Origin of the sequence: Nitrobacter hamburgensis X14 (genome assembly GCF_000013885.1) — a bacterium.
In the GTDB taxonomy this organism is placed as follows: Bacteria; Pseudomonadota; Alphaproteobacteria; order Rhizobiales; family Xanthobacteraceae; genus Nitrobacter; species Nitrobacter hamburgensis.
The window spans coordinates 1,709,446-1,822,422 of record NC_007964.1 but is presented as its reverse complement, the minus strand read 5'-3'; the positions used below and the strand labels follow the sequence as shown (position 1 = coordinate 1,822,422).

The 112,977-nt window shown below is 61.3% G+C and carries 114 protein-coding genes, 4 tRNA genes, 3 pseudogenes and 2 riboswitches (2 of these 123 cut by a window edge); of the genes and pseudogenes, 39 read left to right on the top strand and 82 right to left on the bottom strand.

Annotated features, from left to right (window positions below; translation table 11 throughout):
• On the bottom strand, positions 1–1,226 hold the 5' portion of the coding sequence (gene alaS, locus NHAM_RS08285; RefSeq protein ID WP_041357852.1) for an alanine--tRNA ligase. Its footprint begins 1,450 nt before the window's first position; only the first 1,226 of its 2,676 coding nucleotides appear in the window; it begins with the start codon at positions 1,224–1,226; the stop codon falls past the left edge of the window.
• A gap of 255 nt (positions 1,227–1,481) precedes the next feature.
• A riboswitch (glycine riboswitch) is annotated at positions 1,482–1,585 on the top strand.
• Positions 1,586–1,670, top strand: a riboswitch (glycine riboswitch).
• Between the two features lie 50 nt (positions 1,671–1,720).
• On the opposite strand from alaS, the gene gcvT reads away from it, so the two are divergent.
• The 3 genes from gcvT to gcvP all read left to right on the top strand — a co-directional run bounded on the left by gcvT (position 1,721) and on the right by gcvP (position 6,209).
• Positions 1,721–2,884: a glycine cleavage system aminomethyltransferase GcvT gene (gene gcvT, locus NHAM_RS08280; protein ID WP_011510124.1), complete on the top strand. Its 1,164-nt coding sequence runs from the start codon at positions 1,721–1,723 to the stop codon at positions 2,882–2,884.
• A gap of 9 nt (positions 2,885–2,893) precedes the next feature.
• On the top strand, positions 2,894–3,259 hold the full coding sequence (gcvH, locus tag NHAM_RS08275) for a glycine cleavage system protein GcvH (RefSeq protein WP_011510123.1): 366 nt from the start codon (positions 2,894–2,896) through the stop codon (positions 3,257–3,259).
• A 73-nt stretch (positions 3,260–3,332) separates the two neighbouring features.
• On the top strand, positions 3,333–6,209 hold the full coding sequence (gene gcvP, locus NHAM_RS08270) for an aminomethyl-transferring glycine dehydrogenase (RefSeq protein ID WP_011510122.1): 2,877 nt from the start codon (positions 3,333–3,335) through the stop codon (positions 6,207–6,209).
• A gap of 538 nt (positions 6,210–6,747) precedes the next feature.
• Here the strand turns inward: gcvP and recA are convergent.
• A complete protein-coding gene (recA, locus tag NHAM_RS08265; RefSeq protein ID WP_011510120.1) occupies positions 6,748–7,836 on the bottom strand; it encodes a recombinase RecA in 1,089 nt (362 codons plus the stop codon).
• Between the two features lie 389 nt (positions 7,837–8,225).
• Positions 8,226–8,750, bottom strand: a complete 525-nt coding sequence (locus NHAM_RS23990) for a helix-turn-helix domain-containing protein (protein WP_011510119.1) — start codon at positions 8,748–8,750, stop codon at positions 8,226–8,228.
• A gap of 53 nt (positions 8,751–8,803) precedes the next feature.
• Between NHAM_RS23990 and NHAM_RS08255 the strand changes: the two genes are divergently transcribed.
• The 9 genes from NHAM_RS08255 to NHAM_RS08215 all read left to right on the top strand — a co-directional run bounded on the left by NHAM_RS08255 (position 8,804) and on the right by NHAM_RS08215 (position 17,069).
• A complete protein-coding gene (locus NHAM_RS08255; protein ID WP_011510118.1) occupies positions 8,804–9,025 on the top strand; it encodes a DNA-binding protein in 222 nt (73 codons plus the stop codon).
• On the top strand, positions 9,022–11,025 hold the full coding sequence (locus tag NHAM_RS08250) for a hypothetical protein (RefSeq protein ID WP_011510117.1): 2,004 nt from the start codon (positions 9,022–9,024) through the stop codon (positions 11,023–11,025). The genes NHAM_RS08255 and NHAM_RS08250 overlap by 4 nt, the downstream gene beginning before the upstream one ends.
• A gap of 2 nt (positions 11,026–11,027) precedes the next feature.
• Positions 11,028–11,747: an ATP-binding protein gene (locus NHAM_RS08245; protein ID WP_011510116.1), complete on the top strand. Its 720-nt coding sequence runs from the start codon at positions 11,028–11,030 to the stop codon at positions 11,745–11,747.
• Entirely contained in the window at positions 11,744–12,088 is a 345-nt protein-coding gene (locus NHAM_RS08240; RefSeq protein WP_011510115.1) for a hypothetical protein, read from the top strand. The genes NHAM_RS08245 and NHAM_RS08240 overlap by 4 nt, the downstream gene beginning before the upstream one ends.
• A gap of 10 nt (positions 12,089–12,098) precedes the next feature.
• Positions 12,099–12,494, top strand: a complete 396-nt coding sequence (locus NHAM_RS08235; RefSeq protein ID WP_157043564.1) for a hypothetical protein — start codon at positions 12,099–12,101, stop codon at positions 12,492–12,494.
• Between the two features lie 275 nt (positions 12,495–12,769).
• Positions 12,770–13,135, top strand: a complete 366-nt coding sequence (locus NHAM_RS08230; protein ID WP_011510113.1) for a hypothetical protein — start codon at positions 12,770–12,772, stop codon at positions 13,133–13,135.
• A complete protein-coding gene (locus NHAM_RS23985; RefSeq protein ID WP_011510112.1) occupies positions 13,135–14,121 on the top strand; it encodes a phage protease in 987 nt (328 codons plus the stop codon). The genes NHAM_RS08230 and NHAM_RS23985 overlap by 1 nt, the downstream gene beginning before the upstream one ends.
• Positions 14,118–15,014, top strand: coding sequence for a Mu-like prophage major head subunit gpT family protein (locus tag NHAM_RS08220; protein WP_011510111.1), 897 nt, complete (start codon positions 14,118–14,120; stop codon positions 15,012–15,014). The genes NHAM_RS23985 and NHAM_RS08220 overlap by 4 nt, the downstream gene beginning before the upstream one ends.
• A 6-nt stretch (positions 15,015–15,020) precedes the next feature.
• Positions 15,021–17,069: a hypothetical protein gene (locus tag NHAM_RS08215; RefSeq protein WP_011510110.1), complete on the top strand. Its 2,049-nt coding sequence runs from the start codon at positions 15,021–15,023 to the stop codon at positions 17,067–17,069.
• 904 nt (positions 17,070–17,973) lie between these two features.
• Here the strand turns inward: NHAM_RS08215 and NHAM_RS08210 are convergent.
• Positions 17,974–18,850, bottom strand: a pseudogene (locus NHAM_RS08210) (IS1595 family transposase).
• Positions 18,851–19,447: 597 nt separating this feature from the next.
• On the opposite strand from NHAM_RS08210, the gene NHAM_RS08205 reads away from it, so the two are divergent.
• Positions 19,448–19,735 (top strand): hypothetical protein, encoded by a 288-nt coding sequence (locus NHAM_RS08205; protein WP_041357848.1) that lies wholly within the window; start codon positions 19,448–19,450, stop codon positions 19,733–19,735.
• Between the two features lie 184 nt (positions 19,736–19,919).
• On the opposite strand, the gene NHAM_RS29260 is transcribed toward NHAM_RS08205, so the two are convergent.
• Both NHAM_RS29260 and NHAM_RS08190 read right to left on the bottom strand, forming a co-directional pair.
• Positions 19,920–20,276, bottom strand: a complete 357-nt coding sequence (locus tag NHAM_RS29260) for a PilZ domain-containing protein (protein ID WP_011510108.1) — start codon at positions 20,274–20,276, stop codon at positions 19,920–19,922.
• Between the two features lie 877 nt (positions 20,277–21,153).
• Positions 21,154–21,381, bottom strand: a pseudogene (locus NHAM_RS08190) (transposase); the annotation flags it as partial.
• 115 nt (positions 21,382–21,496) lie between these two features.
• Between NHAM_RS08190 and NHAM_RS24765 the strand changes: the two are divergent.
• The 7 genes from NHAM_RS24765 to NHAM_RS08155 all read left to right on the top strand — a co-directional run bounded on the left by NHAM_RS24765 (position 21,497) and on the right by NHAM_RS08155 (position 25,801).
• The gene (locus tag NHAM_RS24765; RefSeq protein WP_198137010.1) at positions 21,497–21,721 is read left to right on the top strand and encodes a hypothetical protein; all 225 of its coding nucleotides are present in this window, start codon (positions 21,497–21,499) and stop codon (positions 21,719–21,721) included.
• 154 nt (positions 21,722–21,875) lie between these two features.
• Positions 21,876–22,559 (top strand): hypothetical protein, encoded by a 684-nt coding sequence (locus NHAM_RS08185; protein ID WP_011510104.1) that lies wholly within the window; start codon positions 21,876–21,878, stop codon positions 22,557–22,559.
• Positions 22,534–22,845, top strand: coding sequence for a TPM domain-containing protein (locus tag NHAM_RS08180; protein ID WP_157043563.1), 312 nt, complete (start codon positions 22,534–22,536; stop codon positions 22,843–22,845). The genes NHAM_RS08185 and NHAM_RS08180 overlap by 26 nt, the downstream gene beginning before the upstream one ends.
• A 16-nt stretch (positions 22,846–22,861) precedes the next feature.
• The gene (locus NHAM_RS08175) at positions 22,862–23,755 is read left to right on the top strand and encodes a hypothetical protein (RefSeq protein ID WP_011510102.1); all 894 of its coding nucleotides are present in this window, start codon (positions 22,862–22,864) and stop codon (positions 23,753–23,755) included.
• A 76-nt stretch (positions 23,756–23,831) separates the two neighbouring features.
• Positions 23,832–24,586, top strand: a protein-coding gene (locus tag NHAM_RS24760; protein ID WP_086008345.1) for an IS5 family transposase whose coding sequence is annotated in 2 segments (ribosomal slippage) — positions 23,832–24,165 and positions 24,165–24,586 — 756 coding nt in all. Because the reading frame shifts where the segments join, the coding sequence is not laid out codon by codon here.
• Between the two features lie 352 nt (positions 24,587–24,938).
• Entirely contained in the window at positions 24,939–25,484 is a 546-nt protein-coding gene (locus NHAM_RS26560) for a hypothetical protein (RefSeq protein WP_157043562.1), read from the top strand.
• A 244-nt stretch (positions 25,485–25,728) separates the two neighbouring features.
• Positions 25,729–25,801 (top strand) — tRNA-Ala (locus tag NHAM_RS08155).
• Between the two features lie 262 nt (positions 25,802–26,063).
• On the opposite strand, the gene NHAM_RS08150 is transcribed toward NHAM_RS08155, so the two are convergent.
• Positions 26,064–26,591, bottom strand: a complete 528-nt coding sequence (locus NHAM_RS08150) for a hypothetical protein (RefSeq protein WP_041357846.1) — start codon at positions 26,589–26,591, stop codon at positions 26,064–26,066.
• A gap of 194 nt (positions 26,592–26,785) precedes the next feature.
• Between NHAM_RS08150 and NHAM_RS08145 the strand changes: the two genes are divergently transcribed.
• The 3 genes and pseudogenes from NHAM_RS08145 to NHAM_RS28080 all read left to right on the top strand — a co-directional run.
• Positions 26,786–27,262 (top strand): thermonuclease family protein, encoded by a 477-nt coding sequence (locus tag NHAM_RS08145; RefSeq protein WP_011510098.1) that lies wholly within the window; start codon positions 26,786–26,788, stop codon positions 27,260–27,262.
• Positions 27,263–27,662: 400 nt separating this feature from the next.
• Entirely contained in the window at positions 27,663–28,100 is a 438-nt protein-coding gene (locus NHAM_RS08140; RefSeq protein WP_011510097.1) for a hypothetical protein, read from the top strand.
• Between the two features lie 556 nt (positions 28,101–28,656).
• Positions 28,657–28,829: pseudogene (locus NHAM_RS28080) on the top strand (hypothetical protein); the annotation flags it as partial.
• Between the two features lie 243 nt (positions 28,830–29,072).
• On the opposite strand, the gene NHAM_RS08135 reads toward NHAM_RS28080, so the two are convergent.
• From NHAM_RS08135 to NHAM_RS08100, 8 genes are all read right to left on the bottom strand, one after another.
• On the bottom strand, positions 29,073–29,669 hold the full coding sequence (locus tag NHAM_RS08135; protein WP_011510096.1) for a DUF4337 domain-containing protein: 597 nt from the start codon (positions 29,667–29,669) through the stop codon (positions 29,073–29,075).
• A 593-nt stretch (positions 29,670–30,262) separates the two neighbouring features.
• Positions 30,263–30,340: transfer RNA gene (locus NHAM_RS08130), tRNA-Pro, on the bottom strand.
• Positions 30,341–30,513: 173 nt separating this feature from the next.
• A complete protein-coding gene (locus tag NHAM_RS08125) occupies positions 30,514–31,101 on the bottom strand; it encodes a MerR family transcriptional regulator (protein WP_011510095.1) in 588 nt (195 codons plus the stop codon).
• 145 nt (positions 31,102–31,246) lie between these two features.
• Positions 31,247–31,579 carry an integration host factor subunit alpha gene (locus NHAM_RS08120; protein WP_011510094.1) on the bottom strand — a complete coding sequence of 111 codons (333 nt, stop codon included), beginning with the start codon at positions 31,577–31,579 and terminating at the stop codon, positions 31,247–31,249.
• 131 nt (positions 31,580–31,710) lie between these two features.
• A complete protein-coding gene (locus tag NHAM_RS08115) occupies positions 31,711–32,688 on the bottom strand; it encodes a beta-ketoacyl-ACP synthase III (protein ID WP_011510093.1) in 978 nt (325 codons plus the stop codon).
• Positions 32,685–33,749, bottom strand: a complete 1,065-nt coding sequence (gene plsX / locus NHAM_RS08110) for a phosphate acyltransferase PlsX (protein WP_011510092.1) — start codon at positions 33,747–33,749, stop codon at positions 32,685–32,687. The genes NHAM_RS08115 and plsX overlap by 4 nt, the downstream gene beginning before the upstream one ends.
• Positions 33,750–34,021: 272 nt before the next feature.
• Positions 34,022–34,618: a YceD family protein gene (locus NHAM_RS08105; protein WP_041358876.1), complete on the bottom strand. Its 597-nt coding sequence runs from the start codon at positions 34,616–34,618 to the stop codon at positions 34,022–34,024.
• 11 nt (positions 34,619–34,629) lie between these two features.
• Entirely contained in the window at positions 34,630–35,169 is a 540-nt protein-coding gene (locus tag NHAM_RS08100; RefSeq protein ID WP_011510090.1) for a ubiquinol-cytochrome C chaperone family protein, read from the bottom strand.
• 107 nt (positions 35,170–35,276) lie between these two features.
• Between NHAM_RS08100 and NHAM_RS08095 the strand changes: the two genes are divergently transcribed.
• Positions 35,277–35,765 (top strand): outer membrane protein assembly factor BamE, encoded by a 489-nt coding sequence (locus NHAM_RS08095; RefSeq protein ID WP_011510089.1) that lies wholly within the window; start codon positions 35,277–35,279, stop codon positions 35,763–35,765.
• On the opposite strand, the gene NHAM_RS08090 is transcribed toward NHAM_RS08095, so the two are convergent.
• The 45 genes from NHAM_RS08090 to NHAM_RS07870 all read right to left on the bottom strand — a co-directional run bounded on the left by NHAM_RS08090 (position 35,762) and on the right by NHAM_RS07870 (position 71,781).
• A complete protein-coding gene (locus NHAM_RS08090) occupies positions 35,762–37,228 on the bottom strand; it encodes an NAD(P)/FAD-dependent oxidoreductase (protein ID WP_011510088.1) in 1,467 nt (488 codons plus the stop codon). The two genes, NHAM_RS08095 and NHAM_RS08090, sit on opposite strands and share 4 nt — an antisense overlap.
• Before the next feature lie 238 nt (positions 37,229–37,466).
• Positions 37,467–37,808 carry a carboxymuconolactone decarboxylase family protein gene (locus NHAM_RS08085; protein WP_041358874.1) on the bottom strand — a complete coding sequence of 114 codons (342 nt, stop codon included), beginning with the start codon at positions 37,806–37,808 and terminating at the stop codon, positions 37,467–37,469.
• Between the two features lie 110 nt (positions 37,809–37,918).
• Positions 37,919–39,451: an acyl-CoA carboxylase subunit beta gene (locus NHAM_RS08080; RefSeq protein ID WP_041357845.1), complete on the bottom strand. Its 1,533-nt coding sequence runs from the start codon at positions 39,449–39,451 to the stop codon at positions 37,919–37,921.
• Between the two features lie 123 nt (positions 39,452–39,574).
• Positions 39,575–39,844, bottom strand: coding sequence for an EscU/YscU/HrcU family type III secretion system export apparatus switch protein (locus tag NHAM_RS08075; protein WP_011510085.1), 270 nt, complete (start codon positions 39,842–39,844; stop codon positions 39,575–39,577).
• Complete coding sequence (locus NHAM_RS08070) at positions 39,841–41,538, bottom strand: flagellar hook-length control protein FliK (RefSeq protein WP_011510084.1); 1,698 nt, start codon at positions 41,536–41,538, stop codon at positions 39,841–39,843. Before NHAM_RS08070 ends, NHAM_RS08075 begins: the two co-directional genes overlap by 4 nt.
• 49 nt (positions 41,539–41,587) lie before the next feature.
• On the bottom strand, positions 41,588–42,370 hold the full coding sequence (locus NHAM_RS08065; protein ID WP_011510083.1) for an ATP12 family chaperone protein: 783 nt from the start codon (positions 42,368–42,370) through the stop codon (positions 41,588–41,590).
• 65 nt (positions 42,371–42,435) lie between these two features.
• Entirely contained in the window at positions 42,436–43,671 is a 1,236-nt protein-coding gene (locus NHAM_RS08060; RefSeq protein ID WP_011510082.1) for an RluA family pseudouridine synthase, read from the bottom strand.
• Positions 43,672–43,763: 92 nt separating this feature from the next.
• A complete protein-coding gene (locus tag NHAM_RS08055; protein ID WP_011510081.1) occupies positions 43,764–44,456 on the bottom strand; it encodes a tetratricopeptide repeat protein in 693 nt (230 codons plus the stop codon).
• Positions 44,457–44,458: 2 nt separating this feature from the next.
• Positions 44,459–45,799 (bottom strand): replication-associated recombination protein A, encoded by a 1,341-nt coding sequence (locus NHAM_RS08050; protein WP_011510080.1) that lies wholly within the window; start codon positions 45,797–45,799, stop codon positions 44,459–44,461.
• Positions 45,796–47,202: a DegQ family serine endoprotease gene (locus tag NHAM_RS08045; RefSeq protein WP_011510079.1), complete on the bottom strand. Its 1,407-nt coding sequence runs from the start codon at positions 47,200–47,202 to the stop codon at positions 45,796–45,798. Before NHAM_RS08045 ends, NHAM_RS08050 begins: the two co-directional genes overlap by 4 nt.
• A gap of 205 nt (positions 47,203–47,407) precedes the next feature.
• Positions 47,408–48,211 carry an SDR family NAD(P)-dependent oxidoreductase gene (locus NHAM_RS08040; RefSeq protein ID WP_430707704.1) on the bottom strand — a complete coding sequence of 268 codons (804 nt, stop codon included), beginning with the start codon at positions 48,209–48,211 and terminating at the stop codon, positions 47,408–47,410.
• A gap of 220 nt (positions 48,212–48,431) precedes the next feature.
• Entirely contained in the window at positions 48,432–48,848 is a 417-nt protein-coding gene (gene rplQ, locus NHAM_RS08035) for a 50S ribosomal protein L17 (RefSeq protein ID WP_011510078.1), read from the bottom strand.
• A 199-nt stretch (positions 48,849–49,047) separates the two neighbouring features.
• Positions 49,048–50,079, bottom strand: coding sequence for a DNA-directed RNA polymerase subunit alpha (locus NHAM_RS08030; protein WP_041357842.1), 1,032 nt, complete (start codon positions 50,077–50,079; stop codon positions 49,048–49,050).
• A 94-nt stretch (positions 50,080–50,173) separates the two neighbouring features.
• Positions 50,174–50,566, bottom strand: coding sequence for a 30S ribosomal protein S11 (rpsK, locus tag NHAM_RS08025; RefSeq protein ID WP_011510076.1), 393 nt, complete (start codon positions 50,564–50,566; stop codon positions 50,174–50,176).
• Positions 50,567–50,694: 128 nt separating this feature from the next.
• Complete coding sequence (gene rpsM, locus NHAM_RS08020) at positions 50,695–51,063, bottom strand: 30S ribosomal protein S13 (RefSeq protein WP_011510075.1); 369 nt, start codon at positions 51,061–51,063, stop codon at positions 50,695–50,697.
• A 320-nt stretch (positions 51,064–51,383) separates the two neighbouring features.
• Positions 51,384–52,010 (bottom strand): adenylate kinase, encoded by a 627-nt coding sequence (locus NHAM_RS08015; RefSeq protein ID WP_011510074.1) that lies wholly within the window; start codon positions 52,008–52,010, stop codon positions 51,384–51,386.
• A gap of 422 nt (positions 52,011–52,432) precedes the next feature.
• A complete protein-coding gene (gene secY / locus NHAM_RS08010; protein WP_011510073.1) occupies positions 52,433–53,764 on the bottom strand; it encodes a preprotein translocase subunit SecY in 1,332 nt (443 codons plus the stop codon).
• A 150-nt stretch (positions 53,765–53,914) separates the two neighbouring features.
• Positions 53,915–54,400, bottom strand: coding sequence for a 50S ribosomal protein L15 (gene rplO / locus NHAM_RS08005; protein ID WP_011510072.1), 486 nt, complete (start codon positions 54,398–54,400; stop codon positions 53,915–53,917).
• Positions 54,401–54,514: 114 nt separating this feature from the next.
• The gene (gene rpmD / locus NHAM_RS08000; RefSeq protein ID WP_011510071.1) at positions 54,515–54,709 is read right to left on the bottom strand and encodes a 50S ribosomal protein L30; all 195 of its coding nucleotides are present in this window, start codon (positions 54,707–54,709) and stop codon (positions 54,515–54,517) included.
• Between the two features lie 79 nt (positions 54,710–54,788).
• A complete protein-coding gene (rpsE, locus tag NHAM_RS07995; protein ID WP_011510070.1) occupies positions 54,789–55,361 on the bottom strand; it encodes a 30S ribosomal protein S5 in 573 nt (190 codons plus the stop codon).
• 71 nt (positions 55,362–55,432) lie between these two features.
• Positions 55,433–55,795, bottom strand: coding sequence for a 50S ribosomal protein L18 (gene rplR / locus NHAM_RS07990; RefSeq protein WP_011510069.1), 363 nt, complete (start codon positions 55,793–55,795; stop codon positions 55,433–55,435).
• 11 nt (positions 55,796–55,806) lie between these two features.
• Positions 55,807–56,340, bottom strand: a complete 534-nt coding sequence (rplF, locus tag NHAM_RS07985; protein WP_011510068.1) for a 50S ribosomal protein L6 — start codon at positions 56,338–56,340, stop codon at positions 55,807–55,809.
• Positions 56,341–56,465: 125 nt separating this feature from the next.
• Positions 56,466–56,864 (bottom strand): 30S ribosomal protein S8, encoded by a 399-nt coding sequence (rpsH, locus tag NHAM_RS07980; protein WP_011510067.1) that lies wholly within the window; start codon positions 56,862–56,864, stop codon positions 56,466–56,468.
• Between the two features lie 13 nt (positions 56,865–56,877).
• Entirely contained in the window at positions 56,878–57,183 is a 306-nt protein-coding gene (rpsN, locus tag NHAM_RS07975) for a 30S ribosomal protein S14 (protein ID WP_011510066.1), read from the bottom strand.
• A 43-nt stretch (positions 57,184–57,226) separates the two neighbouring features.
• The gene (gene rplE / locus NHAM_RS07970) at positions 57,227–57,784 is read right to left on the bottom strand and encodes a 50S ribosomal protein L5 (RefSeq protein ID WP_011510065.1); all 558 of its coding nucleotides are present in this window, start codon (positions 57,782–57,784) and stop codon (positions 57,227–57,229) included.
• Positions 57,777–58,091 (bottom strand): 50S ribosomal protein L24, encoded by a 315-nt coding sequence (gene rplX / locus NHAM_RS07965; protein WP_011510064.1) that lies wholly within the window; start codon positions 58,089–58,091, stop codon positions 57,777–57,779. Before rplX ends, rplE begins: the two co-directional genes overlap by 8 nt.
• Positions 58,091–58,459: a 50S ribosomal protein L14 gene (gene rplN / locus NHAM_RS07960; protein WP_002712291.1), complete on the bottom strand. Its 369-nt coding sequence runs from the start codon at positions 58,457–58,459 to the stop codon at positions 58,091–58,093. The genes rplX and rplN overlap by 1 nt, the downstream gene beginning before the upstream one ends.
• A gap of 39 nt (positions 58,460–58,498) precedes the next feature.
• Complete coding sequence (gene rpsQ, locus NHAM_RS07955; protein ID WP_011510063.1) at positions 58,499–58,747, bottom strand: 30S ribosomal protein S17; 249 nt, start codon at positions 58,745–58,747, stop codon at positions 58,499–58,501.
• 10 nt (positions 58,748–58,757) lie between these two features.
• Positions 58,758–58,964, bottom strand: a complete 207-nt coding sequence (gene rpmC, locus NHAM_RS07950; RefSeq protein WP_011510062.1) for a 50S ribosomal protein L29 — start codon at positions 58,962–58,964, stop codon at positions 58,758–58,760.
• A gap of 5 nt (positions 58,965–58,969) precedes the next feature.
• Complete coding sequence (gene rplP, locus NHAM_RS07945; RefSeq protein WP_011510061.1) at positions 58,970–59,383, bottom strand: 50S ribosomal protein L16; 414 nt, start codon at positions 59,381–59,383, stop codon at positions 58,970–58,972.
• Between the two features lie 27 nt (positions 59,384–59,410).
• Complete coding sequence (rpsC, locus tag NHAM_RS07940; RefSeq protein WP_011510060.1) at positions 59,411–60,106, bottom strand: 30S ribosomal protein S3; 696 nt, start codon at positions 60,104–60,106, stop codon at positions 59,411–59,413.
• A gap of 19 nt (positions 60,107–60,125) precedes the next feature.
• Entirely contained in the window at positions 60,126–60,512 is a 387-nt protein-coding gene (rplV, locus tag NHAM_RS07935; protein ID WP_011510059.1) for a 50S ribosomal protein L22, read from the bottom strand.
• A gap of 10 nt (positions 60,513–60,522) precedes the next feature.
• Complete coding sequence (rpsS, locus tag NHAM_RS07930) at positions 60,523–60,801, bottom strand: 30S ribosomal protein S19 (RefSeq protein ID WP_011510058.1); 279 nt, start codon at positions 60,799–60,801, stop codon at positions 60,523–60,525.
• A gap of 15 nt (positions 60,802–60,816) precedes the next feature.
• On the bottom strand, positions 60,817–61,650 hold the full coding sequence (gene rplB / locus NHAM_RS07925; protein WP_011510057.1) for a 50S ribosomal protein L2: 834 nt from the start codon (positions 61,648–61,650) through the stop codon (positions 60,817–60,819).
• A gap of 28 nt (positions 61,651–61,678) precedes the next feature.
• Entirely contained in the window at positions 61,679–61,975 is a 297-nt protein-coding gene (locus NHAM_RS07920; RefSeq protein ID WP_011510056.1) for a 50S ribosomal protein L23, read from the bottom strand.
• On the bottom strand, positions 61,972–62,592 hold the full coding sequence (rplD, locus tag NHAM_RS07915; protein ID WP_011510055.1) for a 50S ribosomal protein L4: 621 nt from the start codon (positions 62,590–62,592) through the stop codon (positions 61,972–61,974). The genes NHAM_RS07920 and rplD overlap by 4 nt, the downstream gene beginning before the upstream one ends.
• Position 62,593: 1 nt before the next feature.
• Positions 62,594–63,319, bottom strand: coding sequence for a 50S ribosomal protein L3 (gene rplC / locus NHAM_RS07910; protein WP_011510054.1), 726 nt, complete (start codon positions 63,317–63,319; stop codon positions 62,594–62,596).
• A 101-nt stretch (positions 63,320–63,420) separates the two neighbouring features.
• Positions 63,421–63,729, bottom strand: coding sequence for a 30S ribosomal protein S10 (gene rpsJ / locus NHAM_RS07905; RefSeq protein ID WP_002712302.1), 309 nt, complete (start codon positions 63,727–63,729; stop codon positions 63,421–63,423).
• 103 nt (positions 63,730–63,832) lie between these two features.
• Positions 63,833–65,023: an elongation factor Tu gene (gene tuf, locus NHAM_RS07900; RefSeq protein WP_011510053.1), complete on the bottom strand. Its 1,191-nt coding sequence runs from the start codon at positions 65,021–65,023 to the stop codon at positions 63,833–63,835.
• A gap of 39 nt (positions 65,024–65,062) precedes the next feature.
• Complete coding sequence (fusA, locus tag NHAM_RS07895) at positions 65,063–67,135, bottom strand: elongation factor G (protein WP_011510052.1); 2,073 nt, start codon at positions 67,133–67,135, stop codon at positions 65,063–65,065.
• Positions 67,136–67,167: 32 nt separating this feature from the next.
• Positions 67,168–67,638, bottom strand: a complete 471-nt coding sequence (gene rpsG / locus NHAM_RS07890) for a 30S ribosomal protein S7 (protein ID WP_011510051.1) — start codon at positions 67,636–67,638, stop codon at positions 67,168–67,170.
• Between the two features lie 15 nt (positions 67,639–67,653).
• The gene (rpsL, locus tag NHAM_RS07885; RefSeq protein ID WP_009797142.1) at positions 67,654–68,025 is read right to left on the bottom strand and encodes a 30S ribosomal protein S12; all 372 of its coding nucleotides are present in this window, start codon (positions 68,023–68,025) and stop codon (positions 67,654–67,656) included.
• Between the two features lie 1,458 nt (positions 68,026–69,483).
• Positions 69,484–69,720 carry a hypothetical protein gene (locus NHAM_RS07880; RefSeq protein ID WP_011510049.1) on the bottom strand — a complete coding sequence of 79 codons (237 nt, stop codon included), beginning with the start codon at positions 69,718–69,720 and terminating at the stop codon, positions 69,484–69,486.
• Between the two features lie 90 nt (positions 69,721–69,810).
• Positions 69,811–70,494 (bottom strand): Crp/Fnr family transcriptional regulator, encoded by a 684-nt coding sequence (locus tag NHAM_RS07875; RefSeq protein ID WP_245270031.1) that lies wholly within the window; start codon positions 70,492–70,494, stop codon positions 69,811–69,813.
• A gap of 150 nt (positions 70,495–70,644) precedes the next feature.
• A complete protein-coding gene (locus NHAM_RS07870; protein ID WP_011510047.1) occupies positions 70,645–71,781 on the bottom strand; it encodes a GNAT family N-acetyltransferase in 1,137 nt (378 codons plus the stop codon).
• Between the two features lie 174 nt (positions 71,782–71,955).
• Between NHAM_RS07870 and NHAM_RS07865 the strand changes: the two genes are divergently transcribed.
• On the top strand, positions 71,956–73,152 hold the full coding sequence (locus tag NHAM_RS07865; RefSeq protein WP_011510046.1) for an FAD-dependent monooxygenase: 1,197 nt from the start codon (positions 71,956–71,958) through the stop codon (positions 73,150–73,152).
• Between the two features lie 152 nt (positions 73,153–73,304).
• Here the strand turns inward: NHAM_RS07865 and NHAM_RS07860 are convergent, their stop codons facing one another.
• The 11 genes from NHAM_RS07860 to NHAM_RS07805 all read right to left on the bottom strand — a co-directional run bounded on the left by NHAM_RS07860 (position 73,305) and on the right by NHAM_RS07805 (position 90,912).
• Entirely contained in the window at positions 73,305–75,311 is a 2,007-nt protein-coding gene (locus NHAM_RS07860) for an ABC transporter ATP-binding protein (protein ID WP_011510045.1), read from the bottom strand.
• 136 nt (positions 75,312–75,447) lie between these two features.
• Positions 75,448–77,496, bottom strand: a complete 2,049-nt coding sequence (locus NHAM_RS07855) for an FAD-dependent oxidoreductase (RefSeq protein ID WP_011510044.1) — start codon at positions 77,494–77,496, stop codon at positions 75,448–75,450.
• A gap of 300 nt (positions 77,497–77,796) precedes the next feature.
• A complete protein-coding gene (gene rpoC / locus NHAM_RS07850) occupies positions 77,797–81,996 on the bottom strand; it encodes a DNA-directed RNA polymerase subunit beta' (protein ID WP_011510043.1) in 4,200 nt (1,399 codons plus the stop codon).
• A 125-nt stretch (positions 81,997–82,121) separates the two neighbouring features.
• Positions 82,122–86,264: a DNA-directed RNA polymerase subunit beta gene (rpoB, locus tag NHAM_RS07845; RefSeq protein ID WP_011510042.1), complete on the bottom strand. Its 4,143-nt coding sequence runs from the start codon at positions 86,262–86,264 to the stop codon at positions 82,122–82,124.
• Positions 86,265–86,815: 551 nt separating this feature from the next.
• On the bottom strand, positions 86,816–87,190 hold the full coding sequence (rplL, locus tag NHAM_RS07835; RefSeq protein ID WP_011510041.1) for a 50S ribosomal protein L7/L12: 375 nt from the start codon (positions 87,188–87,190) through the stop codon (positions 86,816–86,818).
• A gap of 54 nt (positions 87,191–87,244) precedes the next feature.
• Positions 87,245–87,763 carry a 50S ribosomal protein L10 gene (gene rplJ, locus NHAM_RS07830; protein ID WP_011510040.1) on the bottom strand — a complete coding sequence of 173 codons (519 nt, stop codon included), beginning with the start codon at positions 87,761–87,763 and terminating at the stop codon, positions 87,245–87,247.
• A gap of 720 nt (positions 87,764–88,483) precedes the next feature.
• Complete coding sequence (gene rplA, locus NHAM_RS07825) at positions 88,484–89,176, bottom strand: 50S ribosomal protein L1 (protein WP_011510039.1); 693 nt, start codon at positions 89,174–89,176, stop codon at positions 88,484–88,486.
• Positions 89,177–89,182: 6 nt separating this feature from the next.
• Positions 89,183–89,611, bottom strand: coding sequence for a 50S ribosomal protein L11 (gene rplK, locus NHAM_RS07820; protein ID WP_011510038.1), 429 nt, complete (start codon positions 89,609–89,611; stop codon positions 89,183–89,185).
• Between the two features lie 209 nt (positions 89,612–89,820).
• Positions 89,821–90,351, bottom strand: coding sequence for a transcription termination/antitermination protein NusG (gene nusG, locus NHAM_RS07815; RefSeq protein WP_011510037.1), 531 nt, complete (start codon positions 90,349–90,351; stop codon positions 89,821–89,823).
• A gap of 32 nt (positions 90,352–90,383) precedes the next feature.
• Complete coding sequence (gene secE, locus NHAM_RS07810; RefSeq protein ID WP_011510036.1) at positions 90,384–90,575, bottom strand: preprotein translocase subunit SecE; 192 nt, start codon at positions 90,573–90,575, stop codon at positions 90,384–90,386.
• A gap of 261 nt (positions 90,576–90,836) precedes the next feature.
• Positions 90,837–90,912 (bottom strand) — tRNA-Trp (locus NHAM_RS07805).
• Between the two features lie 247 nt (positions 90,913–91,159).
• On the opposite strand from NHAM_RS07805, the gene NHAM_RS28845 reads away from it, so the two are divergent.
• Positions 91,160–91,285 carry a hypothetical protein gene (locus NHAM_RS28845; protein WP_283805369.1) on the top strand — a complete coding sequence of 42 codons (126 nt, stop codon included), beginning with the start codon at positions 91,160–91,162 and terminating at the stop codon, positions 91,283–91,285.
• 277 nt (positions 91,286–91,562) lie between these two features.
• On the opposite strand, the gene NHAM_RS07800 is transcribed toward NHAM_RS28845, so the two are convergent.
• Positions 91,563–92,021, bottom strand: coding sequence for a hypothetical protein (locus NHAM_RS07800; protein ID WP_011510035.1), 459 nt, complete (start codon positions 92,019–92,021; stop codon positions 91,563–91,565).
• Between the two features lie 599 nt (positions 92,022–92,620).
• Between NHAM_RS07800 and NHAM_RS07795 the strand changes: the two genes are divergently transcribed.
• The gene (locus NHAM_RS07795) at positions 92,621–92,860 is read left to right on the top strand and encodes a PilZ domain-containing protein (protein ID WP_011510034.1); all 240 of its coding nucleotides are present in this window, start codon (positions 92,621–92,623) and stop codon (positions 92,858–92,860) included.
• Positions 92,861–93,058: 198 nt separating this feature from the next.
• Here the strand turns inward: NHAM_RS07795 and NHAM_RS07790 are convergent, their stop codons facing one another.
• Positions 93,059–93,346, bottom strand: coding sequence for a hypothetical protein (locus NHAM_RS07790; protein WP_011510033.1), 288 nt, complete (start codon positions 93,344–93,346; stop codon positions 93,059–93,061).
• Positions 93,347–94,017: 671 nt separating this feature from the next.
• Here NHAM_RS07790 and NHAM_RS07785 point away from each other — a divergent pair.
• The 4 genes from NHAM_RS07785 to NHAM_RS07770 all read left to right on the top strand — a co-directional run bounded on the left by NHAM_RS07785 (position 94,018) and on the right by NHAM_RS07770 (position 97,482).
• Positions 94,018–95,241, top strand: a complete 1,224-nt coding sequence (locus tag NHAM_RS07785) for a GNAT family N-acetyltransferase (RefSeq protein ID WP_011510032.1) — start codon at positions 94,018–94,020, stop codon at positions 95,239–95,241.
• Positions 95,238–96,179, top strand: a complete 942-nt coding sequence (locus NHAM_RS07780; protein WP_011510031.1) for a JmjC domain-containing protein — start codon at positions 95,238–95,240, stop codon at positions 96,177–96,179. Before NHAM_RS07785 ends, NHAM_RS07780 begins: the two co-directional genes overlap by 4 nt.
• Positions 96,180–96,323: 144 nt before the next feature.
• The gene (locus tag NHAM_RS07775; protein WP_041357837.1) at positions 96,324–97,007 is read left to right on the top strand and encodes a site-2 protease family protein; all 684 of its coding nucleotides are present in this window, start codon (positions 96,324–96,326) and stop codon (positions 97,005–97,007) included.
• Positions 97,008–97,068: 61 nt separating this feature from the next.
• Positions 97,069–97,482 (top strand): hypothetical protein, encoded by a 414-nt coding sequence (locus NHAM_RS07770; protein ID WP_011510029.1) that lies wholly within the window; start codon positions 97,069–97,071, stop codon positions 97,480–97,482.
• Positions 97,483–97,539: 57 nt separating this feature from the next.
• Here the strand turns inward: NHAM_RS07770 and NHAM_RS07765 are convergent, their stop codons facing one another.
• The 7 genes from NHAM_RS07765 to NHAM_RS07735 form a co-directional block, all read right to left on the bottom strand.
• Positions 97,540–98,334: a TonB family protein gene (locus NHAM_RS07765; protein ID WP_011510028.1), complete on the bottom strand. Its 795-nt coding sequence runs from the start codon at positions 98,332–98,334 to the stop codon at positions 97,540–97,542.
• Between the two features lie 3 nt (positions 98,335–98,337).
• Positions 98,338–98,808, bottom strand: a complete 471-nt coding sequence (gene exbD / locus NHAM_RS07760; protein WP_011510027.1) for a TonB system transport protein ExbD — start codon at positions 98,806–98,808, stop codon at positions 98,338–98,340.
• 3 nt (positions 98,809–98,811) lie between these two features.
• Positions 98,812–99,825, bottom strand: a complete 1,014-nt coding sequence (gene exbB / locus NHAM_RS07755; protein ID WP_011510026.1) for a tonB-system energizer ExbB — start codon at positions 99,823–99,825, stop codon at positions 98,812–98,814.
• 8 nt (positions 99,826–99,833) lie between these two features.
• Complete coding sequence (locus NHAM_RS07750) at positions 99,834–100,523, bottom strand: Fe2+-dependent dioxygenase (RefSeq protein ID WP_011510025.1); 690 nt, start codon at positions 100,521–100,523, stop codon at positions 99,834–99,836.
• Between the two features lie 29 nt (positions 100,524–100,552).
• On the bottom strand, positions 100,553–103,132 hold the full coding sequence (locus NHAM_RS07745; RefSeq protein WP_011510024.1) for a TonB-dependent receptor: 2,580 nt from the start codon (positions 103,130–103,132) through the stop codon (positions 100,553–100,555).
• Between the two features lie 262 nt (positions 103,133–103,394).
• Positions 103,395–103,634 (bottom strand): hypothetical protein, encoded by a 240-nt coding sequence (locus NHAM_RS07740; RefSeq protein ID WP_011510023.1) that lies wholly within the window; start codon positions 103,632–103,634, stop codon positions 103,395–103,397.
• Between the two features lie 128 nt (positions 103,635–103,762).
• Positions 103,763–104,242 (bottom strand): MarR family winged helix-turn-helix transcriptional regulator, encoded by a 480-nt coding sequence (locus NHAM_RS07735; protein ID WP_011510022.1) that lies wholly within the window; start codon positions 104,240–104,242, stop codon positions 103,763–103,765.
• Between the two features lie 127 nt (positions 104,243–104,369).
• On the opposite strand from NHAM_RS07735, the gene NHAM_RS07730 reads away from it, so the two are divergent.
• From NHAM_RS07730 to NHAM_RS07715, 3 genes are all read left to right on the top strand, one after another.
• Entirely contained in the window at positions 104,370–105,542 is a 1,173-nt protein-coding gene (locus NHAM_RS07730; RefSeq protein WP_041357834.1) for an efflux RND transporter periplasmic adaptor subunit, read from the top strand.
• 1 nt (position 105,543) lies between these two features.
• Positions 105,544–108,690 (top strand): multidrug efflux RND transporter permease subunit, encoded by a 3,147-nt coding sequence (locus tag NHAM_RS07725; RefSeq protein ID WP_011510020.1) that lies wholly within the window; start codon positions 105,544–105,546, stop codon positions 108,688–108,690.
• Between the two features lie 186 nt (positions 108,691–108,876).
• Positions 108,877–108,950, top strand: a tRNA-Gln gene (locus NHAM_RS07715).
• 70 nt (positions 108,951–109,020) lie between these two features.
• On the opposite strand, the gene NHAM_RS26550 is transcribed toward NHAM_RS07715, so the two are convergent.
• Together NHAM_RS26550 and NHAM_RS28075 are read right to left on the bottom strand one after the other, a co-directional pair.
• Positions 109,021–109,305 carry a hypothetical protein gene (locus NHAM_RS26550; RefSeq protein ID WP_157043558.1) on the bottom strand — a complete coding sequence of 95 codons (285 nt, stop codon included), beginning with the start codon at positions 109,303–109,305 and terminating at the stop codon, positions 109,021–109,023.
• A complete protein-coding gene (locus NHAM_RS28075) occupies positions 109,302–109,469 on the bottom strand; it encodes a hypothetical protein (RefSeq protein WP_245270030.1) in 168 nt (55 codons plus the stop codon). The genes NHAM_RS26550 and NHAM_RS28075 overlap by 4 nt, the downstream gene beginning before the upstream one ends.
• A 40-nt stretch (positions 109,470–109,509) precedes the next feature.
• Here NHAM_RS28075 and NHAM_RS07710 point away from each other — a divergent pair, with 40 nt between their 5' ends.
• From NHAM_RS07710 to NHAM_RS07690, 5 genes are all read left to right on the top strand, one after another.
• Entirely contained in the window at positions 109,510–111,051 is a 1,542-nt protein-coding gene (locus NHAM_RS07710) for an ATP-binding protein (RefSeq protein ID WP_245270029.1), read from the top strand.
• Between the two features lie 233 nt (positions 111,052–111,284).
• Positions 111,285–111,524, top strand: coding sequence for a hypothetical protein (locus NHAM_RS07705; protein WP_245270028.1), 240 nt, complete (start codon positions 111,285–111,287; stop codon positions 111,522–111,524).
• Between the two features lie 238 nt (positions 111,525–111,762).
• A complete protein-coding gene (locus NHAM_RS07700) occupies positions 111,763–112,044 on the top strand; it encodes an acyl carrier protein (protein WP_011510017.1) in 282 nt (93 codons plus the stop codon).
• Between the two features lie 10 nt (positions 112,045–112,054).
• Positions 112,055–112,528 carry a 3-hydroxyacyl-ACP dehydratase FabZ family protein gene (locus NHAM_RS07695; RefSeq protein ID WP_011510016.1) on the top strand — a complete coding sequence of 158 codons (474 nt, stop codon included), beginning with the start codon at positions 112,055–112,057 and terminating at the stop codon, positions 112,526–112,528.
• Positions 112,521–112,977: the start of a beta-ketoacyl-ACP synthase gene (locus NHAM_RS07690; RefSeq protein WP_011510015.1), read on the top strand. Its footprint extends 749 nt past the window's final position; the window shows 457 of its 1,206 coding nt (coding positions 1–457); it begins with the start codon at positions 112,521–112,523; its stop codon lies off the right edge, out of view. Before NHAM_RS07695 ends, NHAM_RS07690 begins: the two co-directional genes overlap by 8 nt.

Sequence of the window (112,977 nt, the reverse complement as noted above, 5' to 3'; positions counted from 1 at the left end):
CGCGCACGCAACGCGTCCTGCGTCAGATCGAGCGGGAAGCCGTAGGTGTCGTACAGCGTGAACGCGGTCTCGCCGTCGAACATGTCGCCTTTCTTCAGCGACGCGCTCTTCTCGTCGAGAATAGAGAGCCCGCGCTCCAGCGTCTTGCGGAAGCGCGTCTCCTCGAGCCGCAGCGTTTCCTCGATCAATGGCCGCGCGCGCTGCAACTCGGGAAAGGCCTCCCCCATCTCGCGCACCAGCACACCGACCAGCCGCCACATCAGCGGCTCCTTCGCGCCGAGCAATTGGGCGTGACGCATCGCGCGCCGCATGATCCGGCGCAGCACGTAGCCGCGGCCTTCGTTCGACGGCAGCACGCCGTCGGCGATCAGGAACGAGGTTGCGCGCAAGTGATCTGCGATCACGCGCAGCGACGCCTTCATCGGGCCATGCGGGTCCGCGCCGGTCAGATCGGCCGCGGCGCGGATCAGCGCGACGAACAGGTCGATGTCGTAGTTGTCGTGCTTGCCCTGAAGCACGGCGGCCACGCGCTCAAGACCGGCGCCGGTGTCGATCGACGGCTTCGGCAGGTTGAGGCGGCTGCCGTCCGGCAGCTTCTCGTATTGCATGAATACGAGATTCCATATCTCGACGAAACGGTCGCCATCCTCGTCCGGCGATCCCGGAGGCCCGCCGGGAATTTTGTCGCCGTGATCGTAGAAGATCTCCGAGCACGGACCGCACGGGCCGGTGTCTCCCATCTGCCAGAAATTGTCGGCGCCGGCGATGCGGATGATGCGCGAGTCCGGCAGGCCTGCGATCTTCTTCCAGAGTCCGAACGCCTCATCGTCGTCGATGTAGACGGTGGCGATGAGCTTGTCCTTCGGCAGGCCGAATTCCTCAGTCACCAGTTTCCACGCCAGTTCGATGGCGCGGTCCTTGAAGTAGTCGCCGAACGAGAAGTTGCCGAGCATCTCGAAGAAGGTGTGGTGCCGCGCGGTATAGCCGACATTGTCGAGGTCGTTGTGCTTGCCGCCGGCGCGCACGCATTTCTGCGAGGTGGTGGCGCGCTGATAGGGCCGCTTCTCGACGCCCGTAAAGACGTTCTTGAACTGCACCATGCCCGCGTTGGTGAACATCAGCGTCGGATCGTTGCGCGGAACCAGCGGCGATGAGGGCACGATCTCGTGGCCGTTGGCCGCGAAGTAGTTCAGAAACGCCGACCTGATGTCGTTAACGCCGCTCATTGTGTTCCATCGCGTCAAAAGGGCTCGCGGCCCTGAGCGCGTATTCCGCAAAAGTGGATACCGGTTTTGCGATCAGAATACGCGCAAGTTAGCAGTCGCATTTTGTCCAGCGACCGCTTTTAGACGGGGGCGGCCGGGCTGTCCAGAAAGTGTGCAGGAGGATCAGGGGGTTGGCCGATTCAAATAACATCCGTTGAAAGATGCTGCACTGCGTTGACAGCCTTGCTGAAACCGTATTTTCCTCATATCTGCTTGTTAAGTCGCGTCGGGAGAGATCGGCCGTTTCTGAATGGAAACAGGCCGGCGCCGAAGGAGCAACCGCCCCGGAAACTCTCAGGCAAACGGACCGCGCGACTTGTTACATCTGGAAAGAGACCCTGCGGGCCGACAGCCCGGGAGGGTCCGCCGACGGGATAATACTCTCAGGCACAGCGACAGATGGGGTCTCTAACGGGTTTTCAGGGAATCGTCCCTTTGTAACCGCGAGGCTCCTGATGTCGACGGACGTTTCCGAAGCTCCGGTTCTGCAACGAACCCCCCTCCACGCCCTGCACTTGGCGCGCGGCGGCCGGCTGGTGCCGTTCGCGGGCCACGACATGCCGGTTCAGTACGCATCCGGCGTCCTGAAGGAACATCTCCATACCCGTGCCGGCGCCGGCCTGTTCGATGTCTCGCACATGGGCCAGATCGCGCTGCGGCCCAAATCCGGCAAGGTCGGGGACGCCGCGCTCGCACTGGAACGGCTGGTGCCGCAGGACATCGTGGCGGTCGCGCCGGGACGGCAGCGCTACGCCCTGTTCACCAATGCGGCCGGCGGCCTGCTCGACGACCTGATGGTGGCCAATTTCGGCGACCACCTGTTTCTGGTGGTCAACGGGGCCTGCAAGGCCGCCGACGAGGCGCATCTGCGCGAGCACCTTTCCGATGTCTGCACGATCGAGGTCCTCGCGGATCGCGCGCTGGTCGCGCTGCAGGGCCCGAAGGCGGCGTCGGTGCTGGCGAAGGCCTGCCCTGAAGCGCCCGCGATGCGCTTCATGGATGCCGGGCCTCACCAGGTCCGAATCGCCGGGGGAGCCATCGCCTGCTTCGTCTCGCGCTCCGGCTACACCGGCGAAGACGGCTTCGAGATCTCTATTCCCGCTGCACAGGCCGAAGCGCTGGTGTCCGGGCTGCTCGACGATCCGGACGTGATGCCGGTCGGCCTCGGCGCCCGCGACAGCCTGCGGCTCGAGGCGGGCCTCTGCCTTTACGGTCATGACATCGACGCAACGACAACGCCGGTCGAGGCCGCGCTGGAATGGTCGGTGCAGAAAAGCCGGCGCAGCGGCGGCGCGCGTGCCGGCGGTTTCCCCGGCGCGAACGTAATTCTCCCCCAATTCGAGCAAGGCGCGTCCCGCCGCCGCGTCGGGCTGAGGCCGGAAGGCCGTGCGCCGGTGCGCGAAGGCGCGCCGCTGTTCGCCGATGCAAGCTCCTCCGATCCGATCGGCACCGTGACATCGGGCGGCTTCGGCCCGAGCCTCAATGCCCCGATCGCGATGGGCTATCTGCCGCCATTGCACGCCGCCATCGGCGGCACGGTTTTTGCTGACGTGCGCGGACAGCGGCTGCCGCTGCGCGTGTCCGAGATGCCTTTCGTTCCCCATAATTACAAGCGCTGAGGATTTGTCATGACCGTTTTATACACCACCGATCACGAATGGCTCCGTATCGAGGGCGACACCGCCACCATCGGCATCACCGACCACGCACAGTCGCAGCTCGGCGACATCGTGTTCGTCGAACTGCCAAAAGTCGGACGCCAGTTGAAGAAAGCCGAAACTGCTGCGGTGGTCGAGTCGGTCAAGGCGGCCTCCGACGTTTATGCGCCGATTACGGGTGAAGTCCTTGAAGTCAACGATGCGCTCAGCGCGGAGCCGGCGCTGGTCAATTCCGACGCCGACGGCAAGGCGTGGCTGTTCAAGCTCAGAATCGCCGACAAAAGCGAGCTCGGCGGTCTGATGAATGAGGCCGCCTACAAGGCGCACACGGCGTGAGCATTCCTGTCGTGCCCGGCACAAAACGGGACATGACGCATTAAACTTAACTTATGCATCGAGGAGCAATTCGATGACCGCCCGTGAAGAGCCCGCCACCACCTTCGCGCGCCGCCATATCGGCCCGTCGTCACGCGATATCGCCGCGATGCTGGAAACCGTCGGCGCGAAGAGCCTCGCGGCATTGATGAACGAGGCGCTGCCGCCGTCGATCCGGCAGGCGGCGCCGCTCGATCTCGGCCAAGGCTTAAGCGAAGGCTTAAGCGAAACCGAAGCGCTGGCGCACATGCAGAGTCTCGCCGCGCAGAACCAGGCGTTCACCTCGCTGATCGGGCAAGGCTATTCCGGCACGATCCTGCCGGCGGTGATCCAGCGCAACATCCTGGAAAACCCGGCGTGGTACACAGCCTACACGCCCTATCAGCCGGAAATCAGCCAGGGGCGGCTGGAAGCGCTGTTCAATTTCCAGACCATGATCTGCGACCTCACCGGTCTCGATGTCGCCAACGCCTCGCTGCTCGACGAAGCGACCGCGGTGGCCGAAGCGATGGCGCTCGCCGAGCGCGCATCATCGGTGAAAACAAAAGCCTTCTTCGTCGATCACGAGGTGCATCCGCAGACGCTGGCGGTGCTGCGCACCCGCGCCGAACCGCTGGGCTGGACGCTCGTCACCGGCGATCCGCTGCGCGATCTCGACAAGGCGGACGTGTTCGGCGCGGTGCTGCAATATCCGGGCACATCCGGCGTGGTGCGCGACCTGCGCCCCGCGATCTCAACACTGAAGGCCAAGGGCGGTCTTGCGGTGGTCGCCGCCGACCTGCTGGCGCTGACGCTGCTGGCCTCCCCCGGCGTGCTCGGCGCCGACATCGCAGTTGGATCGGCGCAACGCTTCGGCGTGCCGATGGGCTATGGCGGCCCGCACGCGGCCTACATGGCGGTGCGCGACACGCTGAAGCGGCTGCTGCCCGGCCGCATCGTCGGCCTCTCCGTGGACTCCCGCGGGGCACCGGCCTATCGCCTCGCTTTGCAGACCCGCGAGCAACATATCCGCCGCGAGAAAGCAACCTCCAACATCTGCACCGCGCAGGTGCTGCTGGCGGTGATCTCCTCGATGTACGCAGTCTATCATGGCCCCGAAGGACTGGCGCAGATCGCGCGCACCGTGCATCGCCGCACCGCGACATTGGCGGCGGGACTGACGAGGCTCGGCTTCGCGCCGCTCAACGATGCAGCTTTCGATACGCTGACCGTGAGCGTCGGCGACCGGCAAAACGAGATTGCCGGGCGCGCGCTCAGCCAGGGCATCAACCTGCGGATCAACGCCGACCATACGCTCGGCATCGCGCTCGACGAACTCACCACGCCGGAGATCGTCGAAGCGGTGTGGCGCACATTCGGCGCCGCGTTCTCTTACGCCGACGTCGAAGCGCACGCCCCCGACCTGCTGCCTGCCGATCTCGGCCGCAGAACAGCCTATCTGACCCATCCGGTATTTCACGCGCACCGCTCGGAAACCGAACTGCTGCGCTACATGCGAAAGCTCAGCGACCGCGACCTTGCACTCGACCGCGCGATGATCCCGCTCGGCTCCTGCACGATGAAGCTCAACGCCACCACCGAAATGATTCCGCTGACGTGGCCGGCATTCGCGGGCCTGCATCCGTTCGCGCCGTGCGAGCAGGCGGAGGGTTATTACGCGCTGTTCGAAGAATTTGAACAATGGCTGATCGACATCACCGGCTACGATGCGATCTCGCTGCAGCCCAACTCCGGCGCACAGGGCGAATATGCCGGGCTGCTGGCGATCCGCGGCTATCACGCAGCGCGCGGCGATAGTCACCGCACGGTGTGCCTGATCCCCTCCTCGGCGCACGGCACCAATCCGGCCTCCGCCAACATGGCCGGCATGGAGGTCGTGGTGGTGGCCTGCGATGCGCGCGGCGATGTCGACGTCGACGATCTCAGGGCCAAGGCGGCGCAGCACGCCGACCGGCTCGCCGCGATCATGATCACCTATCCCTCGACGCACGGCGTGTTCGAGGAGCGCATCCGCGAGATCTGCGACATCGTGCATAGCCACGGCGGACAGGTCTATCTCGACGGCGCCAACATGAACGCGCAAGTCGGCCTGTCGCGGCCCGGCGATTACGGCGCCGACGTCAGCCATCTCAACCTGCACAAGACCTTTTGCATCCCGCACGGCGGCGGCGGACCGGGCATGGGCCCGATCGGCGTGAAAGCGCACCTCGCATCCTTCCTTCCCGGCCACCCCGCGACCGACGGCGCCACGCCGCCCGCGGTCGGAGCGGTCTCGGCGGCGCCGTTCGGCTCGGCCTCGATCCTGACCATTTCCTACATCTACGTCCTGATGATGGGCGGCGAAGGCCTGACGCGCGCCACCGAAGTCGCGATTCTCAACGCCAACTATGTCGCACAACGGCTCGATCCGCACTTTCCGGTGCTGTACCGCAACGTGAAGGGCCGGGTCGCGCATGAATGCATCATCGATCCCCGCGCGCTGAAGGCCGAAACCGGCGTCACCGTGGACGATATCGCCAAGCGGCTGATCGACTACGGCTTCCATGCCCCGACCATGAGTTTTCCGGTACCGGGCACGTTGATGATCGAGCCGACCGAATCCGAATCGAAGGCGGAACTGGATCGATTCTGCGACGCCATGATCGCGATCCGGCGAGAAATCGCGGAGATCGAGGCCGGACGCTGGAGCGTCGAGGCATCGCCGCTGCGCCACGCGCCGCATACGGTGCACGACATCGCCGACGATACCTGGTCTCGGCCCTACAGCCGGGCCCAGGGCTGCTTTCCGGCTGGCACCTCGCGGTTGGACAAATACTGGTGCCCGGTCGGACGAGTCGACAATGCCTACGGCGATCGCAACCTCGTCTGTTCCTGCCCGCCGATGGAAGACTACGCGCAGGCGGCGGAGTAGCGAGATCGCCGCCCTCCGGAGGGTCTGGCCGAAAATGAGGCGTCATCGTCCGCGAAAACGGACGATCCGGTCACCGAACGTGCGCGACCGAAGTCAGGGAGCAATATGACGACTGGATACTCCGCTTTCGCGGAGCATGATGACTTTCGTATTGCACGCGACCGCAAAGCCGTTACGCGGGGAGGATGTCCTTCGAAGGTGGCCAAAAAACAAACCGGACGCTGGGGATGTCGGCAACTCAACATCCACAGCGCCCGCCTGCTTCCGAAAGGCGCGACATACGCTTCCGCGAAGGATTCCCGTCTTCGCGGGTCGCACCGAACCCGAGCCGCACAAGCCCGAGCCTCGGAAATAAACCTCAGCCGGCCGACCTTCAGAGCGTTTTCGAACGAGGCATGTCCTTGAGCTTGACCCGAGGATGGATACCGGTTCGCATGAAGAAAACGCGTCAAATCAAAATCAGAGCCCGCTTCTGATTCCATCAGAAGCGAAAGGGCTCGAGAACTCCCGCTTCTGATTCCATCGGAAGCGGAAAGGGTCAGTCCTCCGCCGGCTCCTCGCCGTCGGCATCGCGCTCAGGACTGCCAACCAGAATCTGCTCGGCGAGCAGACCCGAATTCTGCCGGATCGCTACCTCGATTTTCGCGGTGATGTCGGGATTAGCCCGCAAAAACGCTTTCGCGTTCTCGCGACCCTGCCCCATGCGCTGGCTGTCATGGGAGAACCAGGCGCCGGATTTTTCGACGATACCGGCCTTGACGCCGAGATCGAGGATTTCGCCCATCTTGGAGATGCCCTCGCCGTACATGATGTCGAACTCGACCTGCTTGAAAGGCGGCGCCAGCTTGTTCTTCACCACCTTGACGCGGGTCTGGTTGCCGACCACCTCGTCGCGCTCCTTGATCGCGCCGATGCGGCGGATGTCGAGGCGCACAGAGGCATAGAATTTCAGCGCATTGCCGCCGGTCGTGGTTTCCGGCGAGCCGTACATCACCCCGATCTTCATGCGGATCTGGTTGATGAAGATCACCATGGTGTTGGACTTGTTGATCGAGGCGGTGAGCTTGCGCAGCGCCTGGCTCATCAGCCGTGCCTGCAGTCCGGGCAGCGCGTCGCCCATCTCGCCCTCGAGTTCGGCACGCGGCACCAGCGCCGCGACCGAGTCGATGATCAGTACATCCACAGCGCCGGAGCGCACCAGCGTATCGGCGATTTCCAGCGCCTGCTCACCGTGATCGGGCTGCGATATCAGGAGGTCGTCGACCTTGACCCCAAGCTTGCGGGCATAGATCGGATCGAGCGCGTGCTCGGCGTCGATGAAGGCGCAGATACCGCCCTTCTTCTGCGCTTCCGCCACGGTATGGAGCGCCAGCGTGGTCTTGCCGGAGGATTCCGGACCGTAAATCTCAACCACCCGCCCCTTCGGCAGGCCACCGACGCCAAGCGCGATGTCGAGCCCGAGCGAGCCCGAGGAAATCACCTCGATGTCCATCGACTTGTCGTTCTTGCCGAGCTTCATCACCGAGCCCTTGCCGAACTGACGCTCGATCTGGGACAGCGCGGCGGACAGGGCCTTCGACTTATCCATGGAGGATCCTTCGACGATACGCAGGGCAGCTTGAGACATGGGCCGGGCTCCTTATGAACGGGATTCGCGGAGGGGACAACGAATGGGCTGTGGATCATCAGGTAAAACAAACGTACCTCATTTGTTCTTAGTTCGCAATATGTTCTTTTGCCGGCGCGAGCAGATATATACCCTTAGTGGAGCGGAAAACGCTATTTGGCGGACGCTCGCCAGAGCTAATTGGCGGTAGAGCGATCTAAGTCGTTGATTTCAAAACTGGGCGCGGGTCCGCAATCGGTCCACGATAGATTGTGTCAAAATCGCGGTGCCAATTATCGTTGGCTAAATCGGGATTCTTATAAATAACAAGTGCTTAGGCTATTCGCGTTGCGAACCCTTCACCTGTGACAAGTGAAGTTGCGCGGAATATTGCGGACCCATTGCGGACCCTACCGCTGCTGCCGAGCGGCAAGCTCCGCATCCAGCATTTCAATTGCGACGATAGCGGCTTTTCTCGCATCGACGCCACTTAGTCCCCTGTGAACTACCAGTTCGTACATCGCTTTTTCGGCTCGTTCGTATTGAACCGAGATGGAAGATGCAGCCGCCTCCAAAGTCTCGGCAGGCTTGTGGCCTTTACCGATAGAGAGAAGCCCAGCGCGAACAATCAACTGAAGTGCCGCCCTGATGAATTCGGGATCAAGGTTTGATGGCAACCGCGATGACGCAACGCTGCCGCTCCCAGCTAGAAGATAATCCAACGAAATCCCCTTGCTGATCGACGCGTAGACCGCCTCGGCATAGGGGACGGAATTTCTCGCTTTCCACTTGGAAATGTTTGCCCTCGCCGTGCGCAACTCGTCAGCAAGGGCCGCGTCTGACGAAACCCCGAACACTTCCTTGAGGCGATCAATTACTGCCCGCGCGCCAAACCGGGCATCGGCGGGATCGTTCGAGCTTGCGTATGTGGACATTTTGGTAACTGTATGACACCATATTGGTACTATACTGATTCAGGGAGGTTACCATGATGACCGCCAACCAGGTAAAGGCTAAGTTCGAAGCCGAGGGAATATCGGTGGCGGAATGGGCGCGGGCCAAGGGCTACAACCTTCGCACCGTGTACGCCGTTCTTAGCGGTCGCCGAAAGTCCCAGAGGGGAATTGGGCACCAGATCGCGGTTGATCTGGGCCTCAAAGCTGAGCCGAAAAAACTACTTTTCCGCCCGCTGGTAAATGCAGCCGAATGACCGCTCGGCTGACAACGGCAGAGTTTGCCGAGCTTGCCGACATATCGGCGCGCAAGGCGCGGAGTGCCATCGCGCGCGCCCTCGAAGGGAAAACTTGGCGCGGGTTTCAGTTAGTTGTCGATCCGGTTACGGGCGGCCGTGGTGGCGTTGCTGGGCATTCTTACCTCGTGCGCGTCGACTCCCTGCCAACCGACCTTCAACAGCGTTTGAAGGTCACCTCAAGGCCGGTACTCCGGATTGCGGGATTAACCGAACAACGCGGCGCGGAGCGGGATTGGTGGCTGCGAATCCTCGGACCGTTGCTGGCCATGACAGATGGGCCAGACCGTAAATCTGCGGTCGATGCGCTCGCCGACCGGCGCGATCTCACCAACTGGCGCGGCCGGCCGATTCGGCTGACCCCACGCACGATCTATCGTCGCCTGCAAAAATATCGCGAGAATGGCCCCCTCGCCTTCGCGCCGCGCGCCCGCGCCGATAAAGGCCGATCCAAGGTGGTTATCTCACTCGCGGCCGAACAAGCCATTCCGTTCGACACAGAGACCTGGGAGCGCATCGCCGACGAACTGCGCAACTACATTCGTGGCCATTGGAAGGCCGGCGAAACTCTCAAGCTAATCGAGGGTCGCAGCAACATCAAATTCCGTGAGCTGATCGCGGACGCCGGCTTTTCCTACTTCAATTCCATCCCCGAAAACGCCCTGCTCGTTCCGCGCCGATTCGTCGTTGCCGAGCGACATTATCGGAACGTTCACACGCTGTACCACGATCGCAAGTCCTATGAAGATAACCGGTTCCGGACTCAGCGCTCACGCTCATTCTTGAAACCGATGGATTGGGTAATCGGCGACGTTCACCCCATCGATATCCTTTGCACACGGGATGACGGCTCAACAGCACATGCCCGGATGCTGGGTTGGCTTGATGGCGCGACGAACCGCCTACGCTTCGACCTTGTGCTATGCGAGGCCGGCACGGGCATTCGCAATGCCGACCTGATCCAGAGCTTCTGCCACATGCTCTGCGATCCAACGTGGGGTATGCCGCGAACGCTCTACATCGACAACGGCAGCGAGTATCGGTTCGCGGAAAAAATAAACGATGCGTTGCAACTCGTTTCGCAATTGCGTGGCACTGACGGCCGCACAACGCGCGTGGTCCACGCTCAACCATACAATGCCTCCGCCAAGCCAATCGAAGGCATGTTCGCCATCGTCGAAAAGATGCTTCAAGGCGTGCCGGGCCACACCGGCGGCGATCGCATGAACAAAAAGACCGAACGCGTCGGCCGGCCAACCAAGGCATTCCCCGGCACGTTCGACATGCTTCGTGACGTCATACGAGGTCGAATCCACGAAATGGAAATGTATCCGATGCGCGGTCATCTCGCCGGCCGATCGCCTCGCCAAGCGTATGAGGCTGCGATCGAGCAAGGTTGGCAACCCGTCACCGTTGACGATCGCGAAATACTGACCGTCTTTGCTGACGACCGCGTCTGCACGATCGCGAAAGGCGTCATCAACGTCAACGGACGGCGTTGGGCCTGCGATGAAATGTCAGGCTACTTCAAATCTAAGATCATCGCACGCATCCCGAAATACTGGCCACCACAACGGATGGCGCTGCTGGATTACAAGACACGCGAGATCATCGGTATCGCCGACCCAGTCGAGGCATTTGCTTTTGATGATCCGCGCGGCGCGATGCTCTCCAAGCAGGTCGATAAGGCTCGCCGCAAGGCCATCCGACAACTAGACCGCAGCACACCCGATGTTGACACGCTCGCCGAAGGGCTTCGCCTTGCTGCGCAGATGACAGATGCAACGGTCGCCACGCCGATCGCAAGGATCGGTCTTTCCGACGAAGCCGCAGTAATCGCGCGCCACATAAGCGAAACGCCGGCGGCCCGTGCCGATCGCCAGCACGAAAAGAACCTCAAAGCTCAGCGCCGGCAAAGCATCGCCCTCGATAACACCCTGAAGGCGCTCAAGGGAAAATGATCATGACGTTTGTCGAAACATCGGTGTCACGCGACATTTTCCGCACGATCGACCTTGCGCGAGAGTTGCAGAAAAACGGAGCCATCGTTGGACGGCCGGGCGTGGGCAAGTCCTTTGCGCTCGCTGCTTATGTGAAAGCAGCCAATGAAGGCATCCATTTCGATCGACCTGTATCATTTTTTACAGTCACCGCCATCACCGGGAATGCCTTGCGAGACCTTTTCCGCGAAGTGGCTAACTCAATGAGTATGAGCATCGATGGCAGCCTTGCCAATATGCAAAGGCAAATGATGCAGTACGATTTATCCGGGCGCGCACTAATTATCGATGAAGCGCAGAACCTGAAGCTTCAGGCGTTCCGCGAGCTGTTGCACCTGCATGACTTCACAAACATGAGCCTAATTTTTTGCGGAAACAGCGAAGTCCTGAAGCGCGTCAACACCGACAAAGGCGTCTTTGCGCAAATCAGCCGGCGCGTTCCCATCCGCGCCGAAGTCAACAGCATCCTTGATGAAGACATAGACCGTCTGTCGAACACCTTCGGCGTTGAAGGCTTGGACGCCTATAAAATGTTGCGCCTGATCGGCCGCGCACACCACACGGACGGTGTTGTCAGCGTCCTAGAAGTAGCCCGGCGTTTCGCCAGCAATAGAGTCATCAAGTCAGAACACATCCGCCGCGCATGCGAACCATTCCCCCACTACCGGAGCGCCTTGAAATGAAATCTCGCCTCGAAACCGAACTCAACTGCGACTTTGGAATGCTTGATACCGACCAGCGCCTGAACGTCATCCGCGCGTTTGCGGAAGCATACCAGCTCGCTGCCGAACATTTTGTTGTGATGAACAACGCTATCGAACAGTGCACGCGCGAGCTGGCGCTGCGAACACAGTCGACGGAGGACGCCGCCGATATCAAGACGATGCACGCGCAATACATTGAAGTCGTCAACGAATATACGCGTGAGTTCACCGAGAGTCTGAAGGCAAGCGCCGGCCTGCTTATGGGAGTCCTGACGCTGTCGGGGCTTCAGATCGACAACCAATTTCCCACTGTGCAATGAGGAGAGCATTATGAACCAAACATTCTCTACACGCATGAAAGATATCGAACCAAACATCCGTACTCGATCGATTCACGAAAGAAAGGGCTACATGGCCGAGCGTGATCTAGCCCCAGATCAGCTCGACGAAGCCAGGGAACTATCCACCGAAATCCCAACCCCGGTTCTAAACGTATTGAAGCGAGTTGATGTTTTTAACGATGAAATTCAAGCGCTTTCATATCTTGCTAATGAAGCGTGGCGTTTAGCATTTAAGGCTGGCGAAAATCCGGCCACGGATGAACACTCTTTCTACCTTGCTCCCGTGATCCGCCGCATCAGCTACCTTTCCAGCGAAATCTCCTCGCTGCTCTATAACATCGATATTGATACGGCCTGTGGCAGCGAGTATCGAGCCGCTCTATAATCCCGAACTCTCCAAAACGCGATTAGCGGGCCGCTGGTGCGTTTGCGTAGCGGCCCGGTAGTTTGAGACATCAAGCCTTTTTAAGATGAAATTGAAGCACCTCAGCCCGATCTAGGCGGCTCGCAGGTGCTCAGGGTGTCAGGGGCACTCTCTTCCCGGCCGTTTCTCGGGAAATTACCCCGACAATTTCGAGAATCCCGTTTTGCCACGCTGAGGCCTCCGGCTGACACCTGTCAGGTTGTCCCCTGAGAGTTGTCAGCTTTACAACCGCCTTCATGGCCCACGCTCTGCCTGAAATTTTGGACGAAATTGCCTCCGTGATCGGGCACGAAGGTATGCTTGCGCTTGTGGCAGTGTGCGGTGGAACGCGCCCTTACATACCAACCGCCGCGAACGCCGATCATTGGCTTGTTACTGCCCTTGGCCAAGCTAACGCAACCGCACTTTGCGAGCATTTTTTCGGAGAGGCGATTGAAATTCCAGCCTACACCGCCGGCACGTATCTAAAATTGAGCCAAACCATCCAACAGCTTGATGACGGCAAGACAGTAGCTCGTGAAGTTGCTCGCAAAGCCGGCGTGACGCAACGTACCATATATCGTCACCGCCAACTTCGCCGCAAGGCAAAGAAAGGTGCTTGATGCCAGCCCCCTCAACCAACGTTGATTCCGTCGCCATCGCGCTGATGTCGCAGGTGGATGCCGCCAGCAACGATCAGTTCATTCACCTTGTCCCAGCCGGGACGTTCCATGGGCGCGACGGTCGCGGACCCTACAAGCTGACAAACCCCAATGCGGTAATCCTGGCAAGCCGACAGCACGCCGGCCGGCGGCAGATGCCGATAGACTATGATCATGCGATCGACCTTGCGACGCTAAAAGGCGGTGCCGCTCCGGCCGCAGGCTGGATCAAGGGCCTGCAATCGCGCGCCGATGGCATCTGGGGCATCGTCGAATGGACGCCGCGTGCAGCCGAGCAGTTGGCCAATCGCGAGTACCGTTATCTCTCGCCCGTTTTCAAACACGCGAGCGATGGCACGATCGGATGCCTGTTGCGCGCTTCGCTCACCAACAACCCGAATCTCGACCAGCTCACGGCGCTGGCCAGCATGGAGACGAACGACATGGATCGCCTGCCCGAACTGCGAACTGCACTCGGCCTATCCGATGAGGCCACGATCGACGACATTCTCGCGAAGATAGCCGAACTTACCACCGCGAGCCATGCCGCCGTGCCCGACCCAGCCAAATTTGTCCCGATCGGCGATTTTGAGCGCGTGGTAGCTGAGACCAACAAGCTCAACCAGGGCATTTCGCTACAGGCCGCAACTCAACACGTCACCGATCAGATCAAGATGTCAAATCTTCTGCCCTTCTTGAAGGACTGGGGCATTGCGCTGTGCAGCGTCAATAAGCCCGCCTTCGATACGTTCGTCGCGAAGACGAAGGGTGGACTGCATGGCCTCCTGACGCCGTCTCGCGCCAGCATGATTCCACCTGAGCGTGACTTAATAATCGGCGACCTGTCGCACGACGAAATGGCAATTGCGTCCAACCTCGGCCTAACAAGCGAGGCCTACCTCAAATCCAAAACAGCGCGCGTTGCGGCGCAGGAGACACAACGGTGATCATCAATCAGGCCAATCTCAACGCTCTGTTTGAGGGTTTCAACACGCGCTTCAATGAAGCTTTCGGCGGAGCAAAAAGCTACGTGGATTCGGTTGCGATGACAGTGCCGAGTTCTGCCCGGCAGGAGAATTACGCATGGATGGGAGCCATGCCAGGCTTCCGGGAATGGCTTGGCCCGCGCGTTGTCCAGAATCTGTCTCTTCAATCGTACATTCTCAAAAACGCATCATTCGAAAGCACGATCAGCGTCCCGCGCGATGATATCGACGACGATCAATATGGCGTATTCGGACCGATGTTTTCCGAAATGGGGCGGCGCGCGAAGACGCACCCTGACGAACTTCTGTTCGCGCTGATCAAAAACGCCTTCGCGACGCAATGCTATGACGGTCAGAATTTTTTCGATACTGACCATCCTGTCGGCGACGACGCGAATGCACCCGTAACGAGCGTGGCAAACACCGATAGCGGGTCGAGCGCGGCATGGTTTCTGTTGGACACGTCACGGGCGATCCGGCCGTTTATATGGCAGTTGCGCAAGCCCTATCAGTTGACCCGCAAGGACCAGCCAACCGATGATAACGTCTTCATGACCAAGGAATTCATCTACGGCACCGATGCACGTTGCAATGTCGGCCTCGGCCTATGGCAACTTGCCTGGGGATCGAAGCAGACACTTGATGCCGCCCACTATTCGGCCGCCCGCAAGGCGATGATGGCTTTCAAGGACGACGCCGGAAAGCTGCTCGGCGTCGTGCCAGATACGCTCGTTTGTGGGCCGACCAACGAAAGTGCTGCGCTCAAGTTGCTCAACTCGGAATACGCGTCCGGCGGCGAAAGCAACGAGTGGAAGGGCACCGCGAAGCTAATCGTCACGCCCTATCTCGATTAATAACAAATGCGGGTCTCATTACAAATCGATGGTGACGCCAGTGGTGCCGTAAAGGCCGCGAGCGATGCCTCGCGCGCGGTCGACGATCTCGCCAAGCATGGCGGCGACGCTGGCGCGAAGATGGCCGAGGGATTCGAAAAGGCCCAAGGCGCGGCCGGCCAGATCAAGGGGATGAGCGAGGCGGCCGGCGCGGCAAACGACAATCTCGGCAGCGCCATCGCCGGCGTGACGCAAAAGGTCGCAGAGCTGGGGCAAAAGACGCTGGGCAGCGAGAGCGCTTTGGTAAAGGCCAGCGCAGGCGCCGTGAATTTCGCCGCCGGTCTCGGTGCTATAGTTCGTACCGCCGGCTCGCTTGGCCTGATCTCTGGTTCAATTGGTCTCGCGTCGACGGCCGTATCGGCCTTCTATGACCTGGCGTCGTCGAAAGGTGCGGCAGCCTCCAGGATTTTCGAGGACAATGCCAAGCATGTCGACACCGTGCGTGATGCCTTCAGTGGCGCCGCGAGCTCGGTCGGTGAGTTCTATCGTCAATCGGCCGCCGTCAGTCAGCTGCTTCTGACGCTCGATTCGATGTCGTTGCAGAATACCCTGCATAAGCAAGTCGGCGCGGTCATCTCCAACACAACCACATTCGGCAACATCGGTGACTTCCTCAAGCAAATCAAGCAAGTCAAATCCGAATTCGCTCCTTTCGAGGATGCGATTTTCAAGCTGCATGCCGGATTCAAGGCAGGAACGCCGGACGTCAGAGGCTTCATGGATGAAGTCGCGCGGATCGGAAATGCTAGCCCTGCAACCCGGCAAGCTGCCGGCGAGCTCATCAAGCTCACAAGCGATGCTGTGAAAACAGCCGATGCGCTCGGAGCCACCCAAACCGGGCTTGATGTCATCAGAGGTACGGCTTCCGATGCAAAGAAGAAGATGTATGGGTTTTCCACGGCGACGCAGGACGCCGGCGCGAACTTCGAACGCTTCCTGAAATCGGTCAATCGCCAGTCGGCTTCGATGGAAGCAGGAGCAACCGCGCTCGGCGGCTCGACCGGCGCGATGGCACAGTTTCGGGCGCAGGTTGTCCTGACCGAGGCCGCGCACCAGGCCGGCGCCGGTGTTGCCGAAAGGTATGCCAGCCAGATCGAGAAGATCGCGACCCGCGCCGGCGAGGCGACGCAGAAGCTTGCGCTCGCCAGGCTGCAATCGGACAACGCATTCGACCTTTCGCAGCTCGGCCGCACGGCCGGCGAACAGAACATCGCCGGCATTCTGCGCGGCGCTTACGGCGACAACATCGACGCGGTGATGAACAGCGGCATCACCGGCACGCTGCGTTTCAACGCGGCGATGACCGAGTTGAAGAGCACGACGCTTGAATTGTCGCAGGGCACCTTCCGCGATTTTCGCACCGAGATCGCCAACGGTGCATCGGCGTGGGACGCATTCGGCAAGGCCGGCGTCAATGCCGTACAGCGGGTCGCCGACAAGATCTCCGACAAGGCGCTCGATAGCCTCGTCTCCAATATGTTCGGCTCGTTCCTGGGCGGCGGCGGCTCCGGCGGAGTCGGCGGACTGGTTGGCCGGCTGTTCGGCGGCGGCGGTGCCGCTGGCACGATGACGGTCGGCAGTCAGGTCTTCCCGGCTTTCGCGGCCGCCGGCGGCGGCACCTTCGGTCCCGGCTGGGGTGTGGTCGGTGAGAAAGGCGCGGAGATCATCCGCGTGTTCAACGGCGGCGTCACGGTCTATCCGCACGAGGTCAGCAAGCCGTATCTGCCCGGCTTCGCCGAAGGCGGCACGCTATCCGCGCTTGGCAATGTCACGCGGCTGCCGTTTGCAGCGCAAGACGCCCGCGATTCGACGCAGGTTCATGTCAGCGTTGGCGTGAGCGTTGACGCTAATGGCAATCTTCAAGCCTACGTCAAGAACGTGTCCCAACAGACAACCGCTGCCGGCATCAGGCAGTTCGCCGGGAGCCGCCAGTTCGATGCGCAGACCCAGACCAGCATCCGGAAAGCGCTCGCGCGCGGCAACGGCAATCTGGCGCGGGGCGCGGGAGTCGGTTGATATGCGGCGCGCCGAGCATCAGTGCTCTTTCCCGGCATCACCGAAAGAGCCTCGGCGATCCCGCCTGATCCCGGCACTAACCGCAAAATCCCGCATTTCCACCGCCAAAAAGCTCCGGCTGCCGCCATTTAGCTGATTCACTGCCAACAAGAATTGTGGTATTGCCTGCCCATCAGATACCCGCAGTAGTATGCGGCGGAACCGAATCTGGGGCGCATCGCTATGGCTCAAAATCGAAAAGGTATTCTGTCGCGGCTTGAAGGAGTTACATCGCTCGCTAGTCTCGTCCAAACTGCTATTTCCAATTGGGCTACAATCTCAGGTTATATCGGCGGCGGTGCTCTCATGAGCGCGCTAGCGTATATCCAATCACTCCAGCCTCTCTATTGGGGGTTTGCCTTTTTTGCTGGCTTAATTCTAGTTTCAATATTCCGCGCTATCGCGAAATGGGGTCGCAGTCGTGAGGCGTTAGCTCGACTATTATGAGGCCACTTCTGCAACTCCTTCGTCTTTCAACCGTTTAGAAAAGGAGTTTGTAAGACAGACGATAAAAGCCGACGAAATGATTCATCCAGTCGGTGAGCCAATAAGAGATAAGGCATTCATAGAGTGCGAATTCCATGGGCCGGAGTTGATAGTGCTGTCGGGGTGTGGGTTCGAAGGATTCAACGGAAATAACGTTGAATTTATTAGACTCCGCGGTCCTGGCGGCCCCGCTATTCCTAGCAAAGCATATCTATCAAATTGCCATTTACGTCAGTGTCGGTACTACAACGTTGTGATAGCGATGACTTCTGAGAGTGTAGATCAACTAAAAGCGGCGATGGGTGGCAATATGATGGTTATGGGCGAATGATGACACCCAAGGCAAAACCGCGCTTCGACCAACTCTTGCGGGCGATGGTCACTCAATCTGTACCTTCGGGAAGGCCTGTAAAAGAAGCTCAAACATCAGGCCGGGTTGCTTCCTCAAGTTATGTCGATACTCGAACTCGCGAAGGTAAAGCTGCAAGTGCTTCTTCGAAACCCAAACGTAAGTCCCGTTAATCTCACGCTTTACCTGAGACCAAAACGACTCGATTGAGTTAGTGTAAACGTCACCGCGAACGTATTCCTTGGCTGAATGATCGACCACTTCGTGATCATAGCCATACTTTTCTTTGAGCAGCTTGAAGTTTGACGCTTCGTCCGTGTGGACGCGAGAACCTTCTTTCACAAATCGAACGATGCGGCAGGATGTGAGCCTTGGTGCGGGCTTGCACAACGCGCGTGACGACATCGCCACCGCGCTCCACGATGCCCATGACAATCGCTTTGTCATCTTTGCCGGCCTTATCTTTGCCGCCGACGAATGTCTCATCAGCCTCAACCGTCTTGCCGGGGCCGCCCATCGGGGCGTCGCCGTCCACATAGCCCATATAGAGCCGGATCAGATGGCACATGCGCCAAGCTGTCTTGTAGGTCACGCCTAACTGGCGCTGCACTTCCTTCGCGGCGACGCCGTTTCGCGTCTCGCAGAAAAGAAACATGACGTAAAACCAATCCCGCAGGCTAGTTCTGGTCTTTTCGAACGGCGTGCCAGCGGTCGGATAGACCTGATAGCCGCAATGCTCGCACTCGAACGAGCGGCGCGATTTGACTCGGTAATAGGTCGCCGCTTTCTGGCACTTGAAGCAGGTCAGGCGCTCGCCAAACCGGGTCCGCATCAGGTGCTTGAGGCAAGCATCTTCATCGGGGAACCGCTTCTGAAACTCGCGAATTTTCGACGGCTTTTGAGCCATTTGCACTCTCCCTCCTAGGAGAATGCCCATTCTATATCACGGTCTGTTCTACATGTTCATAGGGTATATATCCGGCGCGAGCGTGGGGTGCTGTCAGCATTTGGACCAGCACCTCGGCGAGAAGCTCGAACTACATCGGGACAAGCTGAACGTTTCACGAACGTAAAATGTAAACCGTCTGGAAAGTACCCCGTTTCCAGAATTTCGTGGTCTTGGTAAGGCCTCGAATTATTTGGTGCTTGTGGTCGGAGCGAGAGGATTTGAGCCTCCGACCCCTAGTCTCCCAGACAAGAGAAACAGTAAAACTATACCTCACCATCCGTTACTCTTGACGGATAGCGACGGATAAAAAATTGTAATTATTTCAGTTGTTTATGTGTTTAGTTATTAACACAGTCAAACACGCCATAACGCCTATTTACCCACACCCCCGAGCGACCTCCTGATACCTGAGAGAGACTCGGTGGCGCGGTCAAGAACATGCTGGGGTTCGGTGGTGGTGGTGGTGGTGGTGGTGGTGGTGGTGGTGGTGTGGCGGCAGTGCCCCTGGCTACGCCGGCTCCACTTGCCGGCGCCCGCGCGCTCGGTGGCCCGGTCATGCGCGCCAAGCCCTACCTTGTCGGTGAGCGCAGCCCTGAGCTTTTCGTGCCGGGCATGTCCGGCCGGATCGAGACCAACGACACGCTGCGGAGGTTGACCGCTGATGGGGCGGCGGCGGTGGCTGGCTCGACGAATAACACGTCGAGCCGAACCTACAGCCTCAATCCGACCATCAACATCATGGGCGGCGATGATCCGCGTGCGATTGCCGGCCAGATGCGCTCAGAGATGGAGCGATACCTTCGCGAACTTGAAGCTGAGCAGCGGGGATTGCTGAGTGACTAGGATCAGAGGTTATGCTTCTGAAGTGCCGTTGCAATTTCGTTGAGGCTCGATATGGCCTTTCCAATCTGACTGAAAGGACTATCCCCGGAGGAACAGCTGGTCCGCGTGTACGCGTTCACGACGGTCGCGATGACGGCTAGAAAAACCAGACGGCTCAATAGCGTCATTGCTACTGACTTAAGCATCAGGCCGGCTCCGTTAGCTGGGCAACGCGCCTCGCCAACGTCTCCCGGTCCGCTTTGAGTTTTCTGATCAGGCGAGCCGTTTCAATTGTGCTGACAGAAGCGGAATCTGGTTGCTCAATGAAAACGCCAGCGTGCACACCTTCGCACCAGACAAGGCGCGCTCTCCGACTCTCTCCCCTGCGGAGAATACAAAGATCGACCTCATGGTGCGGAATCACTGACCCATAAAACTCCAGCATCGCGCCATTCCGGGACAGATTGCGCACCAGGCAGTCCATGGTCGAGGCTCGTCCGTTGAATACAATCCGGCCAGCAAGATACGTTCGACGCCTGTTGCTCCTACGTTGGTCTTTCATCTTAAGGCCCCCTTTTGGCACGGCACGATGCTTCCATCGTTGATGAAGCAACTGCCGTGCCACAACCTCTCGTTAACCAACCTCCAAAAAGTTTTTCACGGCGAAATGCTTTACGCCGCACCCCGCAAGCCCTGTCCGCTTCGGGTCAATCTCGGCAAGCAGACGTTAGTCAGGGCTAGTCGCGTTGATGGGGCTACCGGTGGACCATCCTGCCCGCTCTCTCGTTCCTGCCGCACCGAGGGCGGCGGTTCGCGAGACAGTGCCGCCGATGATCCGCGCGGCGTAGCGCGGCAGATAGATTCTCGATTCGGGAACTGTTGCGGCAGTTGGAAGCCGAGCAGCGGGGGTTGCTGAGTGATTGAGCCAACCCATCACGCTCAATACTGGACTCCCGATTGCCGGCGCGAGCATTACATTTTCTGTGTCGCATGTGGAGTTATCGCGATGCCTCGCACCCCAAAAGATTTAGCCGATCGGGTGGCAGCGCGACGCTGCCAATCGTGGGCTGACCGCACTCACGTTTCCGCGTCTCGTCTGATCGATATGAAAATTGCGCTGCCAAACCCGTTCGCCGAGGTCGGCGAGCAAAGACAGCCGCGCAAGCGTAAGGCCAGTGGAACCAAGAAACGGGCTCGTCGCGAGCTTTGACGAAAACCCGCCGGCGCAGGAAACAACCGGCTGGTTGGGTATCGGAACGAGGGGGAAAGGGCGTCGATCAATGCACGTCCGCGCAGAATCTACGCATGGGCCGCATTGACATACTCTCACCAGAGCCGCTCTCGCATGTGGACCATCGATTCGCGCCGATAACTCACCGAGAGGACCTTACGATGGAACTTTTCTTCCGCCTCGACACCGAGAGCAATTCGGAGCGCTTAATCTTGTTGAACACGCCAAGACGGCTCCAGCGCACGAACCGATTGTAGATGGTCTTGTGCGGACCATACTCACGCGGCGCATCCCGCCAGCGCAGGCCGTTTCTGATGACGAAGATGATGCCGCTGATGACCCGCCGATCATCAACCCGCGCAATCCCGTGCGACAACGGAAAATAAGGTTCGATCCGGCGCATCCGCGCCTCGGTGAGTAGAAACAAATCGTCCATGGCGACACTCCTAACGCCACCAATGAATCAGTCCGCAAGCCTCATCGCAAGAAATGAATAGGTCCTGAGCCTAGCGCATGTCTCCAGCGCACTACCAAACCGGCAGGTGAGGGTATTGCCCCACACGCTACGCTATACCTTCGGCAGCGTGGCCGGCGATCTTGGTTTTTCAGAGCTAACGATCCGGGCGATGCTCGGCCATGCCTCACAGAACGTGACGCAGGATTATATCCACATCGACGAAGCGCTGAAGCTCGCCGTTCGACGAACCTCGGACGAAATCGAGCGGTTGCTTGCGGAAGGCGCAGAGAAGCTGGAGGCAATCCGGCTCGTAGCCTGATTGCGCACGTGCGCAATAGCAGTGCCGAAAAGTCCGATATCGGTTCCGCATAGTCCACGACATGGAATGATCCTGCATATATCGTTGGCAAGCGGCGCTATTCCACTCGGCCTGTCAGGGGGGAGGACAGACAGCCGACTACCGGGGGAGTCGGATGCATAGCAACCTATATCGAAAAGCAACACGGCGGAGCGGCGCACTAGCCATTGTCGTCGGTGCGAGCCTGATCCTCGGCGGCTGCGGCGGTGCGCCGGAGGTCACGCTGCCCACCGATAAGGAAGAGAGCGCCGCGCTTTGCTATGGCGCTACGCTGGCCCTCGCACAGGAACAGGAGGGGACCAAGGCCATTTCGCTCGATCAGGCCAGTCATGCGCTCCATTTCGTGCTGCTCGGCGCCTCATTGAACGGCGTTGGCGAGCCAACCAAGGTCAACCAGATCGGTGCGCGCGGTAAGGAACTCCAGCATAAATTCGTGACCGAGAAGAATGCCGCCGGCTACACGGCCCCTTGCGCCAAGGCCTTCCCCGAAACACAAGCGGGCACGTTCAAGGAGCTCCCGGCCGACAATCCCGATACGCGCATGATGTGCTACACATTGTCGACCGCGCTGCTTCAGATATTCGCGCAAAGCAAGATCGCGCCTGACCCGCGCGCCGAGGCCTATGTCAAGCTCAACAACCAGCTCGACCAATCGACACTGGCGGAATTGCAGGCGAAAGGCGACATCAACCCTGCCGAGCTCGCCGGTCGCGCGATGCGCGGACTGGCGCAGGCGGTGCACCTCGGGCCGCCAACCGATGTGATGAAGGCGTGTGGCGATCGCTATCCGAAAAGCTAACGGCGATGTCGACGAGCAGCACGGCCGGGGCGCCGCTATGACGACCGGGCACCAATTCGTCGTCGTGACGACGCCATCGCTCGGCGGACAGGATATCGCGCGTTACGCCACCGATCTTGCCAATGAACGACAAGCGCGGATCGTTGTCGGGCGCGGGCTCCTCGAAACCCGCTTGCCCGACGCCGCCAGCAAGGAGATCATGGAAACAGTGATCGTGCCGCTGTTCAAGCAGGTGACATTCCCACCGCGATCGAGGCAGGCTCGGCCACGATCATCGCCAAGGTGACAAGCGCGGAGCGGCAATGAACCGGATTTTGAACCCGCCGATAATCGTCGCCGCGCTCTTGCTGCTGGTCGCGGGCGCGGGCGCGCTCGGCTGGCTCTGGCTTCGCGATGGCCGGGTCACGCCCAACGCGGTCATCGTCGTCATGCTCCCCCTTGGCCTGTTGCTGGCGGGAATACTCGCCTGGGGGAACGACCGCTCGCAAATCGGTATCACCGCCTGGGCGATCACCATGTTCGCGGCGATCATACCTGCCTGGTATGTGCTGCAATACGGCTCCGGCAATTGGTTCGCGCAGTGGCGGTTTCTGATCGGCTATGGCGTATTTTATCTGGCAGTGCTGCCCATATTCACGTTGTGGCTGGCGGGCTGGACGGCCTGGGTGCTGCCGGCGCCCGGCGCCATGCCGGTTGCCGAGTATCGATTGAAGCAGCGTGTCCAGTCACTGGCGAATGCTGGTCTGGACCTCCGCATCGAGCAACTGGCGGACGAGCCAGACCGGATATTCGTCACCCGCGACTTTCGCGACGGCAAGCGGACGATCGGGCTGCGGCTCACCTTCGTGCCCGAGCGGCATTGCGTGCTGGCCCGCGAGATATCGTTGATCCGCGGCGACAAACCGATGGACGCGAGCGAGGCGCGGATCACCAGCAGCATCCGTCCCCGCGACGGCACGCACCCCGATGCCGACCTGATCTACGAGGCCAGCCTGACCGTGACACCGCCCCGCGAAACGATCCGCCAGCAGGTTGCGCTGCGCATCACCGATGATCGCGTCGAGATCGCAGCGGGGCATGATGTAGCGTCCGATCCCGAAAATCTGGCACATGTCCTGACCCTGCTGGTCCACCAGTCGGGATGGGCCTGGCAGGGCGTGTTCGCCAACTGGCAGCGAGGGTGTCGCGGCCACTAGCTAGGCTCAGGACCCATTAATTTTCTTGTGGAGAGGTGTTTGGACTGATTCATTGGCGTTGCTGGGAGACGCCGCGATGTCCGATTTGTTTCTGCTCACTGAGGCGCAGATGCGCCGGATCGAACCGTATTTTCCGTTGTCGCACGGGATTGCGAGGGTTGACGATCGGCGGATGATCAGCGGCATCATCTTCGTTATCAGGAATGGTCTGCGCTGGCGCGATGCACCGCCGGGCTATGGTCCGTACAAGACGATCTATAACCGGTTCGTGCGCTGGAGCCGGCTTGGCGTCTTCAACAAGATATTTGCTGAACTGGCTCGTAAGGGCGGCGCTCCGAAGCGATTAATGATCGACGCCACGCATTTGAAGGCGCACCGTACCGCCGCCAGCCTTTTAAAAAAGGGCCTGTTTCCCGATGTATTGGGCGCACCAAGGGCGGCCTGAACTCCAAACTGCACGCCGTATGCGACGGTCAAGGCCGCCCCATCATCATGCTGCTCAGCGAGGGCCAGATGAGCGATTACAAAGGCGCGGCCCTGATGATCGATGCGCTGCCGCCCGCCAGGCAGTTGCTCGCCGACAAGGGTTACGACGCCGACTGGTTCCGTCAGGCTCTCGCCGCGCGCAGCATCACCGCATGCATCCCATCAAAGTCAAACCGCAAAGAGAAAATCGAATATGATCGGGTGCTCTATCGCCAGCGGCACAAAATCGAGAATATGTTCGGAAGGCTCAAGGACTGGCGACGTATCCATACCCGCTACGATCGGTGTGCTCACACATTCATGTCCGCTATCTGCATCGCAGCAACCATCATCTTCTGGCTCTGATCAATGAGTCCTGAGCCTAGTTCACCCTCTGACTCTATTTCGTTCTCAAAGAACGAATCAGCATCGCCAAATGCGACCCGGCGCGATTCCTAACGGTCAGTGAAGAAGCCACACCACCATCATCGCCCGCACTCGCAGAAGGGATCGTTGGCCAAACGTCTAACTTCACCAACACGGCGACTGAGACTTCCGGTGGCGAAGCGCACGGCTTGCCAGATCGCGCTTGAGGAATTGCGACGATCGACCTCCATCGCTCCATTTTATCAAACTCCTTATTAGCCAACTGGCTCGCGCGAGACATTCGTCGTTGGCTTGCGCACAACGCGCGATCTGCTACACCGCGCGTTCACGATTGAAGGAACGAAGGTTTTCCCAAGAAGAAAACAGCGGTTCACCGCGAATGGTCGAAGGACGACGTTCGGACTCTCAAGACGCTCGCGAAGCAAAAGGCTGGTGTCGCGAAGATTGCAAAGACGTTGAAGCGAACACCAGGCGCAACGGCAGCCAAAGAGCATACCATCGGTGTTTCTCTCAGTATGCAGTAGTGGCACAAGCACTTAAAGCAACGGCCTGGATTCTCTTACTCGCCATCTTCATTCTCACGGATGGTCCGCTTGGCCTGCGTCCGACGTTCGGGCATCCAAATGCTGAGCGATTACTGGCGTTCGCGGTACTCGGGTTTACCTTCTCACCGGCCTATCCGCATCGACTCCTTGTCGTCTTAATTCTGCTAGCGGGTGCTATTCGCGGTTTTGAGTACCTCCAGCATTTCGTGAATTACAGACATGGGACTGTGCATGATATCGCGATCAAACTGGCAGGCGCTTTCGCAGGAGTCGGTGCTGGCATCTTCGTTTCCAAGTTTGCCGTGAGCGCTTTGTGGCCGAGCCACGATTAGGCCCGCACCGCGCATAATGTGGGGCGGACGGGTAGCAACCACGTTCACCTCAAATCCGCTGATGGATTGTACCCACGAAGGGTTCCAGAATTAACCTGGAACGCGCCTATCAAGCTTAATGAGCGAGTTTCGCTGCGCTCGTCGGAGTCCGAGCTAGCTTACCAACACCGGACATTGCCTAAGTCCGGGTCCACCTTGACGAAGTCGTCGACCGATCATATTCCGCTCGGCGGCTTCGTCTTATGCGGATTTAGCTCAGCGGCAAAGCGGCGTGGTTCGCGACGCAGGTCCATGTTCGACTCATGGAATCCGCACCATAGCATCCCGTTTGACGGGACGGCGAGCGCATTCAACGCGACGGGACGTGGTGCGTCTACGAGTTCGCAGTACAGCTAGACGCGGTTCAGTTTTGGGACCGCTTCGCCGGGCGATGGCTTCGCGGCGAAAAGTTCATTTATCCGGATCGACCAAAGGGCTTGCCGAGGCTTCGCGAGCCGCCTTCGGAAAGACAACCGGCGGTGAAGTAGCAGCCTCGTGCAATTCGCCTGCCGGGCTTCGCCAGTCTGCGCAGTAGTCTCTCTATTTCGACTTTGAGTGCTGCGACTTCTGCGATCTGTGTTTGACATCATCCGGCGCTGTGGCAGCAGTAACCTGCTGCGAAAGCTGATCGAAGCGTGTGTGCAGGGTTCCTACGTCCGTCTGAAGAGCGTCTATCGTCGTTTTGACGGACTCAGAATTTTCCTTCCCGGCGCTGTCTATCTTCGTCTTGAGAGCGTCGAAATCCGAAACCCTGAAAGTGCCCAACTGCGTTTGTATTGCCGCGACCTGGGACTCCAGACCCTTAAGTTGTGCTTCGAGATGAGAGGTATCGAATGTTGGGGGAACCTTCATCTTGGATTCAAGCTGGACCAAGCGCTTATCAAGCATGGCGACCGCATCTGCTTGGGGGGGCGCGACTTGCGCCTTCGCCTTCGGAACTTCTGCTATCGGTTTCGACGGAAGCGGGTTGCCGCTGCTCCAAACCAAACCCACGCTGCCCGCGACAAGCAAACTGACAACGGTCATGGTCAAGATCATCAACTGATTGGCGCGGTCGTGTTCGCTCATCACGCTGCCTCCCTTCAAGCCACGCGCAAAGTATGACCGATCTGCGACATTTGTACAGGGGTGGCGCGCGCATCTTCGGCGCGGCGCGAGGGCTCAGGTTGGATGCTTCGCGACATGAGTTTATGCTGACCCTATCCAGAGGTGCTTGATGCCAATGAAGGCCATCATCTGCGCGAAGATCGGATAAGGACCTCATGCTGGCGATCTCGACCCCAAGATTCAAACGTTTCTTGATCGCGGCGCTTGTCGCGCTCGTTTCATCGCCTGCACTCGCAGAAACAATCTCCGGGCAGGCATCCGTCATCGACGGCGACACGCTCGAAATTCACGGGCAGCGCATTCGCTTGTCTGGTATCGACGCGCCCGAATCTTCCCAACTCTGCCGTGGCGACGACAGCCTGCAATATCGCTGCGGTGCCAAGGCGGTAAGCTGCGAAGGCGTCGGCCGGGATCAGTATGGGCGCACGGTCGCGGTATGCTCGATCGATGGCGAAGACGTTGCGGACTGGCTTGTGCGCACTGGCCTCGCGTTCGATTGGCCGAGGTACTCGAAGGGAAAGTATACAGACGCTCAGAAAGAAGCGGAGCGCGCCAGCCGTGGTGTTTGGGCCGGATCGTATGTCGTGCCTTGGGCCTATCGAGCTTGCATCAGGAATGTCGATCCGGCCTAGCGGGTGTTCGGATGACGCGAATGCCAAATGAAAAGGGGCGCGCCCCGCTTGTGGATGGAGCGACTAAGTTGGCCCCGTGAAATCGGGCCGCAGCGAATCATCAGTAACCTACTATCTGGACGCTAGGTCCGCCTCTGGGCCGCGTCCCGCTTCCAAACTTGCCCGACGCTTTCACGGCGTCGGGTCTCTTACCTATTGAGGGCATCGCCCATCGCGCTGTGCGTTTGTTGGCGATCTGTCACTTGGCCAATGCTCGGCGATTTGCCGGCGGCGGCCCAGGGCTTGCTATACGAGACGGGTCTTGCGAAGGCGACGCCGCCGGGGAGTGTCCTTACTGGACACAGTTATGAACGAATATTAGGCTTTGCAGCGGGGGGCGCGATCAGAGAGCGAGAGTAACATGGCTCCTCAGTGGCAGTATCAGGTTAGATTCGATGCAAACGATCCGGCCATCGCGGAATCGATACGAAGAAAAGTGCAAGAACCAGCGCTGGCACAGCTTTTCGATATCCTCGCCAGACATCGCGCTGTGCCGGAATCTCAGTTCGATGCTTTTTCAGAGTATGTCACCACAGCAGAAGAGCGCGGCGTCGAAGGCTATCCGCTTTACCAATGGACCAAGGCAACGATCCAGAACTTGGCAAAGAAGGAAAAATATTTAAAATCCTTTACGCTTTATGTGGACGGCCGAGAGGTTTATGCGAAGACGATTGCTGATGGGTTGGAGGCCGATCTGCAACCGTTCGCCGCCAGCGGACTCATTACGCGAATATCCAAGTACGATACGAATCCCGAAAACAATCCCCAGCCGCCGCAGCACGGCAGCGATCCGGGTTAGTTTAAAAATTGGTGACGGCGAGGAAGAGGGCTACCGCTCGCAGGAGTGCGAATATGTCGAGTTGGTGATCTGCTTATGAATCAGGGGCAGAGGCTTGTTCTATTTTTGCTCGTATTTTTGAGTCCGACTGCGACGCTCGTTTACGTTTCAGCCTTCGAAATTCGTGAGGCGCCTTCTGATCATTTTCCTATCATCGCATCGATCGCTTTAATTTCACTCCTTGTATCGGTTCTTGCGACGTTATCGTTTGTGAGAATCTTTGATGCAGGAGCCAAAGTGCGCTTTGTCAGGTTTGGTTGGTCCAACTGCGCTCTCTGCATTTTTGATCTTTGTATTTTTGCACTCTTAATCTACGGACGCCGGTTTTCACCGGGTATCTGTATTGGATCGAAGTGCAGTCTTTATCCGGTCATCTGGCTCGCGCTCGCGTGGATGCATTTCTGTTATTCGATAACTTGCTTGCTCATAGCATTAAGGGTCCGCCCAAAGGAGATTGGGAACGTCTAGTTTGGCGGATGATATTGCCAGTGGTCTTCTCAGTTCCGCGCGAGGTGCGCGCTACTACAACACCGAGCGACCACACTCATCGCTCGGATATAAGCCGCCGGCGCCTGGCCTTCAAAGCCAGCCGAATCGCTTTCGCCGGCAGCGCGAGCAATGGCCGAAAGCCCATCATGCATTAAGACTCAAAGCGGACCACCTCATAGGGGCAGTCCATTTTTTTGCTGAAATACGGAGAAGCGCCGATGGCTGGAGCGCGGACTCTGCGAAGCGGCGCGGGAATTGATCGAGTCGCGCCTACGGCCAAAATAGGAACCCTCGCCCGCCGGAGCGGAGTTTGTGTTAGACAGTTCGCGCTACACTGAGTGGCATGACCATTTTCCGCTCAAGGCGTGGCGCAAGCCCGTGAGCTGCGCGCCTGATCCAGTGCGTCCGGAAAAAGCGTTCGCGACAGGCGCGCAAATATGGTCGTCAGTGTCCCAGCAGGTGCAATGCGTGGGGCGCAAACATCCCGATCGCTGTCACCCCGGCCCCGGCGAGCGCCAGCAGTCCCGATATCCACGCCAGCACGATCACGCCAGTGATGATAGCGGCCGACGCCAGCACGATCGCGATCTGGAACGCGGCGGATGCCAGCTCAAAATGATGGTATTTCGCCATCGCGAGATCACGCGCGTCCTCGGCGTGTTTGGCGCGCTCGGCGAGTTGATCCTGTCCCTCGCCGGTACTCGGCTCGGAACGATAGTGCGCCGCGGTCGTCTGCCACTCATCGATCTGCTTTTGTAGCGCAGCCCTGGTCGCCTCATCCGCAGCCAGCCGGAGGCTGAGCTTGGCCTGGTCGGCCTGGGTCTGGACCGTGGTGCGGCGAATGCTCTTGGCCTGGAAAAAGGCCCAGAGGTTGGAGGATTCCACGTTCTTGCTGATCGATTCTGTCTGGGCGCCCTTGCCCAGCGTCTCGGACAGCGCGAGGCAGAGCGCGATGACGGCTATCAGGAGCGCGATCTTCTTGTTCTCGCCCGACGCATGATGCGTTTGCTCGGCTTGTTCCATGCTTTCGTGCGCGCTCATGGTCCTCTCCCGCAGCGGTTTGACGGCCCACGATTGACCGGCGACTTTCCCCGTGCAAGTGGCCAACCGGTATCGGAAGCGAGTTTCCTGTAGCGCTGAATCCGATCCTCGCCCTCAGCCCGATCTCTACGAGGCGGCGGATAGCCTTAGCCGATGAAGCCGCGATGGGGCTTTGGAATTAGGCTTGATACGAGCGGTTCGCGGTTAAGGACGCCGCCGGGCGGTGAAGAGCCAACGAGCAGCGCCATGATGACGGATCGTCGCATGGTTTTTCCGGTGATCTTTCGGAGCCGAGGCGTCCGGCAAGGGACTGCCGACTGAGATGCTGACGAATGGTGCGCTAAAGCAGCGTCACCGCTAGACCGTCCAATCATACCTCGACCCGCACGAATCGCGCGCGCATGATTCTCTATGCGGCCAACAATTCCGCATTTCCCGGTGGGGCGACAGCATCTTCCCTGTAACGGGTGGCAACGGATGATAACGGATAGCAACGGATGGTAACGGATGAATACCTACACCCCAGACCACACCTCGACGCGGAAAACGTCTAGCAGCGGTGACGCAAATTCTATCTAAGCTATTGATTTTGTTGGTCGGAGCGAGAGGATTTGAACCTCCGACCCCTAGTCTCCCAGACTAGTGCGCTAACCGGGCTGCGCTACGCTCCGTGCCGTTACGGCCCCGTTCCATTATAGCGTTTTCAAGCGAAGTGATACCGGTCGCCCAAAGAAAACACGTCAAAACAAAAAGCCGAAGGTAGCTCTAGCCGCGTTCACGCGACGGCGCAAGAAGCCCCGCGGCAGCCGCGTGAACGACCCTGAAACGCGAGCCCCGGAACCCGTCAGCCGTCCGCGAGCGCGCTGTCCAGCAGTTGCCTACAGGCGACGAGCTCGGCCAATACATCCTTGAGCTTCGCAAGGTCGACAGCGTTGCCCACGCCAGGGATCGCCGCGCTGTCGGGACCGGACCACAGCACGTCATCGAGATCGTGCCGCAGCGGTTTATGCTCGCCCGGCTCCCGCGCGCGGGGCAAGCTGTCGCCGGCATCCTCATCGTCCTCGGCGTCCTCGGCCTCATAGCCGGGTGCATCGTCGTCATCGACCGCGCCGAGGGTATTACGGATGTCGTCCTCGATGGCGCCGAAGGCCGCGGCGGACGACCCCTCAGTCAGGCCCTGCACCGATTTGATGCCGTGCTCTTTCAAAATCCGTTGCACGCCGCGGATCGTATAACCTTCGCTGTAAAGCAGATGGCGGATGCCGCGCAGCAAATCGACGTCGTCCGGGCGATAGTAGCGTCGCCCGCCGCTTCGTTTCATCGGCTTGATCTGCGCAAACCGGGTTTCCCAGAACCGCAGGACATGCTGGGGAACATCGAGATCGGCAGCGACCTCGCTAATGGTCCGGAAGGCATCCGGTGCTTTGTCCAAATGCTCGCTCCTCTGCCAGTCGTGTACCGAACACCGGACTAGAGCCTTTTTGCTTCTGACGGAATCAGAAGCGAGGCTCTATGATTCGATTTGACGCGTTTTCTTCACGCGAACCGGTACCCACTTCGCTCGAAAACGCTCTAGCCTAGTCAGCCTTGGTGTCGGCGCCGTTGCCGTTGCTGTTACCGTTGATCCGCTGCTTCAGAATAGCCGACGGCTTGAATACCATCACGCGACGCGGAGAGATCGGAACCTCCGTGCCGGTCTTGGGATTGCGGCCGATACGCTGGCCTTTCTTGCGCACCATGAACGACCCGAACGACGACAACTTCACCGTCTCGCCCTTCTCCAGGCAGTCGGTGATCTCCTTGAGAACGAGCTCCACGAACGCGGACGACTCGGTCCGCGACAGTCCCACCTTTTTGTAGACGGCTTCGCAGAGATCGACACGAGTGACTGTTTTTCCGCTTCCGGTCATCGCTTGCCCCAAGCTCCCGGCGAACAATTCATAACTGAAATTAAGAGTTTAACGCCCCCCGGTCAACCTATCACATCATGCTTTCGCATAATAGATGGCGGCAATTTCCGGTGGATATTTTGATTCAACCCTTACCAGCGCAGGAGCGCAGAGCCCCAGGTGAAGCCTCCGCCCATCGCTTCCAGCAATACCAGATCGCCTCTTTTGATGCGTCCGTCCGCGACAGCGACCGACAACGCCAACGGAATCGATGCCGCGGAGGTGTTGCCGTGGCGATCGACCGTCAGCACGACTTTCTCCGGCGCAATATGCAGTTTGTGGGCCGACGCATCGATAATTCGCTTGTTGGCCTGATGCGGAACGAACCAGTCGATATCGTCCGCACTCGTGCCCGACGCATCGAATGCGTCGACGATGACGTCTGTAATCATGCCGACGGCGTGCTTGAACACCTCGCGGCCTTCCATCCGGATATAACCCACGGTCCGGGTCGAGGAAGGTCCACCGTCGACATAAAGCTTCGATTGATGACGGCCATCCGAGCGCAGATGTGTCGTCAGAATCCCGCGATCCGAGGGCTCGCCGGGCTGCTCCTGAGCTTCCAGCACGACCGCGCCGGCCCCGTCGCCGAACAGCACACAGGTCGCGCGATCGGTCCAATCCAGGATGCGCGAGAAGGTTTCAGCGCCGATCACCAGTGCGCGCTTGAACGCGCCCGTACGCAGGAAATTGTCGGCGGTGGCCAGCGCAAACACGAACCCGGAACAGACCGCCTGGAGATCGAAGGCCGCGCCGTGATCGATGCCGAGTCCGGCCTGAACCGCGACCGCCGTCGCCGGAAACGTGTTGTCCGGCGTCGACGTCGCCAGCACGATCAGGTCGATCGATTGTGCGTCGATGCCGGCATGAGCAAGCGCAGCCTTCGCCGCATGGAGTGCGAGATGCGACGTGAACTCTCCCTCGGCGGCAATATGACGCTGACGGATGCCGGTGCGCTGGACGATCCACTCGTCCGAGGTATCGACCTTGGTGGCCAGTTCGGCATTGGTCAGTATTCTTTGCGGCAGGTAGGAGCCGCAGCCGAGCACGACCGAACGTATCGCAGTCAAGAGAGGGCCTCCTGCACTGCCGACGCCGAAGCAAGGGTGGTGTGGCCGTGGCGGTTGAGCGTTTGGTTGATCTTGGTCAGGAGATCGTAGCGGACCATCTCATAGCCAACATCGACCGCGTAAGCAAAGCCTTCGGCGTCGGTTCCACCGTGACTCTTGACCACGATCCCGTTAAGTCCGAGGAACACGCCGCCATTGGACTTGCGGGGGTCCATCTTGTCGCGCAGCGCCTTGAAGGCGCCCCGCGCAAACAGATAGCCGATCCGCGATAGCAGGGTGCGCGACATCGCGCCGCGTAGATATTGGGCGAATTGCCGCGCGGTTCCCTCGGCCGCCTTCAGCGCGATATTGCCGCTGAAACCCTCGCTGACAATGACGTCGGCGGCCCCCTTGCCGATACCGTCGCCTTCAACGAAACCGATGAATTCGAGCTGCGGCAGATCCATCGCCCGCAGCAATTCCGCGGCTTCGCGGATTTCCTCCCCGCCCTTGATTTCCTCGACGCCGATATTGAGGAGACCGACCGTCGGCCGCTCTAGACCGAACAAAACACGCGCCATGGCGCTGCCCATGATCGCCAGCGCCATCAGATGGTGCGCATCGCCGCCGATCGTGGCGCCGAGGTCGAGCACCACGGAATCGCCGCGCATGGTCGGCCATACCCCAGCGATCGCCGGGCGGTCGATGCCGGGCAGCGTCCGCAGGTTGAACCGCGCCATCGCCATCAGCGCGCCGGTATTGCCGGCGGACACCGCAACGTCGGCCTCGCCTTTCTTCACCGCATCGATCGCAAGCCACATCGAGGAGGTCTTGCGGCCGCGGCGCAGCGCCTGGCTGGGTTTATCGTGCATGGCGACGGCGACGTCGGTGTGGACAACGCGAGAGACCGCCTTCATCGCCGGGTGAGCGGCGAGTTGCGCTTCGATCAGGGTGCGGTCGCCGTAAAGCAGAAACTCGGTGTCGGGATGACGGTTCAGGGAAATCACGGCGCCCGGAATGACCACCGATGCGCCGATGTCGCCCCCCATGGCGTCAAGCGCGATTCGAACCTTTTGCGGCATGGAAGTCCCGGAAACCCTGATCTCGTGCAGCCCTGAAGCGCCCGGCCGCAAACGGAAGGATCGCCACCCCAGTGGCAGTGGCGAACGGCGGAGCGGCGCTTCATCGGCCCGGCCGCGACAATAGCGTGTCCCGGCCTTGATACAACCTCCCGACCCCGCGGAATCCCGCAGCCATGCAACTCAAAAACAAGCGTCGAGAATCATACGAAATTCCTTTATTTTCAATAATTTGCCATCAAACTTCTGAAAGATAACATCCGGCGCTTCGCACCTCAATCCTGCACAGGCTTCTTGCCGCGCGGAGAATTCGGATCGATTTTCAGTGCTTTCAGGCCGGCGAAGGGATGATCCTCGGGGTCTGCCACGCTGGCGGGCGGGGCGAAAACGGCATCGGGTTTCCGCGGATAAGGGTCGATCCCCAGAAACAATGCGTCGGTCGCCAGCCGCCCGAGATCGATGACACCATTGACGATGGGCTCAAGCGCATCCGGAATGTCGCGGCCCGCATCGTTGTCATCATTGTTATTGACGGTGTCCGCGAGTTCGCGGACCTGACTCTCCGGTACGAAGACGAGGTCGATGTCCTCGACGATGTCGCTCTCGATCGGATCGAGGGACACCACGCAGGTCTGCCCGACACGCGCCGATACCCTGCCCCGCACATGCACGCTGTTATCGCGGCCGGGCGTCAGATCGAACGATGCGCGGGCCGATTCGATGGCGCGCAAACCGGCGATCTTCGCCAGCGCCACGCGCGCGGCGTCGTCGGCCTCGATGTCGCGATGAAGGCCCGTTTCCGGTATCTGCGCCGCAACGACCCGCACGCTCCAGGGATTTGCGATCGTGTCCGGCCTGTCCTTGGCGGTCATGCCCTGCTCTTTCATCTCCGTTGCGCGGGGTCGGGAAAACGCAACCCTGCGCTCAAGGTCGCCTCGTCGCTACCAGCGAGCGTGGCTATCGCGTCCGCGGTATAGGCGGCAAGTCGCCGCGCTTTTTCGATGTCCCGGCCATTATAGATATTCTTGTCGAGCGCCTGCGCCAGCGGCTCCTGTCCCTCGGCAAGAGCCCGATCGTAGGCCGTCGAGCGGCCGTAGAAGGCTTCCCCGAACGCCCGCATGCGCTTCGGAACGGACAGGTCGCCGACGCCCATTTCGCGCAGATTGGCGTCCATGTCGCTGCAGAAATGATCGAACAGCGCTTGCCAAAGTCCATCGCCGTGTCCCGGCTTCAGTCGCCGAAGGACCATCCACAAGTGCAGCAGAACCATATCAAAGCGGCCATCGACCGTGTCCGGCACGCCTAAGGCCCGATAAAACAAGGGCTCTCGCGCTTGCGCCACGATCATGCCATAGATGGCTTCAATGGTGCAGCGCGACGGAGCGCGGGGTTGTTTTCTGAAGCGACTGAACGGCCAGAGCATGTGGGTTCCGAAAGACAGCCCGCAGGACTTCCGATTGTTGCAATCGGAGACCGTTGCCGGGTACGTCAACCGCTCGCGCGATGCAAGAGGATGAGGTCAGCCTCGACATGACGATTTCGGCCCTGACGATTTCGGCCCCGAAGACAGCACGCGGAAGCGCGGCGCCGCGATGGCATCGCCTGCGCGCGACGCTCGCAGCCGCGCTGGTATGTGCGGCCATGGCCGGCTGCACCGGTGAGACATTCCAGAAGGGCTACATCCTGCCTCCCGGCGCGCTCGAGCAAATCCAGATCGGGGCCAGTCAGGATCAGGTGCTGATCGTGATGGGGACTCCGTCCACGGTCGCGACGCTGAACGGCGAAGTCTTTTATTACATTTCGCAACGGTCCGAGCGGAAGGTTGCGTTCATGCATCAGCAAGTCACCGATCAGCGCGTGATCGCGATCTATTTCGACCAGAACCGCCAGGTGATCCGGCTCGCCAACTACGGACTGAAGGACGGCAAGATCTTCGACTTCATCAGCCGCACCACGCCGACTTCGGGCCAAGAGATAAGCTATCTCTCGCCGCTGTTTAAGCTGCTGAGCTTCAACTAAAGCGGTTCACGTTTCCGCGGAATTCGCCGGCTTTTCACCTCTCTCTTGCGGGAGAGATCGACCGGCGAAGTCGCTGGGGTGGACGCAGTTTCAATGACATGGCCCCCTCCCCGCCGCTCCACCGCAGCGGTTGAGTTCGGGGCTTGAATGATCAGGCGGGCGCCCCGCTGGAACGTAAGGTAATCCCACAACCAATCAAAAGCGACGCTCAGGCGGTTACGAGCCCCGATCAGGAAGTAGATGTGTGCGACGCTCCAGAAAACCCACGCGATCCATCCCTTGAGCCGAAGTCTTCCTATCGAGACCACTGCCGACTTTCGTCCTATGGTCGCCAAGTCACCATAGTGCCGATAATTGAACGCTCGAGGCTCAGCCCTGCCAGCTATTCTCCTTGCAACAAGCTGGCCCACGTATCGGCCCATCTGCTTCGCAGCCGGCGCGATGCCGGGAACTGTGCGCTCGTTCCAGAAAACCGTCGCCGTGTCCCCGATCGCAAAGACGTTCGGTTGATCCGGAATTGATAAGTCAGGGTTCACCTTGATGTGACCGGCACGATCACAATCAGCCTTGATCCACGCCGCCGCAGGTGAGGCTTTCACGCCTGCGGCCCATATGACCGTCAATGCTGGAATGCGCTCTCCGGTCGCGACCACAACGCCCTTCTCGTCGCAAGCTGTGACCATCGTCGACGTCCGTACCGTTACTCCCATACGTTCCAACGAACTTTGGGCATAAGCGCTCAGGGCTTCGGGCAGCGCTGGAAGAATCCGCGGGCCGGCCTCAACCAGTACGATTCGCGATGCGCGCGGGTCAATGCATCGGAAATCACGAACAAGGGCATAGCGAGCTATCTCCGCCGCCGCTCCAGCCAGTTCAATACCCGTGGGACCGCCTCCTACAATGACGAAACTGAGCAGATCCTGGCGCTCGCGAGCGTCAATCGCGACTTCAGCTTTTTCGAACGCGATCAGCAGGCGACGACGAATTTCTGTGGCATCCTCAACACGCTTCAGTCCTGGCGCGAAAGGCGCCCACTCGTCGTGACCGAAATAAGAGTGCATGGCGCCGGTAGCGAGGACAAGGAAGTCGTAGGGCAGCGGCGGCATCGAATTCGTAATCACCTGCCGGGCCGAAAGGTCGATCCCGCTCACCTCCGCCATGACCACTCGGGCATTGGATTGACGCGACAGGATGGATCGCACTGGCCAGGCAATGTCCGCAGGCGACAGTGCAGCAGTCGCGACCTGATAGAGGAGAGGCTGAAAGCAGTGGTGGTTTTGACGGTCGATGATGGTGACTGCGGCCGGTGTACGAGCGAGTGCCTTCGCCGCCTCTAGTCCACCGAAGCCCGCGCCGACAATGACGATATGGGGCGGATTTACCGTACGGCTGCCAGACGACTGAGTCTGATCAGGGCCAAAGAAAAAAGGCCGGCGAGGACCGATATTCCGGTTAAAATCCATGCCGCGCGGAGTCCGGTAATGCGTGCTGAGACGCTGTTCCAAACTGGGCAGCCTGCGGGCTGCATTGGGGCGCCAATCAGCGTCCCAATGCAGCAACGGGCAGAAACACCCTTGCGTTCCTCACGACATCATTTTTCTTGCTCGGTCTGGGTGTGCGAGCTGGGCACGGGCGATTGTGCGGCAAGTAGTCCATGTGGCACGTCGTCGATGGTGCCGCGCTCGGCGGCGCTGCCTTTTGCTACGCCTTCGCGATGGCGTCGTAAGCGTCCATCACTCTTGCGGAAAAAACCAACGCAGCCCCCGCATTTATCGCGATGGCGACCCCAAGCGCTTCCGCGACTTCCTCGCGTGTTGCGCCATACTTGATGGCCGCGTCCGTATGCACGGCGATGCAGCCATCGCACTGCCGGGTCACGGCGACAGCCAGGGCGATCAGTTCGCGGGTCTTGTCGTCAAGCTTTCCTGTCTGGGCGCTTGCACCGCTGATCTCTGAGTATCCCCGCGTAATCGAAGGACTGATCTTTCCAATTTCGCCAATCCTGCCCGAAAGCTGCTTCTTGTATTCGTTCCAGTCGAACATCATCGTCGCCTCCTCGGTTATCCGGGTTTACGAGTTTGCTAACATCGAAGTCGTGGGATCTTTTGCGGGCTTCTCATTATTATTCCAGGCTGATCTTCCGTCGCGTTCGCTCACAACGGAATATTGTCGTGCTTCTTCATGGGCGCGTCAACGTGCTTGTCCCTCAACATCGCCAGCGCACGGGCGATGCGCCTGCGGGTCGAGTGCGGCATAATCACATCGTCGATGTAGCCGCGCTCGGCGGCAATGAACGGCGACAGGAAACGATCCTCGTATTCTTTTGTGCGCGCGGCGATCGCATCGGTGTCGCCGATGTCGCTGCGGAAGATGATTTCCACCGCGCCCTTGGCGCCCATCACCGCGATCTGCGCGGTCGGCCAGGCGTAGTTCATGTCGGCGCCGATTTCCTTGGACGCCATCACGTCGAACGCGCCGCCATAGGCCTTTCGCGTGATGACGGTGACGAGCGGCACCGTGCATTGCGAATAGGCGAACAACAGTTTCGCGCCGTGCTTGATCAGCCCGCCATATTCCTGCGCGGTGCCCGGCAAAAAACCCGGCACATCGACGAAGGTCACGATCGGAATGTTGAAGGCATCACAAAAACGGACAAAGCGTGCGGCCTTGCGTGACGCGTCAGAATCCAGCACGCCCGCCAGCACCATCGGCTGGTTGGCAACGAAGCCCACGGTACGCCCGGCGATGCGACCGAAGCCGGTGACGATGTTTTTTGCGAACGTCTCCGCGATCTCAAAGAAATCGCCCTCGTCCACGACCTTGAGGATCAGTTCCTTGATGTCGTATGGCTTGTTCGGATTGTCGGGAATCAACGTGTCCAGGGAGTCGTCGGTACGCTCGATGTCGTCAAAGCTCGGCCATTCCGGCACGCCGTCGGTGTTGTTGCCCGGCAGAAAGTCGATCAGGCGACGCATCTGCAACAGCGTCTCGACATCATTGTCGAACGCACCGTCGGCAATCGATGATTTGGTCGCGTGCACGCTGGCACCGCCGAGTTCTTCCGCGGTCACCACTTCGTTAGTGACGGTCTTCACCACGTCGGGACCGGTGACGAACATATAGCTGGTGTTCTTCACCATGAAGATGAAGTCGGTCAGCGCCGGCGAATAGACATCGCCGCCCGCGCACGGCCCCATGATGACCGATATCTGCGGAATGACGCCGGAGGCCTGCACGTTGCGGCGGAACACATAGGAGTAGCCCGCGAGCGCGGCGACGCCCTCCTGGATGCGCGCGCCGCCGGCGTCATAGAGACCGATGATCGGCGCCCGCGCCTTCAACGCCATGTCCTGGATTTTCGTGATCTTCAGCGCGTGCGTTTCCGACAGCGATCCGCCGAACACGGTGAAGTCCTTCGCGAACATAAAAATCTTGCGGCCGTTGACGGTGCCCCAGCCGGTGACGACGCCATCACCGGGCACCTTCGATTTTTCCATGCCGAACTCGGTCGAACGATGCTCGACGAACCTGTCGAACTCCTCGAACGAGCCCTTGTCGAGCAGAAGCTCGATGCGTTCGCGCGCCGTCAGCTTGCCTCGCGCGTGCTGCGTCTCGATGCGCTTCTCGCCACCGCCGAGTTTTGCGGCGGCGCGCCGCGCGTCGAGGGTTTCGAGTATGTCCTTCATGACCTGCCGCCCGGGTTCGCCGACTCCCCTTTGCGGCAAAACGCGCGCCCCGGGTTCGCCACATCGTTTCAGCCGATTCTAGCACGCCGTTTTTGAAGCTGTCATCAACCGGCGGTGCGGCTCTCAGGGCGCCCGCCCCGACAGCCGCAGCACGAACACCAGCACCTCGGCGACGGCTTTGTACAGCTCAGACGGAATCTCGTCACCGAGCTCGACATGCGACAGCGCGCCGGCCAGCACCTCGTTTTCCTCGATCGGAATGTCGTGCTCTCTCGCCACCTCGATGATCTTCGCGCCGAGCGATCCCCTGCCCTTGGCGACCACGCGCGGCGCGCCGCTGCCCTTGTCATAGTGAAGGGCGACCGCGACTTGATCCTTGGTCTCCAGGCTCATAACGCGCGATCCAGAAAATGGCCCGCTGGCGGAAGCTTCGGCTGCGGCGGCACGCCCTCGCTGATGACGATATCGCCGGGCTGCAATTCGGCGCGGCTCAATGCCTGACTCAACTGCGAGGCGCCGGCGCGTAACCGGCTCACTGTTGCAGGACGCTCGGCCCAGAGCCGCACCGACGTGCTGTCGCCGGTCAGCGACACCAGCGCGTGAACCGGCCCGGTGGGTTCGACGTCGAGCGTAAAGCGCGCGCGCCAGACCCGCTTCGCCGTCTCGACATCGTGACCGGCGGCATCGCGCGAAATCTCGAACTGCGCGACGGCGGTCCCCATCGGCGTCGCGAACGGAATCTCGAAATTCCAGCGCGGCGCAAGCTGATCGGGCCTCAAGCCTGCGCTATCGACACGATCCGGCAGCGAGGCAACCTGCAACAACGTCTGGCGCGCGATCGCCGCATCAGTATCGTCAAGAAGATGCCGCGCGATCTCGCTCGCCGGTGCGCCCGACGATAGCAACGGCAACGCGACGGGTTGCGCGCTCGGCAGCGCGTCGCGAAAGGGCGGCGACGGCGTGCTGGTGCGCACGATGAAGACGTTGTTCTCAGTGGATCCATTCGCCGGCGCGGCCCTGAGCGGCGACGGGCCGGTTGCGGCCTCGCCGTCGAGTCCGAGTTCAACACCAAGGCCGGTTCTGCTCCCTCCGTTCTGAAGCACCTCCTGCAAACGATTCAAGGCAGCACCGGTGGCGGCGGCGCGAACCCCTGCATCGGAAACGCGGGAAAACAATGTCTGGTTCATAGCCGCTGGATTGTCGGGATCGTCGGAGACGGACAGCCGCGCCTGCGGCAGATAGACTTCCTGCGGCTCGAACTCCGGTGACAACGGCGGCGCTCCTGTCATCGATGGCGCTGGCCCGGCCGCCTGCTGCGGCGCTGGCTGTGCGCCCGACGCGCTCTGCGTTACCGGCGCGCCGGCAGTGATCGAAAGCGCCTCACGAAGCACAAGCAGCGCAGCCTTGAGATCGGGAAGTTGTGCGGACGCCGGTGGCGCAACCTTTAAGCCGGCCGCCAACGATGCCTCGAGAAAAAGCCCGGAATTCCGGAACGCGATCTTGATGTCGCCCCCGGCCAGGTTCGGACCGAGATCGGGACGCAAAGCCAGCAACCGATCCACGATCTGTTGCGCCTGCGGCGGCAACTTGCCCGATCCGGCAGCCACCAGCAGATTGGCATAAAGCGGCGACAGGCTGCCTTGCCGCGTCGCGGCGGACTGCGCAGCGGCCGATACGAATAGCGCTTCCAGCGCGGTCAGCGCGGGTTTTGAGGGCGAGGCCGGCGCATCGGCTTTGGCCGCAGCGACGGTGGCCGCGCCACCCGCCGTCAGCGCCACGGTATCTGTCGACTCCGTGGTACCCGCCGTGGCGGCGGTCGCCAGATTGGGGGACCCACCCTGCCCAACCACCGCAAGCCTCAGTCCTTGCGCGGTCTGCGACACCACAAGCTGCAAGACCTGCCCGACTTGAAGCGGAATTTCGGACAGCACCTCGATCGTCAGGTTGGCGATCGCGATGCGAACGAGATCGTTGGCAAGGATCTTCTGGACCCGCGCGTCGATCACGCTGCCCGGCTGAAGCGCGGCTTCGGACACAGCGCCTTGCGCCGCGATGACCGGAAAGATCGGGTTGATCGAGATCGCCATGAAAGCCTCGTTTGGCCGGCGAGGCTAACCCCGTGTCCTAAACCTCTCGTTAACCGAATGCAGGAGCCTGCGCTGCCAGGACGGCCGCTGCCGCTCTGAAATCGGCCAGACGGGCGGCCCGCCGGACGGTTACTTCCTCATCGACGCCCCACTGCTCGCCGTTCCAATCCTCATCGACATGGGCGGCGGCCCAGACCTCGTCCGCATTCAGCCGTTCGCGCATCAAGGCGAGCGCGAGCAACGCCGAACCGGTCAATGTCGTGACGACATGCAGGGCTCCAACCGCCCAGGGATCGGACGGCAGCGCCGCGCGGGCGACGGCGATCGCCTGATCCGGCTGGCGGACATGGACGACGCCCTCAGTCAGGATGAAATGCGCTCCCAGCGTTTCGGCCGCCCAGAACAGCACGGGATCCCAATGCGCGGCTTCGCGTGTTACCAGCGCATCAGGATGACCGGCGCGGTAAAATAAAAGGTCCGACCCAAAATATTTGACAATATCCGCGACCACGGCATCGACGCGACCGGCCACGCCATCGATGACGCTGTTGGCGAGCCGCGTCATCGGCATAGTCATGGGGTTGATGACGTCCTGCTGCGCCTGCCATTCAGCGGCGATGCTTGCGGCGATCTCTCGGGCCGGCGCCGCCAACAGGTTGCGCGACGGCGTGCGCACAGGCTTGTCGTCGAGCAGGACGGCGAACCCTTCAGGCACCTCCCTCACGCCCGCGGAGGTATAGAAACGTTTCGGCTGCCCGGTTCGCCCGGATCTTCGCACCGCTTCTTCCGGATCCAGCGGCGACGGGCCGGGATCCTCAAACAGTTCACGCATGGCATACTCTCATCTCGCCCGGTAGCGATCGGGCCTGACGTCGGCCCCGGCACAACCGCGTGGACTTACTCCTCCGGCGCGTTCTCGATCGGGTCAAACCGGTCCGCTTCGAGGCCGAGCAGATTCCAGGATTGCAGCATGTGCGGCGGCAGCGGCGCGGTGACATCGATGACGCCGCCGCGCGGATGCGGGATCACGATGCGGCGCGCCAGGAGATGCAGCCGCTTCTGAAGACCGCCCGGCAATTGCCAGTTTTCCTTATTGAAGTATTTTGGATCGCCGACGATGGCGTGATCGATATGCGCCATATGCGCGCGGAGTTGATGGGTCCGGCCCGTGACGGGCTTCAGCGAAACCCAGGCGAGCTTCTGCGCCGAGGTTTCCACCACCGCGTAGTAGGTCACCGCGTGGCTCGCGCCTTCGTCGCCATGCGCGGCGATCCGCATGATTGAATCCTCCTCGCTCTCTTCCTTGGCGAGATAGGTCGAGATGCGACCCTGCTTCGGCTTCGGCACGCCCGCGACCAGCGCCCAATAAATCTTGCGCGCCGAGCGATGGCGGAACGACCCTGTCAGGGCGGTCGCCGCAAACCGCGTCTTGGCCACCAGCAGGCAGCCGGCCGTCTCGCGATCCAGCCGATGCACGAGGCGCGGGCGCTGACCTTTCGCGTCGCACATCACTTCAAGCATGCCGTCTATGTGCCGCGACAGGCCGGAGCCGCCCTGCACCGCAAGACCGGCCGGTTTGTTCAGCACCATGACGTCGGCATCCTCGAACAGCACCATCTTCTGCAGTTCGTCGCGTATCTTTGTCTCGGCCTCGGACAGGCCCGCCGCGACCTTCGGCGTGTCGAGCTTGAGCGGCGGGATGCGGACCTTATCGCCTTCGCCCAGGCGATCCTTGCTGTCGGCGCGCTTGCCGTTCACGCGCAACTCGCCTTTGCGGACGACGCGCTGAATATGGGAAAACGACAGGCCGGGAAAGCGCGCTTCAAGAAAGCGATCGACGCGCATGTTGGCTTCGTCGGCGGTCACGGCGACGGTCTGCACTTTCGTCGGTAGCGGCGCCGGCTCGGGTTTGGCCGGCGGTTCGATGACGGGCACGGAATCGCGAGGCGCCGCTACGCGTGGCGGCTTGTCAGGCCGCCCCCCCTGCCACCGCTCGCCCTGAAAACGCTCAGCCACGCCACGCCCAGCCGACCGCGTCCCTTTGGGCCGGGCAGCTTTGGCCCTCGCACCCTTGGGGCGCGCGCTGCCCGGGCCGCGGGATTTCGCGAGAGGTCTTTTGACGCGGCGGCTCATATGCTCATCTAGCTCGCGAATAAACCGTGTGGGTAGCGCAGAAGCCGGGCAGCGTCACGGTGAAATCACGTCGCTCGCCCGCCACCCGAACGCTACTGGCAAGCCGCCTGCCTCTTTAGCATGAAGAGGTCGATCATCACATCGCGCGAGCGCTTGAGCTTGTCGGCCTCGCTCGCGGCCGCACATGCGCCTGCGGCGTCGCCGGTCTGCAACCGCGCAAGCCCGAGACTGGCCCACCCTTCCGCGAATTCCGGTGCATCACGCACGCCCGCCTCCAGCATGGTTTTCGCCTCGGCCGGACGCTTGGTCTTCAGCAACAGGCGTCCATAATCAGCCTTCAGCGTTTGCCGCGGCTTCGGCTGGCGAAGCGCAATCTTGAACAGCTCTTCGGCGTATTCGAGATCGCCGAAGCGCGCCGCGACGATCACCGCAAAACTGTGATAGACCGCGCTGCGCTCCGGAGCGAGCAGCCACGCCTGATTGAATCGCTTGGCCGCCTCCGACAGGTTGCCGCGAGCGATATGCGTCCAACCGCGCGCGATGGCTACATCGAAAACCGCCTCGCGCGAGCCAAGCTTATCCGCCGCCGCAAGAAAGTCGGCATCGGCCTTGCGCTGTTCGGGAGTCTTCTCGGCAAATCCGAAGAACGGCTGCTCGTCAATCGGTGCCGAGAATGTCTTCTTCATCACCTTGACGCCGGGAGCGGTCTCGACCATCTCCGCATGCGAGGGCGTCACGCACGCGAGAGCGACGATGCCGATGACCCAAATACGGATGAACTTCATGATCATTCCCTGCCGCCGTCCTTCTCTCGTCGCAGCTTGGCCCAGTAGTCCAGCCGCTTCCTGATCTCGCGCTCGAAGCCGCGATCCGGCGGATCATAGAACGTCCGCCGTCCCAGCGCTTCCGGAAAGTAGTCCTGGCCGGAAAAGCCATCCGGCGTATCGTGATCGTACTGATAGCCTCCGCCGTAGCCTTCCGACTTCATCAGCTTGGTCGGCGCGTTGAGAATATGTTTGGGCGGCAAGAGCGACCCCGCCTCCTTCGCCGTGCGCATCGCCGCACCGAAGGCCTTGTAAGCAGCGTTGGATTTCGGCGCGGTGGCGAGATAGATCACCGCCTGCGCGATCGCCAATTCACCCTCCGGCGAGCCGAGAAAATCGTAGGCATCCTTGGCGGCGTTGCAGATCGCCAGCGCCTGCGGATCGGCAAGCCCGATATCCTCCACCGCCATCCGCACCACGCGGCGCGCCAGAAACAGCGGGTCCTCGCCGGCCTGGAACATCCGCGCCAGATAATACAGCGCCGCATCCGGATCGGAGCCGCGCACCGACTTGTGCAAGGCGGAGATCAGGTTGTAGTGGCCGTCGGCGGACTTGTCGTAGATCGGCGCGCGGCGCTGCAGCACGCCCTGCAACTGTTCAGCGTCGAAGACCTCGCCCTCACGCGCCGACCGCCAGACTTCCTCGACCAGCGTCAACGCCGCGCGGCCGTCGCCGTCGGCCATCCGCACCAGCACAGAGCGCGCCTCGGTATCGAGCGGCAGCGGCTTGCCCTCGACCTGTTCGGCGCGGACGAACAGTTTTTCGATCGCCGCAGCGTCGAGCGAACGGAACACCAGCACGCGCGCCCGCGACAACAGCGCCGCGTTGAGTTCGAACGACGGGTTCTCGGTGGTCGCGCCGACCAGAACGACGGTGCCGTCCTCCATGACAGGCAGAAACGAATCCTGTTGCGCCTTGTTGAAACGATGCACCTCGTCGACGAACAGCAGCGTTCCCGTCCCCGACTCGCGGCGTGCGCGGGCGGCGTCGAACGCCTTCTTCAGGTCGGCGACGCCGGAGAACACCGCCGACAGTTGCTCGAAGTGCAGCGCGGTCGCATCCGCCAGCAACCGCGCCACAGTGGTCTTGCCGGTCCCCGGCGGCCCCCAGAAGACGAGCGAGCCGAACGTGCGGGTTTCCAGCATCCGGGTCAGCGCGCCGTCCGGTCCGAGAATGTGATCCTGACCGACCACGTCGGACAGCGCCCGTGGCCGCAACCTGTCCGGCAGCGGATGTGGCGCATCGCGCTCCAGACCCGCCGCGGCAAACAGACTTTTGGACTCACGCCGGCGCTTCGGGTTCATCCGCCGAGCATGACTTGAATCTGCTGGCCGCCGCGCATCAGGGTGATGCGCCAGAGCCGCCTGGCTTCGCTAACGGCCCGTTCGAGATCGGCCGTCTTGACGATCTTCTTGTTGTTGACCGACAGGATGATGTCGCCTTTCCTGAAGCCGACATTCGCGGCCATTCCATCATCGGTCAGCGCAGTCACCACGACGCCTTCGGCGCTGGAATCGAGATGCAGCTCGTCGGCAAGCGCCGGCGAAATGTTCGCAACCTTTGCGCCCTGGAACGGCGATTGCGCGGTAATCACGATCTCGTCTCGACCTGTATCCGGCGCCGTCTCCAGCGGAACAGCGAGTTTCATCAGCCTGCCATTGCGTTGAACTTCCACTTGCGACGTGCCACCGAGCGGGCGCGTCGCGAAGCGATAGTCGAACGCATTGGGGTCCTCGACAGGCTGTCCGTCGATCGACAGGATCAAATCGGAGAGCTTGAGGCCGGCCCGCTCCGCCGGACTTCCCGGCGCAACGCTGGCGACCAGCGCGCCGGCGGGCGCCTTGAGGCCGATGGTTTCGGCAATTTCCGGCGTCACCGCCTGCAGTCGCGCGCCGAGCCAGGGCCGCTTCACGGCCTTGCCGCCGCTCTTGGCGGACGCCACGACGACCCGCACCATGTTGGCCGGAATCGCGAAGCCGATGCCCTGCGATCCTCCCGAGCGCGAGAAGATCGCCGTGTTGATGCCTGCAAGATGGCCCGTCATATCGACCAGCGCGCCGCCGGAGTTGCCCGGATTGATCGCCGCATCGGTCTGGATGAAGAACTGATAGTCGGTGATACCGACCTGTGTGCGCGCCAGCGCCGAAATGATGCCGTGCGTCACCGTCTGCCCGACGCCGAACGGGTTTCCGATCGCGATGACGACATCTCCGACCTGCAACTCATCCGAATTGGCAAAATCGAGCGTCGGAAACTTCTCATGCACACCCTTCAGCCGCAGGACCGCGAGATCGGTCCGCGTGTCCTTGAGCACGATCTCGGCCTCGAACTCGCGCTTGTCCGACAAGGCGACCTTGACCTGATCGGCGCCCTCGATCACGTGATTGTTAGTCACGACAAGCCCGGACGGATCGACCATCACCCCCGAGCCGAGCGAACGCTGCATCTGTTCCGGCTGCTGGCCGGGAACGCCGAAGAAGCGGCGAAAGATCGGGTCGTCGAGAAGCGGGTTGCGGTGCTGGATCACCTTGGCGGCATAGACGTTGACCACGGCCGGCGCCACCCGCTGCACGATCGGCGCATAGGACAACCGAAGCTCGGCCTGGGAGGCCGGCACCCGGCGATCCTGCGCCGTTGCAGAGTTGACGCTGCCGGATACGACGACGACACACAGAGCCGCCGCAAGCAAAGCACTGATTCGGGACATCAAGGCCTCTCGGAAAACTGGCGGAATATAAGCGGTCCGGCGGCGCAATAGAAGGTGGTTTGCTCCGATTGCGGTGCTTTGGCGACGCGCGCACGCGCTGATGGAATCCCACAAATCGCGCGGCAAGATGGGAGGGCTGGTAGCTCGCGGATCGGCAAAACCGCAGACGATACTCCAACGCAGCATGCAGAATGGCGGAAATGCGCTACGCAATGGTTGGAACCAAACCGCCCTCCGCGCGCAGTGCGGCGCCGTTCGTTGCCGACGCCTGCTTCGATGCGACATAGACGACCATGTTGGCGATCTCGTCGACGCTGGCGAACCGCTGGATCAGTGATGTCGGCCGATGCTCCCTGATGAAATTCGCCGCGGCGGTGTCGACCGACTGGCCGTTCTGTTTGGCGAGGTCCTGCACAAACGTCTTGACGCCCTCCGACATGGTCGGCCCCGGCATAACGGCGTTGACCGTAACGGCGGTCCCGCGCGTCAATTCGGCGAGCCCTCGCGAGATCGCAAGTTGCGCTGTCTTGGTCATGCCGTAATGGATCATCTCCTTCGGAATCATCAACGCCGATTCCGAGGCAATGAAGACGATACGGCCCCAGTCACGCTTGAGCATGCCGGGCATGTAGCCGCGCGACAGACGGATTCCGGACATGACATTGACGTTGAAGAACCGGGTCCAATCCTCGTCGGGAATATCAAAAAAATCCTTTGGTTCGAAAATGCCGGTGTTGTTGACGAGAATGTCGACGTCCGGTACCGCCGCCAGCAGCACCTTGCAACCCTCGACCGTCGAAACGTCCGCCGCAATACCGCGCACTTTGCCCGCTGACGACAGTTTCGCGATGGCATCGCCACCCTCGATTGGGTTCGGCCGTTGACCAGAACATCCGCCCCCGCCTCCGCAAACCCCTTGGCGATGGCGTGGCCAATACCGGATGTCGACCCGGTGACGAGTGCCGTTTTGCCGGAAAGATCGATGTTCATGATGGTCTCCGTTGTCCAGAGCGCTTTCCGTTCTGACGGAATCAAAGCCGGGCCCTAGCTTTTTGTTTTGACGCGTTTTCTTGACGCGAACCGGTACCCACTTCGCTCGAAAACGCTACAATCACGGAGATATCGTCACCACCGGGCGGCTTCGCAATTGCCCGCAGCGCACTACAGACGTGCAACAAAAAACGGCACTCGGAGAGCGCCGCTTCTAATGTCCCGAATATCGCAAGGTCTCAGGCGGCCTCGGTGGCCTTCTCCTGTACCGGACCGGAATCCTGGCCCTTGGCATCGACGTCGCGGTCGACGAACTCGATCACCGCCATCGGCGCGTTGTCGCCATAGCGGAAGCCGGCCTTGATGATGCGAGTGTAGCCGCCCTGTCGGTCCTTGTAGCGGGGCGCCAGCACGGCAAACAGCTTCTTCACCTGATCGATATCGCGCATCTCGCTGATCGCCTGACGGCGCTTGTCGAGACCGCCCTTCTTGCCGAGCGTCACGAGTTTTTCGACGATCGGACGCAGTTCCTTCGCCTTCGGCAGCGTGGTGACGATCTGCTCGTGCTTGATGAGCGACGCCGCCATGTTGGCGAACATCGCCTTGCGATGCTCCGCGGTGCGGTTGAGCTTCCGGTGAACCTTGCCGTGACGCATGGTGTAGTCCTGTCTTGTTCGGTCGCGACCGCTTGTCGGACACGCTGCTCAGGTGGGCTGCCTGCGTTCGCCCCGATGGACCCGGTTTCTGTCATCCCGGACGCTGCGAGAGCAGCGATCCGAAATCCAGCAACAAGGCCCGATTTCAACCTCTGGCTTCCGGGTTCGAGCCGTCGGCGCGCCCCGGAATGACAGAAACTCAGTAATGATCCTCGAAGCGCTTGGCCAGTTCGTCGATATTCTCCGGCGGCCAGCCGGGCACTTCCATGCCGAGATGCAGACCCATCTGGGCCAGCACTTCCTTGATTTCGTTTAGCGACTTGCGGCCGAAGTTCGGCGTGCGCAGCATCTCCGCTTCCGATTTCTGCACCAGGTCGCCGATGTAGACGATGTTGTCGTTCTTCAGGCAGTTTGCGGAGCGCACCGACAGTTCCAGTTCGTCCACTTTCTTGAGGAATCCCGGGTTGAACGCCAGATCCGGGATGATCTCGGTGGCGACTTCCTTGCGCGGCTCCTCGAAGTTGACGAAGACGTTGAGCTGATCCTGCAGGATGCGCGCGGCGAAGGCCACGGCGTCCTCCGGCGTCACGCCGCCGTTGGTCTCGATCATCATCGTCAGCTTGTCGTAGTCGAGAATCTGGCCCTCGCGGGTGTTCTCGACCTTGTAGGATACCTTACGCACGGGCGAATACAGGCTGTCGACAGGGATCAGTCCGATCGGCGCGTCCTCGGGCCGGTTGCGCTCGGCGGCGACGTAGCCCTTGCCGGAGGCAACGGTGAACTCCATGCGAATCTCGGCGCCGTCGTCGAGGGTACAGATCGGAAGGTCGGGATTGAGCACCACGATATCGCCGACCGTCTGGATGTCGCCTGCGGTAACGGTGCCGGGGCCCTGCTTCTTCACGACCATGCGCTTCGGGCCTTCGCCCTGCATCTTGATCGAGATGTCCTTGATGTTCAGCACGATGTCGGTGACGTCCTCGCGAACGCCCGCGATCGAGGAGAACTCGTGTAGCACGCCGTCGATGTGCACCGACTGCACCGCAGCACCCTGTAGCGACGACAGCAGGATGCGGCGCAGCGCATTACCGAGCGTCTGGCCGAAACCGCGCTCGAGCGGCTCGGCGATCAGGGTCGCGAAGCGCGAGGGATCACTGCCGGGAACGACGTGCAGCTTGTTCGGCCGAATAAGTTCTTGCCAATTTTTCTGGATCGTCACTGTGTCACCCATGCCATCAATATCTCTGGCGTTGGAGTGCGCGGATCAACCCGCGCGATAAAGGTCTCGAACCTGCGCGGACAACAAACCGCCCGCGGTCAAAATATCAAACGCGCCGGCGCTTGCGCGGACGGCAACCGTTATGCGGTATCGCCGTCACGTCGCGGATCGAGGTGACGGTGAAGCCCGCGGCCTGCAACGCGCGCAGCGCCGATTCGCGACCCGAACCCGGACCCGCCACCTCAACCTCGAGGGTGCGCATACCGTGTTCCTGCGCCTTCTTGGAAACGTCTTCCGCCGCCACCTGCGCCGCATAGGGCGTCGACTTGCGCGATCCCTTGAAGCCCATCGTTCCGGCCGACGACCAGGCGATCGTATTGCCCTGCGCGTCGGTGATGGTGATGGTGGTGTTGTTGAACGACGAATTCACATGCGCGACGCCGGACGCGATGTTCTTGCGTTCGCGACGTCGGACGCGTGTCGCAGCTTCCTTACCCATTGTCAGCCTTTCCTGTGATCTCAACGCCGCCGTAATGCCAGCGGCTCCACCTGATGAGCGAATGGCGAGCGATAACTGGCGAATAGTGAGTTGTTCTATTCGCTATTCGCCATACCGTATTCGCTCTCTTACTTTTTCTTGCCGGCGATCGACTTGGCCGGCCCCTTGCGGGTGCGCGCGTTGGTGTGCGTGCGCTGGCCGCGTACCGGCAATCCGCGGCGATGACGCAGGCCGCGATAACAGCCCAGATCCATCAGGCGCTTGATGTTGATGCCGACCTCGCGGCGAAGATCGCCTTCGACGAGGTAGTCGCGATCAATGACTTCGCGAATCTGAAGCACTTCCTGATCGGACAGTTGCGAGACCCGGCGATCCGCCGGAATCTTGACCTTGTCGATGATCTCCGCGGCATTCTTCTGACCGATGCCATGGATGTACTGAAGCGCAATGACGACGCGCTTGTTGGTCGGGATATTCACGCCGGCAATACGGGCCACAGACTTTTCTCCTGCCGCCAGCCCTCGACGGGCCGGCCATTCCTTCGATATTTCAGGCGGGTATCCTCAAACACAAACACGACGCCCGACCCTCTGTCATCTGGGGCCCGGCATCGTCTGAAAACCATCCGACTGGATGCCCGCTTATTAAAGGATTCAACGTCGTTTCGTCAACCGATTCGCGGCCTTAGCTCACTTTTTCGTGACTTTTTTGGCGGCTTTTCCGGTTCCCTTTCGTTAGCCGGTTCCCCCGTCCGGGCACGCTCGACCCTGGCGGGCTTTTTGATCGCACGCCGGCCGCCTTCCCCGCCGATGCTCTTCTAGCCGGCGCCTTTTCCACGGCTTTGGACATCGGAAGCACCGATAGCCTCTTCCAGGACGCGGTAGATATCCCGTGTGACCTGCTCGATGGGCATCATGCCGTCGACAGTCAGCAGCTTGCCGCGCTCCGAATAGTAGTGAATAAGCGGCTCCGTCAGCGCGCGATAGCTGGCCAACCGCTTCGAGAGCACCTCGGGCGTATCGTCGGCCCGCACCTGCTCGCCGCGCGCCGTCATTTCCGCGACCCGGCTCTCCACGCGCTGTAGCAGCGCGCTCTCGTTGACACAGAGTTCGACTACGGCATCGAGCTTGAGGTTCTTGGATTTGAGCAGGCGGTCCAGCGCCTCGGCCTGCGGCACGGTGCGCGGAAAGCCGTCGAGAATGAATCCGTTCTTTGCGTCCGACTGGTCCAGCCGGTCGGAAATGATGCCGATCACGACGTCGTCGGGGACCAGCCCCCCGCTCGCCATGACGTCCTTGGCCTTGAGACCGACCGGCGTGCCCGCGGCGACGGCCGCGCGCAGCATTTCGCCGGTGGAGAGCTGGACGATCCCATGGTGATGGACCAGACGTTGCGCCTGCGTTCCTTTTCCCGCCCCCGGCGGCCCGAGAAGAATCAGTCTCATGAAGAATTGCCCCATCGCCGGGTGAGCGAGCGGCCGCGCACCTGCGCTTCGAAATCGGGAACGGCGCAAACCACAACCAGCACCGAGCCTCCGGCAAGTAATACGGTAGCTTGGCGCAGGCAATCAATGCCTCGGACACAAGAAGCACTGCGGCAGATAGGCCACGCCGACGAATGTCGTACGACCCCTCGAGCATTTCCCGGTGAAGTGGAAACCGGTTCACCGTCAGGAAATGCGATCACTCACCAACCTGGAGCGCCCGTTCCGATTCAATCACAACCGTAGGCGCTCCAGAGCTATTCCGGCTTTGATGGAATCAAAGCCGGGCTCCAGTTTTTTATTTTGACGCGTCTTCTTGACGCGAACCGGTATCCATCCCCGGTCGAGCCTGAGGACATGCTTCGCTCGAAAATGCTATAGCGTCATCGACGGCGGCCCCTCAGCTTGGACTTTTTGATCAGTCCTTCATACTGATGGGCCAGCAGATATCCCTGCACCTGCTGCACCGTATCCATCGTCACGCTGACGACGATCAACAGCGATGTACCGCCGAAATAGAACGGCACGGCCGCGTAGGAAATCAGAATCTCAGGAATAAGGCAGACAACCGCGAGATACGCCGCCCCCGGCACGGTGATACGCGAGAGCACGTAGTCGATATATTCGGCGGTTCGCTCGCCCGGCCTGATGCCCGGAATGAAGCCGCCGTGCTTTTTCAGATTGTCGGCGGTCTCGGTCGGATTGAAAACAATCGCGGTGTAGAAGAAGGTGAAGAACACGATCAGCGCGATGTAGAGGATCAGAAACATCGGCCGGCCGTGGCCGAGTTGCGTGTTCACCCACTGGAACCATTCCGGTCCCTTGCCTGCGTTGAAGTTCGCGACGGTCGTCGGCAGCAGCAGCAGCGACGACGCGAAGATCGGCGGAATCACGCCCGAGGTATTGAGTTTCAGCGGCAGATGCGAGGACTGCCCCTCGAACATCTTGTTGCCGACCTGGCGCTTCGGATACTGGATCAGCAACCTGCGCTGGGCGCGCTCCATGAACACGATAAAGGCGATGACGCCCACGACCATGATCAGAACGATCAGGATGATCCCGGTCGACAGCGCACCCTGACGGCCGAGCTCCAGCATGTTGGCGAGCGCCGACGGCAACTCGGCGACGATGCCCGCCATGATGATGAGCGAAATGCCGTTTCCGATGCCGCGCGAGGTAATCTGCTCGCCAAGCCACATCAGGAACATGGTGCCGCCGGTCAGCGTGATTGCGGTCGAGACCAGGAAGAACATGCCGGGATTGGTAACGACGTTGCCGGCGCCCTGGAGGCCGACGGCGATGCCGTAGGACTGGAAGAACGCCAGCACCACGGTGAGATAGCGCGTGTATTGATTGATCACCTTGCGGCCGGCTTCACCCTCCTTCTTGAGGGCCTCAAGCTTAGGCGACACGGAGGTCAACAGTTGCAGGATGATCGCTGCCGAGATGTACGGCATGATGTTCAAGGCGAAGATCGCCATGCGGTCGATACCACCGCCGGAGAACATGTTGAACATCCCGAGGATGCCGCCGGCCTGGGAGTTGAAAACCTTCTGCCAAACCGTGGGGTCGATGCCCGGCAGCGGGATGTAGGTGCCGAGCCGATAGACGAGCAACGCGCCCAGCGTGAACCAGATGCGCTTCTTCAGTTCGTCGGCTTTCGCGAACGCGGAGAAGTTAAGGTTCGCCGCCAATTGTTCCGCTGCTGAGGCCATATTCAGCTTTCTCCCGCGCCAATCTTGCCGTCATGCTCCGCCATCGCGGGGCACTCGGCAGACGCCGGACCGCTTATGGAGCTCGGCTTTCGATAAATCTACCATCCGCAAATCCACTGTCGTGCGCCAAAGCGGGCGATGACGCAGATGTTACGCTGCCTCACCCTCGTCCTTCTTCGGCGCAAGGATTTTCACCGTGCCGCCGGCCTTCTCGACCGCCGCGATCGCGGACTTCGAGGCACCGTGAACCTCGATGGTCAGCTTCGCCTTGATCTCGCCGCGCCCGAGCAAGCGAACGCCGCCCTTGGCACGCCGCACCACGCCGGACTTCACCAGCGACTCGGCGTTGACCGTGCTCTTGGCATCGATCGACCCGGCGTCGATCGCATCCTGGAGCCGGTCGAGATTGATCTCGGCGAACTCCACCCGGAAGATGTTGTTAAAGCCGCGCTTCGGCAGACGCCGGTGTAGCGGCATCTGGCCGCCCTCGAAGCCCTTGATGCGCACGCCCGAGCGTGCAGTCTGGCCCTTGCCGCCACGGCCGCCGGTCTTGCCTTTGCCGGAGCCGATACCCCGGCCGATCCGCATGCGCTTCTTGCGCGAGCCTGCGTTGTCGGCGATATCGCTGAGTTTCATTGTCGCGTCCTCATCGTGTTCGTCGTACCGGGATCGTCCCGGCTACCCACGTCTTTTGCCGAAGGCGGCGGAGGCGTGGATCCCCGGCACCTGGCCGGGCATGATGGCAAATCGTTACGTCTCGTCGATCACCCGGACGAGGTGTTGAACCTTCGCGATCATGCCGCGAGTTTCAGGCGTATCCTGCAACTCAGCGACCCGACCGATCTTGTTGAGCTTGAGCCCGACCAGCGTCGAGCGCTGCGAGTGTTGGCGGCGGATTGCGCTGCGGGTCTGCTCGACCTTGATCGTCTTTGCGGCCTTGGCCATCGTCGTCACTCCAAAAGTCCTGTCTCGTCCGACCGGGTCGACAGGGCCGGCGGCAACCGCCGCTCCGGCTCAGCCCAATTTATTCGGCAACCGCTTCCGCGTCGCCGCCGACACGGCGCGATTGCAGCGTGGATACCTTGATATTGCGGCGAGCGGAAACCGAACGCGGTGAATCCTGATGTTTCAGCGCGTCGAAGGTCGCGCGAATCATGTTGTAGGGATTGGACGAGCCGACCGACTTCGCCACCACGTCCTGGATGCCGAGCGTCTCGAACACGGCGCGCATCGGGCCGCCGGCGATGATGCCGGTGCCGGCCGGCGCGGCGCGCAGGTAAACCCGGCCGGCGCCGTGACGGCCCGCGATGTCGTGATGCAGCGTCCGGCCCTCGCGCAGCGCCACGCGCGTCAGATTGCGCTTGGCCGACTCCGTCGCCTTGCGGATCGCTTCCGGAACTTCGCGCGCCTTGCCGTGACCGAACCCGACCCGGCCCTTCTGATCGCCGATCACGACCAGCGCCGCAAAGCCGAAGCGCTTGCCGCCCTTGACGACCTTCGCCACCCGATTGATGTGGACGAGCTTGTCGACGAATTCGCTATCGCGCTCTTCCCGACCACCCCTGTGGCCGCCACCGCGTTCGCGTTCACCTGCCATGGTGCTTTTCCGATCCTGTAAAGACTTGCCTTGAGAGGCTTTCGCCCCAGTCCTTGTTCAATTCCAAATTCTCAGAAGCTCAAGCCGCTTTCGCGGGCCGCATCGGCCAGCGCCTTGACGCGGCCATGATAAAGATAGCTGCCGCGGTCGAAGACGACTTCCTTGACGCCGTTCTTCACCGCCCGCTCCGCCAGCAGCTTGCCGACCGCCTTGGCCGCATCGATGTTGGCGCCGGTGTTGCCTGCATCGCGCATCGTTTTCTCGAGCGACGACGCCGACGCCAGCGTCTCGCCCTTCAGGTCGTCGATGACCTGGGCATAGATGTGCTTCGACGAACGGAACACCGACAGACGCGGGCGGCCGTTGGCGGTGCGGCGCAACGACAGCCTCACGCGTTGCTTGCGCCGGGCATTCGTGACCTTGAGTTTCGACATGACCGGCTCCGTTACTTCTTCTTGCCTTCCTTGCGGAAGATGAATTCATCGGCGTACTTCACGCCCTTGCCCTTGTAGGGCTCCGGCGGACGATAGCCGCGGATCTCGGCAGCGACCTGACCGACGCGCTGCGCATCATTACCCGCGATCGTGATTTCGGTCGGCTTCGGCACGGCGATCGTGATCCCCTCCGGGATCGCATAACTGACATCGTGGCTGTAGCCGAGCGCGAGCTGCAAGGTCTTGCCCTGCAACGCAGCGCGATAGCCGACGCCGACGATCTCAAGCTTCTTCTCGAAACCCTTGGTGACGCCCGCGACGAGGTTTGCGACCTGCGCCCGCGCGGTGCCATACAGCGCCTGCGCCCGGTTGGTCTCGTATCGCGGCGCGACCTTCACCGCGCCGTTCTCGAGCTTCACCTCGACATCGTTATGGACGACGAACTCAAGCTGGCCTTTCGGCCCCTTCATCCTGACCGTCTGCCCTTCGACGGTCGCGGTCACACCGGACGGCACCGTGACTGGCCTCTTGCCAATGCGTGACATGGCTTATTCCTTCCAAAGCGTTTTCCGGCGAAGTGCAAAGCGGTTCGCCGCAGAAAACGCGTCCTTAATAATGGTCCGTGCGCAGTCTTGTCGCAAAACCGGTTCCCACTTTTGCGGAATGCACACTAGAACACCGTGAAGAGAACTTCGCCGCCCACGTTCGCGTCGCGCGCCTCGTGGTCGGCCATGATCCCCTTCGGCGTCGACAGCACCGAAATTCCTAGCCCGTTCTTGACGCGCGGCAGATTCTTAACCGAGGCGTAAACGCGCCGCCCCGGCCTGGAGATGCGCTCGATCTCCCGAATCACCGGCTCGCCATCGAAATACTTCAGCTCGATTTCAAGCTCGCTGCGGCCCGAGGAATGCTCGACGCTGGCGTAGCCGCGGATATAGCCCTCGCTCTTGAGGACTTCCAGCACATTGGCGCGCATCCTCGAGCCTGGGGTCGAAACCTTGGACTTGTTGCGCATCTGCGCATTACGGATGCGGGTGATGAGGTCGCTGATCGGATCGTGCGTGGACATGTGGCGACCCTCCCTACCAGCTCGACTTCACGAGGCCGGGAACCAGGCCCCTGGAACCGAGATCGCGCAGCGCGATGCGGCTCAGCTTGGTCTTGCGGTAATTCGAACGCGGACGTCCGGTCAGCTCGCAGCGGTTGCGAATACGCGTCGCCGACGAGTTACGCGGCATCTCGGCAAGCTTCAGGGTGGCGGCGAACCGTTCCTCCATCGGCTTGGTCTTGTCGGCGATGATGGTCTTCAGCCGCGCGCGCTTCGCAGCGGCGTTGCCGGTCATCCGCTTGCGCCGGTTGTTCTTCTCGATCGAACTCTTCTTTGCCATGCTTGGCTCCTTGCCTTTCCGCGTCTGAGCGCTTCTCAGCGTCTCACTGCCGGAACGGAAAATTGAATGCAGTCAGCAGCGCCCGGGCTTCGTCGTCGGTCTGCGCGGTCGTGCAGACCGTGACGTCCATGCCCCAGCTCTCCCCGGCCTTGTCGAAGTCGATTTCGGGGAAAATGATGTGTTCCTTGATGCCGAGCGAGTAATTGCCGCCACCGTCGAAGCTCTTCGGATTGAGACCGCGGAAGTCGCGCACGCGCGGCAGCGCAACGTTTATCAGGCGATCTATAAACTCGTACATTTTCGCCTTGCGCAGCGTCACCTTGCAGCCGATCGGCTGGTTTTCGCGCAGCTTGAAGGTCGAAATCGCAACACGCGAATAGGTCACGAGCGCCTTCTGGCCAGCAATCAGCGACAGATCCCCAGCCGCCGTCTCGGCCTTTTTGCGGTCGTTCACGGCTTCGCCGATTCCCATGTTGAGAACCACCTTGTCGAGGCGCGGCACCTCCATGACATTGACGTAGCCGAACTGCTCGGTCAGCTTGGTGCGAATGCTCTTGTCGTACTCCACGCGCAGGCGCGGCACATAAGCAGTCTCAGCCATCGATCTCCGCTCCCGAACGCTTGGCGACACGCACCTTGGTGCCGTCAGCCTGAATTTTGAAACCGACGCGGGTCGGCTTGCCGTCCTTGCCGACGATCGCGATTTTGGACAGGTGCACCGGCGACTCCTTCGAGATAATGCCGCCCTCCTGGCTCTGGCTCTGCTTCTGGTGGCGCTTCACCATGTTGACGCCGCGCACCAGCGCCCTGCTTTCCGCGGGACGCACCTCAAACACTTCGCCGGTGCGACCCTTGTCGCGGCCCGACAAAACGATAACCTTGTCGCCCTTCCGGATCTTGGCAGCCATCACAGCACCTCCGGCGCCAGAGATATGATCTTCATGTGGTTCTTGGCGCGCAACTCGCGCGGCACCGGTCCGAAAATACGGGTGCCGACCGGCTCGGACTGATTGTTGATCAGCACGGCCGCATTGCGGTCGAAGCGGATGACGGAGCCGTCGGCGCGGCGGATATCCTTGGCCACCCGCACCACGACGGCCTTCATGACGTCGCCCTTCTTCACCTTCCCGCGCGGGATAGCTTCCTTGATCGACACGACGATGATGTCGCCCACCGTTGCATAGCGGCGCTTGGAGCCTCCAAGCACCTTGATGCACATGACACGGCGTGCGCCTGAATTATCGGCGACGTCGAGGTTGGTCTGCATCTGAATCATTGATGCACCTTGTCCTCTTTCTGATGCGCAAAATCGCGCTTAAGCGGTTTTCTTCTGTTCGCCCCGGACCACGGTCCAGCGCTTCAACTTCGAGATCGGCTTGCTTTCCTCGATCCACACCATGTCGCCCGGCTTGAACTCGTTGTTCTCGTCGTGCGCGTGATAGTTTTTCGAGCGGCGAATGGTCTTCTTGTATAGCGGATGGGTAAAGCGGCGATCGACCCGCACTACAACCGTCTTGGCTTGCTTGTCGCTGACGACCACGCCCTGAAGCGTACGTTTCGGCATCTCGGGCCCCTTACTTCTTCGCGTCGCGCTTCTGCGCGGCGATGGTCTTGATCCGTGCGATATCGCGGCGTGCTTCACGCATCCGCGAGGTGTTCTCGAGCTGCCCGGTGGCGCGCTGGAAGCGCAGATTGAACCGCTCCTTCTTCAGATTGGCGACGGCGTCGTCCATCTGGTCGGGGCTCATCGCGCGAATGTCGGAGGTCTTCATTGCAGCCATGTCGGTTACTCCGCGATGCGCGCGACGAAGCGCGTCTTGATCGGAAGCTTGGCGGCGGCGAGCGTCAGCGCTTCCTTCGCGGTCTGCGCGCCCACGCCGTCGATCTCGAAAAGCACCCGACCCGGCTTGACCCGCACCACCCACAATTCCGGCGCTCCCTTGCCCGAGCCCATGCGAACCTCGGCCGGCTTCTTCGATACAGGCACATCCGGGAACACACGGATCCAGACGCGACCGGCGCGCTTCATGTGGCGCGTCAGCGCGCGCCGCGCGGCTTCGATCTGGCGCGCCGAGATGCGCTCGGGCGCCATCGCCTTCAGGCCGAACTGGCCGAACGCCAGCGTCGCGCCCGACGACGCGGTGCCGTGGATGCGGCCCTTGTGCGCCTTCCGGAACTTGGTCTTCTTCGGTTGCATCATGGCTTACGCCCTCAAGCCTTCTCTCGTTCAAGCCGCGTCGCGGCGCGGACGGTTGTCGTCACCAGCCAGGCGCTTGTCCTGGGCCATCGGATCGTGCTCGAGGATTTCGCCCTTGAAGATCCAGACCTTGACGCCGCAGGTGCCGAACGTCGTGAACGCGGTGGCGACGCCGTAATCAACGTCGGCGCGCAGCGTGTGCAGCGGTACGCGGCCTTCGCGATACCACTCCATGCGAGCGATTTCGGCACCGCCGAGACGGCCCGAGCAGTTGATACGAATGCCCTCGGCGCCGAGACGCATCGCCGACTGTACGGCGCGTTTCATCGCGCGGCGGAACGCGACGCGGCGCTCAAGCTGCTGCGCGATCGATTCGGCGACCAACGTGGCATCAAGCTCCGGCTTGCGAATCTCGACGATGTTGATGACGACGTCGGACGAAGTGATGTCGGCAACCCTCTTGCGAAGCTTGTCGATATCGGCGCCCTTCTTGCCGATGACGACGCCGGGACGCGCCGAATGAATCGTGACGCGGCACTTCTTATGCGGGCGCTCGATCACGATGCGCGCGACGGCCGCCTGCTTGAGCTCCTTGTGCAGGAGCTCGCGGATCCTGACGTCCTCGTGCAGCAGCCTGCCGTACTCGTTCTTGCCGGCATACCAACGGGAGTCCCAGGTCCGGTTAATGCCCAGACGCAGCCCGATTGGATTGATCTTTTGACCCATCGTTTTCTCCTGCGCCTGTTTAAGCGCTCGCCTCGGCCTCGACCTGACGCACCACGATCGTCAGCTGCGAGAACGGTTTATAGATACGGCCCGAGCGGCCACGGCCGCGCGGTGCGAAACGCTTCATCACCATGCCGTTGCCGACAAACGCTTGCGCCACAACCAGCTCGTCGACGTCGAGGTCGTGGTTGTTCTCGGCGTTGGCGATCGCCGATTCCAGGCACTTCTTCACGTCGCCCGCGATCCGCTTGCGCGAAAACTGCAGGTCGGCGAGCGCCGCCGATGCCTTGCGGCCGCGGATCAGTTGCGCAACCAGATTGAGCTTCTGCGGGCTCACCCGAAGCATCCGGGCGATCGCCTTGGCCTCGTTTTCCGGGAGGCTCCGTTCGCGCTTTGGTTTGCTCATGACTTAAACCTCAAGCCCTCTTGGCTTTCTTGTCGCCCGAATGGCCATGGAAGGTCCGGGTCGGCGAAAACTCACCGAACTTGTGACCAACCATCTCCTCGTTGACAGACACCGGCACGTGCTTATGGCCGTTGTAGACGCCGAACACCAAGCCGACAAACTGCGGCAGAATGGTTGAGCGGCGGCTCCAGATCTTGATGACGTCATGACGGCCGCTTGCCCGCGCGGCATCTGCCTTCTTGAGCAGCGAGCCTTCGACGAACGGGCCTTTCCAGACTGAACGAACCATGTCCGGCTTTCCTTACTACTTCTTCCGCTTGTGGCGGCTGATGAGAATGAACTTGTTGGTCGACTTGTTGGAACGAGTCTTCTTACCCTTGGTCGGCTTGCCCCACGGCGTCACCGGATGACGGCCGCCCGAGGTGCGGCCTTCGCCACCGCCATGCGGATGGTCGATCGGGTTCATGACCACGCCGCGGTTGTGCGGGCGGCGGCCCATCCAGCGGGTGCGGCCCGCCTTGCCGATCGAGGTATTCATGTGATCCGGATTCGACACCGCGCCGATGGCGCCGCGGCAACGGCCGTGCACCAGGCGCTGCTCGCCCGAATTCAGGCGCAGGATGACGTAGTCGTGGTCGCGACCGACGATCTGGGCATAGGTGCCGGCGGACCGCGCGAGCTGACCACCCTTGCCGATCTTCATCTCGACATTATGGACGATGGTACCCACGGGCATGTTGCCGAGCGGCATGACATTGCCCGGCTTGACGTCGACATAGTTGCCGGCAACGACGGTGTCGCCGACGGCCAGACGCTGCGGCGCGAGAATATAGGCCTGCTCGCCGTCCTGATACTTGATCAGCGCGATGAACGCGGTGCGGTTCGGGTCGTATTCGAGCCGCTCGACAATCGCCGGCACATCCTCCTTGCCGCGCTTGAAATCGACGTTGCGGTAGGCCTGCTTGTGGCCGCCGCCGCGAAACCGCACGGTGATGCGCCCGGTGTTGTTGCGGCCGCCCTTGCCGCGCTTTCCCTCGGTAAGCGCCTTGACCGGCTTGCCCTTGTAGAGGGCGGAGCGATCGACCATCACCAGCTGGCGCTGGCCCGGCGTCGTTGGATTGAATGTCTTAAGTGCCATAATCTATCGCCTTAAAGCCGTTTCCGCCTCAGAGCCCGGTGGTGACGTCGATGCGGTGGCCCTCTTCGAGGGTCACGACCGCGCGCTTGGAGTCCGATTGCGACCCGAAGCTGCCGCGGAACACCTTCGCCTTGCCCTTGCGGACCAGCGTGTTCACACTCTTGACCTTGACGTCGAACAGCTTCTCGACCGCTTCCTTGATCTGCGGCTTGGTCGCCTTGCGCGTCACCTTGAACACAACCTTGTTGTATTCGGAGGCCATCGTCGCCTTTTCGGTAATGACCGGAGCGACGATCACGTCGTAATGCTTCGCATCGATTGTCATTTGAAGCGCGCCTCCAACGCATCAACCGCCGCCTTGGTCAGCACCAGTTTCCGACGGCGCAGGATGTCGTAAACGTTGATGCCCTGGATCGGCAGCACGTCGATGTTCGGAATGTTGCGCGCGGCGGTCGCGAACCCGGCATGGACCGCGGCGCCGTCCACGATCAGCGCGTTGGTCAGGCCGAGGCCGGAAAAGTGGCCCACCAAGGCCTTGGTCTTGGCCTCATTCAGTTCAGCGCTGTCGATGACGATTAGACCGCCGTCCTTGGCCTTCGCCGACAGTGCGTGGCGCAGCGCCAGCGCGCGCACCTTCTTCGGCAGATCGTGGGCATGGCTGCGAACGACCGGGCCGAACGCGCGGCCACCGCCACGGAACTGCGGCACGCGGGCCGAGCCGTGACGGGCATTGCCGGTGCCCTTCTGCTTGAACATCTTCTTGCCGGTGCGCCAGATTTCCGCGCGGCCCTTGGTCTTGTGGGTGCCGGCCTGACGCTTGGCGAGCTGCCAGTTGACGCAGCGCTGGATCAGATCCTTGCGCGGCTCCAGGCCGAAAATCCCGTCCGAGAGTTGGACCGAGCCCGCGGCGTTGCCTTCGAGGGTGGTGACGTTCAGTTCCATGTTATGCACCCTCCTTCTCGGTCGGGGCATCCGCCGTGACCTTGTCATCGCCCGCAACCTTGAACTTGCCGGGCTTCGGCGCGTCCTTCGGCAACGGCTTCTTCACCGCGTCGCGCACCGCGATCCAGCCGCCCTTGGAGCCGGGAACGGCACCTTCGACCAGGATCAGGCCGCGCTCGACGTCGGTCTGCACGACGCGCAGGTTGAGCGTGGTGACGCGATCGACGCCCATATGACCGGGCATCTTCTTGTTCTTGAAGGTCTTGCCCGGATCCTGACGTCCGCCGGTCGAACCGATCGAACGATGCGAGACCGAGACACCGTGCGTGGCGCGCAGACCGCCGAAGTTCCAGCGCTTCATGCCGCCGGCGAACCCTTTACCGACCGAAGTGCCGGTGACATCGACGAACTGGCCGACCACGAAATGGTCGGCCTGAATTTCCGCGCCGACCGGAATCAGCGAATCTTCGGAGACGCGGAATTCAGCGACCTTGCGCTTCGGCTCGACTTTGGCGACCGCGAACTGTCCGCGCTCCGCCTTCGGCAGGTAGACCGTCTTGCGCGCACCCGAGCCGAGCTGCAACGCGACGTAGCCGTTCTTCTCACTGGTCCGGTGACCCAACACCTGACAATTGCTCAGCCTCAGCACGGTCACAGGGATATGCTCGCCGGCGTCTGTGAAGACCCGCGTCATCCCGACCTTTTGTGCGATCACTCCGGAGCGCATCGTCGTGCTTCCTGTTCTTTCTGTCCGCTAACGTTCGGACTGTTCCCAAACTTGGTTTCGACTTCCGCGTGCCCCGATCCGCAAACCGACGGGCTGCCGCGTCAGAGCTTGATCTCGACGTCGACACCCGCGGCCAGATCGAGCTTCATCAAGGCATCGACTGTCTGCGGAGTCGGATCGACGATATCGAGAAGGCGCTTGTGCGTGCGCATCTCGAACTGCTCACGGCTCTTCTTGTCGACGTGCGGCGAACGGTTGACCGTAAACTTCTCGATCCGCGTCGGCAGCGGGATCGGTCCGCGGACCTGCGCGCCGGTACGTTTCGCGGTGTTCACGATCTCGCGGGTCGACGTATCGAGAATCCGATGATCGAACGCCTTGAGACGGATCCGAATATTTTGGCCGTTCATTGCCTTTGTCTTTCTTGCCCGTCACGACCGGTCATCCGGTCATCCACGCCGATAAAGAAGATTGCGGATGTCCGGTCTTTGCAGCCGGACATCCGACGGATCATCATTCAATGATGCTGGCAACGACGCCTGCTCCGACGGTGCGTCCGCCCTCGCGGATGGCGAAGCGCAGCTTCTCCTCCATCGCGATCGGCACGATCAGGTGCACTTCCATCGCCACGTTGTCGCCCGGCATCACCATCTCGGTGCCGGCCGGAAGATGCACCACGCCGGTCACGTCCGTGGTGCGGAAGTAGAACTGCGGACGGTAGTTGGTGAAAAACGGCGTGTGACGACCGCCCTCCTCCTTGGTCAGGATGTAGGCTTCCGCCTTGAACTTGGTGTGCGGCTTCACCGAACCCGGCTTGCACAGAACCTGACCGCGCTCCACGTCCTCACGCTTGGTGCCGCGCAGCAGCGCGCCGATGTTGTCGCCGGCCTGGCCCTGGTCCAGCAGCTTGCGGAACATCTCCACGCCCGTCACCGTCGTCTTCTGCGTCGGACGGATGCCGACGATCTCGATTTCCTCGCCGACCTTGACGATGCCGCGCTCCACGCGCCCCGTCACCACCGTGCCGCGACCCGAGATCGAGAACACGTCCTCGACCGGCATCAGGAACGGTTGGTCGACCGGGCGCTCCGGCTGCGGAATGTAGGCGTCGACCGCCTTCATCAGCTCCAGCACCGCGTCATGGCCGAGCTTCGGATCCGAGTTCTCCAGCACCGCCAACGCCGAACCCTTGATGATCGGAATGTCATCGCCCGGGAAATCGTACTTCGACAGAAGCTCGCGCACTTCCATCTCCACCAGTTCCAAAAGCTCCGGATCGTCGACCATGTCGCACTTGTTCAGGAACACAACGATCGCCGGAACGCCAACCTGGCGCGCCAGAAGAATGTGCTCGCGGGTCTGCGGCATCGGGCCGTCCGCCGCCGACACCACCAGGATCGCGCCGTCCATCTGCGCCGCACCGGTGATCATGTTCTTCACATAGTCGGCGTGGCCCGGGCAGTCGACGTGCGCATAATGCCGGTTCGGCGTCTCGTACTCGACATGCGACGTCGAAATCGTGATGCCGCGCGCCTTCTCTTCCGGCGCCTTGTCAATCTGGTCGTAGGCCGTGAACGTCGCTCCGCCCGCTTCCGCCAGAACCTTCGTGATCGCAGCCGTCAAAGACGTCTTGCCGTGGTCAACGTGACCAATCGTCCCGATGTTGCAATGCGGCTTGTTCCGTTCAAACTTCGCTTTGGCCATTTGACTCTCCGTTCAGTCGTTGACTGTCGCCAGCGACAATCAGGCAAACTTTTTCTGGACTTCCGCCGACACGTTCGCCGGCGCTTCCGCGTAATGATCGAACTGCATGGTGAAGGTCGCGCGCCCCTGGCTCATCGAGCGCAGGTTGTTCACGTAACCGAACATGTTCATGAGCGGCACCATCGCGTTGATCACGTTGGCGTTGCCGCGCATGTCCTGACCCTGGATCTGACCGCGCCGCGAGTTGAGATCGCCGATGACCGATCCGGTATAGTCTTCCGGCGTCACCACCTCGACCTTCATGATCGGCTCGAGCAGCACCGACTTGCCCTTCTGCAGCGCCTCGCGGAAGCAGGCACGGGTCGCGATTTCGAACGCCAGCGCCGACGAGTCGACGTCATGGAACTTGCCGTCGATGAGTTGCACCTTGACATCGACCACGGGGAACCCAGCGACCACGCCGGAGCCGAGCACGCTCTCGATGCCCTTCTCAACGCCGGGAATGTATTCCTTCGGCACAGCGCCGCCGACGATCTTCGACTCGAACTCGTAACCCTTGCCCGGTTCGCTCGGCTCGACGATCAGCGTCACCGCCGCGAACTGGCCGGTGCCGCCGGTCTGTTTCTTGTGGGTGTAGCTGTGCTCGACACGCTTGGTGACGCGCTCGCGGAACGCCACCTGCGGCGCGCCGATATTGGCGTCGACCTTGTAGGTGCGCCTGAGAATATCGACCTTGATGTCGAGATGCAGCTCGCCCATGCCCTTGAGGATGGTCTGGCCGGATTCCTGATCGGTGGAAACACGGAACGACGGATCTTCCGCCGCGAGTTTGGCCAGCGCAACACCGAGCTTTTCCTGATCGGCCTTGGACTTCGGTTCGATCGCGATCTCGATGACCGGATCGGGGAATTCCATCTTTTCGAGGATCACCGGATGGGCCGGATCGCACAGCGTGTCGCCGGTGCGCGCTTCCTTCAGGCCGGCCAGCGCGACGATGTCGCCGGCATAAGCTTCCTTGATGTCTTCGCGGTTGTTCGCATGCATCAGCAGCATCCGGCCGATGCGCTCCTTCTTCTCGCGCGTCGAATTGACGACGCCGGTACCGCTCTGAAGAATGCCGGAATAGATGCGGCAGAACGTGATGGTGCCGACGAACGGGTCGTCCATGATCTTGAACGCCAGCAGCGACATCGGCTCCTTGTCGTCGGCGTGACGGAGGATTTCGTTGCCCTTGTCGTCGGTACCCTTGATCGCGGGCACGTCGAGCGGCGACGGCAGGAAGTCCACCACCGCATCGAGCAGCGGCTGCACACCCTTGTTCTTGAATGCGGTCCCGCACAGCACCGGATAGAACGCGCCGGTAATCACGCCCTTGCGGATCAGATTCTTCAGCGTCGCCTCGTCCGGCTCGGTGCCGTCGAGATAAGCAGCCATGGCATTGTCGTCGAGCTCGACGGCAGCCTCCACCAGCTTCTCGCGGTATTCCCTGGCCTTGTCGGCAAGGTCGGCCGGAATTTCCTCGATATCGTACATCGCACCGGCGGAATCGATATTCCAGACCAGCGCCTTCATGCGGACAAGATCGACCATGCCCTTGAACGCGCTCTCGGCACCGATCGGCAGTTGCACCGCGACCGGACGCGCACCGAGGCGATCGACGATGTCGGCGAGACACTTGTAGAAGTCGGCGCCGGTCTTATCCATCTTGTTGCAGAAGACGATGCGCGGCACCTTGTATTTGTCGCCCTGACGCCACACAGTCTCGGTCTGCGGCTCAACGCCCTGGTTGGAGTCGAGCACACACACGGCACCATCGAGCACGCGCAGGCTCCGCTCGACCTCGATGGTGAAGTCGACGTGACCGGGGGTGTCGATGATGTTCAGACGCTTGCCATTCCAGAACGCAGTGGTCGCGGCCGAGGTAATGGTAATGCCGCGCTCCTGCTCCTGCGCCATCCAGTCCATCGTCGCGGCGCCCTCGTGGGTCTCGCCGATCTTGTGGCTCTTGCCGGTGTAATAAAGGATGCGCTCGGTCGTGGTGGTCTTGCCGGCATCGATATGCGCCATGATACCGAAATTACGGTAATCCTCTATGGCATGTTGGCGGGGCATGGAGCTGTCCTTAAATTCCTGTTGTGTCGCCGTTACCAGCGATAGTGCGAGAACGCACGGTTGGCTTCCGCCATCTTGTGCACGTCTTCCCGCTTCTTGACCGCGCTGCCCCGGTTGTTCGACGCGTCGAGCAATTCGGCCGAGAGCCGCTCCGTCATCGTCTTTTCATTGCGCCCCCGCGCAGCCGCGATCAGCCAGCGAATGCCGAGCGCCTGACGGCGGGTCGAGCGAACCTCGACCGGCACCTGATAGGTGGCGCCGCCGACGCGACGCGACCGCACTTCGATGGTCGGCATGACGTTTTCGAGCGCCTGCTCGAACACGGTCAACGGGCCCTGCCTGGTCTTGGCCTCGATCAGGTCGAGCGCTCCGTAGACGATGCCTTCGGCGACCGACTTCTTTCCGGCATACATCACCGAGTTCATGAACTTCGTAATGACGACGTTTCCGAACTTCGGGTCGGGGAGCACTTCACGCTTTTCGGCAGAATGGCGACGCGACATCGTATCTGTTCCCGCTTATTTCGGACGTTTCGCGCCGTATTTCGAACGACGCTGCTTGCGGTTCTTGACGCCCTGGGTGTCGAGGACGCCGCGGAGGATGTGATAGCGCACGCCGGGCAAATCCTTGACGCGACCGCCGCGGATCATGACCACGGAATGTTCCTGAAGGTTATGCCCCTCACCCGGAATGTAACCGATGACCTCGAAGCCATTGGTAAGACGCACCTTTGCGACCTTACGCAGCGCCGAGTTCGGCTTCTTCGGAGTCGTGGTGTAAACACGTGTGCACACGCCGCGCTTTTGCGGCGACTGCTGCAACGCAGGCACCTTTTTGCGCGACTTCTGTATGACGCGCGGACTTGCGATCAGTTGGTTGATCGTCGGCATCGTTCGCCTTCACCCTTAAATTTACGCGAAACCCCGATCGGTTTCGCAACTTCGTTCGAGGCTACCGCCCACCCGCTCGCGATGCATGAAGCGATCCACGCAAAACGAAATCGCGCCAACCGTTCATTGCTGAGCGGGAAGCGCTTCGACGCCACAGAGGACCGCGATTAACGCCAACCGATAATGAACCGGCCGACTTCCACCGAGGTCATGCACCCGAAATCGATCTCGAGAGATCTCGCTCAAGAGAACGACTATCGTCCTGGCATTGCCTAGCTATGATCAGCAGCGTCTGAGCAGCATTCGTCGAGGTTGGTGCCCGTCTCTATCAATTAAAACAGATAGAAAGGGTGGTCCGTTCCGACGTTGGCGTAGCTCACCGCCTGCCGTTAAGTGGGCGGGTTTTATCCACCGCGAGTCGTCAAGTCAAGGCTAAACCGCCGTCACAGAAGCACTTCCGGGCGTCGATATCCGGCATACGCGCGAATTCCGTCCCGCTGAGAATTGCTCGCACAGCGGGTTCGCCGGACACCAGATATCCCTCAAAACAATGGTCTTTTTGCGATACCGGCCACGCTCACTCGCTGCGCCCGCCCCGCCCGGCAACGGCGGCGACCGCAAGATCAAGCGGACCGTTGGACCACGGAGTTCCGGCTCTTGATGTATGCCCCGGACCGCCTCCGCCGCTGGGCGCCGAATCGGTATCCGCGCCCTATGGCGTTTTCGAGCGAAGCACGTCCTCGGGGATGGATACCGGTCCGCGTCAAGAAAACGCGTCAAAACAAAAAGCTGGAGCCCGGCTTTGATTCGATCAGAAGCGGGGCTCCAGTCTGGCGAAGGCTCCTCCCGATGCATGAAGGGTATGGGACGGTCCGGGCCGGACGCTGGAGTGTTTCGCGCTTGGAGGGAAACATCTCGATTATCCGTCATGGCGGGAGGCGGCGGCGATGGATGCCGCGGGTCACAGACGGGCGAAAGCGGCAGCCAACCTCGGACAGCTATGCCGTGCGCATGGCGCCGGATCAAAGATTGATTCTGGCTAATCGAGAGCCGCCGCGGGCCGCAATAATTGCTCGCGCCTCAGGCCCCAGCCACGCGCCAATCGCAGCCGAATTTCCGCGTCGTAATGAGATAGCGCGATATCACGCTCGGGCAGTCGCCGCGCAGCGCTGCTATTGGATCGGTTCGTCGGTGGCGGCGAGCAGCGTTATAGAGAGCGAGAAAGTCCGACTGCGGACGCATCGTGTCCAAACGATTCGACTCACGTCGCTTGGGATGGTCAACGCATTTCGGAAATCGGAAGGCACAGGACTGGAACGCGTGAAGGCAAGAAAGATGAGGCAGATCGCTTGAACCAACACCCGCCTGCAGCGGAGGCCAACTAACGAGCCTCCGCGGCAGAAAGCGATGACGATATCTGAGCCACCATGGCGGCTCTCACCGTCTCTTTAACTCAGCTTAATGGCCGTGACCGTGGCCGTTCTGTGCTTCACGATGAGCCAACTCGCTCAACAGATCCTGCGCAATCAAGTCCTGCCCCGTTTGATCGAAGCGGAACCTGCCAAAATGACCGAAGCGGGCACTCTTCGCGCCCAGCGTTCCCGAACCGGCATGGATCACCTTGCCGTCCGTTACGTATGAACCTTCGATCTGCCTTCCCAGGGATTCATCATAGAAAGAGACGTGTCTCGGCATCGGTGCACTCCTCCATTGTTGGATTGCTCTATGTACCGATGGAAACAGCGACCCGTATAGCCAACTAGTTTACATAGCCGACATTTATTTTTATTTTGTGAACGAGCCGGGCAGCAGCCTGTCGTATTCGCGCCGAACCGCGCGATAGCACTCGCAGGATGTGCGCTCCAATAGCTTGCGGTCCAATATCGTGATGATGCCGCGGTTGTATGTGAGAGCCTGCTGTTGCTGAAATTTTTTCAGCTCTGCGTTAACCGCCACACGGCTGACGACCAGCATCTCGGCCAGGAACTGCTGCGTTAATCGAAGCTCGTCACCTTCGACGCGATCGTGAGACTTCAACAGCCATCGTGCGCAGCGCTGAAGGAGCGTATGGCTGGCGTTGCATGCAACGGACTGCATTACTTGCCCGAGGAATGCACGTGAGTAGGCGTTGAGCTTGCGCCGGAATACCGGCAAACGTGCCTGCAGCTCCTGAAACTCGCGAAAGGAAATACGGATGGCGTCACCGGACACCTGGACGACGGCGCGGTGCATCGATTGGTCGTCGCCCATGATAGCTCCGACGTTAACCATCCCCTCCCGTCCGGTGGTCGAGGTTTCTGCCGTCTTGTCGGCCTTTAGCGGGGCGACGTTGGAGATAATCGCCGTTTCCGGAAAGTACACGTAATCGAATGGGCCGCGTGGTTCGTACAGCACGCGGCCCAGTGACAGTTTGATCGACTCGCACAGGCTCTGAACGTCGAGCCATTCCGAGTCCGGTATGCTCGCCAACAGGCCGTTTTTTGGTCTGTTCACCATTGTTCTACGAACACCGGTTCTTGCCGCAGGCTCAAAGCGGCAGCCGCAGTCTGGGTATTTGGGAGGCCGAGGGCAAGCGGCGCCGGATTGACGGCACCCGACAGACCGCATCTGCCCGCCCGGCTAGCGATGCGCGGCAAAACTCACCTTCTTGCTTTTGGGTACGGCCGGTACCGCCCCGGTTCGAATCCGGTCGCGAAGCCGGCGGAGCTGGTCGTAGCCCCGCTGGCGGATCGCCTCCAGCGAAAACGCCAGCGATTTACCCGGCCCGACATCGATGAGCAGATCGGCCATCTTCCGGCGGCCGGCCCAGAGCTGAGCCATAAAGCTTCCCTCGTACGAACAGGAATCGATCTCCGCGACCCCGGCGGAGGAAAACAGGTCGTCCGTGATCCTATCGATCAGCAGCGCGCCCGGCGAGTATTTTGCGTAGTCCGAGCTGAATGCCGTTTTCCAGGTGTAGGCCGTGGTGCCGCAATACATCAGCACCTGCGCGGCAATAGCGCGGCCATCGACGCGCAGCAATGCCACCGAGGCATTGCCACGTTCGGCGAGCGCCGCGACCATCTGTCTGGCGAAGGTCGCGTCCGCGGCATTGCACAGCAAGGCCGTGCCACGCGCTCCTTTCCAGCTTGCGGCTTCCAGCTTCAGGAACGTCTCGAACGCCTCTCGCGTATCCGGCGCGCGGTTGTTGACGATATCGACCGCGCCCGCGCCGGAGAGCCGGTTCCAGTCCTGCCGCAACTTCTTCCGGGTCGAGCCGGACCGTTTCACGCCAACGTCCGGGGTCGCGAAAGGCCGTGTGCTCTCGGTCAACCTAAGCCGCGTGCTTCCCTGCTCCTTCAGCGCGTTCACAAGCATCTCGAAGCTCGGAGCCTCGGCATCGAGCGACTTCAGACTGATCACCTTGGGTAACAAGGAACTGTCGCGGATCGCCGACAGGAAGGCCGGAATGACCTCGCCGACATAGGCGGGATCGACGACCGGGTTTGAGAGAAAGGCGTAGTTGTAAGGCAGTGCCTCAAGCAGCGCGGGCCACAGCGGCGAAATTCTGCGGACCTGAAAGGCCCAGATGCCGACCAGCCTCCCGGGTCCGGCGCTGTCCCACGCCAGCAGAACCTGGACGCGCGCGAAACCGGTCTCGTTCGCGACGGTCAGGGCAACCGGATTCATGAACACGTTGGAAGAGGCCCGCCGGACGAGATCGTCCCACGGCGCCGCCATGTCCGGTGTTGGTGAACAAATGTTTACCGAGATCATTAGACGCCTTGGATCATCCTTGGGGCGATCCGCTAAAGGCGGCGATATTGTTCCTTCGGTATTGCTTTTCAGTTAAGCCGCATCGACCCGGTCCAGGCTCGATCACTCGATGTCTTTCAAGGTTTATTTGCTTTTTGCGGCGCAATGATAGCCCTGCGGGGCAAGGGCCGATCCATGCGCTATACCGACATTGCGATCGTTGGCGGCGGACTGGCCGGCTCGACCACAGCCGCGATGCTGAGCCGCGCGGGTATTGCTGCGATCATGATCGATCCGCACACGACGTATCCTCCCGACCTGCGCTGCGAAAAGCTCGGCGGCACTCAAACTCCGAGATTGCGCAAGACAGGGTTCGACGAAGAGATACTGCGCGCGACGACCGTGGACGGCGAAGTCTGGGAAGCGCGGTTCGGTTTCGTGGTGGCCAAAAAACCCAGCGACCAGCACGGCGTGATGTACGACACTCTCGTCAACACCATGCGCGCGCAAATCTCGTCCAGTGTGGAGACACTTTACACCAAGGTCGTCGAGGTCGCCACCAGCAGTGAACGCCAGCGCCTGGTGCTGGCGGATGGCGGGACGATCTCCGCGCGCCTGATCGTGCTCGCGAACGGCCTCAGCATCAGCCTGCGCCACCTGCTCGGCCTCGGTCGGCGCATCATCAGCGAATGTCATTCGGTGACGCTCGGTTTCGATGTCGCTCCGGTCGATCGACCGGCATTCCCCTTCCCGGCCCTGACCTACTGGCCGAAACGCTCCGACGCGCGCATGGCCTATCTCTCGATATTTCCGATCGGCAATACCATGCGCGCCAACATGATGGTCTATCGGTCGATGGACGACATCTGGTTTCGCGAATTTCGTGAAAACCCCGAAGCGACGATGCGCGCCGTGATGCCCGGCCTCGACCGCATGACCGGCGGCTTCAAGGTGAGCGGGCCGATCAAGATCCGGCCGGCGGATTTGTACGTCACGGACAATCATCGGCAAGCCGGCGTCGTTCTTATCGGCGACGCTTTCGCGACCTCGTGCCCGGCAGCGGGCACCGGCACCGACAAGGTGTTCACCGACGTCGAGCGGCTTTGCAACGTCCACATCCCGAGCTGGCTTGCGACCGAAGGCATGGGTCGCGCCAAGATCGACATGTTCTACGACGATCCGGTCAAGACAGCATGTGATGCATGGTCGGCCGCGAAAGCCTGGCATCTTCGCTCGCTGTCGATCGACAACGGCCTCACATGGCGCGCACGCCGATGGGCACGCTTCATCGGACGGCTGGCGCAGGGCCTGACACAACCGACGAACAGATCCGGCACCCGGCCATCCTCATCGCCGCCGCGCCCGGAATCGCACGAGGGCAGGCTTGCTTAGAGTGTTTTCGAGCGAAGTAAGTACCGGTTCGCGGGAAGAATACGCGCAAGTTATTGATAGCGTTTTTCAAGCGAAGCATGTCCTCGGGTTTGACCCGAGGCTGGTACCGGTTCGTTCGAAAACGCTATAGCCGCGCGCAGATTTGGGAGCGCCTACTCGCCTTCACCATCGCTATCGTGATGCCCGTGACTCTGGTCGTCCCAGAGCTTGCGGTAGACGCCGTTGGCCTTCATCAGTACTGCGTGGGAGCCCCGTTCGACCGCCCGACCACCGCTGATGACGATGATCTCGTCCATGTCGACCACCGAGGTCAGGCGATGGGTCGAAAATATCATGGTCCGGCCCCTGGCTACCTTCAGTAGCGTGCGATTGATCGCGGCTTCGGTGGTCTGGTCGAGCGCGGACGTCGCCTCGTCGAGCAGCAGAATCGACGGGTCGCGAACGATCGCGCGCGCAATCGCCACGCGCTGGCGCTGGCCGCCGGACAGCGTATCTCCGCGCTCACCGACGACGGTGTCGTAGCGCCGCGGCAGGCTCATGATAAAGCGATGGATCTCGGCCTTTTTCGCCGCGGCCTCGACCTCCTCGTCGCTGGCGTCTTCCTTGCCGAGACGGATGTTTTCCCGGATCGACATGTTGAAAAGCATGTTCTCCTGGAACACCACGGCCATGCCGGATCGAAGCGACTCGCGCGTCACCTTGCGGGTATCGACGCCGTCGATGGTGACGCGCCCGTGGTTCGGAACATAGAGGCGCAGAATCAGATTGAGCAGCGTGCTCTTGCCGGAGCCGCTCGGCCCGACAATCGCGATACGCTTTCCGGCATCGAGCTTCAGACTGAGATTGTTGAGGACGGGTGTCTCGGCGTCCTCATATCGAAACGTCACACGATCGAAGGTGATGTCGCGGCTGATGCGCGGCAGGTCCGGCGCGCCGCGGCGGTCGGCGCCGCGCGTCGGCTCGTCGATCAGTTCCTCCATGTGGCGCACGGCGGCCGCGGCCTGAATCGAGACCGGCACATAAGACATCAGATGCGCGATATTGTATGAGATTTCCCAGAACGCGCTTTCAAACGTCACGAACGTTCCGATTGTGATCTGCCCGCTGGTCGCGAGATAGGCACCGATGCCGAGAACGACGAGGTGCAGCAGCAGCACGGCCACCGTGACCGAGCGCTCGACCATGCTCGACAGAAACGTGGAGGATGCGATCTTCTTTCTGGTCTCTTCATTGCGGACGGTGAACCAGCCGCGGGCGCGACGCTGCAGGCTGAAGGCCTTGACCAGAGCTTGCGCGGCGATGTTTTCCTGGACCACGCCGAGGATCGCCGACTCGTTGACCTTCTGCTCGTAGTTTGCCTGCACCGCCTTCGGGGTCAGGATACGCGGCCCGATCAAGGTGATCGGAAAGATCAGCAACGCGACCACCGCCAACGGCCAGCTTAAAAACAGCATCAGAACGATGCCTGCGACCAGCTCCATCGCCGGAAGCAGCGCCGTACTTACGAGCGCCTTCATCGCGCCTTCGAACGCCGAGAGATCGACGGAGAAGCGCGACAGGATTTCCCCCCGCCTGGTGCGCGCAAAAAATGCCGACGGCAGATCCTGCACGTGATTGAACAGCCGCTGCCGCACCTCCGAGACGATCGATGACGACAGCCAGGCGTCCCAGCGTTCGTACCAGATCGAGATCAGCGAGGTGACAATGCCGGCGACCGCAAGCACCGACAGGATTCGAACCAGAACGCCGAAATCCTCCTCGCCAAGCGCATCGTCGATCAGGAACTTGAGGCTAAGCGGCATGACGACGTTGAACAGCGTCTCGACCAGCAGGCCGAAGCCGACGAAGGTCAGCGCCTTGCGGTGATTTCGAAGCAAGGGCCGGATGAACGCATAGACCGTCGCGGCCGCTCCGGCGGCCTCGCGCGCCGTATAGACGACGAGTTCCTCGTCGTCATCGTCGAGGACGGGTTCGCCGTCCTCGCCCTCGTCCCCATCGTCGTCCTCCTCATGGCCGACCGGCGCACGGGGCTCTGCATCAGGTCTGCGCGGCGCTGGCGACGCGGACGTCGGCCCGGTCTCGGCAGGCGGGTTCTCCGGCGGAATCGTTACCGCATCATCGGGAACGAGTGAATGGTCGAGCGGCGGCACCTTGAGCACGACTGGGTCTTACAGTTGCGAAACGGCCGGACCGGCCGCGGGGTGAAACACGAAAGTCTTTCATGGCGAGCCGGATCGACCGGAGGCACCCCGCGGATCGAGGCAGGTGCATGTTCCGGTTTCGCCTGACGATGACTCAGTCACTGCCCTCGACCTTGTCGAACAGCGAGTAACGCAGGCTCTCGGCATCCGCGTACCACCGATCCGGTCCCTTGTTGGCTGCGATGGCCGCCGCCCACAATTCGTCGGTACGGTCGTTGCGGTTCATGGCGAGGTCGAAACCGTTATTGAAAAAGATTTCCGACCACTCCCACCAGGTGCCGAGCTTCTTCACGCCGCGCTGCAAATCGTAAAGGTCGATCAACGCCGGCTTCATGTCGCTGGTGACGGATCCGAAGATCAGTCCGGTCTTGACGACGCGGTTCAACTCGCGAACCGCACGCCGCGTCCGGGATTCCGAGACATGGCAGAGACTGGTTTCATAGACGAAATCGAACTGCCCGTCCTCGAACGGCATATCGACGATCGAGCCGAAACGGTTGAACGCCTGCAGCGCCGGCGGCGTCATCGCATGAATGGCGCGGTTGTTCTCGATGCCCCAGGCGTCGATGCCACGGGCGCGCAGCGCGCCGACCAGTTCGCCGCTTGCGGATCCCGCTACCAGCAGCTTGTAGTTCGTCGTCCTGTTCCACGCGATCCCGATCAGATTCATCAGAAAGTCCGGATCGCTGAACTGCTGCCAGACCTCGCGATATGGACCGAGGCCGCGATAGTTCTCGAAGTAATCGCGGTCGATCGGGCTGAAGGCGATTGCGCGACTCTCGTCACGCGCACGGCGCAGCTTCATCATCTCGGTGACAATGATGTCGGTCGCCGCATCCGACGAATCCAGCAGCCCATTGAGGGTTGAATCAAACAGATAGTCGCCGACAACGACCAGGCCCGGATGCGCCTTCGGCTCGGGCCGGTGGTTGGTCATGACGTCGCGCGCCGGAAGGCCTCCGGGTATCGCGTTGACCGCCGACATCCAGCGATGGATCTTGCCTTCGAGGACATGCGCGCGCGCATTGCCGAGCGACGCCGGCAGCGACTTCAGCGCCGCATCGATCAACTCCTTGTCGCTGAGGTTGGCGAACGCCAGCGCGTCGGAGCCGGCGATCAGCCAGTTCAGCACGCCGTGGCGGCCGACGTCGTGCCGCGCGCCCTCGTTGTAGACGCAGCAGCCGCCGAAGGCTTCGGACATGAACCATGCGCCCGAAATCTTCTCGCCCCAGAACGGCTCGTCGAACAGGATCGAAACGCGAAGGTAATGCGCCGGCCGGTCGAAGTAAGCGACATGCTTGACCATCGACTTGCGCAATTGCTCGCCATCCCATCCCATGGTCGCAAGCCAGCTATGGGGCAGACACATGATGACGAGATCGAAGTCGCGGGTCTCCGGTCCCTTGCCGTTCATCATGTCGAGTTGGTAACGGCCGGCCGGTGTCTTGCCGACCTTGAGAACGCGGTGATTGAGCTGGATGTCGGCATCGACCTCGGCCCTCAGGCAGTCGATCAACTGTTCGTTGCCGTTCTGGATCGAATACAGGCCGATATAACCGTCCACATCCATCACGAAGTTCTTGAGCGCGTTCAGCCCGTTGGTGTTGTGGCTCTCGGTGGCAATATCGGAGCGCGCCATCACCTTGAAGAAGCGCCTGGCGACCGGGTCCGCGACCTCCTTGTCGAGCAGCTCCTCCGCCGTCATGAACGCCCATGGGTGCTCGTTGCCGCGCGCGCCTTCGTAATACTCGATCGGCGATATCATCTCGGTGCAGCGCTTGCGGAAGGCTACGATGGCATCGGCGGTCCCCGCGCCGTATTTGCGACGCATGCCGGAAACGTCGTCGAGCAGCTCGCCGTCGAGCTGCACCTGCCCGGCGTCCATCGGAATCGTCTGCAATCCGAAATGCTGGATCAGTTCGCGGAGCGGATCCGGCCCTGTCGCCGAGTAGTCGTAGATTTCCGCAACTCCCGCCTCGTACATCGCCGGTGCGGTCTCGAACTTGTGGGTCAGCAGCTTGCCGCCGAGGCGGTCGGAAGCTTCAAAGATGGTAACGCGACACAGTTCTCCGAGTTTTTTCCTGAGGTGCCATGCGCTCATCAGCCCGCCAGGGCCACCGCCAACAATTGCTAGATCAAGCATATCTTTCTTTCGACATCCGCGCCTGGCGCTTTCGCAGCCCGGACACGGCCTTTCCCCAAATCTGGCGCACCAGACCCCAGCGAAGTCTACTCCATGGAGGAGGCGTCAGCTTGCTCCATGGTTTAATTTTTTGGCCTGCCACCGCGTGCTGTTCTCGAGTGCAGGCTCCTTAGGAAAAGCGCTTTCTACCTGAAGGGAAGATGAACAAACCGGACCTCGCCGAAAAAAGCCCGCCGGGCGCCGCGCAACGCGAAAAGGGCCGGCTTGCACCGGCCCTTTTCTCGTAAAATCAGACGATTCCTACTCCGCCGGCGGAAGCGCCAGCGGTTCGGCCTCCGGAGCCGACGGCACGATCGCCGCCTGCTTCTCGCGCTCGTCGAGAATCAGCTTGTCGCGCTTGACCGCGACTTCGCGGATCTTGGCCATCGACGCGCCGGTGCCTGCCGGGATCAACCGGCCGACGATGACGTTTTCCTTGAGACCTTCGAGCGGGTCCACCTTGCCGTTGACGGCGGCTTCGGTGAGTACGCGCGTGGTCTCCTGGAACGAGGCCGCCGAGAAGAACGAACGGGTCTGCAAGCTCGCCTTGGTGATGCCGAGCAGGACCGGCGTTCCGGTCGCGATCTTCTTGCCCTCCTCCTTGGCCTTGACGTTGAGCCGGTCGAACTCGATCTTGTCGATCTGCTCGCCCGAGATCATGTCGGTCTCGCCCTGATCGGTAACCTCGACCTTCTGAAGCATCTGACGGACAATCACCTCAATGTGCTTGTCGTTGATGAGCACGCCCTGCAACCGGTAGACTTCCTGGATTTCGTTGACCAGATAGGCAGCGAGTTCCTCGATACCCTTGATCGCCAGAATGTCGTGCGGCGCCGGATTGCCCTCGACGATGAAGTCACCCTTCTCGACGATGTCGCCATCCTGCAGATGGATGTGCTTGCCCTTCGGAATGAGGTACTCGCGGGCCTCCTCATCCTTGTCGACCGGCTCGATCGAGATGCGGCGCTTGTTCTTGTAGTCGCGGCCGAACCGGATGGTGCCGGCGATTTCCGCGATGATGGCAGCGTCCTTCGGCCTGCGGGCCTCGAACAGTTCGGCCACCCGCGGCAGACCGCCGGTGATGTCGCGGGTCTTGGCGCTCTCGGTCGAGATACGCGCCAGGATATCGCCGGGCGTCACCTTGGCGCCGACGTCGACCGACAGAATGGCGTCGACCGACAACATGTAGCGAGCGTCGCCGCCACGAGGCAGCTTCAGCACCTTGCCGTCCTTGCCCTTGATCACGATGGCCGGGCGCAGATCCGCACCACCGCGCGTCGAGCGCCAGTCGATGACGATGCGCTTGGCGATACCGGTGGATTCGTCGAGCGTTTCGGAGATCGACTGACCTTCGACCAGGTCTTCGAATCCGATGGTGCCCTCCACCTCGGTCAGGATCGGCCGGGAGTACGGATCCCACTCAGCGATGCGCTGGCCGCGCTTGACCAAATCGCCTTCGTCGACGTGCATGCGCGCGCCGTACTGGATGCGGTGCGTCGCACGCTCGGTGCCATCCGCGTCGGCAACCGCGACCACCATGTTGCGTACCATCGCAACCAGATGACCTTCGCCGTTTCTCGCGATCGCCTTGTTCCTGATCGTGATCTTGCCGTCGAAGTTCGACTCGATCACCGACTGCTCGTTGAGCTGCGCCGCGCCGCCGATGTGGAACGTACGCATCGTAAGCTGCGTGCCGGGCTCGCCGATCGACTGCGCCGCGATGACGCCGACCGCCTCACCGTGATTGACCGGTGTACCGCGGGCCAGATCGCGGCCATAGCACTTGCCGCAGATGCCGTTGACCAGCTCGCAGGTCAGCGCCGAGCGGATCTTGACCTCCTGGATGCCGGCCCGTGAAATCTGATCGACATGGCTTTCTTCCATCAAGGTGTTGCGCTTGATCAGCACCTTGTTGGTCGCAGCCTCGCGGATGTCCTCACATGCGGTGCGGCCAAGGATGCGCGAGCCCAGCGACGCAACGACCGTGCCGGAATCAACGATGGCGCGCATCTTGATGCCGAGCTTGGTGCCGCAGTCATCCTGCGTGATGATGCAGTCCTGAGCGACATCGACCAGACGGCGGGTCAGGTAGCCCGAGTTTGCGGTCTTCAACGCGGTGTCCGCGAGACCCTTGCGGGCGCCGTGAGTTGAGTTGAAGTATTCGAGAACCGACAGCCCTTCCTTGAAGTTGGAGATGATCGGCGTCTCGATGATTTCACCCGACGGCTTCGCCATCAGGCCGCGCATACCGGCAAGCTGACGCATCTGCGCCGGCGAACCACGCGCACCGGAGTGAGCCATCATGTAGATCGAGTTGATCTGTGCCTCGCCGCCTTTCGGATTCTTCTTAACGGCGGAGATTTCCTTCATCATCTCCTTGGCGATTTCCTCGGTCGCCTTCGACCAGGCGTCGACGACCTTATTGTACTTCTCGCCGTGGGTGATCAAGCCGTCGTTGTACTGCTGCTCGAAATCCTTGGCCATCGAGCGCGTGGCATCGACGATCTTCCACTTCGAGTGCGGCACCACCATGTCGTCCTTGCCGAACGAGATGCCAGCCTTGAACGCGTTGTAGAAGCCGAGCGCCATGATCCGGTCGCAGAAGATCACGGTCTCCTTCTGACCGCAGTGGCGATAGACCTGATCGATCACGCCGGAGATTTCGCGCTTGGTCATCAGCTTATTGATGGCGTCAAACGAGATCTTCGGCGACTTCGGCAGCACTTGACCGAGCATGACGCGGCCGGCGGTGGTGTCGATCAGGCGCTTGACCGGCTTGCCATCCTCGCCGATGTGATCCCAGCGATACTTGATCTTGGTGTGGAGGTGGATGACCTTGGCGTGAAGCGCATGCTCCAGCTCAGCCATGTCGCCGAACACCTTGCCCTCGCCGGGCAGACCCTCGCGCATGATCGAGAGGTAGTAGAGACCGAGCACGATGTCCTGGCTGGGCACGATGATCGGCTGGCCGTTCGCCGGGTGCAGGATGTTGTTGGTCGACATCATCAGCACGCGCGCTTCGAGCTGTGCCTCGAGCGACAGCGGAACGTGCACGGCCATCTGGTCGCCGTCGAAGTCGGCGTTGAAGGCGGCGCAGACCAGCGGGTGAAGCTGGATCGCCTTGCCCTCGATCAGCACCGGCTCGAACGCCTGGATGCCGAGGCGATGCAAGGTCGGCGCGCGGTTCAGCAGCACCGGATGCTCGCGAATGACCTCGTCGAGAATATCCCAGACCTCGGGACGCTCCTTTTCAACGAGCTTCTTCGCCTGCTTCACCGTCGTGGACAGTCCCTTGGCATCGAGCCGCGAATAGATGAACGGCTTGAACAGCTCCAGCGCCATCTTCTTCGGCAGGCCGCACTGGTGCAGCTTCAGTTCGGGACCGACGACGATGACCGAGCGGCCGGAATAGTCGACACGCTTGCCGAGCAGGTTCTGCCGGAACCGTCCCTGCTTACCCTTCAGCATATCGGCGAGCGACTTCAGCGGGCGCTTGTTGGCGCCGGTGATGACGCGGCCGCGGCGGCCGTTGTCGAACAGCGCATCGACCGCTTCCTGAAGCATGCGCTTCTCGTTGCGGATGATGATGTCGGGCGCGCGCAGCTCCATCAGCCGCTTCAGGCGGTTGTTGCGGTTGATGACGCGGCGATATAGGTCGTTGAGGTCGGAGGTTGCGAAGCGACCGCCATCGAGCGGCACCAGCGGACGCAGATCCGGCGGAATCACCGGCACCACGGTGAGGATCATCCACTCCGGCTTGTTGCCGGAGAAGCGGAAGGCCTCGACGATCTTCAGGCGCTTGGCGAGCTTCTTGTGCTTGATGTCGGACTCGGTCGCCTGCATCTCGGCGCGCAGTTCCGCCTCGAGCCTCTCGAGTTCAAGCCCCTTCAGCAGTTCGCGGATCGCTTCGGCGCCGATCATGGCGGTAAAGCTGTCCTGGCCGTACTCGTCCTGCGCGCGAAGGTATTCCTCTTCCGACAGCAACTGCCGGTCCTTGAGCGCGGTGAGACCCGGCTCGAGAACGACGTAGTATTCGAAATAGAGAATCCGCTCGAGATCCTTCAGCGTCATGTCGAGCAAAAGGCCGATACGGGACGGCAGCGACTTCAAAAACCAGATATGGGCAACCGGCGCGGCCAGTTCGATATGGCCCATGCGCTCGCGGCGCACGCGCGACAGCGTCACCTCGACCGAGCACTTCTCGCAGATGATGCCCTTGTACTTCATGCGCTTGTACTTGCCGCACAAGCACTCGTAATCCTTGATCGGCCCGAAGATGCGGGCGCAGAACAGGCCGTCGCGCTCCGGTTTGAACGTGCGGTAGTTGATGGTCTCCGGCTTTTTGATCTCGCCGTAGGACCACGACAGAATTTTCTCCGGCGACGCGATCGAAATCCGGATCTGGTCGAAGACCTGAGCCGGTGTCGTCGGATTGAATAAGTTCATCACTTCTTGGTTCATGGTCTTCTCCTGGGGAGAAAGCGAATAGCGAATGGCGAATAGTCCGCTTGACTTGCCGTCCGTCATTATTCGCCTGTTGCTACTCGCTATTCCCTATTCGCCGATGCGCAGCCGGAGGCCGCGCATCATTCGGCCGCCTCGGACGTCGGCGTCGCGCTGCCGATCTTGGAATTGTGCAGATCGACATTCAGGCCCAGCGAACGCATTTCCTTGACCAGCACGTTGAACGACTCCGGAATGCCCGCCTCGAAGGTGTCGTCGCCGCGCACGATGGCCTCGTAGACCTTGGTACGGCCGGCGACGTCGTCCGACTTCACGGTCAGCATTTCCTGAAGCGTGTACGCCGCGCCGTAAGCCTCGAGCGCCCACACCTCCATTTCGCCGAAACGCTGGCCGCCGAACTGCGCCTTGCCGCCCAGCGGCTGCTGGGTGACAAGCGAGTAAGGTCCGATCGAGCGCGCGTGGATCTTGTCGTCCACAAGGTGGTGCAGCTTGAGCATGTAGATATAGCCCACCGTGACCTTGCGATCGAACGTGTCGCCGGTCCGCCCGTCGTAGACGGTCGACTGACCCGACTTGTCCATGCCCGCCAGCTCGAGCATCTGCTCGATGTCGGCTTCCTTGGCGCCGTCGAACACAGGCGTCGCGATCGGCACGCCGCGACTGAGATTGCGGCCGAGTTCGACGAGTTCATGATCGTTGAGCGACTTGATGGTCTCGTTGTCGCCGTAGACCTTCTTGAGCGTCTCCTTGAGCGGCTTGGTTTCCTGCTTCGCGCTCGCGAGATAGGCATCGACGGCCTGCCCGATCCGCCTGCCGAGGCCGGCGCAGGCCCAGCCGAGATGCGTTTCGAGAATCTGGCCGACGTTCATGCGCGAGGGCACGCCGAGGGGATTGAGCACGATGTCGGCGTGGGTGCCGTCCTCGAGGAACGGCATGTCCTCGATCGGAACGATCTTCGACACCACGCCCTTGTTGCCGTGGCGGCCGGCCATCTTGTCGCCGGGCTGAATCTTGCGCTTCACCGCGACGAAGACCTTGACCATCTTCATCACGCCGGGCGGCAATTCGTCGCCACGCTGCAGCTTCTCGACCTTGTCGAGGAACCGCTGTTCGAGACCCTTCTTCGACTCGTCGTACTGCTTCCGCATGGCCTCGATCTCGGCCATCAGCTTGTCGTTCGGCGACGCGAACAGCCACCACTGCGACTTCGGATATTCCTCGATCACCGAGCGGGTGATCTTGGTGTCCTTCTTGAAGCCCTTCGGACCGGCAATGCCCTGACGGTTTTCGAGCAGATCGGCGAGGCGGCCGTACACGTTGCGGTCGAGAATCGCCTGCTCGTCGTCGCGGTCCTTGGCGAGGCGCTCGATTTCTTCCCGCTCGATCGCCAGCGCGCGCTCGTCCTTGTCGACGCCGTGACGGTTGAAGACACGGACCTCGACGATCGTGCCCTGCACGCCCGGCGGCACCCGCAAGCTGGTGTCGCGGACGTCGGAGGCCTTCTCGCCGAAGATGGCGCGCAACAGCTTCTCTTCCGGCGTCATCGGGCTTTCGCCCTTCGGCGTGATCTTGCCGACCAGGATGTCGCCCGCGCGCACCTCGGCACCGATGTAGACGATGCCGGCTTCGTCGAGGTTCTTCAGCGCCTCTTCCGACACGTTCGGAATGTCGCGGGTGATTTCCTCAGGGCCCAGCTTGGTGTCGCGGGCCATCACCTCGAATTCCTCGATATGGATCGAGGTGAAGACGTCTTCCTTGACGATCCGCTCGGAGAGCAGGATCGAATCCTCGAAGTTGTAACCGTTCCACGGCATGAACGCGACCAGCACGTTGCGGCCGAGCGCGAGTTCGCCGAGATCGGTCGACGGACCGTCCGCGATGATATCGCCTTTCTTGACGACGTCGCCGACCTTCACCAGCGGACGCTGGTTGATGCAGGTCGACTGGTTCGAGCGCTGGTACTTCATGAGACGATAGATATCGACGCCCGACTTGGTCGGGTCGAGATCCTCGGTGGCGCGGATGACGACGCGGGTGGCGTCGATCTGGTCGATGATACCCGAGCGGCGCGCGGCGATCGCAGCACCCGAATCGCGGGCGACCACGCCTTCCATGCCGGTACCGACGAACGGCGCCTCGGCGCGCACCAGCGGCACCGCCTGACGCTGCATGTTCGAGCCCATCAGCGCGCGGTTGGCGTCGTCGTTCTCGAGGAACGGGATCAGCGCCGCGGCGACCGAGACGAGCTGCTTGGGCGACACGTCCATGAAGTCGACCTTGTCCGACGTCACCGGCAGCACTTCGCCGGCATGACGGCAGACCACGAGGTCTTCGGTGAAACGGCCGCGGTTGTCGAGCGGCAGGTTGGCCTGCGCGACGTGATAGCGGCCCTCCTCCATCGCCGAGAGATAGACCACCTCGTCGGTGACGCGGCCGTCCTTCACCTTGCGATACGGCGTCTCGACGAAGCCGTATTTGTTGACGCGCGCGAAGGTCGCGAGCGAGTTGATGAGGCCGATGTTGGGACCTTCCGGCGTCTCGATCGGGCAGATGCGGCCGTAGTGCGTCGGGTGCACGTCGCGCACCTCGAAGCCGGCGCGTTCGCGGGTCAGACCGCCCGGACCGAGCGCCGAGAGGCGGCGCTTGTGGGTGATCTCCGACAGCGGATTGGTCTGGTCCATGAACTGCGAGAGCTGCGAGGAGCCGAAGAACTCGCGCACCGCGGCAGCCGCGGGCTTGGCGTTGATCAGGTCCTGCGGCATCACGGTGTCGATATCGACCGAGGACATGCGCTCCTTGATGGCGCGCTCCATGCGCAGGAGGCCGACGCGGTACTGATTTTCCATCAGTTCGCCGACCGAGCGCACGCGGCGGTTGCCGAGATGGTCGATATCGTCGATCTCGCCCTTGCCGTCGCGCAGGTCGACCAGTGTCTTGATGACGGCCAGGATGTCTTCCTTGCGCAGCGTGCGATAGGTGTCCGGCGCATCGAGGTCGAGGCGCATATTCATCTTGACGCGGCCGACCGCGGACAGGTCGTAGCGCTCACTGTCGAAGAACAGCGACTGGAACATGTTCTGCGCCGACTCCAGCGTCGGCGGCTCGCCCGGGCGCATCACCCGGTAGATGTCGAACAGCGCATCCTCGCGCGTCAGGTTCTTGTCGGCGGAGAGCGTGTTGCGGATGTAGGGGCCGACATTGACGTGGTCGATGTCGAGCAGCGGCAGCTCCTTGTAGCCGTGCTCGTTCAGCGCCTTCAGCGACTTCTCGGTGATTTCCTCGCCGGCTTCGGCATAGATTTCGCCGGTCTTCGGATTGACGAGATCCTCGGCGAGATACATGCCGACCAGCTCCTCGTCGCTCATGCGCAGCGCCTTCAGCCCCTTCTCCTGGAGCTGGCGGGCGGCGCGGACCGTGAGCTTCTTGCCGGCCTCGAGCACGACCTTGCCGGAGTCGGCATCGATCAGGTCATTCAACGTGGAGTAGCCGCGGAAGCGGACCGGGTCATAGGGTACGCGCCAGCCGTCCGCATTGCTTCCGGACTTGGCGCGCTTGTATATGATCTTCTTGTAGAACGTGCTCAGGATCTCCTCGCCGTCGAGGCCGAGGGCGAACATCAGCGAGGTCACCGGAATCTTGCGGCGGCGGTCGATGCGCGCGAACACGATATCCTTGGCATCGAACTCGATGTCGAGCCATGAGCCGCGATAGGGAATCACGCGCGCGGCGAACAGCAGCTTGCCGGACGAATGGGTCTTGCCCTTGTCGTGATCGAAGAACACGCCGGGCGAACGATGCATCTGCGAGACGATGACGCGCTCGGTGCCGTTGACGACGAAGGTGCCGTTCATGGTCATGAGCGGAATGTCGCCCATGTAGACGTCCTGCTCCTTGATGTCCTTCACCGACTTCGCGGCGGTTTCCTCGTCGATATCGAACACGATGAGGCGCAGCGTCACCTTCAGCGGGGCGGCATAGGTCATGCCGCGCTGGCGGCACTCGTCGACGTCGTACTTCGGCGCCTCGAACTCGTAGCGCACGAATTCGAGCTGCGAGGTGCCCGAGAAGTCGTTGATCGGAAACACCGACTTGAAAACCGCCTGCAGTCCCTCGTCGAGCCGGCCACCCTCCGGTTCGTCGACCATCAGGAACTGGTCGTAGGACGCCTTCTGAACCTCGATCAGGTTCGGCATCTCGGCGACTTCCCGAATATGCCCGAAAAACTTGCGAACCCGCTTGCGACCGGTGAACGTCTGCTGCACCATCGTGGCCTCTCATGTCGTCGCCCGTGAGGGGCGAACCTTCCAAAGCGCGATTGGCATCGCCTCCGGGGTGAATCTCGGAACGCTCTCAAGAGCGGAACGCAAATGTCAGGATTTCAATCCTGAATTGGAACGCCAGGCTCGCAGAACGCAAAACAACGCGCGGGGTGCATGAATGCGCCCAGCCCGTCAAAATCATCTCCAAGCGGACCGAAAAAGCCCGAAATCGCTGCTCTCCCAACAGCTCGTGAGGGAATGCCGCCGTTCCCGCCATCCGCTGTGCTTTCGTGCTGCCGCCCCGATATGGGATGGCATCGTGGCGATTCGAGGGGCTGTTCCCGTGAATCCCCACACTTTTCTGTGTACAACCCGACCCGACCCCAGCCCGACGGTTGTGCCCCGCGCCATCCGGGAAATCCCATTCACCCTCATCATCTCCGTCATGGCCGGGCTCGACCCGGCCATGACGTCTTCGGTGAGGTGACCTCCGGGTTTCGGCTTGCGTTCGCCAAACCTGACGAAGAAAACCCGGATTTCGCTCACGTCACCTGCGGTTACTTGAGCTCAACCTTGGCGCCAGCCTTCTCGAGCTGAGCCTTGAGCTTCTCGGCCTCGTCCTTGTTCACGCCTTCCTTGACAGGCTTGGGCGCGCCCTCGACGAGATCCTTGGCTTCCTTGAGGCCGAGGCCCGTGATCGCACGGACTTCCTTGATAACCTCGATCTTCTTGTCGCCGGCAGCAGCCAGAACGACGGTGAACTCGGTCTGCTCTTCGGCCGCCGCGGCCGCACCAGCGCCCGGCGCCGCCGCCACGGCAACCGCCGCCGCAGCCGACACGCCCCACTTCTCTTCAAGCAGCTTGGCAAGCTCGGCCGCCTCAAGCACGGTCAGGGCGGAAAGGTCGTCGACGATTTTCTGCAAGTCAGCCATTGATCTGTTTCCTTAAACGCTTTGGTTCGAACCAGGTTTGATGCGCGAAGGGCCTCACGCCGCTTCGCTCTTTGAGGCATAGGCCTGAACGACGCGTGCGAGCTTGGCCGCAGGCGCGGTCGAGAGCTGAGCGATCTTGGTCGCCGGCGCCACAAGGAGGCCGACGAGCTTGCCGCGCAGTTCATCGAGTGACGGCAACGAGGCGAGTGCCTTGACGCTGTCGACGTTCAGGACGGTTTTACCCATCGAGCCGCCGAGAATGACGAAGCTTTCGTTCGTCTTGGCGAATTCGACGGCAACCTTCGGCGCCGCCACCGGATCGTTGGAAGTCGCGATCACGGTCGGCCCCTTCAGCAGGGAGCCGATGGCAACGACGTCTGTGCCTTCAAGAGCAATTTTGGCGAGACGGTTCTTCGAGACCTTCACCGACGCGCCCGCCTGCTTCATCTGCATGCGCAGCTTCTGCATCTGGGCCACGGTGAGGCCGGAATAATGAGCAACGACCGCAACGCCCGTGGTCTTGAAGACCTCGTTCAGCGCCTCGACCGCCTCTTTTTTTGCCGCTCGTTCCACAGCAAGCTCTCTCCGGTTGGCGGTCTGTGCGCGAGGCAAGGACCGCCGGGTTACACCCATCGTCCCGCCCAAAACCTGATCCCAAGACACCTGCCTCAAGACACGCCGGGCGCGACGACAATTCAGTAGCCTGCCCTCCCGAGCCTGACGGCCTGGCGGCCGGATAGCACGGGGTGTCGAGGTTCGAACCAATTCGCCACCACCGCTCGCGGCGGCGATAAAGCAAAATCCGGTCTTCACCCGTCTATGCAGGCCATGCGATTAAGCCGTTGGACAAACTTGCGTTCGCCGCGGGCGCCTGCAGTCTCGGACAGGATCGAAATCGCCGGCAAACCTTCAATGGTCCGTCGGGATCCCTGTCCGCACCCACCCGGCAAACGTCGGCGGCCTTCCTTTCGAGCAATCCATGCGGATGACAGGAAAGGAATGGCCTCCTAGCAAAGCGGGGTTCAGGAATGCGAACACAGACGTGCCAGCAACCGCCAGCACATCTGGAGCCCGGTGTTTAGCGAGTCTTTGGTACGTTGCCAAGACCTAAATTATGCAAATTTCCGGCCAGCATTGGGCCGCGCGTCTGATCGATACCGGAGAGTGAGGGGCACGCGCCGAAAACTCCGAAGCGAAATGCACGTCTCGCGAGCCTCGCCTCCGGACAACTAAAAAAGGCGGGATCGGACATCCCGATCCCGCCATCTTCGTTTGTCGCAGTGATTTCCGGCCTCAGCCGAGCACGGTTCCCGGCTCGACCTTGACGCCCGGTCCCATGCTCGAGGACACCGCAATGCGCTGGATGTAGGTGCCCTTCGCGCCGGCGGGCTTCGCCTTCGCCACCGCGTCCGCCAACGCCTTGACGTTCTCGACGAGTTTCTCTTCCGAGAACGAGGCCTTGCCGATACCGGCCTGCACGATGCCGGCCTTCTCGACGCGGAATTCGACCGACCCGCCCTTGGCGCCCTTCACGGCACCGGCGACATCCATGGTCACCGTGCCGATTTTCGGGTTCGGCATCATACCGCGCGGACCGAGCACCTTACCCAAACGGCCGACCAGCGGCATCATGTCCGGCGTGGCGATACAGCGATCGAAAGCGATCGTGCCGCCCTGCACCGTCTCGACCAGATCTTCCGCGCCGACGACGTCGGCGCCCGCAGCCTTGGCTTCCTCGGCCTTGGCGCCGCGCGCGAACACGCCGACGCGCAGTGTGCGGCCGGTGCCGTTCGGCAGGGTGACAACGCCGCGCACCATCTGGTCGGCATGACGCGGATCGACGCCGAGATTCATCGCGATCTCGATGGTCTCGTCGAATTTCGACGTGGCGCGGTCCTTGATCAGTTTGATCGCTTCAGCGATAGGGTAAAGTTTTTCCCGATCAATGCCTTCGCGGGCTTTCTTCAAACGTTTTCCGATTGCCATTGCTCGTTACTCCGCCACCTGAAGGCCCATCGAGCGGGCAGACCCCTCGACCATGCTCATGGCCGCTTCGACGGTGTCGCAATTGAGGTCCTTCATCTTCTTCTCGGCGATCTCGCGCACCTGCGCCTTGGTCACCTGGCCAGCGGAATCACGGCCCGGCGCCTTCGATCCGGACTGGATCTTCGCCGCCTGCTTGAGGAAGTAGGCCATCGGCGGGGTCTTCATCTCGAAGGTGAAGGATCGATCGGCATAGATCGTGATCACCACCGGGATAGGGGTGTTCTTTTCTTCCTTCTGCGTCTGGGCATTGAACGCCTTGCAGAATTCCATAATGTTGAGACCGCGCTGACCGAGCGCGGGACCGATCGGTGGCGACGGGTTCGCCGCACCGGCCGGCACCTGCAATTTCAGGTATCCGGTCACTTTCTTTGCCATGCGTTACTCCTTCAATGGCCGGACCATCCGGACCTTCAGGGACCGTGGTGCGGTTCGACAGGCGGCTGGCGACCGACCGTCTCCTCCCACGGGTCTTCGGAGATTTCTCTCCACACGTCATGGCCGGGCTGGTCCCGGCCATCCACGTCTTGTCTGGTCAATAGATTAAGGAAGTCGTGGATGCCCGGGTCAAGCCGGGCATGACGAGCTTACACCTTCTCGACCTGACCGAACTCCAGTTCGACCGGCGTTGCACGGCCGAAGATCGACACCGCGACCTTCACGCGCGAGCGCGCCTCGTCGATTTCTTCCACCACGCCGGAGAACGACGCGAACGGGCCGTCGGCCACACGGACGTTCTCGCCGATCTCGAACGACACCGACGCCTTGGGCCGCTCCACACCTTCCTGCACCTGGTGCAGGATGCGCATGGCCTCGGCTTCCGAAATCGGCATCGGCTTGTTCTCGGCGCCGAGGAAGCCCGTGACTTTCGGAGTGTTCTTGATGAGATGGAACGCCTCGTCGGTGAGGTTCATCTTCACCAGAACGTAACCCGGGAAAAACTTGCGCTCGGCATCGACCTTGCGGCCGCGCCTGATTTCGGTGACTTTCTCGGTCGGCACCAGCACCTGCTCGAAGAGATCCTCGAGCCCCCGCTGCTTGGCCTGCTCGCGGATCGATTCCAGCACCTTCTTTTCGAAGTTCGAATAGGCGTGGACGATGTACCAGCGCATGCTCATTGTTCAGTTCCGTGCGCGTGTCGTTCGTGTCGTTAATGAAGGCCGAGCACGAACGTGATGAAAATGCGGATAATCTGATCCGTGAAGAAGAAGAAGAGCGACGCCAGCGCCACCATCACGAACACCATGATCGTCGTGACCGTGGTCTCGCGACGGGACGGCCAGGTGACCTTGGCGGTCTCCGTGCGCACTTCCTGCAAGAATTTGAACGGGCTGAAAGCCATCGTTGATAATCCGCGTTCGTCTTGTGCCGGTCTGATTTCGGAGATCCGGACACCCCTCTCGAGCGCCCAACCCTCTGTTCGAGGGCAGAGCCGCCAAGCGGGCTCAATTGTCCGGGAAATTCAAGGCCGCGTCGGATGTCCGTCAAAGCGGGCCGACAGCAGGTGCGGTTATCTACTGCCGGCAGCCGGAAAGGTCAAGGGTATGGCTCGCGGCGCGCTTGGGATAACGGTCGCAAAGCACGGGTATTTCAACGGATTAACTGGCAGGAGTGGCAGGGCTCGAACCTGCGACCCCCGGTTTTGGAGACCGGTGCTCTACCAATTGAGCTACACTCCTAGCGGGTGCCTCTATAGCGAACGCAAAGCGTCACGTCAGCCCTAAAATGCGTCGAAACAGCTTCTGAAAAGCGAGTAGTGAGTAGCAAATAGCGAAAGGTCCTCTATCCGCCACTGGGTATTCGCAATTCCCGGCCCTTATTCAATGATGCTGGCAACAACTCCTGCTCCGACCACAAGTGCGACGTTTCACACTTCTGATTCTTAAATGCCGCCGGGCCCTAACGGCGCTCCGCTTCGATCATTCGATGATGCTGGCAAAGCTCGGCCATGACGCGGTGCTGGATTTGATGAAGGCGGTCCTCGGCATCCGTCCGACGCAGGAGACGACGGTGACGGGCGTGCTTCGGATCCGAGTTCTCCAGCGTACGTGAAGAACATGATCACCGGCGCGGCAGGACGACGAGTCGGGTCGGTCCCAAACCAGTCAACTGCGGTGTTGCCAGAAATCATCAGCGCGGGGCGGAGTCGGACGCGCGGCCAGAATCCTTTTGACTGTGCAAGGCGATTTGCCTTTGCTGGCAGGCGCTGGGTAGCAGGAATGAGTACGATGCTGGAAACAATCACCGCCGTTTTTGGAATTATGAGCGCCGGCATTTTCCTGGCCCACGCGATTGACGGCTATTGGTCGCGGCCTTAACCGGACGGCCGTCACGTCTCCACTAGGTCGAAATCCTGACGTAACCGCGCAGCCATGTCCCGGACGCGCGAGCGCCACAAGTCTGGATCGGCGATTGGCCCGGCCTCCGGCTTGATCGTCAGCATCGCGTTCCATGGATTTCCGCCGTAGACGGTCACCACGAATCCACGGACCGGCGCGCCGTCGAGCGTTTGCAGTGCTTTCAGGATGATGCCCGCCAGTTCGTCCGCTGTTTTGCGGCGATCATAGCTCTCCGCCGGTTGATCCGGCAGCGTCGCGGCGACGGCTTCTTCAGCCACACCATCGCCCCCATCCGGCGTTGGCCTGGTTTCGGCCCCGAGCGATTCCAATGGAGCGGACGGATCGCCGCCTTGCGGCAGTTCGGGCTGAGGCGGCGCGTTATGGCGCGTCCCCAAAACGTTCTGGATCAGGGCCAACAATCCCTTATCCAAGCCGCTGCTGTTACCCACGTCGGTCGCTCCAGTCGATTGAGCTGCGGCGTCCCGGACAAATGTTTCCTGCCCTTGGCTGGCCGTGAGTATCTTGCAGGTGTTTCAGGCCAGCGCCACCCCAATCAGCACCGCGACGAGCACGCCAAAGCCAGCGAACGCAATATTGAGGAAATTCCGGGCTAAACCAGGTTCGGTGGTCAGCATGACATTTCTCCCGATACGCAAAACAACTTTGCGGAGAATGAGCGCTGAATCTTAATCAAAACTTTCGGACGGGCTTTCCCGCCCCGGCTATCGGATCAGCCGGCCGGTGGCAGGCGACATTGCGCCATGGTCCTGTGTCCCGCGATCACTCCGGGGCGGCGGGCCTGCCGGGCAATCCCCTACGCGATCTGGATCACCTGGTAGTAGGTTTCACCCGTACTCTAGTCAGAATGAAGAAGGTTTCACCTGTTTCCGTCAAAAATACAGTTTGAACCTTTCGCGCATTGCGACGACAGAGAATGAGCTGGGGGATTGCACTGCCCAGTCTATGCACAACGTCACCCGGCGATCATATTCCGCTCGGGTGACGTTGTTGTTTCGAGGGTCGTCACGGTCGAACGCGGCATACTCGGATGACTGAAAAACGGATGACGGCGCGGAGCCGTGTTCTGAAGGCCGGGACCATTGAGGTCCACGGCGGCGCGATCGACTGTACCGTCCGTAACCTGTCGCAGGACGGCGCGGCGCTGGACGTTGCCAGTCCGGTCGGCATCCCGGACGAGTTCACGCTTCTCATGCCGGCCGACCATAAACGACACCAATGTCGCGTGATCTGGCGCAAGGAAAAGCGGATCGGTGTCAGGTTTCGCTAAGCTTGCATGAGTTTTGGATCTGACATTCGCATCGCGAACTCGCGGCCGGGTTGGTCGCGGGTCAAATCCATCCCTGAGCCTTTCCGCTTCTGATGAATCAGAAGCGGGCTCCATGATTTTGATTTGACGCGTTTTCTTCACGCGAACCGGTATCCATCCCCGGGTCAAGCCCTGGGGCATGCTTCGCTCGAAAACGCTCTAATTTGCCGCGCCGCCTGCGGCCCCCACCCTGGACTTTGTTTTGTGTTTGGCGCTGGCCCTGGGCTGGTCCTCGTTTCGCACGCTGCCCCAGGGATCGTTGGCTACCGCAGCGTCGGGAATCTTCCGCAGCGTGTCCTTGTAGGCCTTTTCGATCGCCTGCTGTTTCTCGACCTCTTCCTGCGTCTTGCCAGGTCCGTCGGTAAGCAGATTGATATGCGGCGACTGAGCAAAGGCCGGCCCCGACAACAGGGCCGCTATCAGCATGGCCGGGCGTAGAACCTTCATCAAAACTCCTCCCTGCCGGCACCGGGCCGCTCGATGGTTGAGGGTCGAAACATCGTCCGGCCGGCAACCGATTTACGAAGATGATCCGGCTTGCAGGATTTTGACGATTGCATCAAGTCGTCCCGATCGCCGATGCGACCGGAGCCCTGCAAATGTTAGAATCAAAGGACCACTACCAACTATAGGTTTCTAGTGGAGTTTTGAGTTTGACATTCGCTTGACGGGTTTGCTGCGAAGTGGGTAGCGAATGTCAAATTCACTCCACCAGAACGTTTTCGAGCGAAGCATGTCCTCGGGGCTGACCCGGGGATGGATACCGGTTCGCGTGAAGAAAACGCGTCAGATCAAAATCATGGAGCGCGCTTCTGATTCCATCAGAAGCGAAAAGGCTCCAGAGTCTGATTCAACTGCGTTGAATCAGACTCTGGCCTTAACCTTTTGATCAAGCATGAAAACCGAACTGCTCGGCTACCGGCCCGGCGGCGCGGCTGAACAGTCAGTCCGGCTCGCTCGCTACGGTGAACGCGCGGTTAATGCCGATGCGTATATTTGGTGTCGGAACCAACGTTATCTTCGAATGTTGCAAATAGCGTCTGCCGCGAGCAACGTGGCGGCAGCGCGTGACTGCGCGCCTGTGACCTCGTAATCCGTCGCAAATGGGGATTGGGGACATGGTCGATATGGTCAATTGGGCTCCGGTTCGTCGTCCATCGATGAGCGAGTTCGCGGCGCGCCCGCCCCGGAGCGCAACACGCCGCGGGGCCGCGGCACTCGCCTCAATCGACATCGACCAATGGCGAACGCTTGCCGACCGCGCTGTCGAGCCGAACGCCTACCACCTCGCCGACTGGCAGCTTCCGCTCGACGCATCGGCGCGCGACCGGACCGATGCATCCGCGCTGACGGCGCATGACGGCTCATCCGCGGCGTCCGGTGCCGGCGCTCTCATCGGCCTCATCCCCGTGATCTCCGCCTGGAGAGCCTACCGACTTCCGTTGCCCGTTCTGGTCAGCGCCGATCCCTATGGAACCCTCTGCACTCCGCTGCTCGACCGCGGCCTCGCCAATGAAGCCGCGACGACGCTGCTGCGCGAGGCACGCGCCATCGGCCAACGCGCGCTGATCCTGCGCAACGTCGCGCTCGACGGCGCGGCCATGAAGGCCCTCACAGCAGCGCTTGAACATGACGGCATCAGGCCGCATACGCTGCATGGCCATGTGCGGGCCTGCCTCGACGCAACACGCGAGCCGGATGAACTGCTGCGGGATGCGCTCGGCGTCAAGAAGCTCAAGGAGTTGCGCCGCCAGCGCAATCGGCTTGCGGACCATGGCGAGGTTTCGTTTCAGGTCGCGCGTGCTCCCGGCGATGTTGCACAAGCGCTCGAAACCTTCCTTGCGCTGGAAGCCAGTGGCTGGAAGGCGCGGTGTGGGACCGCATTGCTCCAGCATGGCGGCGATGCAGCCTTCATCCGCCGCGCGGCGCCGGCGCTTGCCGAACGAGATCAGTGCGAAATCGTAACCCTGCGCGCAGGCCCGACCCCGGTGGCGGCGGCTATCGTGTTGCGTCATCAAGACCGCGCGTTCTATTTCAAGCTCGGCGTCGACGAAAATTTCGCGAAGTTTTCACCCGGTGTGCAGTTGACGCTCGATCTCACGCGGCACCTCTGCGCCGACCCGGCGATTACACTGGCGGATTCCACGGCAAACCCGGGTCATCCGATGATCGACCCGATCTGGCGCGGTCGGCTTGCGATCGGCGATGTGCTGATCCCGCTTCGACGCCGCGACCCTGCCATTCCACTTGCAAGGGCGGCGGTCGCGCTGCGCCGGCTAGCGCGCGTAGCCGTGCACCGCGCCGTTCATGTTATCCGCAAACGCCGGGAGAGAAATGCATGAACGCCTCTGAACCGGCGCCGGTCATCGCCGCGGCCAACGATGTGCTTCGGCGAGACTTCCCGCTCAAGCCGTTCGCGATCCAGCACAAGCTTGCGGGGCATCCGCTGCTGACACTGCCGCGCATCGCGCAGTTGGCTGCCGAGTTGCCGCGCGACCTGATCGAGTACAATTCCGGCAAGGTCGCAATCAGCCAGGACCCCGATGCGATCCCGACGGTCGACCTCGATCCGGTCGAGGTGGTGGAGCGGATCGAGACCGCCGGCGCCTGGATGGTACTGAAACACGTGGAGAACTCGCCGGAGTATCGCCGCCTGATGGAGGATGCGCTGCTTTCGGTCGCGCGCGCCCGCGGCTTCACTAACCTGCGCGACGCTGGCTTCGAGCAGATCGAGGGCTTTCTGTTCGTGTCCTCGCCGAATTCCACCACGCCGTTCCATCTCGACAGCGAGGACAACTTCTTCGTCCAGATCCACGGCGAAAAATTCTTCACGGTTTACGACAACAGTGATCGCAGTCTCGTATCCGATGACGCGATCGAGCGTGCAATGACAAAACATCGCAATCTGAAATTCGACGATAGTTTCGCGGGCCGCGGCACCGAATTCCACATGTTCGGCGGCGACGGCTGCTTTGTGCCTTACCAGTGGCCGCATTGGGTGCGTACCGCCGGGTCGCACTCGATCTCGTTGGCCATCACCTGGAAGACGCGGGAGGTTCGCCGCGTCAACGATCTGCACTTCTTCAATTCCATGCTGCGCCGCCTCGGCTGGCCGCAGAAGCCGCCGGGCGCGCAGCCCGCGTTCGATGCGCTCAAGCTGGCGTTCTATCGTACGGTGACGACGGCGCTCCGGCCGTTGCGCGGCTCAATGACGATGCGGCGAATCCTGCGTCGCATCGCACTCGGCAAGCGGGCGAACTATTATCTGAAAGACGCCTAGCCGGCCGGCCGGGCGGCGCTGGCGGGTCCGATTCTGACCGTCGAAATGGCCATTCCGGGCAGGCCGACCGCCCCTGCCCCTCTGTCATCGCCGCGGCGACCTGTGGTAAGGGTCTCGTATCCGTTGAAAGCACGAGGCCGCCGATTGTCGGGCATTTCACTCTACACGCTGTCGGTCTGGGTGCTGCCGCTCGTCATCGCGATCACCTTTCATGAAGCCGCGCACGGATTCGTCGCGCATCGGCTGGGCGACAACACCGCCTGGCAACTCGGCCGCGTCAGCTTCAATCCGCTCAAGCATATCGATCCCTTCGGCACGGTGATATTGCCGGGGATTCTGCTGCTGACGCACGCGCCGTTCCTGTTCGGCTACGCAAAACCTGTGCCGGTGAACTTCCGAAATTTGAGCCATCCCCGCATCGACATGGTCTGGGTGGCGCTCGCCGGACCCGTCACCAATATTTTGCTGGCACTGCTCGCGGCACTGGCATTTCACGGGCTCGGCCTGATCCCGGACAACAGCGTGCAATGGGTCGCCGACAACCTGAAGAACGCGCTGATCATCAATGTCATTCTTGCGGTGTTCAACATGCTGCCGATCCCGCCATTGGACGGCGGACGGGTCGCGGTCGGCCTGCTGCCGAATGGTCTGGCGGTCCCGCTCTCCCGTCTGGAACCCTACGGACTGCTGATCCTCGTCGGCGTCCTCCTGCTGCTACCGATGCTCGGCAGCCAGCTCGGTCTCAATCTTGACGTGATCTCCACCATCGTGAGAACAGTCACCGGTTTTGTGATACAGCTTCTGCTGCTGGTCACCGGCAATCTATGATAAAAACGTATGATAAAGACGTTGCAAGGGGCGTAGTCAGTTGATCAAAGCACAGGACAAAATGATTGCAAGGCGTGCCGACACCAAGGCACGCGCCGACTTCGCGACCTGGAAGATGATGGCGAAGCTGAATGGCGCATCGTCGCTACCCGACGAAGCCCTGACTTTCCTTTCGAGGTACAGGGGCTTTCTCGAAACGATGCCGGAGACCGAGGCGAGCGAGGCCGCGATCGGTCTGATATACAAGGATTACTATGCGGAGATGGGTGGCACCGGAACGCCGCCGGACATCAGGTCGATGCCGAAAGACCCGATCGTAGAACTCGATAATGTCACCGCCTTCAGACGCCCCGAACCGCAACCGCCGCAGGCCGTAAATTCCGGGACGACTGCGAGGCCGCGCCTGCCGGTCGCGTTGATCTTCATCTGCCTCACCATGATTTACGTCGGTATCCGCTATTTTCTTCTGCAATGACGGCGGCGGTGCATCGCCGTCCGGCCAGCCGGGACAACGGCGTGCGCGACGACGACGTCAGCCCTTGCCCTTCACCCGGAAGACTACCGGCAGGGTAAAGCTCAATCCCTCGTCCGCTACCAGCGGCGGCGGCGGCGGCACCGGATCGGACCGGTGCACCATGGCGAGTGCGGCCTTGTCGAAGATCGGATCTCCCGATCCCTTCACGACGGTGGCCGAAACGACATGGCCGAGGCGGTCGAGCACGAAATTAACGAGAATCTCCGCGCTCTTGAGCGAACGTTCGGACGGATAGCGCTTGTGCTTGTCGAGATGCGCGACCAATTCCTTCTGCCAGGTCGCGCGGATGCGGCGGGCGCTCGCGCCGGTGCCCTGCTGCGGCGCGACCGAACGCTCCGATTCCGGTGCATGTTCGACGCTCGGCATCGCGGTCGCCTCGGCAGCCACCGATTCCTGCGACGCCGATGTCTGCACGGCCGCCTTCTCGGGATCGTCATCCACCGGCTTCTTCGACTCGTTCTCGGTGACGATCCGATCCGGATCCTCGGTCTCGGTCGGCGTATCCTTGGGCAGATCGGTTTCCTTTACGACCGCCTTCTGCTCGGCAAGCGCCGGCGAGGCGACTGAGGCGTCGGTGTCCGGTCCGGGCGGCAGGTCGGTCGCCTCGCGATGCGGCGAGGACAGATCGAGTCCGACCTCGATTGCCGGTGCGCCGAGATCCTCATCCGACTCGTCGCTCTGCATGTGAGCCATCGCCAGCGCCACGCAACCGAGATGGATCGCGATCGCCGCGGCCGCCGCGAAACCCCAGAGCCGACGGGACGGCAGTGACTCGGCGATGGTCTCAGACATGGTTCAAAGCCTTGCGTTGTCTGTGGCGGGAACGGACTGGGCGTCCGGAACGCCCTCGAGCGCCACCAGCTTGATTTTCGCGTAGCCGCCTGCGTGCAGGATCTCCAGCACGTCCATCAGGTCGCCGTAAGGCACAGCGCGATCCGCGCGTAGAAAGATGAAGCTGTCCTTGGTCATGTTCGGCGTGGTGTCGAGCGTCCGGACCAGATCGACGCGCTTGACCAGGTTTTCGCCGATCGCAATCGCAAGATCGGCCTTGATGCTGACATAGGTCGGCTTGTCCGGCTTCTTTTGCGGCGTCGCACTCGACGTCGGCAGATTGACCGGCAGATCGACGGTCGACAGCGGCGCTGCCACCATGAAGATGATCAGGAGGACAAGAATAACGTCAATGAACGGCGTGACGTTGATTTCATGCGCTTCGGCGTATTCCTCGTCGTCGTCAAAACCGCCTTCTGCAATCGACGCGCCCATCGTCTACTCCGCCGCGCGCGAACGCGCTTCGCCAATGGAACTGACATGAGTGCGATCAAGATCGCGCGACAGCAGTCGGCCTGCCGCCCCGGACGCGCGGCCGACCAATTCAGTGTAGCCCTTCGTCACGCGGGCGAAGTGATTGTAGATGATGACCGCCGGGATCGCCGCGACGAGGCCAAGCGCGGTCGCGAGCAAGGCTTCGGCGATGCCGGGCGCCACCACCGCGAGATTGGTGGTCTGCGCCTTCGAAATCCCGATAAAGCTGTTCATGATGCCCCAGACCGTGCCGAACAGGCCGACGAAAGGGGACGTCGCGCCGATGGTCGCAAGCAGACCCATGCCGAGCCGAATGCGACGCGATTCCGCGCGGACGATTTCGGCAAAGTTCGACGCGGCTCGCTCCTTGATGCCGGCGTCGCTGGAGATTCCGGCCGACAACCGCGCCTCGCGCATCGCCGCCGCCAGCAACGATGCCAGCACGCCGTCCTTGGCGCCGAGCGCCATCTGCGCTTCCGCGAGCGAGCGCGACTCGCTGATTGTCGTCAGCGCCGCCCGCAGCGCGCGTTGCGCGAGCGACAGCTCGATCATTTTCGCGATACAGATGGTCCAGGTCACCAGCGAGGCAAACGCGAGACCGATCATCACAAACTTGACCAGGATATCTGCTGTCAGAAACATCGACCACGGCGACAAGTCGTGAAGCGTCGTCGGCTCCGGTTTCAGCAGATTGGTGGCGTCGGCGCTCGAAACAGGTGCGGCGGCGGCAGGCTGTTGCAATGCGCCGGGGGAAGCGGGCGCGGAATCGGCGGCAGGCTGCTGTTGCGATATCGCGGGGGGGGCTGATGTGGATGCCTGAGCCGGTGAGACGGCCGGCGCTGACGGCGACGGCAACTGCTGTGCGGCGGACGGCGGCGGTGCGGTGGTCCTGCTCTGCTGTGCAGCTACAGGCCCTGCGAGCGACGCCAGCGCCAACGCGACGGCCATCGGCATACTTATTAGAAGCGTTCTAAACATCGCCGCGCTCATACCTCGGCCCAATAACGAATGAGATTGTGATAGATGCCTGTCAATTTGACCGTTTCAGGGTCATCGCGCCCAAGACGTTCGACAAGGCTCTGAATCGCCGTATCGAGATCGAAAATCATGCTGCGCGCGTGGTCATCCCGTACCATGCTCTGGAGCCAGAAAAAAGATGCTACGCGGGTGCCGCGCGTCACCGGCGTTACCAGATGCAAACTGGACGCAGGATAAAGAACAAGGTCTCCGGCCGGCAGCTTGACCTCATGCGAGCCGTAGTTGTCTTCAACTACCAGATCGCCGCCGTCATAATCGTCCGGCTCCGATAAAAACAACGTTACCGACAGATCGGTGCGGATTCGCAGTCCGGTCATGCGATCGCCGCGCACGGCATTATCGACGTGAACGCCGAAATGATGCCCGTCGGACGCGACGTAACGATTGAACAGCGGCGGAAAAATCTGCAGCGGGATCGCAGCCGAGATGAACCGCGGATTCGCCGTCAGCGCCGAAATGATCCGGTTGCCGAGCGTTCGCGCCAGGTCGCCGTCCGGCGGCAGCTGCTCATTCCTCTTGACCAGCGCCGACTGGGCGCCGGCCGTGGAGCGGCCATCCTCCCATTCGGCCGCGTCCATGATGCGGCGGAAATCCGCCACGTCATCCTTTTCCAATACGCCGGGGACGCAAGTCAGCATGTATCCGCATCCCCGAACATGGATCGCGATCAGTAACGAGCGGACAGCGTCAAGTAAGCGACGCGGCCCGGCGCGACGAACACGAACGGCGTCGCACTCTGATACAAGGCGTCGTAGTAGAGCTTATTGGTGATGTTGTTCACCGCGAGCTTCACCTGCCAGTTCTTGTTGACCTTGGCTTCGACGAACGCATCGAAACGCCAGTAGTCAGGCAGCGAAGTGCCCTGGTTGGCGGCAAGGAAGGTGCCGCCGTAGATCTGCGAGCGGTAGGTCGCCTGCCCGCCGATTTCCCAGACATCGGTAAGCTGGTACTTGGTGAGTACGTTGAAGGACTGATGCGCGATATTGGCAAGCGGCAGGCCGACATTGCTCGCATAAAGCAGCGGCTGCGCCGACGGGACCAGCGACTTCGTTACTTCCGACTGCATCAGGACGATGCCGCCAAACACGCTCCACTTGTCGGTGATCTTGCCGGCAGCCTCAATGTCGATACCGCGAATCCAATAGGCTGCGCCCGCGGTGATGCAGGACACCGTACCGCTGGATCCGGCGGGATAGGGACAGGTTGGCGTCGCCGCCCCCCCATTTGCGATGTTCTGCGATTCGCGCGCGTTGTCCTTCCAGGTCTGGAACAGCGACGCCTGGAGCAGAAGATGACGATCGAACAGTTCCCACTTGGTGCCGACTTCGGCAGCGCGGTTCTTTTCCGGCCCGAATATCTGACTGGAGTTGCCGTTGAGGATCGGCGCGAGCCCGCCGTATTGAGCGCTGGTGCCGTCGAATTCGGCGCCGACCGGATTGGACGACGTCGCATAGGCAGCATAGAGGCTGACATTAGGCAGCGGTTTTACCACCGCACCGAGATTGTAGTTGGTCAGACCTGAATCCAGCGACTGGGTGCCGAACACGTTCGACACACCATTCACCGTGCCGTAGCCGCTGGTGTTGACGTGGTAGTCGTCGTAGCGGATGCCACCGTTGAGGATGATGAAGTCGTTGTAGTTGGCGGTATCGAGCAGGTAGACGCTCTTGGTGTCGATATTGATTTTGGTCGGCAGCCCAGCGAGCGACGGCTCCGGGAACGACGCGTTGGTGAATTGCGGGTTGAAAATGTTGACGCCTGGAACCGAGCCGGTACCGCTCAAGCCGCCGGGCAATTGTTCGGAACTCAACCCCGAATACTTGTCGATACTGGATCTCTCGGCCGAGATTTCCACGCCCGCGAGTGCGGTGTGGCGCCACGGGCCGGTGCCGAATTTGTAGGTCGCCTCGGTCTGGTTGGCGAAGACGTTGGTCGGCTGAAAGCGGCTCTGCGGATTGGCGCTGAGCGTCCAGTTAGCAGGGTTCGGATCGGTCACGACCGGGCGTTCCGGCAGCGTTCCGATATAACTTAGAATGGAATGCTGCACGCGGGTCTTGTTGGTGACCATGAGGTCGGGCGTGATGTGCGCTTCCAGGTTCAGCGTGCCGATGTCCTGTCTGTAGGACTGGAAGTCGCGATTGAGGAAGCCATACCAGGTGTTGCGATTGAGGCCGAATTGCGGGAACGGACCGCCGGCGGTTGAATTGTAGAACCCTCCCACAAGTGCACTATTCGGCCGGAAATACGGCACGCCAAAGTCGGGAAGGCCATGCAGGTCGGTGTGGATATAGTTGGCCTGCACCTTGATGGCATCGACCGGCTTCCAGGTCACGGCCAGGAAACCGCCGCCGCGGTCGTCGGTGATGTAGTTCCGGCCTGCGACGTTGGCGTCCTGAAACAGGCCGCCGGCGCGAACGGCCAATGTCGGACTGATGACCTGATTGACGTCGAGCACCACCCGCTTGGTCTGGTCGGTGCCGAACATCGTATCCATGTTGTAAAAATTGCCTTCGGTGGTGGCCTGCTTGGTCACGATATTGATCGCGCCACCGGTGGTACCGCGGCCAGCGAACGACGAGCCCGGCCCACGCAGGATTTCCACCTGCTCGGTAAAGAAGTTCTCGCGGACACTGACGCCGGGGTCGCGAACACCGTCGATGAAAACGTCGTTGCGCGCATCGAAGCCGCGAATGAAGAAGCGATCGCCGAAGGCGTTGCCCCCCTCGCCGGTGCCGAGGGTGACGCCAGCCGTGGTGCGCGCCACATCCTTGAGCAAGGTGGCGCCCTTGTCCGCGAGCACGTCCTTGCTGAGCACCGTGACCGTCTTCGGCGTGTTCAGCAGCGGCTCCGGAAACTTGCCGGACGCCTGCAAGTGATCGACCTTGTAGGGCGCGGCGGCGTCCGCGTATGGGTTGCGATCCGCCGCGAGGTTGCCGGCATTGGGAAACGGCACCGGCGCGACCTGCGCCGGCTGAGCGCGGCGCGCGGCGCGGCGCAATGCCGTGCGCGCCCGGACATGATCCGCCGTGGGCTTCGACCTGGCATGATGCGGGCGAACGACCGGGGCATCGATCGTTACCGGCGGGAGGTTGGATTGCTGCGCTTCGGCGGCGGAGAAAGAGGCAACCGCGATGAGCCCTGCAACGGTGGAGACTTTGCCGACGGAGCTGATTTCCAACGACGGCTTGCCGATCGAATCGGCCACCGCGATCGTCCGCAACGACCGCGGCATCCTTGCATTGCTCATGAAGCGTCCCCAATCCCCAATCAAGAAATAGATCAATATGCGCAATTGACGCTGCGCCTATTTGCCACGTGGGGAGCAGTACCGATCAAGATTTTGAGGGTCAATGTGTTTAGGCGAAACTGTGATGTCACCTTTTTTGAATCTATCTAAATCATGAGCATTCTTAAAATCACCTGGACCGGATCAGGTTTTGAAGAGCTTGCGGTCAATCCGTTCGCGGCCCTGTTTTTAAAACGATTCTAAATTACTGCGCGGCAAAGCATCAATCGGCGCTCGGTGGTTTCATCAGCGAAAGCATTTCGTCGACCGTCTTTTGTGCGACGCTTCGTATGCGATCCGTGTCGTCCGTCCCGGCGATATTCACCTGCCGCACCACGGCTTTGATCTCGTCACGGAAATCGGTGAGAAACCGAAGCGGGTCCGGAGAGCTGTTGGCCACGCGTGCGATCAAACCCGTAATCATGATCTGACAGGCCATCATCCGGCCGTTCAGCTCGTCCATCGTTGGCTCCCTTTTGCGCGCACTGCACGCAACATTTTGCGCTGAAGGTGATATGGAAGAAGCAATCTCCGGTGACAATCTGATTTTTGGGAGCGACGCGTGAGCGCGCGACGTATCGCGAGCAACCGCTATTTGATCGCAACATCGTCCGGATTGTCGGAGGCGCTCCTGTTTTCGGAGGCGCTCTTGATATGACGCTTGATGTCGTGGAGAGCCTCAAGACTCGTTTCGACCGTGCTCGCCGGCATTCCCTGCAAGACATCCGCGGCAATGGAGTCGCGCAGGCTGTCCAGATCGTCGACGAACCGACGACCCGCCTCGGTCAGAAACAAACGATTGGCCCGGCGGTCCCGCGGATCGGGGTGCCGTTCCAGAAGGCCCTGGTCGACGAGCCGGTCGAGCAGCCGCACCAGCGAAATCGGCTGCAACTCCAGGACTTCAGCCAGATCGACCTGCGATAAACCTTCCTGCTGACGGAGCCGGAACAGGACAATCCACTGGGCCCGCGTGGTCCCGCGTCCCTTGGCGCGCTGGTCGATATAGTTGCGGAGCAGACGCGAGCTTTCGACCAATTGCGCGACGAACTGGCGTTTGAGATCGAGAGACATCGGTCCCAAAACTTTCCGATTGTTTAGGATTCTCAAAAGATAGTGTGTTTACACATAATATGCACGCATATATCTACGGCTACCCGGACAATTTTGAAGTCCCGATTTTTCAATGCTTCGAGCCACCATGTCCCGGTTGCGAACTCTCGGTTGGGCATCCCTCGTCGCGGTGATCGCCCTTGCGGGCGGTTACGCGCTTTGGCAGCACAGCGCGAAAGAGCATAACGGCGCGGATCGAGCCGACGCCGCAACGGACAGCCCGGTCCCGGTCCAGATCGCAACCGTGAAGAAGAGCAATTTCCCGATCTATCTGACCGGACTCGGGACAGTTCAGGGTTTCAACACCGTCGTGGTGCGGACCCGTGTCGATGGCCAGATCGACCGGATCGTCTTCAAGGAGGGCCAACTGGTCCAGAGCGGCGACCTGCTCGCCCATATCGATCCGCGGCCATTCCAGGCGGCGCTCGATCAGGCCAAGGCCAAAAAGGCGCAGGATGAAGCCAATCTGGCCAATGCCAACCTCGACTTGCGGCGCTATACCCAGCTCGGCGAATTCGCGACGCGGCAGCAGACCGACACCCAGCGATCCACGGTGCAGCAACTCACCGCGCAGATCGCGGCGGACGAAGCCACGATTTCCAACGCGCAAACCCAGCTCGACTACACCAACATCCGCGCGCCTATCGCGGGCGTCACCGGCTTCCGTCAGGTCGATCAGGGCAACATCGTCAACGCCTCGACGCAGACCGGCATCGTCACCATCGCGCAGATCGAACCGATCGCGGTGATTTTCACCGCGCCGGAAGAGCAACTGCCGCAGATCAAGGACGCCCTCGCCGCCGGGCCGCCAAAGACGATCGCGTACTCCACCGACGGCAAGCGGATCCTGTCCGAGGGAACGCTGGCGCTGATCAACAATCAGGTCGACACCACGAGCGGCACCATCCGCCTCAAGGCGATCTTCGAGAACAAGGATCACGTCCTGTGGCCCGGGCAGTCGGTCGCGACGCGGTTGCTGGTGTCCACCCGGAGGAATGCCGTCGTGGCCCCCGACGACGCCGTCAAGCACGGAACCGACGGACTCTATGCCTACGCCGTCAATCAGGACAACAAGGCCGAGCTTCGCAACATCAGGGTCGGGCCGTCGATCGATGGCCAAACCGTCATCGAGGACGGGCTGACCCCCGGAGACCATGTTATAGTCGCTGGACAATACCGGGTTCAGCCGGGGTCGGTCGTGACCACCACAGTCGCGGACTCCGAGCCCTCTGAGGGCAAGGCTGCTGGCAAGGCCCACTAGGATGAACGAGAGCATTTCTGCGCCGTTTATTCGCTATCCCATCGCAACCTCGTTGCTGATGGCGGGCATTCTGTTTGTCGGCCTGGTGGCATTTCCGCTGCTCCCGGTCGCGCCGCTGCCGCAGGTCGATTTTCCGACCATTCAGGTCTCCGCTACCCTGCCCGGCGCAAGCCCCGAAACCATGGCGTCGTCGGTAGCGCAGCCGCTTGAGCGGCAAATGGCGCAGATCCCCGGCATCGCGCAGATGACGTCGACCAGTTCGATCGGATCGACCGCGATCACGATCCAGTTCGACCTCAACCGCAACATCGACGGCGCGGCCAACGACATTCAGGGCGCGATCAACGCCGCGGGCGGCCAGTTGCCGAAGAACCTTCCGAGTCCGCCGACCTATCGTAAGGTCAATCCGGCCGACTCGCCGATCATGCTGCTGTCCGCAACGTCCGATACCCTGCCCTTGACGACGGTGAGCGACGATACCGACGCCCAGATGGCGCAGCAGATCAGCCAGATTGCCGGCGTCGCCCAGGTCTTCGTCGGCGGCCAGCAGAAGCCCGCTATCCGCATCCAGATCGATCCGGCCAAGCTCGTGGCCAAGAGATTGTCGCTGGAGGACATCCGCAGCCAGATCACCCTGACGACGGTCAATAACCCGAAAGGCAGCATCGACGGGGGAACGCGCAGCTACACCATCTATGCCAACGACCAGTTGACCGCGTCGAAAGACTGGAACGACGTCGTCATCGCCTATCGCAACGGCGGGCCGTTGCGCATCCGCGACATCGGCCGGGCCGTATCAGGCCCCGAGGACAACAAGCGGGCGGCCTGGGCGAACGGCGAGCGCGGCGTGTTCCTCGTCATTTTCAAGCAACCCGGCGCCAACGTCATCGACACGGTCGATCGGATCAAGGCAGAGCTGCCAAAATTGATCGCGGCGATCCCGCCCGCGATCAAGATCAAGATCATCAGCGACCGCACCACCACCATTCGCGCCGCGGTCGATGACGTTCAGTTCACCCTGCTCATCACCATTGTCCTCGTCGTGATGGTGATCTTTCTGTTCTTGCGCAGCTTCTGGGCGACCATCATCCCGAGCGTCACCGTTCCGCTGGCGCTGCTCGGCGCCTGCGCCCTGATGTGGCCGTTCGGCTATTCGCTCGACAATCTCTCGCTGATGGCGCTGACGATTTCGGTCGGCTTTGTCGTCGACGACGCCATCGTCATGCTGGAAAACATCAGCCGCTACATCGAACAGGGGGAAACGCCGATGGCGGCGGCGCTGAAAGGCGCGAGCGAGATCGGCTTCACCATCATGTCGATCAGCATTTCGCTGGTCGCGGTGCTGATCCCGCTGCTGCTGATGGGCGGCATCATCGGACGCCTGTTCCGCGAATTCGCGGTCACGCTGGCGATGGCGATCTTCGTGTCGCTCGTCGTGTCCCTGACACTGACTCCGATGATGGCGTCGCGTTTCCTGCGAAATCAACACAACGTCCGGCATGGTAAGCTCTATCAGGTCAGCGAACGCGGCTTCAATGCCATGCTCGACGCCTATCGCCGCGGACTCGATCTGGTCCTGCGCTGGCGGCGGACCACGCTTCTGGTGTTTTTCCTGACCCTCGGCCTGTCGGTCTATCTGTTCGTCATCATCCCGAAGGGATTCTTCCCGCAGCAGGACAACGGCATGATCCTCGGCACCTCCGAGGCGGCGCAGGACATCTCCTTCGACGAGATGAAGAAGAAGCAGGAGGAGCTGGGGCAAATCGTGATGGCCGATCCCGGCGTCGCCAGCATCGCCATGTTCATCGGCGGCGGCGGCAGCGCTCTCAACAACGGCCGCATGTATGTCACGCTGAAACCACGCGAGGAGCGCGACGCATCGGCGCAGCAGATCATCGCGCGGCTGCGACCCAGGCTCGACAAGGTCGAAGGCGCGCGGCAGTTTCTTCAGGCGTCGCAGGACGTCCGACTCGGCGGCCGCGCCACCCGCACGCAGTTCGAATATACGCTTCAGGATGCCAATCTCGACGAATTGAATAGCTGGGCACCGAAAGTCCTGGAAAAGCTGACCACGCTGCCCCAGTTGCGCGACGTCGCCACCGACCAGCAGACCCGCGGCACCACGCTGACGCTGACGATCGACCGCGACGCCGCATCCCGTTACGGCATCGCGCCGCAGCTCATCGACGACACGCTTTACGACGCCTTCGGCCAACGCCAGGTCGCGCAGTACTTCACGCAGCTCAACAGCTATCACGTGATCCTGGAAATTCTTCCCGAGTTGCAGGGCAAGGTCGACACGCTGGACAATATCTACGTCAAGTCGCCGCTTACCGGCGAACAGGTCCCGCTTTCAGTCTTCGCCAAGTGGACGACGGTGCCGGTGAGGCCGCTGTCGATCAGCCATCAGGGCCAGTTTCCCGCCATCACCATCAGTTTCAACCTCGCGCAAAACGTGGCGCTGGGACAAGCCACCGACGCCATACAGAGCGCCATGCGAGAGCTCGGCACGCCGGCCACGCTCAATGGCAGCTTCCAGGGCACCGCGCAGGCGTTCCAGCAGTCGCTCGGCACCGTGCCGCTGTTGATCCTGGCCGCGCTGGTCGTGGTGTACCTGATCCTCGGCATCCTCTACGAGAGCTACATCCACCCGATCACGATCCTGTCGACGCTGCCGTCGGCCGGTGTCGGCGCTCTCGCGACACTGATGCTGTTCGGCTACGACTTCAGCCTGATCGCGCTGATCGGCATCATCCTGCTGATCGGTATCGTCAAGAAGAACGGCATCATGATGGTCGACTTCGCGATCGCGGCCGAGCGCGAGGAGCATCTGTCGCCGGAGGAATCCATCCGCAAGGCCGCCCTGCTCCGCTTCCGGCCGATCATGATGACGACCATGGCCGCGATGCTCGGCGGGGTGCCGCTGATGCTGGGCACCGGCACCGGCGCGGAAATCCGCCAGCCGCTCGGCTACGCCATGGTCGGCGGACTGCTGGTCAGTCAGGCGCTGACGCTGTTCACCACGCCGGTGGTCTATCTCTACCTCGACCAGTTCTCCAACTGGCTGTCCGGCTTGGGGCGCGCGGGCAACGCCGGCGGCGATCGCGACCTGTCAGGCAACGCCTCGGTCAAGGAAGCGGCCGAATAGCGCGCGCTTGATACCGCAAGCCAAGGCCTCCGTCCCCCCGGATCCGGCCCGAACGAAATTCACCCCCGCCTCGCCCGCGCGCTTGCCAAAACAGGGAGCGAACGAGTAGAAGAACCCACGTTTGCCGGCGATGCCGTCGCAACTCAGCCAGCGTTCCATAACGTATTGCAAAAGCTGAATTAAACTTGGGGAATGGTGTAACGGTAGCACAACAGACTCTGACTCTGTTTGTCTAGGTTCGAATCCTAGTTCCCCAGCCAGTTCTACTTACAAATCGATATATCAGGATTGCGACGGCCGATGCGGTCGCCGGCGATCCCGGCCGCGGCATCACGGCGGCTCCGGTCCCCTGGCTTTTTCGACGCTACCGTTAAGGTAAATGAAACCTTTAAACCCGGTGGCGGGGTGGCGGCCAGCCAGCTCCGCGCCCTCCAGCATTCTTCCATAAAAACAACGCGAGACATGGAGGCGGCAGCAATGCAGCCGCGCACCGCGCATGGCAGACCTGTCGTGCCACGATCCTGATACCGTCTGGCTTAACAGTTTTTGCAATAACCACATGCGATAGTCGGGCAGCAGAACTGCACAAGAAATGTGATCAGCAAAATGCTTCATTCGATTTCCGCCAATTCCTTCGGACGCGTGATCTCCGTACGCGGATCGCAGGCACGGGTCGGCATTCTGAAGACCGGCTGCATGTCGTCGGCGGCCGCGCGCGCCACCGTCGGCCGGTTCGTCAGCCTGCGCAGCGTGGCCTCCACGATCGTCGCGATGATCACGGAGGTCTCCTGTGAACATCTGCCATCCTCGGATGAGTTCATGGCGAGCGCCTCGGTCGATCTGCTTGGCGAAATCCTCGACAGCTCCGGTCCCCGCCTCCGTTTCCAGCGCGGCGTCACCAACTATCCGGCGATCGACGACCCGGCGGAGCTGGTCACCAACCAGGAACTCCGCACCATCTACGCACCCAGCGGATCGGATCAGATCGATGTCGGCACGCTGCAGCAGGATCAGTCCGTCACAGCCTATGTCGACATCGAGGAAATGCTCAGCAAGCACTTCGCCGTGCTCGGCTCAACCGGCGTCGGCAAGTCGAGCGGCGTTTCGCTGCTCATCAACGAAATCCTGAAATCGCGGCCCAATCTCCGCATCTTCCTGCTCGACGTGCACAACGAGTACGGCCGGTGTTTCGGCGAGCGCGCCCTCGTGCTCAACCCCCGCAACCTGAAACTGCCGTTCTGGCTGTTCAACTTCGAGGAAATCGTCGACGTTCTGTTCGCAGGGCGGCCCGGCGTGCCGGAGGAGCTCGACATCCTCGCCGAGGTGATCCCGATTGCGAAGGGTGTCTATACGCAATATCAGCACGCCGACCGTGTCGGCCTCAAGCGCATCGATCCCAAGAGAGTCGGCTTCACCGCCGACACGCCGGTGCCCTATCGCCTGGTCGACATGATCTCGCTGATCGACGAGCGCATGGGCAGGCTGGAAAACCGCTCCTCGCGCATCGTCTACCACAAGCTGATCTCGCGCATCGAAACCGTACGGAACGATCCCCGCTACGCCTTCATGTTCGACAATGCGAACGTCGGCGGCGATACCATGGCCGAAGTCGTCAGCCTGTTGTTTCGCCTGCCCGCCAACGGCAGGCCGATGACCATCATGCAGCTTGCGGGATTTCCCGCGGAGGTCGTCGATTCCGTGGTGTCGGTTCTCTGCCGCATGGCGTTCGACTTCGGGCTGTGGAGCGACGGCGTCTCGCCGCTGCTGTTCGTCTGCGAGGAAGCCCACCGCTATGCGTCCGCCGACCGCAATATCGGCTTCGGCCCGACCCGCAAGGCGATTTCCCGCATCGCCAAGGAAGGCCGCAAGTACGGAGTCTATCTTGGCCTCGTGACGCAGCGCCCGGCCGAACTCGACGCCACCATCATTTCCCAATGCAACACGCTGTTCACGATGCGCCTCGCCAACGACCGCGACCAGGCGTTGCTCCGCTCGGCGGTCTCGGATGCGGCAGCGAACCTGCTCTCGTTCGTGCCTTCGCTCGGAACCCGCGAGGTGCTGGCCTTCGGCGAAGGCGTCGCGCTTCCCACCCGGCTGCGCTTCAAGGAAGTCCCGGCCCACCAGTTGCCGCGCAGCGAAGCCACGATCTCGACGGCACCGTCCGCCAGCCGCGGCCACGACATGCAGTTCGTCGACGCCGTTCTCGAGCGCTGGCGCGGGGCGACCTCGCATCGCGACGCGCCCAACGACCCCGGCTTCATGGAAAGGCCGGTTGTACACACATTGAACGCGCCGATGCTGCAGCCGTCGCTGGGCCTCGATCCCGACCGTTTCTCGCTTCTGAAGAAGCCGTTGCGCTAGCTTCTGCTTTCAGGCCAACCGGCTTCCTTTATGACCCGCATGTGGATCGAACAGGGCACCGCCGGACGGCGAGGCCGGCGGTGCCCTGAATTTTTGTACGCCGTCATGACGACTTTCTGTGTGAGGATCGCGCGCAGCGTGATAAAATCCACGCCGGAGCTTGCAGACCTGATACCCGCGGACCTGCACCCATGGGAATACAGCGACCCAAAACCTCGGAGGAAGAGCACGTCGTGCTCCAGTTCCGGCCGCGCCGGCCTGCAAGAACGCCCGAACAACGGCCCTCGGCAAATGCCGCTAACGCCGGCTCCCCGGACCAAGCCGACCATCCATCGCGTCACCGACCTGCCCGCGACCAGGACGACTTCCTCCACCGGATGCTCGCAAATGCGGCCGCATTCGCCTTCACGATCGCATTGATCGCCGTCGGGCTGTGGCTGGCCATGAGCATCGCCGATTTACGCACGCCCTGACGGGGGCTTCAGGATTGCACACATAGCGCAACGCCCCCAAGATAGGGCTGCAAAAGATAGCAAGCGCGCTGATTCGGCTGCGGAATACGGCTTTGCGGAGCGCCCGGTGCCATTGAACTCGGGACAGCGCTCCGATATACGGGCACTCGACTCCGCACGATGGGCCGGCCGTTGCGGAGGCGGCGCCGCCGTCGAACGCCGATACGACATTTATCTTCAATATATCAAAGGCTTAAAGATGTCCTCCACATTCGATCGGGTCGCCACCATTATCGCGGAAACCTGCGACATCCCACGCGATACGATCACACCCGAGAGCCATGCCATTGATGATTTGGGGATAGACAGCCTGGATTTCCTCGACATCGCTTTTGCAATCGACAAGGCGTTCGGGATCAAGCTGCCGCTGGAGAAGTGGACTCAGGAGGTCAACGACGGCAAGGCGACCACCGAGCAATACTTCGTCCTGAAAAACCTCAGCGCGCGCATCGACGAGTTGGTCGCCGCCAAGGGCGCGTAATCACGCGGCCATGGATCTCGCATACTTTCACCTGATCGATCGCATTACCGACCTCAATATCGGCGAGAAAACGATCGCGGTTGAGGCTCAGGTGCCTCAGCAAAACACGATCTTCGAGGGGCACTTCCCCGGATATCCGCTGATGCCGGGCGTTCTGTTGATCGAGTCGATGGCGCAGGCGTCGGGCTGGTTGCTGATCGCGTCGATGAAGTTTGAGCGCATGCCGTTTCTCGCCGCGGTCAAGGAAGCCAAGATGCGAACTTTTGTGACTCCCGGCGAACTCCTGAGCATCGAAGCAAGTATCGTTCACGAAGGCTCCGGCTACGCCATCACCCAAGCCAACGTCCGTGTCGGCGGCAAACGGCGGTGCAATGCGACGATCACGTTTGGCATCGCCCCCTTCCCAAATGCGGATATGCGCGGACACATGGAGGCCATGGCCAGGCGCATCGGGTTTCCGCAACAAATGATTGCCCATGACTGAGATACCATCGCGTTCAGCACCGATCGAAGCCTGGATCACCGGGATCGGGCTCGCCACCTCGCTCGGCGAGGGTCTTGATGCGCATTGGGATGCACTGAACCAGCGGCGTATCAATGCCGACGAGAACAGCTTCGCGCCGTACGTCGTTCATCCGCTGGCGCCCGTTAACTTCGACGCACAGATTCCGAAAAAGGGCGACCAGCGCCAGATGGAAGCCTGGCAGCGCATCGGGACCTACGCCGCGGGGCTGGCGCTCGATTCAGCCGGTGTCAAAGGCAACAAGGATATACTGGCGCGGATGGACATGATCGTCGCCGCAGGTGGAGGCGAACGCGACCTTGTCGTCGACGCCGGAATTCTGAACGCCGAGGCAAAGGGCAACTCCGCGCCCGGCTTTCTCAACGAACGGCTGATGAACGACCTGCGGCCGACACTCTTCCTGGCGCAGT

Excerpts from the sequence above, each read along its gene's own strand:
- gcvT (WP_011510124.1), top strand. The coding sequence starts at position 1,721 with ATGTCGACGGACGTTTCCGAAGCTCCGGTTCTGCAACGAACCCCCCTC.
- gcvH (WP_011510123.1), top strand. The coding sequence starts at position 2,894 with ATGACCGTTTTATACACCACCGATCACGAATGGCTCCGTATCGAGGGC.
- gcvP (WP_011510122.1), top strand. The coding sequence starts at position 3,333 with ATGACCGCCCGTGAAGAGCCCGCCACCACCTTCGCGCGCCGCCATATC.
- recA (WP_011510120.1), bottom strand. The coding sequence starts at position 7,836 with ATGTCTCAAGCTGCCCTGCGTATCGTCGAAGGATCCTCCATGGATAAG.
- NHAM_RS23990 (WP_011510119.1), bottom strand. The coding sequence starts at position 8,750 with ATGTCCACATACGCAAGCTCGAACGATCCCGCCGATGCCCGGTTTGGC.
- NHAM_RS08255 (WP_011510118.1), top strand. The coding sequence starts at position 8,804 with ATGATGACCGCCAACCAGGTAAAGGCTAAGTTCGAAGCCGAGGGAATA.
- NHAM_RS08250 (WP_011510117.1), top strand. The coding sequence starts at position 9,022 with ATGACCGCTCGGCTGACAACGGCAGAGTTTGCCGAGCTTGCCGACATA.
- NHAM_RS08245 (WP_011510116.1), top strand. The coding sequence starts at position 11,028 with ATGACGTTTGTCGAAACATCGGTGTCACGCGACATTTTCCGCACGATC.
- NHAM_RS08240 (WP_011510115.1), top strand. The coding sequence starts at position 11,744 with ATGAAATCTCGCCTCGAAACCGAACTCAACTGCGACTTTGGAATGCTT.
- NHAM_RS08235 (WP_157043564.1), top strand. The coding sequence starts at position 12,099 with ATGAACCAAACATTCTCTACACGCATGAAAGATATCGAACCAAACATC.
- NHAM_RS08230 (WP_011510113.1), top strand. The coding sequence starts at position 12,770 with ATGGCCCACGCTCTGCCTGAAATTTTGGACGAAATTGCCTCCGTGATC.
- NHAM_RS23985 (WP_011510112.1), top strand. The coding sequence starts at position 13,135 with ATGCCAGCCCCCTCAACCAACGTTGATTCCGTCGCCATCGCGCTGATG.
- NHAM_RS08215 (WP_011510110.1), top strand. The coding sequence starts at position 15,021 with ATGCGGGTCTCATTACAAATCGATGGTGACGCCAGTGGTGCCGTAAAG.
- NHAM_RS08205 (WP_041357848.1), top strand. The coding sequence starts at position 19,448 with ATGCGCGCCAAGCCCTACCTTGTCGGTGAGCGCAGCCCTGAGCTTTTC.
- NHAM_RS29260 (WP_011510108.1), bottom strand. The coding sequence starts at position 20,276 with ATGAAAGACCAACGTAGGAGCAACAGGCGTCGAACGTATCTTGCTGGC.
- NHAM_RS08185 (WP_011510104.1), top strand. The coding sequence starts at position 21,876 with ATGCATAGCAACCTATATCGAAAAGCAACACGGCGGAGCGGCGCACTA.
- NHAM_RS08175 (WP_011510102.1), top strand. The coding sequence starts at position 22,862 with ATGAACCGGATTTTGAACCCGCCGATAATCGTCGCCGCGCTCTTGCTG.
- NHAM_RS08150 (WP_041357846.1), bottom strand. The coding sequence starts at position 26,591 with ATGAGCGAACACGACCGCGCCAATCAGTTGATGATCTTGACCATGACC.
- NHAM_RS08145 (WP_011510098.1), top strand. The coding sequence starts at position 26,786 with ATGCTGGCGATCTCGACCCCAAGATTCAAACGTTTCTTGATCGCGGCG.
- NHAM_RS08140 (WP_011510097.1), top strand. The coding sequence starts at position 27,663 with ATGGCTCCTCAGTGGCAGTATCAGGTTAGATTCGATGCAAACGATCCG.
- NHAM_RS08135 (WP_011510096.1), bottom strand. The coding sequence starts at position 29,669 with ATGAGCGCGCACGAAAGCATGGAACAAGCCGAGCAAACGCATCATGCG.
- NHAM_RS08120 (WP_011510094.1), bottom strand. The coding sequence starts at position 31,579 with ATGACCGGAAGCGGAAAAACAGTCACTCGTGTCGATCTCTGCGAAGCC.
- plsX (WP_011510092.1), bottom strand. The coding sequence starts at position 33,749 with ATGCCGCAAAAGGTTCGAATCGCGCTTGACGCCATGGGGGGCGACATC.
- NHAM_RS08105 (WP_041358876.1), bottom strand. The coding sequence starts at position 34,618 with ATGACCGCCAAGGACAGGCCGGACACGATCGCAAATCCCTGGAGCGTG.
- NHAM_RS08100 (WP_011510090.1), bottom strand. The coding sequence starts at position 35,169 with ATGCTCTGGCCGTTCAGTCGCTTCAGAAAACAACCCCGCGCTCCGTCG.
- NHAM_RS08095 (WP_011510089.1), top strand. The coding sequence starts at position 35,277 with ATGACGATTTCGGCCCTGACGATTTCGGCCCCGAAGACAGCACGCGGA.
- NHAM_RS08090 (WP_011510088.1), bottom strand. The coding sequence starts at position 37,228 with ATGGATTTTAACCGGAATATCGGTCCTCGCCGGCCTTTTTTCTTTGGC.
- NHAM_RS08085 (WP_041358874.1), bottom strand. The coding sequence starts at position 37,808 with ATGTTCGACTGGAACGAATACAAGAAGCAGCTTTCGGGCAGGATTGGC.
- NHAM_RS08080 (WP_041357845.1), bottom strand. The coding sequence starts at position 39,451 with ATGAAGGACATACTCGAAACCCTCGACGCGCGGCGCGCCGCCGCAAAA.
- NHAM_RS08075 (WP_011510085.1), bottom strand. The coding sequence starts at position 39,844 with ATGAGCCTGGAGACCAAGGATCAAGTCGCGGTCGCCCTTCACTATGAC.
- NHAM_RS08070 (WP_011510084.1), bottom strand. The coding sequence starts at position 41,538 with ATGGCGATCTCGATCAACCCGATCTTTCCGGTCATCGCGGCGCAAGGC.
- NHAM_RS08065 (WP_011510083.1), bottom strand. The coding sequence starts at position 42,370 with ATGCGTGAACTGTTTGAGGATCCCGGCCCGTCGCCGCTGGATCCGGAA.
- NHAM_RS08060 (WP_011510082.1), bottom strand. The coding sequence starts at position 43,671 with ATGAGCCGCCGCGTCAAAAGACCTCTCGCGAAATCCCGCGGCCCGGGC.
- NHAM_RS08055 (WP_011510081.1), bottom strand. The coding sequence starts at position 44,456 with ATGAAGTTCATCCGTATTTGGGTCATCGGCATCGTCGCTCTCGCGTGC.
- NHAM_RS08050 (WP_011510080.1), bottom strand. The coding sequence starts at position 45,799 with ATGAACCCGAAGCGCCGGCGTGAGTCCAAAAGTCTGTTTGCCGCGGCG.
- NHAM_RS08045 (WP_011510079.1), bottom strand. The coding sequence starts at position 47,202 with ATGTCCCGAATCAGTGCTTTGCTTGCGGCGGCTCTGTGTGTCGTCGTC.
- rplQ (WP_011510078.1), bottom strand. The coding sequence starts at position 48,848 with ATGCGTCACGGCAAGGTTCACCGGAAGCTCAACCGCACCGCGGAGCAT.
- NHAM_RS08030 (WP_041357842.1), bottom strand. The coding sequence starts at position 50,079 with ATGGGTGACACAGTGACGATCCAGAAAAATTGGCAAGAACTTATTCGG.
- rpsK (WP_011510076.1), bottom strand. The coding sequence starts at position 50,566 with ATGGGTAAGGAAGCTGCGACACGCGTCCGACGTCGCGAACGCAAGAAC.
- NHAM_RS08015 (WP_011510074.1), bottom strand. The coding sequence starts at position 52,010 with ATGAGACTGATTCTTCTCGGGCCGCCGGGGGCGGGAAAAGGAACGCAG.
- secY (WP_011510073.1), bottom strand. The coding sequence starts at position 53,764 with ATGGCCTCAGCAGCGGAACAATTGGCGGCGAACCTTAACTTCTCCGCG.
- rplO (WP_011510072.1), bottom strand. The coding sequence starts at position 54,400 with ATGAAACTCAGCGATATCGCCGACAACGCAGGCTCGCGCAAGAAGCGC.
- rpmD (WP_011510071.1), bottom strand. The coding sequence starts at position 54,709 with ATGGCCAAGGCCGCAAAGACGATCAAGGTCGAGCAGACCCGCAGCGCA.
- rpsE (WP_011510070.1), bottom strand. The coding sequence starts at position 55,361 with ATGGCAGGTGAACGCGAACGCGGTGGCGGCCACAGGGGTGGTCGGGAA.
- rplR (WP_011510069.1), bottom strand. The coding sequence starts at position 55,795 with ATGTCGAAACTCAAGGTCACGAATGCCCGGCGCAAGCAACGCGTGAGG.
- rplF (WP_011510068.1), bottom strand. The coding sequence starts at position 56,340 with ATGTCACGCATTGGCAAGAGGCCAGTCACGGTGCCGTCCGGTGTGACC.
- rpsH (WP_011510067.1), bottom strand. The coding sequence starts at position 56,864 with ATGTCCACGCACGATCCGATCAGCGACCTCATCACCCGCATCCGTAAT.
- rpsN (WP_011510066.1), bottom strand. The coding sequence starts at position 57,183 with ATGGCAAAGAAGAGTTCGATCGAGAAGAACAACCGGCGCAAGCGGATG.
- rplE (WP_011510065.1), bottom strand. The coding sequence starts at position 57,784 with ATGGCTGAGACTGCTTATGTGCCGCGCCTGCGCGTGGAGTACGACAAG.
- rplX (WP_011510064.1), bottom strand. The coding sequence starts at position 58,091 with ATGGCTGCCAAGATCCGGAAGGGCGACAAGGTTATCGTTTTGTCGGGC.
- rplN (WP_002712291.1), bottom strand. The coding sequence starts at position 58,459 with ATGATTCAGATGCAGACCAACCTCGACGTCGCCGATAATTCAGGCGCA.
- rpsQ (WP_011510063.1), bottom strand. The coding sequence starts at position 58,747 with ATGCCGAAACGTACGCTTCAGGGCGTGGTCGTCAGCGACAAGCAAGCC.
- rpmC (WP_011510062.1), bottom strand. The coding sequence starts at position 58,964 with ATGGCTGCAATGAAGACCTCCGACATTCGCGCGATGAGCCCCGACCAG.
- rplP (WP_011510061.1), bottom strand. The coding sequence starts at position 59,383 with ATGATGCAACCGAAGAAGACCAAGTTCCGGAAGGCGCACAAGGGCCGC.
- rpsC (WP_011510060.1), bottom strand. The coding sequence starts at position 60,106 with ATGGGTCAAAAGATCAATCCAATCGGGCTGCGTCTGGGCATTAACCGG.
- rplV (WP_011510059.1), bottom strand. The coding sequence starts at position 60,512 with ATGAGCAAACCAAAGCGCGAACGGAGCCTCCCGGAAAACGAGGCCAAG.
- rpsS (WP_011510058.1), bottom strand. The coding sequence starts at position 60,801 with ATGGTTCGTTCAGTCTGGAAAGGCCCGTTCGTCGAAGGCTCGCTGCTC.
- rplB (WP_011510057.1), bottom strand. The coding sequence starts at position 61,650 with ATGGCACTTAAGACATTCAATCCAACGACGCCGGGCCAGCGCCAGCTG.
- NHAM_RS07920 (WP_011510056.1), bottom strand. The coding sequence starts at position 61,975 with ATGACAATCGATGCGAAGCATTACGACGTGATCGTCGCTCCGGTCATT.
- rplD (WP_011510055.1), bottom strand. The coding sequence starts at position 62,592 with ATGGAACTGAACGTCACCACCCTCGAAGGCAACGCCGCGGGCTCGGTC.
- rplC (WP_011510054.1), bottom strand. The coding sequence starts at position 63,319 with ATGCGCTCCGGAGTGATCGCACAAAAGGTCGGGATGACGCGGGTCTTC.
- rpsJ (WP_002712302.1), bottom strand. The coding sequence starts at position 63,729 with ATGAACGGCCAAAATATTCGGATCCGTCTCAAGGCGTTCGATCATCGG.
- tuf (WP_011510053.1), bottom strand. The coding sequence starts at position 65,023 with ATGGCCAAAGCGAAGTTTGAACGGAACAAGCCGCATTGCAACATCGGG.
- fusA (WP_011510052.1), bottom strand. The coding sequence starts at position 67,135 with ATGCCCCGCCAACATGCCATAGAGGATTACCGTAATTTCGGTATCATG.
- rpsG (WP_011510051.1), bottom strand. The coding sequence starts at position 67,638 with ATGTCGCGTCGCCATTCTGCCGAAAAGCGTGAAGTGCTCCCCGACCCG.
- rpsL (WP_009797142.1), bottom strand. The coding sequence starts at position 68,025 with ATGCCGACGATCAACCAACTGATCGCAAGTCCGCGCGTCATACAGAAG.
- NHAM_RS07880 (WP_011510049.1), bottom strand. The coding sequence starts at position 69,720 with ATGCCGAGACACGTCTCTTTCTATGATGAATCCCTGGGAAGGCAGATC.
- NHAM_RS07870 (WP_011510047.1), bottom strand. The coding sequence starts at position 71,781 with ATGATCTCGGTAAACATTTGTTCACCAACACCGGACATGGCGGCGCCG.
- NHAM_RS07865 (WP_011510046.1), top strand. The coding sequence starts at position 71,956 with ATGCGCTATACCGACATTGCGATCGTTGGCGGCGGACTGGCCGGCTCG.
- NHAM_RS07855 (WP_011510044.1), bottom strand. The coding sequence starts at position 77,496 with ATGCTTGATCTAGCAATTGTTGGCGGTGGCCCTGGCGGGCTGATGAGC.
- rpoC (WP_011510043.1), bottom strand. The coding sequence starts at position 81,996 with ATGAACCAAGAAGTGATGAACTTATTCAATCCGACGACACCGGCTCAG.
- rpoB (WP_011510042.1), bottom strand. The coding sequence starts at position 86,264 with ATGGTGCAGCAGACGTTCACCGGTCGCAAGCGGGTTCGCAAGTTTTTC.
- rplL (WP_011510041.1), bottom strand. The coding sequence starts at position 87,190 with ATGGCTGACTTGCAGAAAATCGTCGACGACCTTTCCGCCCTGACCGTG.
- rplA (WP_011510039.1), bottom strand. The coding sequence starts at position 89,176 with ATGGCAATCGGAAAACGTTTGAAGAAAGCCCGCGAAGGCATTGATCGG.
- rplK (WP_011510038.1), bottom strand. The coding sequence starts at position 89,611 with ATGGCAAAGAAAGTGACCGGATACCTGAAATTGCAGGTGCCGGCCGGT.
- nusG (WP_011510037.1), bottom strand. The coding sequence starts at position 90,351 with ATGAGCATGCGCTGGTACATCGTCCACGCCTATTCGAACTTCGAAAAG.
- secE (WP_011510036.1), bottom strand. The coding sequence starts at position 90,575 with ATGGCTTTCAGCCCGTTCAAATTCTTGCAGGAAGTGCGCACGGAGACC.
- NHAM_RS28845 (WP_283805369.1), top strand. The coding sequence starts at position 91,160 with ATGATGCTGGCAAAGCTCGGCCATGACGCGGTGCTGGATTTGATGAAG.
- NHAM_RS07795 (WP_011510034.1), top strand. The coding sequence starts at position 92,621 with ATGACTGAAAAACGGATGACGGCGCGGAGCCGTGTTCTGAAGGCCGGG.
- NHAM_RS07790 (WP_011510033.1), bottom strand. The coding sequence starts at position 93,346 with ATGAAGGTTCTACGCCCGGCCATGCTGATAGCGGCCCTGTTGTCGGGG.
- NHAM_RS07785 (WP_011510032.1), top strand. The coding sequence starts at position 94,018 with ATGGTCGATATGGTCAATTGGGCTCCGGTTCGTCGTCCATCGATGAGC.
- NHAM_RS07780 (WP_011510031.1), top strand. The coding sequence starts at position 95,238 with ATGAACGCCTCTGAACCGGCGCCGGTCATCGCCGCGGCCAACGATGTG.
- NHAM_RS07770 (WP_011510029.1), top strand. The coding sequence starts at position 97,069 with ATGATTGCAAGGCGTGCCGACACCAAGGCACGCGCCGACTTCGCGACC.
- NHAM_RS07765 (WP_011510028.1), bottom strand. The coding sequence starts at position 98,334 with ATGTCTGAGACCATCGCCGAGTCACTGCCGTCCCGTCGGCTCTGGGGT.
- exbD (WP_011510027.1), bottom strand. The coding sequence starts at position 98,808 with ATGGGCGCGTCGATTGCAGAAGGCGGTTTTGACGACGACGAGGAATAC.
- exbB (WP_011510026.1), bottom strand. The coding sequence starts at position 99,825 with ATGTTTAGAACGCTTCTAATAAGTATGCCGATGGCCGTCGCGTTGGCG.
- NHAM_RS07750 (WP_011510025.1), bottom strand. The coding sequence starts at position 100,523 with ATGCTGACTTGCGTCCCCGGCGTATTGGAAAAGGATGACGTGGCGGAT.
- NHAM_RS07745 (WP_011510024.1), bottom strand. The coding sequence starts at position 103,132 with ATGAGCAATGCAAGGATGCCGCGGTCGTTGCGGACGATCGCGGTGGCC.
- NHAM_RS07740 (WP_011510023.1), bottom strand. The coding sequence starts at position 103,634 with ATGGACGAGCTGAACGGCCGGATGATGGCCTGTCAGATCATGATTACG.
- NHAM_RS07735 (WP_011510022.1), bottom strand. The coding sequence starts at position 104,242 with ATGTCTCTCGATCTCAAACGCCAGTTCGTCGCGCAATTGGTCGAAAGC.
- NHAM_RS07730 (WP_041357834.1), top strand. The coding sequence starts at position 104,370 with ATGTCCCGGTTGCGAACTCTCGGTTGGGCATCCCTCGTCGCGGTGATC.
- NHAM_RS07725 (WP_011510020.1), top strand. The coding sequence starts at position 105,544 with ATGAACGAGAGCATTTCTGCGCCGTTTATTCGCTATCCCATCGCAACC.
- NHAM_RS26550 (WP_157043558.1), bottom strand. The coding sequence starts at position 109,305 with ATGAAGCATTTTGCTGATCACATTTCTTGTGCAGTTCTGCTGCCCGAC.
- NHAM_RS07710 (WP_245270029.1), top strand. The coding sequence starts at position 109,510 with ATGGCGAGCGCCTCGGTCGATCTGCTTGGCGAAATCCTCGACAGCTCC.
- NHAM_RS07700 (WP_011510017.1), top strand. The coding sequence starts at position 111,763 with ATGTCCTCCACATTCGATCGGGTCGCCACCATTATCGCGGAAACCTGC.
- NHAM_RS07695 (WP_011510016.1), top strand. The coding sequence starts at position 112,055 with ATGGATCTCGCATACTTTCACCTGATCGATCGCATTACCGACCTCAAT.